General features: G+C 61.0%; 104 protein-coding genes and 17 pseudogenes (2 of these 121 running past the window's edge). 59 read left to right on the top strand and 62 right to left on the bottom strand.

Annotated elements, in window-relative coordinates:
* A protein-coding gene (locus EKH55_RS28990; RefSeq protein ID WP_083265202.1) for a phosphomannomutase crosses the window boundary here: on the bottom strand, positions 1-1,019 show its 5' portion. The gene continues 430 nt to the left of window position 1, outside the view; the window shows 1,019 of its 1,449 coding nt (coding positions 1-1,019); it begins with the start codon at positions 1,017-1,019; its stop codon lies off the left edge, out of view.
* Positions 1,020-1,169: 150 nt separating this feature from the next.
* On the opposite strand from EKH55_RS28990, the gene EKH55_RS28985 reads away from it, so the two are divergent.
* Positions 1,170-2,597 (top strand): mannose-1-phosphate guanylyltransferase/mannose-6-phosphate isomerase, encoded by a 1,428-nt coding sequence (locus EKH55_RS28985; protein ID WP_069456710.1) that lies wholly within the window; start codon positions 1,170-1,172, stop codon positions 2,595-2,597.
* Between the two features lie 157 nt (positions 2,598-2,754).
* Here EKH55_RS28985 and EKH55_RS28980 read toward each other — a convergent pair.
* The 5 genes and pseudogenes from EKH55_RS28980 to EKH55_RS28960 form a co-directional block, all read right to left on the bottom strand.
* A pseudogene (locus EKH55_RS28980) lies at positions 2,755-3,030 on the bottom strand (DDE-type integrase/transposase/recombinase); the annotation flags it as partial.
* A 103-nt stretch (positions 3,031-3,133) separates the two neighbouring features.
* Positions 3,134-3,343: pseudogene (gene tnpB / locus EKH55_RS28975) on the bottom strand (IS66 family insertion sequence element accessory protein TnpB); the annotation flags it as partial.
* A complete protein-coding gene (tnpA, locus tag EKH55_RS28970) occupies positions 3,340-3,810 on the bottom strand; it encodes an IS66-like element accessory protein TnpA (protein WP_151613978.1) in 471 nt (156 codons plus the stop codon). The gene tnpA (EKH55_RS28970) and the pseudogene tnpB, both read right to left, overlap by 4 nt.
* A gap of 28 nt (positions 3,811-3,838) precedes the next feature.
* Positions 3,839-4,291 (bottom strand): IS66-like element accessory protein TnpA, encoded by a 453-nt coding sequence (tnpA, locus tag EKH55_RS28965; RefSeq protein ID WP_069456411.1) that lies wholly within the window; start codon positions 4,289-4,291, stop codon positions 3,839-3,841.
* Positions 4,292-4,389: 98 nt separating this feature from the next.
* Positions 4,390-4,813: pseudogene (locus tag EKH55_RS28960) on the bottom strand (IS6 family transposase); the annotation flags it as partial.
* A 317-nt stretch (positions 4,814-5,130) separates the two neighbouring features.
* On the opposite strand from EKH55_RS28960, the gene EKH55_RS28955 reads away from it, so the two are divergent.
* Positions 5,131-5,565, top strand: a complete 435-nt coding sequence (locus EKH55_RS28955) for a hypothetical protein (RefSeq protein ID WP_131820445.1) — start codon at positions 5,131-5,133, stop codon at positions 5,563-5,565.
* Positions 5,566-5,983: 418 nt separating this feature from the next.
* Here EKH55_RS28955 and EKH55_RS30030 read toward each other — a convergent pair.
* The 4 genes and pseudogenes from EKH55_RS30030 to EKH55_RS28935 form a co-directional block, all read right to left on the bottom strand.
* A pseudogene (locus tag EKH55_RS30030) lies at positions 5,984-6,167 on the bottom strand (sterol desaturase family protein); the annotation flags it as partial.
* Between the two features lie 229 nt (positions 6,168-6,396).
* A pseudogene (locus tag EKH55_RS30025) lies at positions 6,397-6,575 on the bottom strand (type 2 isopentenyl-diphosphate Delta-isomerase); the annotation flags it as partial.
* A 78-nt stretch (positions 6,576-6,653) separates the two neighbouring features.
* Positions 6,654-7,556 (bottom strand): terpene synthase family protein, encoded by a 903-nt coding sequence (locus tag EKH55_RS28940; RefSeq protein WP_069456414.1) that lies wholly within the window; start codon positions 7,554-7,556, stop codon positions 6,654-6,656.
* Positions 7,553-8,001 (bottom strand): annotated as a pseudogene (locus EKH55_RS28935) (hypothetical protein); the annotation flags it as partial. The gene EKH55_RS28940 and the pseudogene EKH55_RS28935, both read right to left, overlap by 4 nt.
* A 139-nt stretch (positions 8,002-8,140) precedes the next feature.
* On the opposite strand from EKH55_RS28935, the gene EKH55_RS28930 reads away from it, so the two are divergent.
* Positions 8,141-9,328 (top strand): IS701 family transposase, encoded by a 1,188-nt coding sequence (locus tag EKH55_RS28930; protein ID WP_151614011.1) that lies wholly within the window; start codon positions 8,141-8,143, stop codon positions 9,326-9,328.
* A 260-nt stretch (positions 9,329-9,588) separates the two neighbouring features.
* Positions 9,589-10,342 (top strand): annotated as a pseudogene (locus EKH55_RS28925) (IS5 family transposase).
* A 195-nt stretch (positions 10,343-10,537) separates the two neighbouring features.
* On the opposite strand, the gene EKH55_RS28920 reads toward EKH55_RS28925, so the two are convergent.
* From EKH55_RS28920 to EKH55_RS28910, 3 genes and pseudogenes are all read right to left on the bottom strand, one after another.
* Positions 10,538-11,725, bottom strand: coding sequence for an IS701 family transposase (locus tag EKH55_RS28920; RefSeq protein ID WP_151614010.1), 1,188 nt, complete (start codon positions 11,723-11,725; stop codon positions 10,538-10,540).
* A gap of 69 nt (positions 11,726-11,794) precedes the next feature.
* Positions 11,795-12,567: pseudogene (locus tag EKH55_RS28915) on the bottom strand (radical SAM protein); the annotation flags it as partial.
* A gap of 853 nt (positions 12,568-13,420) precedes the next feature.
* A complete protein-coding gene (locus tag EKH55_RS28910) occupies positions 13,421-13,921 on the bottom strand; it encodes a MucR family transcriptional regulator (RefSeq protein ID WP_083265443.1) in 501 nt (166 codons plus the stop codon).
* 570 nt (positions 13,922-14,491) lie between these two features.
* Between EKH55_RS28910 and EKH55_RS30015 the strand changes: the two genes are divergently transcribed.
* Positions 14,492-15,007, top strand: coding sequence for an acyl-CoA dehydrogenase family protein (locus EKH55_RS30015; protein ID WP_273362026.1), 516 nt, complete (start codon positions 14,492-14,494; stop codon positions 15,005-15,007).
* Positions 14,937-15,422, top strand: coding sequence for a hypothetical protein (locus EKH55_RS30010; protein ID WP_245314753.1), 486 nt, complete (start codon positions 14,937-14,939; stop codon positions 15,420-15,422). Before EKH55_RS30015 ends, EKH55_RS30010 begins: the two co-directional genes overlap by 71 nt.
* A gap of 28 nt (positions 15,423-15,450) precedes the next feature.
* On the opposite strand, the pseudogene EKH55_RS30005 reads toward EKH55_RS30010, so the two are convergent.
* Positions 15,451-15,678, bottom strand: a pseudogene (locus EKH55_RS30005) (hypothetical protein); the annotation flags it as partial.
* Here EKH55_RS30005 and EKH55_RS28895 point away from each other — a divergent pair.
* Positions 15,679-15,987, top strand: a complete 309-nt coding sequence (locus EKH55_RS28895) for a hypothetical protein (protein ID WP_165614759.1) — start codon at positions 15,679-15,681, stop codon at positions 15,985-15,987.
* An 88-nt stretch (positions 15,988-16,075) separates the two neighbouring features.
* On the top strand, positions 16,076-16,537 hold the full coding sequence (locus EKH55_RS28890) for a transposase (RefSeq protein ID WP_069460920.1): 462 nt from the start codon (positions 16,076-16,078) through the stop codon (positions 16,535-16,537).
* Between the two features lie 48 nt (positions 16,538-16,585).
* On the opposite strand, the gene EKH55_RS28885 is transcribed toward EKH55_RS28890, so the two are convergent.
* The 4 genes and pseudogenes from EKH55_RS28885 to EKH55_RS30120 form a co-directional block, all read right to left on the bottom strand.
* Positions 16,586-16,858, bottom strand: a complete 273-nt coding sequence (locus EKH55_RS28885) for a hypothetical protein (protein WP_069460919.1) — start codon at positions 16,856-16,858, stop codon at positions 16,586-16,588.
* A gap of 78 nt (positions 16,859-16,936) precedes the next feature.
* Positions 16,937-17,188, bottom strand: coding sequence for a hypothetical protein (locus tag EKH55_RS28880; protein ID WP_069460918.1), 252 nt, complete (start codon positions 17,186-17,188; stop codon positions 16,937-16,939).
* Positions 17,189-17,223: 35 nt separating this feature from the next.
* A complete protein-coding gene (locus EKH55_RS29595; protein ID WP_131820503.1) occupies positions 17,224-18,447 on the bottom strand; it encodes a leucine-rich repeat domain-containing protein in 1,224 nt (407 codons plus the stop codon).
* Positions 18,448-18,954: 507 nt separating this feature from the next.
* Positions 18,955-19,714 (bottom strand): annotated as a pseudogene (locus EKH55_RS30120) (LysR family transcriptional regulator).
* 1,046 nt (positions 19,715-20,760) lie between these two features.
* Here EKH55_RS30120 and EKH55_RS28865 point away from each other — a divergent pair.
* Together EKH55_RS28865 and EKH55_RS28860 are read left to right on the top strand one after the other, a co-directional pair.
* Entirely contained in the window at positions 20,761-21,414 is a 654-nt protein-coding gene (locus EKH55_RS28865; protein ID WP_069460916.1) for a nitrogen fixation protein NifQ, read from the top strand.
* 105 nt (positions 21,415-21,519) lie between these two features.
* The gene (locus EKH55_RS28860; protein ID WP_069460915.1) at positions 21,520-22,326 is read left to right on the top strand and encodes a sulfite exporter TauE/SafE family protein; all 807 of its coding nucleotides are present in this window, start codon (positions 21,520-21,522) and stop codon (positions 22,324-22,326) included.
* Positions 22,327-22,364: 38 nt separating this feature from the next.
* Here EKH55_RS28860 and EKH55_RS28855 read toward each other — a convergent pair.
* From EKH55_RS28855 to EKH55_RS29990, 4 genes and pseudogenes are all read right to left on the bottom strand, one after another.
* Positions 22,365-22,487: pseudogene (locus tag EKH55_RS28855) on the bottom strand (transposase domain-containing protein); the annotation flags it as partial.
* 163 nt (positions 22,488-22,650) lie between these two features.
* A pseudogene (locus EKH55_RS28850) lies at positions 22,651-23,596 on the bottom strand (IS3 family transposase); the annotation flags it as partial.
* A complete protein-coding gene (nadC, locus tag EKH55_RS28845; protein WP_151614009.1) occupies positions 23,597-24,445 on the bottom strand; it encodes a carboxylating nicotinate-nucleotide diphosphorylase in 849 nt (282 codons plus the stop codon).
* 14 nt (positions 24,446-24,459) lie between these two features.
* Entirely contained in the window at positions 24,460-24,633 is a 174-nt protein-coding gene (locus EKH55_RS29990) for a hypothetical protein (RefSeq protein WP_246232029.1), read from the bottom strand.
* A 160-nt stretch (positions 24,634-24,793) separates the two neighbouring features.
* Here EKH55_RS29990 and EKH55_RS28835 point away from each other — a divergent pair.
* Positions 24,794-25,742, top strand: a protein-coding gene (locus tag EKH55_RS28835; RefSeq protein WP_106407706.1) for an IS630 family transposase whose coding sequence is annotated in 2 segments (ribosomal slippage) — positions 24,794-25,129 and positions 25,131-25,742 — 948 coding nt in all. Because the reading frame shifts where the segments join, the coding sequence is not laid out codon by codon here.
* Positions 25,743-25,749: 7 nt separating this feature from the next.
* On the opposite strand, the pseudogene EKH55_RS28830 reads toward EKH55_RS28835, so the two are convergent.
* From EKH55_RS28830 to EKH55_RS28815, 4 genes and pseudogenes are all read right to left on the bottom strand, one after another.
* Positions 25,750-27,054 (bottom strand): annotated as a pseudogene (locus EKH55_RS28830) (L-aspartate oxidase); the annotation flags it as partial.
* Complete coding sequence (nadA, locus tag EKH55_RS28825) at positions 27,051-28,022, bottom strand: quinolinate synthase NadA (RefSeq protein WP_069460911.1); 972 nt, start codon at positions 28,020-28,022, stop codon at positions 27,051-27,053. The gene nadA and the pseudogene EKH55_RS28830, both read right to left, overlap by 4 nt.
* 63 nt (positions 28,023-28,085) lie before the next feature.
* Positions 28,086-28,988 (bottom strand): NUDIX hydrolase, encoded by a 903-nt coding sequence (locus tag EKH55_RS28820; protein WP_069460910.1) that lies wholly within the window; start codon positions 28,986-28,988, stop codon positions 28,086-28,088.
* 165 nt (positions 28,989-29,153) lie between these two features.
* Positions 29,154-29,507: a helix-turn-helix domain-containing protein gene (locus EKH55_RS28815; protein ID WP_069460909.1), complete on the bottom strand. Its 354-nt coding sequence runs from the start codon at positions 29,505-29,507 to the stop codon at positions 29,154-29,156.
* A gap of 101 nt (positions 29,508-29,608) precedes the next feature.
* Here EKH55_RS28815 and EKH55_RS28810 point away from each other — a divergent pair, with 101 nt between their 5' ends.
* From EKH55_RS28810 to virB11, 13 genes are read left to right on the top strand one after another with little or no spacing between them, the layout of a single operon-like run.
* Positions 29,609-30,148, top strand: a complete 540-nt coding sequence (locus EKH55_RS28810) for a hypothetical protein (protein WP_069460908.1) — start codon at positions 29,609-29,611, stop codon at positions 30,146-30,148.
* A 2-nt stretch (positions 30,149-30,150) separates the two neighbouring features.
* Positions 30,151-30,810 (top strand): lytic transglycosylase domain-containing protein, encoded by a 660-nt coding sequence (locus EKH55_RS28805; protein WP_151614007.1) that lies wholly within the window; start codon positions 30,151-30,153, stop codon positions 30,808-30,810.
* Positions 30,807-31,106: a TrbC/VirB2 family protein gene (locus EKH55_RS28800; RefSeq protein WP_069460907.1), complete on the top strand. Its 300-nt coding sequence runs from the start codon at positions 30,807-30,809 to the stop codon at positions 31,104-31,106. Before EKH55_RS28805 ends, EKH55_RS28800 begins: the two co-directional genes overlap by 4 nt.
* Before the next feature lie 3 nt (positions 31,107-31,109).
* A complete protein-coding gene (locus EKH55_RS28795) occupies positions 31,110-31,448 on the top strand; it encodes a VirB3 family type IV secretion system protein (protein ID WP_069460906.1) in 339 nt (112 codons plus the stop codon).
* A complete protein-coding gene (locus EKH55_RS28790; RefSeq protein WP_069460905.1) occupies positions 31,441-33,807 on the top strand; it encodes a VirB4 family type IV secretion/conjugal transfer ATPase in 2,367 nt (788 codons plus the stop codon). The genes EKH55_RS28795 and EKH55_RS28790 overlap by 8 nt, the downstream gene beginning before the upstream one ends.
* Positions 33,808-33,812: 5 nt before the next feature.
* Positions 33,813-34,505 (top strand): P-type DNA transfer protein VirB5, encoded by a 693-nt coding sequence (gene virB5, locus EKH55_RS28785; protein WP_245314752.1) that lies wholly within the window; start codon positions 33,813-33,815, stop codon positions 34,503-34,505.
* On the top strand, positions 34,502-34,735 hold the full coding sequence (locus EKH55_RS28780; RefSeq protein WP_069460903.1) for an EexN family lipoprotein: 234 nt from the start codon (positions 34,502-34,504) through the stop codon (positions 34,733-34,735). Before virB5 ends, EKH55_RS28780 begins: the two co-directional genes overlap by 4 nt.
* Before the next feature lie 3 nt (positions 34,736-34,738).
* Entirely contained in the window at positions 34,739-35,671 is a 933-nt protein-coding gene (locus EKH55_RS28775) for a TrbL/VirB6 family protein (RefSeq protein ID WP_069460902.1), read from the top strand.
* 34 nt (positions 35,672-35,705) lie between these two features.
* Positions 35,706-35,963: a hypothetical protein gene (locus EKH55_RS28770; RefSeq protein ID WP_069460901.1), complete on the top strand. Its 258-nt coding sequence runs from the start codon at positions 35,706-35,708 to the stop codon at positions 35,961-35,963.
* Position 35,964: 1 nt separating this feature from the next.
* Positions 35,965-36,636, top strand: coding sequence for a VirB8 family type IV secretion system protein (locus EKH55_RS28765; protein ID WP_069460900.1), 672 nt, complete (start codon positions 35,965-35,967; stop codon positions 36,634-36,636).
* Positions 36,633-37,484 carry a P-type conjugative transfer protein VirB9 gene (gene virB9 / locus EKH55_RS28760; RefSeq protein WP_069460899.1) on the top strand — a complete coding sequence of 284 codons (852 nt, stop codon included), beginning with the start codon at positions 36,633-36,635 and terminating at the stop codon, positions 37,482-37,484. The genes EKH55_RS28765 and virB9 overlap by 4 nt, the downstream gene beginning before the upstream one ends.
* Positions 37,485-37,499: 15 nt before the next feature.
* On the top strand, positions 37,500-38,672 hold the full coding sequence (gene virB10, locus EKH55_RS28755; protein WP_069460898.1) for a type IV secretion system protein VirB10: 1,173 nt from the start codon (positions 37,500-37,502) through the stop codon (positions 38,670-38,672).
* Between the two features lie 8 nt (positions 38,673-38,680).
* On the top strand, positions 38,681-39,703 hold the full coding sequence (gene virB11 / locus EKH55_RS28750) for a P-type DNA transfer ATPase VirB11 (RefSeq protein ID WP_069460897.1): 1,023 nt from the start codon (positions 38,681-38,683) through the stop codon (positions 39,701-39,703).
* A gap of 70 nt (positions 39,704-39,773) precedes the next feature.
* Here the strand turns inward: virB11 and EKH55_RS28745 are convergent, their stop codons facing one another.
* From EKH55_RS28745 to EKH55_RS28735, 3 genes are all read right to left on the bottom strand, one after another.
* Positions 39,774-40,361, bottom strand: coding sequence for an ATPase (locus tag EKH55_RS28745; protein ID WP_069460896.1), 588 nt, complete (start codon positions 40,359-40,361; stop codon positions 39,774-39,776).
* Positions 40,358-40,714, bottom strand: coding sequence for a TA system antitoxin ParD family protein (locus tag EKH55_RS28740; RefSeq protein WP_069460895.1), 357 nt, complete (start codon positions 40,712-40,714; stop codon positions 40,358-40,360). The genes EKH55_RS28745 and EKH55_RS28740 overlap by 4 nt, the downstream gene beginning before the upstream one ends.
* Before the next feature lie 631 nt (positions 40,715-41,345).
* Entirely contained in the window at positions 41,346-41,678 is a 333-nt protein-coding gene (locus tag EKH55_RS28735) for an integration host factor subunit beta (RefSeq protein WP_069460894.1), read from the bottom strand.
* A 238-nt stretch (positions 41,679-41,916) separates the two neighbouring features.
* Between EKH55_RS28735 and EKH55_RS28730 the strand changes: the two genes are divergently transcribed.
* The 7 genes from EKH55_RS28730 to EKH55_RS28700 all read left to right on the top strand — a co-directional run bounded on the left by EKH55_RS28730 (position 41,917) and on the right by EKH55_RS28700 (position 48,021).
* Positions 41,917-44,052, top strand: a complete 2,136-nt coding sequence (locus EKH55_RS28730) for a ParB/RepB/Spo0J family partition protein (RefSeq protein WP_151614006.1) — start codon at positions 41,917-41,919, stop codon at positions 44,050-44,052.
* 73 nt (positions 44,053-44,125) lie between these two features.
* Entirely contained in the window at positions 44,126-44,563 is a 438-nt protein-coding gene (locus tag EKH55_RS28725) for a hypothetical protein (protein WP_069460891.1), read from the top strand.
* On the top strand, positions 44,556-45,200 hold the full coding sequence (locus tag EKH55_RS28720) for an antitoxin of toxin-antitoxin stability system (protein ID WP_069460890.1): 645 nt from the start codon (positions 44,556-44,558) through the stop codon (positions 45,198-45,200). The genes EKH55_RS28725 and EKH55_RS28720 overlap by 8 nt, the downstream gene beginning before the upstream one ends.
* Before the next feature lie 216 nt (positions 45,201-45,416).
* Positions 45,417-46,607: a DUF932 domain-containing protein gene (locus EKH55_RS28715; protein WP_069460889.1), complete on the top strand. Its 1,191-nt coding sequence runs from the start codon at positions 45,417-45,419 to the stop codon at positions 46,605-46,607.
* Positions 46,608-46,771: 164 nt separating this feature from the next.
* Positions 46,772-47,215, top strand: coding sequence for a DUF3846 domain-containing protein (locus EKH55_RS28710; RefSeq protein ID WP_069460888.1), 444 nt, complete (start codon positions 46,772-46,774; stop codon positions 47,213-47,215).
* A 156-nt stretch (positions 47,216-47,371) separates the two neighbouring features.
* A complete protein-coding gene (locus tag EKH55_RS28705) occupies positions 47,372-47,617 on the top strand; it encodes a type II toxin-antitoxin system VapB family antitoxin (protein ID WP_069460926.1) in 246 nt (81 codons plus the stop codon).
* On the top strand, positions 47,617-48,021 hold the full coding sequence (locus EKH55_RS28700) for a type II toxin-antitoxin system VapC family toxin (RefSeq protein ID WP_069460887.1): 405 nt from the start codon (positions 47,617-47,619) through the stop codon (positions 48,019-48,021). Before EKH55_RS28705 ends, EKH55_RS28700 begins: the two co-directional genes overlap by 1 nt.
* 8 nt (positions 48,022-48,029) lie before the next feature.
* Here the strand turns inward: EKH55_RS28700 and EKH55_RS28695 are convergent, their stop codons facing one another.
* Positions 48,030-49,220: a DUF1173 domain-containing protein gene (locus EKH55_RS28695; RefSeq protein ID WP_069460886.1), complete on the bottom strand. Its 1,191-nt coding sequence runs from the start codon at positions 49,218-49,220 to the stop codon at positions 48,030-48,032.
* A 306-nt stretch (positions 49,221-49,526) separates the two neighbouring features.
* On the opposite strand from EKH55_RS28695, the gene EKH55_RS28690 reads away from it, so the two are divergent.
* The 4 genes from EKH55_RS28690 (at position 49,527) to EKH55_RS28675 (ending at position 57,066) form a co-directional block, all read left to right on the top strand.
* On the top strand, positions 49,527-53,939 hold the full coding sequence (locus EKH55_RS28690; protein WP_069460885.1) for a strawberry notch family protein: 4,413 nt from the start codon (positions 49,527-49,529) through the stop codon (positions 53,937-53,939).
* 5 nt (positions 53,940-53,944) lie between these two features.
* The gene (locus tag EKH55_RS28685; protein ID WP_069460925.1) at positions 53,945-55,006 is read left to right on the top strand and encodes a DUF7146 domain-containing protein; all 1,062 of its coding nucleotides are present in this window, start codon (positions 53,945-53,947) and stop codon (positions 55,004-55,006) included.
* Positions 55,007-55,387: 381 nt separating this feature from the next.
* The gene (locus EKH55_RS28680) at positions 55,388-56,329 is read left to right on the top strand and encodes a DUF2493 domain-containing protein (RefSeq protein ID WP_069460884.1); all 942 of its coding nucleotides are present in this window, start codon (positions 55,388-55,390) and stop codon (positions 56,327-56,329) included.
* 104 nt (positions 56,330-56,433) lie between these two features.
* The gene (locus tag EKH55_RS28675; protein ID WP_151614016.1) at positions 56,434-57,066 is read left to right on the top strand and encodes a plasmid pRiA4b ORF-3 family protein; all 633 of its coding nucleotides are present in this window, start codon (positions 56,434-56,436) and stop codon (positions 57,064-57,066) included.
* 189 nt (positions 57,067-57,255) lie between these two features.
* Here EKH55_RS28675 and EKH55_RS28670 read toward each other — a convergent pair whose 3' ends face one another.
* From EKH55_RS28670 to EKH55_RS28655, 4 genes are all read right to left on the bottom strand, one after another.
* Positions 57,256-57,762, bottom strand: coding sequence for an RES family NAD+ phosphorylase (locus EKH55_RS28670; RefSeq protein WP_069460883.1), 507 nt, complete (start codon positions 57,760-57,762; stop codon positions 57,256-57,258).
* Entirely contained in the window at positions 57,759-58,244 is a 486-nt protein-coding gene (parS, locus tag EKH55_RS28665) for a type II RES/Xre toxin-antitoxin system antitoxin (protein ID WP_069460882.1), read from the bottom strand. The genes EKH55_RS28670 and parS overlap by 4 nt, the downstream gene beginning before the upstream one ends.
* 146 nt (positions 58,245-58,390) lie before the next feature.
* The gene (locus EKH55_RS28660) at positions 58,391-58,669 is read right to left on the bottom strand and encodes an HU family DNA-binding protein (RefSeq protein ID WP_069460881.1); all 279 of its coding nucleotides are present in this window, start codon (positions 58,667-58,669) and stop codon (positions 58,391-58,393) included.
* 80 nt (positions 58,670-58,749) lie between these two features.
* Positions 58,750-59,013, bottom strand: coding sequence for a WGR domain-containing protein (locus EKH55_RS28655; RefSeq protein ID WP_069460880.1), 264 nt, complete (start codon positions 59,011-59,013; stop codon positions 58,750-58,752).
* Positions 59,014-59,547: 534 nt separating this feature from the next.
* On the opposite strand from EKH55_RS28655, the gene EKH55_RS28650 reads away from it, so the two are divergent.
* From EKH55_RS28650 to EKH55_RS29985, 4 genes are all read left to right on the top strand, one after another.
* On the top strand, positions 59,548-59,871 hold the full coding sequence (locus tag EKH55_RS28650; RefSeq protein ID WP_069460879.1) for a DUF736 domain-containing protein: 324 nt from the start codon (positions 59,548-59,550) through the stop codon (positions 59,869-59,871).
* 71 nt (positions 59,872-59,942) lie between these two features.
* Positions 59,943-60,278 carry a hypothetical protein gene (locus EKH55_RS28645; protein ID WP_069460878.1) on the top strand — a complete coding sequence of 112 codons (336 nt, stop codon included), beginning with the start codon at positions 59,943-59,945 and terminating at the stop codon, positions 60,276-60,278.
* A 377-nt stretch (positions 60,279-60,655) separates the two neighbouring features.
* Positions 60,656-60,814, top strand: a complete 159-nt coding sequence (locus EKH55_RS29590; RefSeq protein WP_165614758.1) for a hypothetical protein — start codon at positions 60,656-60,658, stop codon at positions 60,812-60,814.
* 209 nt (positions 60,815-61,023) lie between these two features.
* On the top strand, positions 61,024-61,404 hold the full coding sequence (locus EKH55_RS29985) for a hypothetical protein (protein ID WP_246232027.1): 381 nt from the start codon (positions 61,024-61,026) through the stop codon (positions 61,402-61,404).
* Between the two features lie 190 nt (positions 61,405-61,594).
* On the opposite strand, the gene EKH55_RS28635 is transcribed toward EKH55_RS29985, so the two are convergent.
* From EKH55_RS28635 to EKH55_RS28620, 4 genes are read right to left on the bottom strand one after another with little or no spacing between them, the layout of a single operon-like run.
* Complete coding sequence (locus EKH55_RS28635) at positions 61,595-61,858, bottom strand: hypothetical protein (RefSeq protein WP_069460877.1); 264 nt, start codon at positions 61,856-61,858, stop codon at positions 61,595-61,597.
* A gap of 35 nt (positions 61,859-61,893) precedes the next feature.
* Positions 61,894-63,807, bottom strand: a complete 1,914-nt coding sequence (traG, locus tag EKH55_RS28630; RefSeq protein WP_151614005.1) for a Ti-type conjugative transfer system protein TraG — start codon at positions 63,805-63,807, stop codon at positions 61,894-61,896.
* On the bottom strand, positions 63,798-64,037 hold the full coding sequence (locus tag EKH55_RS28625; RefSeq protein ID WP_069460875.1) for a conjugal transfer protein TraD: 240 nt from the start codon (positions 64,035-64,037) through the stop codon (positions 63,798-63,800). Before EKH55_RS28625 ends, traG begins: the two co-directional genes overlap by 10 nt.
* Entirely contained in the window at positions 64,027-64,314 is a 288-nt protein-coding gene (locus tag EKH55_RS28620) for a TraC family protein (protein ID WP_069460874.1), read from the bottom strand. Before EKH55_RS28620 ends, EKH55_RS28625 begins: the two co-directional genes overlap by 11 nt.
* A 224-nt stretch (positions 64,315-64,538) precedes the next feature.
* Here EKH55_RS28620 and traA point away from each other — a divergent pair, with 224 nt between their 5' ends.
* From traA to EKH55_RS28605, 3 genes are read left to right on the top strand one after another with little or no spacing between them, the layout of a single operon-like run.
* Positions 64,539-69,155 (top strand): Ti-type conjugative transfer relaxase TraA, encoded by a 4,617-nt coding sequence (traA, locus tag EKH55_RS28615; RefSeq protein ID WP_069460873.1) that lies wholly within the window; start codon positions 64,539-64,541, stop codon positions 69,153-69,155.
* 37 nt (positions 69,156-69,192) lie between these two features.
* Positions 69,193-69,462, top strand: coding sequence for a hypothetical protein (locus EKH55_RS28610; RefSeq protein ID WP_069460872.1), 270 nt, complete (start codon positions 69,193-69,195; stop codon positions 69,460-69,462).
* 2 nt (positions 69,463-69,464) lie between these two features.
* Positions 69,465-71,933 carry a zeta toxin family protein gene (locus tag EKH55_RS28605; RefSeq protein WP_151614004.1) on the top strand — a complete coding sequence of 823 codons (2,469 nt, stop codon included), beginning with the start codon at positions 69,465-69,467 and terminating at the stop codon, positions 71,931-71,933.
* A 15-nt stretch (positions 71,934-71,948) separates the two neighbouring features.
* On the opposite strand, the gene EKH55_RS28600 is transcribed toward EKH55_RS28605, so the two are convergent.
* The 11 genes and pseudogenes from EKH55_RS28600 to EKH55_RS28550 all read right to left on the bottom strand — a co-directional run.
* Positions 71,949-72,413, bottom strand: a complete 465-nt coding sequence (locus EKH55_RS28600; RefSeq protein WP_245314749.1) for an RES family NAD+ phosphorylase — start codon at positions 72,411-72,413, stop codon at positions 71,949-71,951.
* A gap of 176 nt (positions 72,414-72,589) precedes the next feature.
* A complete protein-coding gene (locus EKH55_RS28595) occupies positions 72,590-73,411 on the bottom strand; it encodes a hypothetical protein (RefSeq protein WP_069460870.1) in 822 nt (273 codons plus the stop codon).
* 137 nt (positions 73,412-73,548) lie between these two features.
* Positions 73,549-73,881 (bottom strand): hypothetical protein, encoded by a 333-nt coding sequence (locus tag EKH55_RS28590; protein ID WP_069460869.1) that lies wholly within the window; start codon positions 73,879-73,881, stop codon positions 73,549-73,551.
* A 77-nt stretch (positions 73,882-73,958) separates the two neighbouring features.
* Positions 73,959-74,624 (bottom strand): acyl-homoserine-lactone synthase, encoded by a 666-nt coding sequence (locus tag EKH55_RS28585; RefSeq protein ID WP_069460868.1) that lies wholly within the window; start codon positions 74,622-74,624, stop codon positions 73,959-73,961.
* A 75-nt stretch (positions 74,625-74,699) separates the two neighbouring features.
* Complete coding sequence (locus EKH55_RS28580; protein WP_069460867.1) at positions 74,700-75,437, bottom strand: LuxR family transcriptional regulator; 738 nt, start codon at positions 75,435-75,437, stop codon at positions 74,700-74,702.
* A gap of 203 nt (positions 75,438-75,640) precedes the next feature.
* Positions 75,641-76,455 (bottom strand): annotated as a pseudogene (locus EKH55_RS28575) (MFS transporter).
* Between the two features lie 755 nt (positions 76,456-77,210).
* Positions 77,211-77,744 carry a UPF0262 family protein gene (locus EKH55_RS28570; RefSeq protein WP_069460865.1) on the bottom strand — a complete coding sequence of 178 codons (534 nt, stop codon included), beginning with the start codon at positions 77,742-77,744 and terminating at the stop codon, positions 77,211-77,213.
* Between the two features lie 700 nt (positions 77,745-78,444).
* A pseudogene (locus tag EKH55_RS28565) lies at positions 78,445-80,051 on the bottom strand (MFS transporter).
* Positions 80,052-80,383: 332 nt separating this feature from the next.
* Entirely contained in the window at positions 80,384-81,757 is a 1,374-nt protein-coding gene (locus EKH55_RS28560; RefSeq protein ID WP_151614003.1) for an ISNCY family transposase, read from the bottom strand.
* 125 nt (positions 81,758-81,882) lie between these two features.
* Positions 81,883-82,884 (bottom strand): IS30 family transposase, encoded by a 1,002-nt coding sequence (locus EKH55_RS28555; protein ID WP_069457443.1) that lies wholly within the window; start codon positions 82,882-82,884, stop codon positions 81,883-81,885.
* 284 nt (positions 82,885-83,168) lie between these two features.
* Positions 83,169-84,134, bottom strand: a pseudogene (locus EKH55_RS28550) (ISNCY family transposase); the annotation flags it as partial.
* Positions 84,135-84,255: 121 nt separating this feature from the next.
* Between EKH55_RS28550 and EKH55_RS28545 the strand changes: the two are divergent.
* The gene (locus tag EKH55_RS28545; RefSeq protein ID WP_151611218.1) at positions 84,256-85,287 is read left to right on the top strand and encodes an IS110 family RNA-guided transposase; all 1,032 of its coding nucleotides are present in this window, start codon (positions 84,256-84,258) and stop codon (positions 85,285-85,287) included.
* Between the two features lie 295 nt (positions 85,288-85,582).
* Here the strand turns inward: EKH55_RS28545 and EKH55_RS28540 are convergent.
* Together EKH55_RS28540 and EKH55_RS28535 are read right to left on the bottom strand one after the other, a co-directional pair.
* Positions 85,583-86,077, bottom strand: a pseudogene (locus EKH55_RS28540) (helix-turn-helix domain-containing protein); the annotation flags it as partial.
* A 360-nt stretch (positions 86,078-86,437) separates the two neighbouring features.
* Positions 86,438-87,811, bottom strand: a complete 1,374-nt coding sequence (locus tag EKH55_RS28535) for an ISNCY family transposase (protein ID WP_151611216.1) — start codon at positions 87,809-87,811, stop codon at positions 86,438-86,440.
* Positions 87,812-88,176: 365 nt separating this feature from the next.
* On the opposite strand from EKH55_RS28535, the gene EKH55_RS28530 reads away from it, so the two are divergent.
* From EKH55_RS28530 to EKH55_RS28490, 10 genes are all read left to right on the top strand, one after another.
* Entirely contained in the window at positions 88,177-89,277 is a 1,101-nt protein-coding gene (locus tag EKH55_RS28530; protein ID WP_245314512.1) for a tyrosine-type recombinase/integrase, read from the top strand.
* Entirely contained in the window at positions 89,274-89,645 is a 372-nt protein-coding gene (locus tag EKH55_RS29980) for a hypothetical protein (protein WP_245314514.1), read from the top strand. The genes EKH55_RS28530 and EKH55_RS29980 overlap by 4 nt, the downstream gene beginning before the upstream one ends.
* 47 nt (positions 89,646-89,692) lie before the next feature.
* Positions 89,693-90,802: a tyrosine-type recombinase/integrase gene (locus tag EKH55_RS28525; protein ID WP_245314516.1), complete on the top strand. Its 1,110-nt coding sequence runs from the start codon at positions 89,693-89,695 to the stop codon at positions 90,800-90,802.
* On the top strand, positions 90,799-93,156 hold the full coding sequence (locus EKH55_RS28520) for a hypothetical protein (protein ID WP_069457448.1): 2,358 nt from the start codon (positions 90,799-90,801) through the stop codon (positions 93,154-93,156). Before EKH55_RS28525 ends, EKH55_RS28520 begins: the two co-directional genes overlap by 4 nt.
* A complete protein-coding gene (locus tag EKH55_RS28515; protein WP_069457449.1) occupies positions 93,149-93,604 on the top strand; it encodes a hypothetical protein in 456 nt (151 codons plus the stop codon). The genes EKH55_RS28520 and EKH55_RS28515 overlap by 8 nt, the downstream gene beginning before the upstream one ends.
* Positions 93,604-94,011 carry a 26S proteasome regulatory subunit family protein gene (locus EKH55_RS28510; RefSeq protein ID WP_069457450.1) on the top strand — a complete coding sequence of 136 codons (408 nt, stop codon included), beginning with the start codon at positions 93,604-93,606 and terminating at the stop codon, positions 94,009-94,011. Before EKH55_RS28515 ends, EKH55_RS28510 begins: the two co-directional genes overlap by 1 nt.
* 139 nt (positions 94,012-94,150) lie before the next feature.
* Positions 94,151-96,439 carry an AAA family ATPase gene (locus EKH55_RS28505; RefSeq protein WP_069457451.1) on the top strand — a complete coding sequence of 763 codons (2,289 nt, stop codon included), beginning with the start codon at positions 94,151-94,153 and terminating at the stop codon, positions 96,437-96,439.
* 205 nt (positions 96,440-96,644) lie between these two features.
* Complete coding sequence (locus tag EKH55_RS28500) at positions 96,645-97,412, top strand: aminotransferase class I/II-fold pyridoxal phosphate-dependent enzyme (RefSeq protein ID WP_245314520.1); 768 nt, start codon at positions 96,645-96,647, stop codon at positions 97,410-97,412.
* Positions 97,387-98,259, top strand: coding sequence for an isocitrate lyase/phosphoenolpyruvate mutase family protein (locus EKH55_RS28495; RefSeq protein ID WP_069457452.1), 873 nt, complete (start codon positions 97,387-97,389; stop codon positions 98,257-98,259). The genes EKH55_RS28500 and EKH55_RS28495 overlap by 26 nt, the downstream gene beginning before the upstream one ends.
* Before the next feature lie 9 nt (positions 98,260-98,268).
* Positions 98,269-98,508 carry a hypothetical protein gene (locus EKH55_RS28490; RefSeq protein ID WP_069457453.1) on the top strand — a complete coding sequence of 80 codons (240 nt, stop codon included), beginning with the start codon at positions 98,269-98,271 and terminating at the stop codon, positions 98,506-98,508.
* 147 nt (positions 98,509-98,655) lie between these two features.
* On the opposite strand, the gene gstA is transcribed toward EKH55_RS28490, so the two are convergent.
* From gstA to EKH55_RS28475, 3 genes are all read right to left on the bottom strand, one after another.
* Entirely contained in the window at positions 98,656-99,261 is a 606-nt protein-coding gene (gstA, locus tag EKH55_RS28485) for a glutathione transferase GstA (RefSeq protein ID WP_069457454.1), read from the bottom strand.
* A gap of 82 nt (positions 99,262-99,343) precedes the next feature.
* On the bottom strand, positions 99,344-99,775 hold the full coding sequence (locus tag EKH55_RS28480) for a DoxX family protein (protein ID WP_069457455.1): 432 nt from the start codon (positions 99,773-99,775) through the stop codon (positions 99,344-99,346).
* A gap of 28 nt (positions 99,776-99,803) precedes the next feature.
* Entirely contained in the window at positions 99,804-100,412 is a 609-nt protein-coding gene (locus EKH55_RS28475) for an FMN-dependent NADH-azoreductase (RefSeq protein ID WP_069457496.1), read from the bottom strand.
* A 114-nt stretch (positions 100,413-100,526) separates the two neighbouring features.
* Here EKH55_RS28475 and EKH55_RS28470 point away from each other — a divergent pair, with 114 nt between their 5' ends.
* Entirely contained in the window at positions 100,527-101,459 is a 933-nt protein-coding gene (locus EKH55_RS28470) for a LysR family transcriptional regulator (RefSeq protein ID WP_069457456.1), read from the top strand.
* 79 nt (positions 101,460-101,538) lie between these two features.
* On the opposite strand, the gene EKH55_RS28465 is transcribed toward EKH55_RS28470, so the two are convergent.
* Positions 101,539-102,015 carry an Lrp/AsnC family transcriptional regulator gene (locus EKH55_RS28465; RefSeq protein WP_069457457.1) on the bottom strand — a complete coding sequence of 159 codons (477 nt, stop codon included), beginning with the start codon at positions 102,013-102,015 and terminating at the stop codon, positions 101,539-101,541.
* Positions 102,016-102,122: 107 nt separating this feature from the next.
* Between EKH55_RS28465 and EKH55_RS28460 the strand changes: the two genes are divergently transcribed.
* From EKH55_RS28460 to EKH55_RS28440, 5 genes are all read left to right on the top strand, one after another.
* Positions 102,123-103,322 carry a diaminopropionate ammonia-lyase gene (locus tag EKH55_RS28460; protein ID WP_069457458.1) on the top strand — a complete coding sequence of 400 codons (1,200 nt, stop codon included), beginning with the start codon at positions 102,123-102,125 and terminating at the stop codon, positions 103,320-103,322.
* Positions 103,323-103,368: 46 nt separating this feature from the next.
* Positions 103,369-104,541, top strand: coding sequence for a M24 family metallopeptidase (locus EKH55_RS28455; RefSeq protein ID WP_069457459.1), 1,173 nt, complete (start codon positions 103,369-103,371; stop codon positions 104,539-104,541).
* A 72-nt stretch (positions 104,542-104,613) separates the two neighbouring features.
* Positions 104,614-105,444 carry a transporter substrate-binding domain-containing protein gene (locus EKH55_RS28450; protein ID WP_245314522.1) on the top strand — a complete coding sequence of 277 codons (831 nt, stop codon included), beginning with the start codon at positions 104,614-104,616 and terminating at the stop codon, positions 105,442-105,444.
* 54 nt (positions 105,445-105,498) lie between these two features.
* Positions 105,499-107,007: an amino acid ABC transporter permease/ATP-binding protein gene (locus EKH55_RS28445; protein WP_069457461.1), complete on the top strand. Its 1,509-nt coding sequence runs from the start codon at positions 105,499-105,501 to the stop codon at positions 107,005-107,007.
* Positions 107,008-107,069: 62 nt separating this feature from the next.
* Positions 107,070-108,305 carry a Zn-dependent hydrolase gene (locus tag EKH55_RS28440; RefSeq protein WP_069457497.1) on the top strand — a complete coding sequence of 412 codons (1,236 nt, stop codon included), beginning with the start codon at positions 107,070-107,072 and terminating at the stop codon, positions 108,303-108,305.
* Positions 108,306-108,361: 56 nt separating this feature from the next.
* On the opposite strand, the gene EKH55_RS28435 is transcribed toward EKH55_RS28440, so the two are convergent.
* From EKH55_RS28435 to EKH55_RS28405, 7 genes are all read right to left on the bottom strand, one after another.
* The gene (locus EKH55_RS28435; RefSeq protein WP_069457462.1) at positions 108,362-109,405 is read right to left on the bottom strand and encodes a GlxA family transcriptional regulator; all 1,044 of its coding nucleotides are present in this window, start codon (positions 109,403-109,405) and stop codon (positions 108,362-108,364) included.
* 100 nt (positions 109,406-109,505) lie between these two features.
* Complete coding sequence (locus EKH55_RS28430; RefSeq protein WP_069457463.1) at positions 109,506-110,183, bottom strand: energy-coupling factor ABC transporter permease; 678 nt, start codon at positions 110,181-110,183, stop codon at positions 109,506-109,508.
* A 22-nt stretch (positions 110,184-110,205) separates the two neighbouring features.
* Positions 110,206-110,550 carry a nitrile hydratase accessory protein gene (locus tag EKH55_RS28425; RefSeq protein WP_069457464.1) on the bottom strand — a complete coding sequence of 115 codons (345 nt, stop codon included), beginning with the start codon at positions 110,548-110,550 and terminating at the stop codon, positions 110,206-110,208.
* A 7-nt stretch (positions 110,551-110,557) separates the two neighbouring features.
* Entirely contained in the window at positions 110,558-111,175 is a 618-nt protein-coding gene (gene nthA, locus EKH55_RS28420) for a nitrile hydratase subunit alpha (RefSeq protein ID WP_069457465.1), read from the bottom strand.
* Positions 111,176-111,197: 22 nt separating this feature from the next.
* Complete coding sequence (gene nthB / locus EKH55_RS28415) at positions 111,198-111,941, bottom strand: nitrile hydratase subunit beta (RefSeq protein WP_069457466.1); 744 nt, start codon at positions 111,939-111,941, stop codon at positions 111,198-111,200.
* A gap of 33 nt (positions 111,942-111,974) precedes the next feature.
* Entirely contained in the window at positions 111,975-112,475 is a 501-nt protein-coding gene (locus EKH55_RS28410) for a DUF1097 domain-containing protein (protein ID WP_069457467.1), read from the bottom strand.
* A 31-nt stretch (positions 112,476-112,506) separates the two neighbouring features.
* Positions 112,507-112,869: the final stretch of a CobW family GTP-binding protein gene (locus tag EKH55_RS28405; protein WP_069457468.1), read on the bottom strand. 609 nt of this gene lie beyond the right edge of the window; the window shows 363 of its 972 coding nt (coding positions 610-972); the start codon falls outside the window, past its right edge; it ends in the stop codon at positions 112,507-112,509.

Raw genomic sequence — 112,869 nt, 5'->3', positions numbered from 1 at the left:
GCGGCCCCCCCAACCGAGAAGTCCGACCCTAGCATGACCCCGCCGTTGGCCTCGAAACCGATCACCCGCTGTTTACCACACCCGACCGCCTCAATCATCGCACTAATGACGTAAGGCGAGCCAACCCGTGTGCGCACCACCTCCACGCCGCTCGCCGCCTCGATTCCGGAATTGCTCGTTACAGGCGTGGCGATAAACTTCGCGCCCAGGAACTTTGCCGAAATAAGGCCGAGCAGGTCACCACGCAATGGCGCACCAGTTTCGTCCGCTACAAAGGGACGATCTCCATCTCCGTCGGTCGAAACGATGGCGTCAAGTGCGTATTTCTTCACCCAAACAGCGAGCTTCTCGCTTGTCGCCTCCGATACAGCTTCCGTATCAATAGGGATGAAAGCCTCGGATCGGGCGATCGGCAAAATAGTTGCCCCCTGGCTCTCCAAAATCGTGATCAAAATGTCGCGGGCAACGCTGCTGTGCTGATAGACGCCGACATTCAGCCCCTTAAGCCCCGTTTCAGGAAGCAGGGCCTTGTAACGTTCGATAAAGTGGCGAGTTGCTTCGGCAGAGTGATCGGCGCCGTAGCCATGCTCAACTTTTATTAAGTCGGCGTCGGCTGCAAGCTGCTCCGCCAGTCTCGTGAGTGCCTGCTCGTCAGCCTTGTTGATCTCACCGTTTGGCCCATAGAACTTGATGCCATTTCGGTCGGCCGGAATATGCGAGCCTGTCACCATGAGCGATGCGGCACCGAGTTTAAGGCCGTATAATGCGAGTGCTGGTGTAGGTAGTGCTCCGCAGTCAACCGGCACCATTCCTGCCCGCGCTAGTGCTCCCATGCAGGTAGCGGCGATCTCAGGACTTGAAGGGCGAAAGTCGCGGCCGATCAATACGATTGCCCCTGGGGCGGCCTGCCCCCGTTCAAGAAGCATTTTCGCGAAAGCCGTAGCGTAAAGCGCCGCAACGCTGCCGACGAGTTCCATCGCAAGCCCGCGCAGACCACTTGTTCCGAATTTCGGCCCCACGGCTTTTCTCCTTCCAGTGGGCAGTGTGTTCAGGAGGCTCTCAGCGCAACCTTAACACGCGACAGGGACGAGGCGGAAAGTCAACTGATTGCCTCCCGCCTTCAATATCGCTATGAAGCGTCACAGCTGAACTACTCAAGAAGCAATTCCATGCCTCCGAACATTATTCCAGCTATCATGGCAGGCGGTAGGGGCACAAGGCTCTGGCCACTATCTCGCGCAACTGCGGCAAAGCAGTTTCTGAAGCTGGCGGGCGAAGAAACGCTGTTTCAAGCGACGCTTGAGCGCGTGTCCGATTCCACCATGTACGGAGCACCACTCGTCATCACCAATGAGGAATACCGCTTTTTGGTGGCCGAACAGGCTCGCGAGTTGGGAGCCGAGCTTTCCGGTATTGTCCTAGAGCCGGTGCCACGCAATACTGCAGCCGCAGTGGCCGTCGCCGCTCAAATCGTAGGCGAGCGGTTCGGTAAGGACGCGTTTTTATTCGTGCTGCCGTCAGACCACGCCATTTCCGTCGACGATGCTTACAACAGCTGTCTTCATTCAGCTTGCTTAGCTGCATCGGATGGAAAACTGGTAACGTTCGGTATTCAACCCAGTGGGCCAGCGACGGGCTACGGGTATATCGAGTGTGGCATCGACCTAGGCAATGGGGCGCACGCCGTCAAGCGCTTTGTTGAGAAACCCAGTCGCGAGAAGGCGAGCGCTCTTTTGGAGTGCGGCAATTACTATTGGAACTCTGGTATGTTCCTCTTCCAGGTGGGCCGGATGATTGCCGAACTCGAACAACATGCACCCGACGTGCTAACGGCGGCGCAAGCCGCTGTCGAAGGCTCAACGATCGATGCCGACTTCCTACGACTCTCGTTGGAGGATTTCAGCAAAGCGCCATCCATCTCCATCGACTATGCACTGATGGAAAAGACCGCGAATGCCGCGGTAGTGCCTTCACATTTTTCCTGGTCGGATCTCGGCAGTTGGGATGCTGTCTGGAAAATCGAGGAGCAGGATCTGGATGGTAACGTGATCAAAGGCAATGCGACAGCCCATAACACTAGGAATTCACTTGTGATGTCGCGTACCACTCACCTCGCTGTACAGGGACTCGATGGCGTGGCTGTCATCGCTAGCGAAGATGCTGTGTTCGTGGGGCGATTGGAAGAGGCTCATGAGATCGGAAATCTGGTGAAGCGCCTCGCTGCCGACGAAAATACGGCACATCTTACCGAATCGCACCCGACGTCCCTGCGGCCGTGGGGAGGCTACACCACGATGCTTAGTGGCGATCGCTTCCAAGTCAAGCGGTTGTTTGTACACCCCGGTAAGATGCTTTCGCTCCAGAAGCACTTTCACCGCTCGGAACACTGGGTCTGCGTGAAGGGGTCAGCGGAAGTGACAGTCGATGACAGCGTAACGATCCTGCACGAGAACCAATCGATCTATATTCCGCAGGGATCGGTGCATCGGCTCGGGAACCCGGGCAAGATCATGTTGGAAATAATTGAGATACAGACTGGCTCTTACTTGGGCGAGGACGACATCGTCCGTCTCGTCGACGAGTTTGGCAGAGCCTAGCGATGCCTTTGGTCGCTGAAGTAAGCTCTGGCCCATCGAGAGGGTCAGAAAATTAAGTGCAGCCATTTCACAGCCGAACAGATTGTCAGGTGTTGTCACGTTGTACCCCTGAGGGCGGGCGAAGTGTTTTCGCGTTGAATTCAGATAGCTGCGACGGTCACAGCCTACTGCGCCATTGCGCGGATGCGGGAATGTGGGTGGCCAGGGCTGAGCGTTTCTGATGTGGCGGTACGAAGAGATTTCTGACTGCTGAAAACACGGAGATAAATCGTTGTAGGCCGCCAGCGGATCGGAAGCCCTGCATCATCCGTTCTCGTTTTCGCAGGGGCAGATGAGAATTCTCTGCACGATTGTTGAGACCCTTGTGTGATCGATGTTCGACGGAGGGCATCACATTCCGTTTGGCAGCGCTTTACGACCGTAAGCGTCCGGTGATGGGCTTATGCCTTGTCGAAGACGTCGACTTGCTTTTGGTTGCAGTGCTACGATGACAATGTTGTCCTGGGAAAGGAGCGGCTTTGCTTCGGTCTATCTTATTTCGTCGCCAGGATCATGCCTGATCCGTCCCAATAAATGCAGCGAAGTCGATCGAGACGCTTGGCGCGGAACACGAACACGTCGCCACAATAGGGATCGGCCGCAAGCGCTGACGCCACCAAGGCTACAAGCCCATTCATGCCGCGCCGGAAGTCGACCGGTTGCGTCGCCACCATGATCTTCACGCCATTCGGCGAAAGTCCGATCACCGGCGTCCTCGCAACGCCGCCACCATCGCCTGCGCCAATTCGGGCGCCACCGAGCCGATCACGGTCATGCGCGCGCCAGCAATCTCGATCTCAATTCGACCCGCGGCGGAGTGGGCCACATCCGACGGCGAGCTCTCGGGAGAAGTTCTATCGCCAACCACCGTCACCGGCACGAACATCGCCTGCTGCGCGCAGGCTTTCGCGGATCGTTGAGAGGTCAGTCCGGCTTCGCGACGCCAGACGTTCAGCAGACCGCGGTTGACGCCCCAGCGCCGGGCAATCGCCGAGATGTTCACGTCGGGCTCTGCGCTTTCCGCAAGGATCCGCGCCTTCTCCTCGTCAGTCCAATTCCGCCGCTGGCGCCGACCGGTGATCACCTCGATCCGACGATACCTTCCCTCATGCCTGGCTTCATCCATGGCTTCATCCATGACTTCAAGCATGGCATCAGCGTGATCTCCAACCATTCCGTTCCGCTCCTGTCGATGAAGGAGCCTATCTCGCGGTCTCAATCACAAAAGGAAAGGTGGGATGTTCGTCGCGCTCACCTTCCACCGACCGGATCAGGGCCTTCAGCGTTTCCGGCGCAATCGAGGCATCGACCTTTAGGACGCGGCCACCTTTGCAGCCGATCTCAATGCGCGACGGCTTTGCCGACCGTTTCGCTGCGATCTTCTGTGCTGCCGCAGCTCGTTCCGTTTCGCTTTCCGCATCGGGCCCGATCAGAGCCACCGGCAACAACGTCACGCCTGATCCACCCGGTGGCTTGTTGTCCCGAGCCAGCTTCTTGCGCCAGGTGTAAATCTGCTGCGGGAGAATATCGTGCCGGCGGGCAATCTCGGCGACGCCAGAACCACTCGTCTCAACCTCTTCCAGAATCCGCAGCTTATCTTCGTCCGTCCAGACACGCCGGCGCTCGACGCCCGTCAGAATCTCAACCCGCCCCATACCTTCACCCTTGGCTACGTCGCTAACTACGGAATTAGCGACGTAACTTCAGTGCAATGGGAGAAATCTCAAAGGCTGCTTCACCGGACGCTTACTTACGACCGCAGTTTGTCGGTGACGATGCGCTTCGGCGCCAGGCCCTGCTTCTTCAACAGCCTGACCAGCAGCCGCTTGGCCGCCTTGAATCGCGGCGGCCTTGGACGATCTCGTCGAGAACATAGCCGTCCTGATCGACGGCACGCCAAAGCAATGCTTCCGGCCGCCAATGGAAATCACGACCTAATCCAAGTGCCACATATCCTGTCGGGACGGCATCTTTCGGCGCAATCGCTTTGCGTATGCCGCACCGAACTTGCGGCCCATCCGACGGATCGTTTCGTAAGACACGACGATACCACGCCCCAGAAGCATTTCCTCCACCAGCCGCAGGCTCAAAGGAAACCGGAAATACTGCCAAATCGCACAGGCGATGATCTGCGGGGGAAAGCGGTGGTTCTTGTAGCTGAGGGTCGGCGTGTTCATAGCGATCGATTAGCCATCAACCGTTAAGGCACCAACAACGTGACAACGCCATCAACGATTCTGTTTGCTTTGTCGCATCCCCGACAGAGACCTACTTGGCCGGCATCAAGCGTTCATTGTGGCGAGATCGGCGTCCGACCTCATGCCGACCCGCACAGCAGCTCGGCCAGGTTGCCTGCCCAGCGCGGTTTTTCGACCGGTCTCCATCGCGCGTGGCCGCCGGTAGGAAATCGGTTGACGAAAAGGTGGCAGGAAATTGCGCCAGATCAATGCGCGTTCAGAGAGCGTAGCTAAGAGTTGGCGCAAGGAGGCACGCCATGACACACCCACCGCATTGGAGGTCAGCGTTCGAAGCAGCTTTTGGTCGGGCGCTGAAACCTGCTGTTTCGCCCGGCGATCCGGCGAAGACGGCACCGCAAGCCACCGCGCTCGAAGGCGATCCACGTCCGGCCGAGAGTGAGCCGAGAGACCCCGATCTTTTGCTCATGCGGATCGAGGCGCTTCAGCTCGATCCCACCCGAGTCAAAGCCTTGATGCCAGCCGACTTTTGCGTGCTGGCCCACGTTTGTGACTATTGTCAAGTCAAGGTGAGGTGCGAACGTGATCTTCTCCACGAGGCAGCCGGTAAAGCTGTTAGCTGGGAGAATTATTGTCCGAATGTCTATCGGTTGGAAGCGATAAGTTTGCTTCAAACAGTTCGCCCGCAGTCGACGGGAGCAGCGTCGGCGCCCGCCAAGAGTGAGTCCGCCTGAGGATCTCTTGGGCCTGGTCCAGTACCGACGGGCCATCCTGAACTATGCAGATCGCCCGTTTGAAGTGCCATGCCCTGCAATCCCGCGCTTCATGGCGGCTAGCGTCGGTCCTGACCATAACCTGCACATGCAATCAGGCACGCGCGGACGAACCGGCCGAGGCCTGAGAGTTTCGGCGCACGCTGCATCATCAACTTGACGGTGTCGGGCTGTGCCGGCGTTAGAGGGTCCGCTCCAAGCGACCACGTAGTGTGCCGCCGACGGAAACTTTTCTGCTTGTGTTGCACCACCACAATCTGCCTTTCCGCTATTTTAAGTGAGAGGCTTGCCCGGCGTTTGGGGGAGTTGTTCCATATGGATTGCTTTATTGATGGTTCCGACCTCGGCAATCAGATTCGAAACGTAAACCTCCACTCGTTCAATCGCCAGCGTCTACACCACTTTCAACTTTGGGTCTCCGCCAACGACCTCGATCAAATGGGAACGTAACGTAATCGCGCGGTGAGCGGCTCGGGCTGGTCTCGGAGGCCAACTTCCGGCCACTCATTCTTACTTGGCCAGTATGCCGGTCGGAAAACAGTGTCCCAGATGGCTGGAAAAAACTTTTCCCGGACGGGAAAATTAACGCGGCTGGAGCCGCAAGCCATGGTAAGCAGTTCCTCGTCACGGTTAAAGATGGAGCGGATCAAGGTGCGATCTGCTGCATGGCTGAGTCTTATGGCGATGTGAACCGAATAATGTGGGCTGTCGCCTTCGGTATCGCTTGAGGCCGCCGCTTGAGGACTTCGGCTTAGTGCGAGATAACGGTGACGTCTCCGAAGCCGCGATACCCCTCGGCGCAGCGCGCGTCAGCGTCCGGAAGTTACGGGATTGCAGCGTCACGCGCTGCGAACCGACGCACAGGCTTACGCTGCCTCGCTCAGATGCCGGTTGATGGCCTCGGCGCGTGGCATGCCGCCGGTAATGGAACTGATCAGCAGCGGCGCGCGCACGGTCTTGCCCCGGCAGCTAGTCACAGGTCGGGATCGGGCGCCGTAGCGTCGGATTGGACCGACGGCAGCGTGCGCACGCCGCCGCCTCCCGCGCGTTCAGGCCGGCGCACGCTGGCCTCCCCCCGCAGCGTCGTTGCAGTAGCGGCTGGTCGAGGCCTCGTAGTACTGCGCGCTCATGGCGGCCATGGCCTCGATCAACGGTCCCCACGGCGCGGGAAATCGTTCTTCCGCCATCACCCGGTGCAGCATGCGCGCATGGCCGGCCAGCTCCTCGTTGAGGAACTCCACCACAGGCATAGCCGGATAGCGCTGCAGCAGCAGGATCGCCGCGTTGTCGGCCTCGCCGGCCGACCTGTCCTTGTCGCGGCCATGCAGATCGTTCTGCAGGCGCCCTATCGCGGAGATGAGCTGCAGGACCTGGCGAAAGGCCGGACGCGCGCGCAAGGTTGCCATGTCCAGCCCCCACAGCAACGACAGGCAACAGAATACGTTCGCGTAGGCGATCGAATCGATGCCGTTGTGCAGATACTCGGCGTAGGACCAGCGTTCCGCCCCTGCCGCCTGCGCGTGTCCGGCGCGCAGCGCCGCGCAGTAGCACCGGGTATCGTCGAGAAGCTGAGCATAGTCGCGACGATCGTAGGCGAGCGCGGCCAGCGAAGCGCGCAGCACAGCGCAGCCCTCGAATTCGGGGAGCGCGCACGGCACGCCCTGCCCCAGCGCCTGCTCCACCGCGGCGAGCTGCTCCGGCGCGATCAGGCCAAGATCGTTGCAATCGTCGAGCCAGAACAGCAGCGCCAGTTCGCGATAGAACGCCACGATCAGCGTTTCGTCCTGCGGATCGCGGGCGGTGCGGGTGCTGGTGTCGCGCAGGCTCGGGTGGATGCGCTGCAGGATGTACTGGCCGCCCCTGACCGCTTCCACGGCATGCTCGTCGGCGAACCCGATCAGGGAATGCCCCCACTCCAGCACCTGCTGCAGCGCGCGTTCGGTCTGGATCATGGCGCCGCTCCTGCTCCCTCGGCCAAAACGCGTCGCCCCCAGCGAAGCGCCAGCCACAACCCGGCGAGTTCGGCCACGCGCACGACCAGTGTGGGGCAATACAATTCCTTGCCGATCCAGAGCGGCATCTGCGGCAATGCATGCGCCGCATGGCGGGCGTGCATCCACTCCAGTGCACGCGCCACCGCCTGCGCAATGCGCCGGCGCTCTGTCGGCTCTTCGCTCCCGTCCAACACGTGCAACGCGAGCAGCGCATAGGCGGTTTCCTCGAATGTGGACGCGCGACCGGCGCCCCAGCCGCCGTCGTCGCGCTGCGCCTGCAGCAGCGCCGCCAGCGCGCGCTCGTCCCGCCCTGATGCTTGCCTTGTGCCAGCGCAGCGACTGCATGCGCAGTGGGATACAGCCACGAAACGTGCCATTTTTCGTTGTCCCATAGAAATGGTCCAGCCCGATTTGGCGATAGCCGGCGGAGACCAGCGTATCGGCCACGGCCTGTTCAGCGCGGGCAGCCATGTCTAGTACTACAGTTGTAACTGACGGCAAATCATGATTCTCTTCAAGGGCTTTCTTGAAGGGGATGTGGCATGTCTGTTTCGGAATGGTCGGGTTCGGGGATTTCCTGGGAAGGGGAACTTTCGGCGCTGAAGGCGCGTCTCGGCATGGTGTTCCGCCGTTCCGAGGCGCGGGAGGGCTGCGGGGCATTTATCGACGGGCTCTTGTCGGGGATTGAGCGCAAAACCGGCTGGCTTCTTGCCGAGCAAGCCGGCTTTGGGCGCCCGTGGCGGATCCAGGCACTGCTGGGGCGGTCGCAATGGGATGCGGACCGGTTGCGCGACATCGTTTGCGATTACGCCATTGAGGCGCTCGGCGATCGATCGGGCGTGCTGGTGGTGGACGAAACCGGTTTTTTGAAGAAGGGCACCCATTCGGTGGGGGTGGCGCGGCAGTATTCGGGCACCGCCGGCCGCATCGAGAACTGCCAGATCGGCGTGTTCGTCGCCTATGCCAGCCGCTTTGGCCAGACACTGATCGACCGACGGCTCTACCTGCCGGAAGCCTGGGCGAAAGACCAGGCGCGGCGCAAGGCGGCCGGCATTCCCCAGGAGACGGAATTCTTGACCAAGCCGGCGATGGCACGCGCCATGTTGGCTGAAGCGCTTGATCGTGGTGTGCCATGCGCCTGGGTTCTGGCTGATGCGGTCTATGGCGGCGATTACCAGACGCGCCGGATGCTCGAGGAGCGTCGGCAGCCTTATGTGCTTGCGGTGCGCTCCAACCATACCTTACGGATGCTGACCGATCAGGGGCTGCTGCAGACGGATCCGAAAGAGATGGCCGGGGAACTGCCCGCCGAGGCCTGGGCCGCCTGTCCAGCCGGTGAAGGCGCCAAGGGATTGCGTCTCTATGACTGGGCACGCATAGCTCTGCCCTATGCCGTTGAGGAAGGCTATGCCCGCTATGTCCTCATCCGCAAAAGCCGCACGGATCCGCACGCCCTCAGCTATTATCTGGTCTTTGCGCCCGCCGAGGCGACGCTTGCGGAACTGGCCGGCGCGGCAGGATTGCGCTGGACGATCGAGGAATGCTTCCAGCGCGCCAAGGATGATCTCGGCCTTGACCATTGCGAAGCCCGCTCCTGGCACGGCTGGCATCGCCACATGACGCTCGTCATGGCGGCCGCCGCCTTCCTCGCCAAGCTCGGCGCCGATCTACGCCGCGCGACCTGCGGCAAACCGAACGAAACGAGTCCAAATCCGCCAATCGCTGCCTGACGCGTAAGCTCAGACTCATTCCCACCGTTGCCGAAATCCGCACCCTCATCGCTCGGCTGATCATGCGAAAGCCCGCAAAACGGGCTTTCATTCTCGCCTGGTCTCTCTGGCGACGAACCCATCAGGCGCAGGCCATGCTCGCCCATTACAGAAAACGAGATCATTTACAACTGTAGTACTAGGGTCGAAACCCATTGATCATGTTGATTTGCTGCGGCAAATCAGATTCAAGATTCCCAATCAATGGATTGGAGGCTTGAATGGGTCGCTTGTTTTGGCTGTCGGACGAGCAATGGGCGGTCATTGAGCCCCTGTTGCCGATGAACAAGGGTGGGGCTCGCCGGGTCGACGATCGTCGAGTGATCTCCGGCATCATCCACGTTCTCAAGGTCGGCTGCCGGTGGTGCGATTGTCCGGGCGACTATGGCCCTTCGACCACGGTCTACAACCGTTTCAACCGTTGGTCTCGCAAACGGTTCTGGACTGAATTGGTCGAGGCGCTCGCGACGTCTGGCGCGGTCACCAAAAGCACCTCCATCGACAGCACCTACGTCAAGGCGCACCGCTCGGCCCATGGCGGCAAAGGGGGGCGAAAAATCAGGCTATCGGACCTTCGCGCGGCGGGCAAACCACCAAAATCCACGTCCTCACCGACGTGATCGGTCGCCCTTTTGCATTCATGCTGACCGGTGGCAATGCGGCAGACAGCCCGGTCGCGCCACACTTGCTGGCTGGTCTGAAGGGTGCGCGATATCTCCTTGCGGACAAGGGATATGACGCCAACAGTCTGCGAAAGCGACTGCGCCAGTCCGCAATCGTCCCCGTGATACCTGGCCGTTCAAATCGCACAAGGCCGATCCGATACGACGCCAACGCTACAAGAGCCGCCACCTCATCGAGAACGCCTTCTGCCGGCTGAAAGACTTCCGACGCGTCGCAACGCGTTACGACAAGCTTGCCAGAAACTTCCTCTCCGCAGTCGCCTTGGCCACCCTCGTCGCGTTCTGGCTATGATTGAGTCTGAACCCTAGTACTACAGTTGTAAATGATCTCGTTTTCTGTAATGGGCGAGCATGGCCTGCGCCTGATGGGTTCGTCGCCAGAGAGACCAGGCGAGAATGAAAGCCCGTTTTGCGGGCTTTCGCATGATCAGCCGAGCGATGAGGGTGCGGATTTCGGCAACGGTGGGAATGAGTCTGAGCTTACGCGTCAGGCAGCGATTGGCGGATTTGGACTCGTTTCGTTCGGTTTGCCGCAGGTCGCGCGGCGTAGATCGGCGCCGAGCTTGGCGAGGAAGGCGGCGGCCGCCATGACGAGCGTCATGTGGCGATGCCAGCCGTGCCAGGAGCGGGCTTCGCAATGGTCAAGGCCGAGATCATCCTTGGCGCGCTGGAAGCATTCCTCGATTGTCCAGCGCAAACCTGCCGCCCCGGCCAGTTCCGCAAGCGTGGCCTCGGCGGGCGCAAAGACCAGATAATAGCTGAGGGCGTGCGGATCCGTGCGGCTTTTGCGGATGAGGACATAGCGGGCATAGCCTTCCTCAACGGCATAAGGCAGAGCTATGCGTGCCCAGTGATAGAGACGCAATCCCTTGGCGCCTTCACCGGCCGGACAGGCGGCCCAGGCCGCAGCGGGCAGTTCCCCGGCCATCTCTTTCGGATCCGTCTGCAGCAGCCCCTGATCGGTCAGCATCCGTAAGGTATGGTTGGAGCGCACCGCAAGCACATAAGGCTGCCGACGCTCCTCGAGCATCCGGCGCGTCTGGTAATCGCCGCCATAGACCGCATCAGCCAGAACCCAGGCGCATGGCACACCACGATCAAGCGCTTCAGCCAACATGGCGCGCGCCATCGCCGGCTTGGTCAAGAATTCCGTCTCCTGGGGAATACCGGCCGCCTTGCGCCGCGCCTGGTCTTTCGCCCAGGCTTCCGGCAGGTAGAGCCGTCGGTCGATCAGTGTCTGGCCAAAGCGGCTGGCATAGGCGACGAACACGCCGATCTGGCAGTTCTCGATGCGGCCGGCGGTGCCCGAATACTGCCGCGCCACCCCCACCGAATGGGTGCCCTTCTTCAAAAAACCGGTTTCGTCCACCACCAGCACGCCCGATCGATCGCCGAGCGCCTCAATGGCGTAATCGCAAACGATGTCGCGCAACCGGTCCGCATCCCATTGCGACCGCCCCAGCAGTGCCTGGATCCGCCACGGGCGCCCAAAGCCGGCTTGCTCGGCAAGAAGCCAGCCGGTTTTGCGCTCAATCCCCGACAAGAGCCCGTCGATAAATGCCCCGCAGCCCTCCCGCGCCTCGGAACGGCGGAACACCATGCCGAGACGCGCCTTCAGCGCCGACAGTTCCCCTTCCCAGGAAATCCCCGAACCCGACCATTCCGAAACAGACATGCCAAATCCCCTTCAAGAAACCCCTTGAAGAGAATCATGATTTGCCTTCATTTACAACTGTAGTACTAGCAGTGCCGTCTCCTCGATCAAGCGCTGATTTTTTCTATAAGATGGAACGTGCGCGTAGCTGAAGACGGCAAGCCGGTCGGGGCGTATCGCGACTGCTGTCGCGGCGCTCTGGACACAAGACTGCACCGTTTGATGCGGAAGACCACACATGAGGTCGAAATTGATGCGGAGTACTCCATGCCGACGCAGGGTTTCGGCGGCAGCCGCCACCTGCGTCTCACTCTGGACCCGGTTGATCGCTTGTTGGACAATGGGATCGAAGGTCTGCACGCCAAGGCTCGCCCGGTTTACGCCGGCTGCTTCTAAGGCTTCGGCCATCTCCGTTGTGAACGTGCGCGGGTCGATCTCGACAGCGACCGTAGCCGCCTTCTTAAACGCGAAGTAGCTGCGCAGGATTTCCATTAGAGCCAGGAACTCCGCCGGCGGCATGAGGGTTGGCGTTCCGCCGCCGAAATGTAGGTCGCTCACGGGCAATCCCTGCGGCGTGTGCTCCGAGACCAAACGTATCTCCTCACGCAGCACTGCCAAATAGTTGAGGACCGATGCATCCCGACGAGTGATGCTGACAGGAAAGCCGCAATACCAACACATCGACCGGCAGAATGGGATGTGGAGATAGAGCGATACAGCATCCTCAGCTGGAATGTCCCTCAGCCATTCCCCCACGTGTTGGCTCCGACCGCCGGGGAAAACTGCGATACCGTTGGATAGATAGTGTACCAAGGCAGGTGGGCCTCACAATACTTCGTCGGTATGGCCGTCTGCGGCGCCATGCCGAATGACTGTCGTCTCCCGTCGGCCCGATGGCGTGCCCGGATCGCACGCGCCATGCCCTTCCCGATCGCTTGCGGGCCCGCGCTCGCATCAAGCGTGCATTTTTCGCCGTTAGCCATCATTGCCCCCGCCATCTCTATCCCAGTCGACAGTTCCCGCCGCCCTTCGATAACCAGGTTCAAAACTCATGCCGATACCGGTAATGCCATCGGAATTTGAGTATCGCTAGTGTTCTCGATCTATTCACTTGGGATTGAAATAAGGGCTTGTAAAACAATCCCCTGTTGCGCATCCGACAATTACGACAGATTCGGTTCGCAATTGCTTCAACTCACGACACCTGTTCGACGAAGGCGACAATAGACGCACCGCTGCCACTGCGTTACCCGTCGCGTCGACGACGATCTCTTCTGCGCGTTGTAAGTCACGGCCGAATTCTTCCAATCGAGAGCGAGTCATGCTGAGCCGCCCGTGGCGGCAAAGGCTCCGTCTTTCCACCACATCAGCAAAGGTGCGGCGAACATCCTGTCCAGTCACATTTCTCATCGGTTCTCTGGAGGGCATTCCTGATCTCGTTCGCACTATTGATTCGGCGAGACCAGTCTGCCCGCGCATGACGCAGATGGTAACGACCGTGCCCAAGACTGCCCGCCTTGTGGTCGGCCGCAGGGCTCAAGCCCCTGCCTACGTGCTCACGATTAACACGCCCGAGGAAGAGCCCGAACCAGAGGAGATACTCTAGGCTCTCACTGCCGTGATAATCCTCAAGAACGCAGTATGCGTCCGAAGTCGCGGCGCCTCGTTAATGGCGTCTTCTTCAGTCAAGTCTCGGCAGGACATCATTTGGCTTTCTCAGTTCCCGGCGTTGTGTTCACTTGCGACGGCTTGTTCTCGGGCCGAGAGCTTCAGGCCTGTCTTCTCGAGAACACGAGGAGGGGCTTTTGCGGGCGCTAACACTGCTTTCTTGCCTAAGCCGGCCGCCTGGGGGATTTTGGAGCGCTGTCGGGCATAATTTGGAGCTGTCATCGGATAATCAGCTGGAAGCTTCCATTTCTCCCGATTCTGCTCCGGCGTATGAGTGTACTTAGCCATCAGGTGCCGTGTCAGAGATTGAACTTCCCGCCGTCCTCTAGGCAGGATGATGAGGTCCACTGTCACCGATTTCTTGATCGGAACCGCGGGGCGCTGCTTTTCGACCGCCTTGGGGATTGCGATCCACAATCGTGACCTGCCGCACCGAATTCCGGCATTACCGATGGCAGCGAGGCGGATGATGACCTCGCTTCCGTCGGCATAGCGGGCGAAGCGATCTCGGCGCGACTTGCCGTCTTCCAGCCATGGCTGGGACGGCAATTGCGTCTCGGCCGTTCGGGAGGGTCTTTGCCAGGCGGGCGCTGACGGAAGACAGTGCACCCGATACCTGCGTCCCGGGCACGTCTGGTGAAAGGCTCATCGGCATCGGTACGCAGATCCTTCAGTTACTTAGCAGCAGCATTTCCTTCGAAGTTGGGGGCGGCATTGGACCCATTAACCGTAGTTTGCTGGTTTACCGCGACGGCCGGCATTTTGCGCCGAGTGCCTGGTTCAGCCTAATCACATTCTGCATAGTTTATGCCGCATATGTAGCCGAATGCCCTCGCTATTGTGAACTTTTCCTTCAGTCTTTTGATTTCTGACGTGGGCAAGTTCAGACCCGAGTATTCGGGTTGCGCATACAGTTCAGCTATCGACAGGCGGGGAAAACGCTGATCCGCCCCAAAAGAGCGACGAAGAGTGTTCTGGGAATGTATCCGGTTCTGTCTTCTCCCACCAGTTTCCTAGGTTTCACCCTCAGAGCGCTTCTGGCCCTTGTGCGATGACACCATCGGTCAAAAGGGATGCGCGCGTCCGGCTTGGCCGGTAATAGTGAAGGATATGTGAGAGATGGGCTCCTTTACAAATCGTCATGGCAGTCTCAGGCCAGTGCCGCTTCGAGTAGCGTCCGACGAAGATGTCTTGGCGGCCGCTGCCGAGATTGTCGCGCTCGGCGCCGATGCTCCAGTTGGGCTTCCGGCCGAAGCGTTGGAGCAGTCCGGCCTGCTTGCCATTCCCATACCGAACGATTTCGACGGCGCTGACGTTTCTAACGGGCTGATCGCACACGTAGTCTCACCGATTGCTGAGGCGCACCCCGCTGCCGCCCGTGCGCTCGCCAGTCATTTCCGCGCTCTCGAATTGGTCCGTAACGCCGGGAGCGAGGAGCAGCGACGGAGCATCTACCTGCGTGTAGTATCGGGTGAAAGGCTGTCGTCGGCTGCGGTCGGAGTTCACAGAGCGAGTCAGCGCTACGTCATCGACGGTGTCGGCTTCAAAGTCAGCGGTGCTTGCCTTGAGCGAAGCCGAAGTGTTGAGTCTATTGCTCGTGCAGCGCGGCAGCTCCGAAGCCCGTCTCGTCCATAGCGGTGAGCCCGCACTATACAGCCTCGACCAGGTTCATGTGCCGGCCGACTCGGTGCTCGCTCTCAACAGCGACGCACTGCCGCTTTCGCAGTCGCTAGGCAGCATTGTTCATGCTTCGACTATCCTCGGCGAGAAACGCCGGAATCTTGCTGCGGAATTGCGGCACGGCGATGGCTCCTCGAGCGGCCGGTTGCGGGATGAGCGGATCGGACGATTTCGGTCGGACATTGAGATCCTAGTGGCACTGATTGATCGGGCAGCTACCGCGCTTGACCTCGCGCAGGTTAATGCGACTCCGATCGACGTGGCGGAGGCAAGCAGAATTGCCACGGTGCTTGAAATCGCTGCGCTGCCCGATGGCGCGGGGGAGACGACTCGGTTGCTGGCACAACTCCGGCAGACACTCACCAGTTAAGCTGGAGTGACGGTCCAGATGGTCGGCCTCACTCCCCTGCGGCACGTGTACTGACATCCACGTCGGGATCGGCGGCGCTTTCATGCTTGCCGGCAAATTCCGCAAGTGTGATGTTGTGAAAAATGGTCGCGATAGCATCCGCGCATCGCAAACTCGGTCATCGATAGTTGTATCCGACAGCTGACCGGATCGTTACAGTCGTTGCACGCTTCAAAGGCGGTTCTGCTCGCACTCGGATGGGAGCGAGCGGTCCGTCATGGTCAAGTCCTGCGACGGAACCCACGCGCGCGGCTATGGAAGTAGCGAAAGTACTGGTGAACTGAACTCTTCTGCTGTCATCAACGTGGATGCTCGCGTGGCAGCACTCGAAACCCCGCCCCGCATCCGTGAATTGGAACAGCTATCCAATGCGCAGCCGTTGCGCGCTTTCCTTGAAGTGGCGTCTCATTCCCCGAACCCCTCGCTGCGCCTCAACCATCGCAGCGACGAGATCATTGAAATCGGCTCTATCGTCCCTTCATGTGCGTCGCCCGACCGCTTCGTGTTGATGCTGAGCCGAGATTAATTATGCGAAAAGAAGGCGTTTGACGCGTCCGTTGACTCTGTGGTTCACTCGGCAGAAAACAGATTGTGGCTAACGAGGGGATTTACCGATGGCTGACCAAAATAAAACCGAAACGGCTGCTGCGGACGTTGAGACGCCTGCCGAAGTGAAACCATCAACGGCTAAGAAGCAGAGGTCACCGCGGCCGCGGAAGGCGGCCGCCGTTGAAGCTAAACCCGAAGCGAGCGCTGCAGGGGTGTCGGTCACGAAGCCGAGGAAGTATGGCGAACAAGAAAAAGCTGAGAAGCTCAAACTGATCGAGACGCAAGTCGCCGAAGGTAAAAGCAAACTCAAGGACGCCATCAAGAGCGCCGGCATATCGGAGCAAACCTATTATCAGTGGAAAAGGGCCGCAAAGCTCGATGATAAACGGGAGTCCCTCACCACTGACGATGAGTTGGCAGACCTCGTTCGACTCGAAAATGAGAATCAGAGGCTCCGCAAGCTCTTGGCAGAAAAGTTGCGCGCGGAAAATGCAGAGCTGCGCAAGAGGCTTGGGCTGGACGAATAGAAAATTGGGATTCCGTAGGCCCACGATTTCATCGGCCGCCTAGGGCATTCATGTCAGCGATCGATCGATCGATACTGCATCTTGTTGCACCTCTGAGTGGCGTTTGCGGGCGCGCCAGGCGGCTTCAAAATTCGCGAACGGGTTTACGCAGTGTTGGCTCCCGGAATAGGTGATGGGATCGTCCGGCCCGCGCCGCCAGGCGTAGTCGGTCAGAAGATGGAAATCGGCCAACAAGCGTTCGAACCGCTCCAGCCGGTGCGCGGGACCGTCGGACAGGAGCGGGCGCGCCACGTCTCCGATATGTAACCTTTCGAAAAGCATCGTCGCGCTGCCAGATTATCCGTCGGAAAATCCCACCGGTTGCGTCTCCGGAACTCCAGCACGAAGACGCGCAGGTGATCATCCGAGATATATCTCGAGCGTCGCGCGCACCATTCTCATTCTTCCCTCCTTCACGAGATGCGAGTGGCGGCTCTCAAAAAGCGCCGCCATCAGGCTCCGGTTGGCGCAGGAGCAACTGAGGTGCTCGTGCCGGCGATCGCGGAATTCGTAATGGATCAGATCCCGGTCGACGACGGAGTCGCTTCGATCCTTGCCCCTGCGAAGCGTACCCTGGACATGCGATTCCGTACCGCGAATGCCGCGGTCCATGAGCTTCTCCACCCGCAGCGGCCGAGAATTTCGGGCTAGTCGGAGTTGTCGCCAAGCCAATTCGCGATCGGTTCGGGCAGCGGCTGCGCCTTATCTTTCTGCAGTCCGGTGGCGATCGAGACGAATACCAGCGGACCGGAATAGCCCGGGACACTGATCGCTTCGGCCAGGTTCGTCCCCTCCTGCTCGAAGAGCGGGTTACCCTCGAGATAAACCGTGCAATCGAAGCCCAGTTGCGTCAGCAGGTTCTCGGGTAGCTTAGTCACCTGATTGTGCCTGGCGTTGAGCGTCTTGAGCACGGTCGGGATAGTGTCAGGCAGGTGCTTCAGCCGGTTGTTGCTCGCGATGAGCGTCTTGAGCCCGGCGGGGAGTTGATCGGGTAGGCAGGTCAGACGGTTGTCCCCGGCACCAAGCGTCCTGAGCCCGGCCGGGAGGTTGGCGGGCAACTTGGCCAGCCGGTTGCTGCCGACGCCGAGCGTCTTAAGCCCGTCCGGTAGTGTGTCGGGCAAGCTGGTCAGCTGATTGCCGCTCACATCCAGTACCTCGATCGCGCGCGGAAGGGTTCCGGGCAGTCTGGTTAACCTGTTGTCGCTCGCGATGAGCGACTGGACCCCTGGGGAAAGGTTGTCTGGTAGGCTGGTCAGCTGGTTGTAGCTCGCCTCGAGTATTTTTAGTCCGGCCGGTAAGGTATTGGGCAGGCAGGCCAGTTGATTGCCGTCGACGATGAGCACTTGGAGTCCGGGGGGAAGGCCGTCGGGCAGGGTGCTCAGCCGGTTGTATTTGGCGATGAAATCTCGGAGTTCGGGAGGAAGGCTAGCGGGCAGCTTGGTCAACTGGTTGCCGACCACATTGAGCGCTTGGAGCCCTGCAGGGAGGTTGTCGGGCAGACTGGTTAGCTGGTTGTACGCGGCCCCGAGGGTCTGGAGCCCAACCGGCAGTGCCCCGGGCAAACTGTTTAACCGGTTGTAGCTGGCTTGGAGCGTCTGGAGCCCCGGGGGAAGTTTGTAGGGCAAGCAGACTAGCTGGTTAAAGCTCGCCTCAAGCGTCTCAAGTGCGGCCGGAAGTATGTTCGGGAGGCAGTTCAGCCGATTGCCTTCGACGTTGAGCCTCTGGAGTCCAGCCGGAAGTGCGTCGCTTAGGCGGGCCAGCCGGTTTCGCCCGGCGTTGAGCCATCGAAGTCCGACCGGGAGCGCATCGGGCAGGCTGGTCAGGCGGAGGGATGATAGATTCAGCTCCGCATTTACATCGCCAGTCTCCATCCAGGCGTATATGCGTCTCACCGCCTCTTTTCGACCCTCGCAATCACCCTGTCCCTCTTTGCTCCAGACATCCAGTCTCTCGTGCGGCGACACCTCCCTGAGTGCCAATTGCCGGCGTGTAATTTCGTGAGAATTGTGTGCGCCAGTTTGGGCCCGACCTGTATTCACCACTTCGCATCACTCCTTTATCCTGATCATGAGGGCGCCCGTGTCAGTGACCGCCGAGGACTCTTCATCACGCAAACTCATACCGGCTATCTCCCTAGGAAATTTCAGAAATCCTTCTGAACCATCGGTGCACGCATTTCCCTTTGACGTGGAGCATTGATCCCAGCCGCTCCATTTGAGGAACACTTTGGCGGATGTTCTTCCGCGAGCAGGATACGGGGGCCACGGAAACAAGGCCCTGCTGTTCCGCCTCTGTAGCAAGCCACGCGGCGGCCAGCTGAGGTTTGCTGCTCATTCACTTCTTGCCTCGATTGCTGAAGCTGTTTCGACTGTCGGTGATTACCTCCGCGGTTGTTCTTGTGCGTGTTGTGTTCCCGCAGCCGCGGCGATTTCACGACGCAGCCAGGCATGTTCGGGGTCGCGACGGCAACGCTCGTCCCAAATCAGCGCGACCTCGAAGGGCTTCAGCTCCATGGGCGGATCGACAATCGCAAGCGACAGAATGTCGGCGATCCGTGTCGCGACGCGGTGCAGTACAATCACCACCGCGGCGGTCAGCACGCTGGAAACCAGCACCGGGTGGTCGTAACGCAGCAGGCAGACGAAAGGGTCGGTGTAAAGGCTGCGCCGCAGATAACCGGGGGGGGGGAGACGTGCCAATCTGCCCGACCGCAAGATCCATTTCGCCCCGCTCAAGTCGGCGCAGCGCGCCAGCGAGAAACGGATCGGTGACGATATCGAGTTGAGGGGCGCGCTCGCGCAACTGCGGCAGGAGGCGCGGCAGCAGGAGTAGCGCTTGGTGATCAGGCATCGCCAATACCGCCTTCGAACGCCATTCCTCTCGGGCCAAGCTCTGACTTGCCACGATTTCACGGATCGCGTCCAACACCGGTCCCAGCACACGGGCGAAGCGCTCGCCCCGCGGCGAGGGGACCAGGCCGGTCGAGGAGCGAACCAAAGGATCATCATTGAACGCGGCGCGCAGCTTTGACAACGCCCGGCTCATCTTCGGTTGGCTCTGTCCGATGTGCTGGGCGGCACGCGTGACGTTACGGTGCTCCATCAATGCGTCGAGCGCCACCAACAGGTTCAGATCCATCGATGCCAGGTTCGGTTTTCAATATGGCCGTGCTTCGCGGCTGTGAGCGGCGATCTCACGACTGATCGCTACAGCCCGTGACCTGCAGCGTCCTGCTGGTGTCGGAGCGGAACGGGCGCCGCTCGCGCTTCCGGCCAGGTGCGGCAGACGCAGGCCGTTCAGGGGTGGCTCGGTCTTCGCGCCAATCGTTCTCCGCATTGGCCCGAAGCGGCTCAATCGTCCTGCGGCTGCGGCCTTGAGGCGGCAGGGAGGTCAAGGCACAAGAGTCGCTTGAGCAAGCACGCTCTATCGATATTCTCTTGATTGCGACCGACAGAAAACTCTTGAAGAGGCCGGTCGGTGGCGCACCAAAGCTATGGTTAACGATTCCGGTCATTAGCTTCAGGACGCCTAGATCGTAGTTTGGGCTTGGCGCAGCCTTTTTGACAGTGTCGTCGACATCCATCTTGCTCCGCATCACCGGCTGCCTCCGGTTCAAGGTGAGCATGGTGGTCACCTCGGTTTAAGTCTCCACGGACCGTTCCGAAAAAGGACATGGACATGTGGCCCCGCTGTGCAGATCGCACCGTCCGTTTGTTCGAGTGGCCGTTGTAATGCAACATCCCATCGAATTGGCAAAATCCATTATTTTAATGGAATAAATCCGCGTCATGGATAGGCGGGTATTTCAAGCTTGTGATTTCATGCCAAACATCGGGTTCGGCCGATTCAGGAGACGTCTGCAGGCATTCGTTGTGGCAACTTCCTTGGCTTGTGCCAATGTCGTCGACATAGCGCTGGCCCTGTCACCCTGCGTTTGACGCAAGGCAGCACGCGCTGCGTGTCATCTATCCCGACGATGCCCGGCGAGATGATGGTTCGGTGGAGGAGCTGTCGTATTTGTCGTCTCCACGACACCTTGCGTTGGACGGGTGTCCCTCCACACCCTCTCTAAGCCTTTGAATTTACACTGGAAGGCTGCCGGCACGACTCTTGCAGCGCCCTCGTCGAGACGCAGGACTGCCATCGGTATGACTCCGGGCGGCGTAACGGTAGGAAGAATGCACATGTTAGATCGACCTCAGATCCGCATTCTGTGGGAAACGGGGCTCTCCCGCGGAGTGCGAATTTCTTATCAATCCGGCCGGAGACGACACTCACGACCAGGCATGGCTAGGCAATGGCTGCGGATGGACGCGGAGATGGATTTCGACCAGTATGTGACTGCCTGTGTCCTTTCGCGTGCGCTCGAGGAGATCGACGTTGGCCAGGCGACGGCGACGGAGGCGACCGGCCTTTCGCGAGCCGAGTTGCAGGATATCCTCACTCACAGTTTTCCCGTTGGCCTTATCGACGCCTTCTCCTTGGAAGGGATAAGCGATGCCGAGCCTGGCGTGGAGGAAGAACTTGTGCGAGGTATGTTGCTTTCGCATGCCCGGCCGGGCGACCCCGCGAGCGCCCGCTTCGCCAAGATCGTTGCCCGGCGCGCCTTGCGCCATGACCATCTCTGGCAGGATCTTGGCCTTTATGACCGGTCCGAGCTCAGCCGCTTGCTTGCGACCCATTTTCCCACCCTGGCAGCTGGCAACACCGATAACATGAGATGGAAGAGGTATCTTTACCGTAAGCTCTGCAAGGCTGAAGGCTTGTCGCTGTGTCTCGCGCCCACTTGCCGAGATTGCATAGATTTCAAAAGCTGCTTCGCTTCAGAGGAAAGCTAAGTCGTAACCGGCGTTTCGCTCCCACCTGGATACATCTCCATCAGGTGAATGCCGATAGAGGGGGTAATAAGCCATGGCTCGCAATACCTTGGAGAACATAACGCCATGGCCGATCCCGCCTTTAAGGACCGTTCCAGCAATCGGTCAGCCGCGTTCGTCGGCGGGGCTGCTATCGGCGCCCTCGGTGGCCTGATTGGACTTGGCGGTGCGGAATTCCGTCTGCCCCTTCTACTCGGTCCGTTCGGATTTGCCGCATTGGAAGCGGTGATCCTCAACAAGGCCATGAGCCTAGTCGTCGTAGCGTTCGCCCTGCCATCTCGGGCGGCGACTGTTCCTTTCGATCAGATCGCGGGGCATTGGCCGATCATCGTCAATCTCCTGGCCGGAAGTCTCCCGGGTGCCTGGCTCGGCGCGGGCTGGGCGACGCGGCTAAGGTCCGAGACGCTCTACAAGGTGATTGCCATCTTGCTATTCATCATTGCGGGCGTGCTCGGGTTTGGTTACGACATCTCCGCCGGGGCGGCCCTTGTTGCGGGGGCGACGCAGATTGTTGCGGGCGTGGTCGCGGGCCTCGTGATCGGGATCGTGGCATCCCTGCTCGGGGTCGCAGGCGGCGAGCTTCTGATTCCGGCCCTCATCCTTCTCTTCGGCGCAGACATCAAACTCGCGGGCAGCCTCTCCCTGGCGGTCAGCCTGCCGACGATGATCGTCGGGTTTACCCGCTACAGTCGTGACCAGAACTTTGCCGTCATCAAAAGCAACCGTATTTTCCTGCTCGTCATGGCCCTCGGATCGATCCTTGGCGCGTTTATCGGAGGACAACTCCTCGGCATCGTCCCGAGTGTCGTGATGATGCCTGCTCTTGCTTTGATACTGATGATTTCCGCGATCAAGATATGGCGGCACACGTGATCCGCTGCCCCAAATTTCCTACCCGCCAGTGCACGATCTCAACGGTAGTGCGAAGCGAACCGCCAAGGTAGCAACTCATCGATCCGGCTCTGCTTGTGGCCGTTGACGATGGCGGTGAGCGTGGCGGTCAGGTAGGCAAGCGGATCGATAGAATTGAGTTTGCGGTTTATACTGACGGTCGAATTATTCCGAGCACCTCTTCCAACATATTGCAGAGCGTTTTTAGCTTGGCGCGGTATTCGACGTTGCGGAGCGCGCCACAGCGACGGTCATTTAAAAACGTGTTGGGCTAAGCTGGAGTTGCCCCCAAAAGACCGGACATGCTCAGGTTTGAGATTTCGAGCTGATGAACTCGCGTGGAGATTGATACCCTAAGGCGCTGTGCGGGTGAAGATTATTGTAATGCTCGAACCAGAACGGCAGTTGCGCCATGACGGTTTCGGCATCCGGGGTGGGGTTCACCGCGACGTAATCGCGCTTGAAGGTTTTCACGAATGCCTCGGCCATGCCGTTCGATTGCTGGCTGCGCACCGGCGTCGTGCACGGTTCCATGCCGATGTCGCGGAGCAAGGACGCGGTGTCCCTGGCGATGAAGCAGGAGCCGTTGTCGGTGAGCCATTCGATGGGCTCGGACAGCATGTTGATGCGGCCGAAGCGGTTCTCCACTGCGGTGATCACGAGATCCTGCACGTCCTGGCTCTTGATGCCCTCGGTGGTGGCGACATGGGCGATTGCCTTTCGGTCGCAGCAGTCGAGAGCGAAGGCGACCCGGACCTTCTCCTTGTTGTCGCAGCCGATCTCGAAGCCGTCGGAGCACCATCTGATGTTCGAACGTTCGACAGCGACCTGACCGTCGTGGAGGCGATCATCGGCCGCTCCGGTGTGGCGCGCCAGCAGCAGATTGTGCAGCTTCATGACCCGGTAAACGCGCTTGGCATTGGGACACGAACGCCCGTCTTTCCGGGCATTGCGGCGCAGGATGGCATGGACACGCCGATAGCCGTAGGTGGGCATGTCGGCGATGATGGCCTTGATATCCTCCACCAGTTCCCGATCCGGGAGTGGTAGGCGTCCTCTGGCTCTGAAAGGGGGTTTGCGGCACGCGCAGCGATATTCGACCGGGCGACACCTAGAGTTTCTCAGACGGCGTTCATTCCAAAATTCCCCTCGGAAGAGAGATCGAGCGCAACATCCGTTTTTTTGGGCCTCCGGCGATTTCGAGGGCTTCCTTGAGGATTTCGCTCTCCATCGTCTTCTTGCCCAACAGGCGCTAGCTCCAGTCGAGCCCGATGTCCAGGCATGGTGCACTGTGCGTCAGCCTACCAACCGACAGCAGATCAACGCCGCTCGCCGCGATCTTCGCGGCGGTTGCCGGCGTAATGCCGCCGGACGCTTCGGTGATGGCACGGCCGGCGACGAAGGAAACCGCGTCCCGCAGCAGCTCCGGCGTCATGTTGTCGAGCAGGACGGCGTCGACGCCCACGTCCATGGCCTCGCGCAATTGATCCAGCGTGTCCACCTCGACCTCGATCTTCACCATGTGCCCGACACCGGCCTTGGCGCGGCGGATCGCTTCACTGATGCTGCCTGCAACGGCAATGTGATTGTCCTTGATCAGCACCGCGTCGTTGAGCGCGAAGCGGTGGTTCATGCCGCCACCGGCGCGTACGGCGTATTTCTCCAGGGCTCTCAGCCCCGGCGTCGTCTTGCGGGTGCAGACGACGGACGCCGTCGTCCCGGCAATGGCCTCGACGATCCCGGCCGTCACGGTGGCGATGCCGGATAGGTGGCCGAGGAAGTTCAGTGCAGTGCGTTCTCCGGTCAGCAGCCCGCGCGAGGGCCCCTCGACGAGAGCGATCACATCGCCGGCGCCAACCTTTGCGCCGTCCTCAACGTTTCGGGTCAGGCTGATGGCGGGATCGACGAGCGCAAAGGCAAGCTCCGCGACGTCAAGGCCGGCAATCACGCCCGGTTTGCGCGCCGCCAGTGCGAAGCGCGACCGATGGTCGGACGGAATGACGGCCGCCGATGTGATGTCGCCGGCAAGGCCGAGATCCTCGGCAAGCGCCGTGCGAACGGCAGGCTCGAAGACAAGCCGGGGAAGGGGAGCGAGGTTCATGATGTCTTGGTTCCTCAGGCTGTGCGGGCAAGCGGTCGGGTGGCGAAATGCCGCGACGCCTCAATGACCTGGTCGAAGGTCATCTGACGGCGGACCGGTTCGGGATTTGTCTGACGGAAGTCGCTGCGCGCATGGGCACCGCGCGATTCCTCACGGAGCCGACCGAAGATCGCGACAGCCAAGGCCACAAGAGCGGGATCAGCTGAAGGGCCGCCACTCTGCACAAGCGGCAGAAGCGCCCCGATGGCTCGTTCTAGAGCGGTTCCGGTTTTGACGGAATCGGAGGGGGATTCCGTTTTAGTCCGTTTTGTGATTCAAGATGCTGGCTGGAGAGGAGGCCAGCATCGGATGACGCGACCTCTATCCAATGATCTTCGTGAACGAGTTGTTGGCGCCATTTCAGCGGGCGAAAGCTGCCGATCGGTGGCGGCTCGTTTCGGCATTGCCGTATCGTCGGCGGTGAAGTGGTCTCAGCGCTACCGTTCGAGCGGGTCCGTGGTGCCCGGCAAGATGGGCGGTCACCGCAAGCATGTGCTGGAGCCGCACCGTGCGTTCATCGCGGAGCGGATCAACCAGACGCCGCATTTGTCGCTGCATAGGCTTAAGGAAGAGCTGGCGGCACGTGGGGTGAAGGTGTCGCACGATACGGTCTGGCGGTTCCTGCGCCGCGAGGGGCTGCGGTTTAAAAAAAACCCTGTTCGCCCTTGAGCAGGCCCGTGCCGATATTGCCCGCCGGCGGCAACGCTGGCGCTCCTGGCAGGCCGGACTCGATCCGAGACGGCTGGTGTTCATTGACGAAACCTGGATCAAGACCAACATGGCGCCGCTCTATGGCTGGGGGCCACGCGGCAGGCGCCTGCGCGGCTTTGCCCCGCACGGCCACTGGCGCACGCTGACCTTTGTCGGCGCTTTGCGCCACGACCGGTTGGCAGCGCCTTGCGTCTTCGACGGACCGATCAATGGTCGGTGTTTCCGCGCCTATGTCGAACAGCAGCTCGTGCCCGTGCTCGAACCAGGCGACATCGTCATCATGGACAATCTCGGCTCGCACAAGTCGGCGGCCATCCGGCAGATGATCCGAGCCGCCGGCGCAAGGCTCTGGTATCTGCCGCCATACTCGCCCGATCTCAATCCGATCGAGCAGGCCTTCGCCAAAATCAAACACTGGATGCGGGCGGCTCAGAAGCGAACCGTCGAGGAGACATGGCAATACCTCGGCAGCCTTGTCCCCTCACTCCAGCCCGACGAATGCAGCAACTACTTCGCCAACGCCGGATATGCTTCCGTCAAAACCTGAAACGCTCTAGACCGGCCGCGTCGCGAACCACCGAAAGGTCGCGCGTAGCAATCTCGCGCACGGCGGAAAGCTCTGCTTCTGGCGGCATATTGTGAACGCTCGCGGTGGCGATCGGGCCAGCAGAAATACCGGCGATATCGTTTGCTGCGCGCATACCCATGACCGTGGCTTCAAGCAGGGAATTGCTCGCCAGCCGGTTGGCGCCGTGAAGTCCTGTGCAGGCCGCCTCGCCGGCGACCCAAAGGCCCTCGACGGAGCTGCGCCCCTTGAGGTCGGTCGCGACACCGCCCATGTGGTAATGCACGGCCGGGCGAACCGGGATCAGATCGTGGGCTGGGTCGATGCCTGCCTCCTGGCAGAGTGCGGCGATCAGGGGAAACCGTGCAGCAAACCGCTCTCCGAGCGCCTTGCGCGCATCGACGAAGACGCGTCCACCGCGCGCAATCTCCGCGCCGATGGCACGCGCGACGACGTCGCGCGGCGCAAGCTCTGCGCCGGGCGTCGCCGAGAGAAATCGCTCGCGCCGCTCGTTCAGGAGGATCGCGCCCTCGCCACGCACGGCTTCGCTCACCAGCGCGAGCGGACGTCGCGGGCTGTCGAGTGCGGTCGGGTGAAACTGCACGAATTCCATGTCGGACAGGATGGCGCCGGCCCGCGCCGCAAGCATGATGCCCTGGCCGTGATTGCCGGAGGGATTGGTCGTGGCGGCGTAGAGGCCGCCGAGACCACCGGTTGCCAGGATGACGCGGTTGGTCGGCAGGATGAGAGTACCTGCCGGGCCGGCGCAGGCAAGTCCGCGCAGCCGATTGTTCGACACGAGGAGGCGGCGGGCCTCCAGCCGTTCGAGCACTTCGATCGACGGTGTCTTGCGAACCCTTTCGACGAGCGCTCGCATGATCGCGGCACCCGAGCCATCGCCTTCGACGTGAAGGATGCGCCGCCGCGAATGCGCTGCTTCGAGGCCGAAGGCGAAGGCGCCATCCGGCCCGCGGTCGAAGCGAACGCCGAAGCGTTCGAGCGCGGCGATCGCCGTCTTCGCGTCGCCCAGAATGGCAGCGACCGCGTCCGGGTCGCAAAGTCCGTCGCCGGCGGCGAGTGTATCGGCAACGTGGAGCGCCGTGCTGTCGCCTTCGCCAATGCCGGCTGCAATTCCGCCCTGGGCCCAGCCGCTTGAGCTCTCGGCGCCCAGGCCTGCCCGCGTCACAAGGACGACGGGTTCGGGTGCAAGCGTCAAGGCGGCGGCAAGGCCAGCGAGCCCGCTTCCCACGATGACGACGCGCCCGCTCAGGTGGTGAAGGAGGCCCCGTGTCATACCGCAAGCATCCGTTCGACAGCTCGGCGGGCAGCGTCGGCGATGGCGGGGTCGACGGTCACCTCGTAGCGGTTTTCCTCAAGCGCCGTGCGGATATTGCCGAGCGTGATGCGCTTCATGTGCGGGCAGAGATTGCACGGCCGGATGAACTCGACGGAGGGGTGATCGACGGCCACGTTGTCGCTCATCGAGCATTCTGTGAGCAGCACGACGCGCGCGGGCTTCTTCTGTGCCACGAAGTCGGACATGACGGCGGTCGAGCCGGAGAAGTCCGCCTCGTCGACCACCTCCGGCGGGCATTCGGGGTGGACCAGAACCGTGACGCCCGGATGGGCCTCACGCAGATCGCGGACATCTTTTGCCGTGAAGAGTTCATGCACTTCGCAATGGCCATGCCAGGCGAGGATCTCGACATTCGTCTCGCGCGCAACGTTGCGAGCGAGATATTCGTCCGGGATCATCAGCACTTTCGGAACGCCGAGCGATTCAACGACGCGCTTGGCATTGCCCGAGGTGCAGCAGATGTCGGAGGCGGCCTTCACGGCGGCCGAGGTGTTGACATAGGTGATGATCGGCACGCCGGGATGGGCGGCCCTGAGCAGCGCGACGCCCTCCGGCGTGATGGAATCCGCCAGTGAACAGCCGGCGCCCATGTCGGGGATCAGCACCGTCTTCTCCGGGTTCAGCAGTTTCGCCGTCTCGGCCATGAAGTGGACGCCGGCGAGCACGATGACATCGGCGTCGACCTCGGCCGCCTTGTGCGCCAGCGCCAGACTGTCGCCGACGATATCGGCGACGCCATGAAAAATCTCCGGCGTCTGGTAGTTGTGTGCCAGGATCACCGCATTGCGCGTCCGCTTCAGCTCCAGGATCGCCGCGACATCCGCCTCGTGTGAAAGCCATTCGGCCTTCGGCATGACGCGGCTCACACGTTCGTAGAGCCCTGAAATCGAAACGGTCGTGTTCATACGCCCCTTTTACTCAGTTTGAGTATATCGAGAGCGAATGGATATTCTCGATCCGAGAATATGTCAACTGCGCGACAGCGGCAGCCTGGAAACGGAAAGCGCGTGTTCGTCGAGGATGGCGCGACGATAGCGGAAGAGCTTTGCCGGACGTCCGCCGGTTTCGCTCGACATCTCGCCGGTCTCCTCGATCAGTTCCTGCTGGTCGATCAGGCGCCGGAAATTAGGCTTGTGCAAGGTAAGCCCGGCCAGCGCCTCAACCGTGCGCTGGAGCTGCGAGAGGGTAAAATTTTGCGGCATGAGTTCAAACACCACGGGGCGGTATTTGATCTTGGCGCGCAGCCGCGCGATCGCCGTTGCCAGGATCCGGCGATGATCCGCAAACATCGCACGGCCGCTTCCCGCCGATGGCATGGCACCGGCTTCCCCGACGAGACCGGCCTCAAACATCAGTTCGTAGCGCTGCAGAGCAAGTTCCTCGTTCCACGCCGCCTCCCCAAGGCCGAAGGTGAACTCCATCCGCTTGCGGCGGTGGTCTCGCCTGGATCGGTCGGATGCGATCCAGTTCTCGAAGCCGTCTATGATCTCCGTCAGCTGATCCGGCCGTCCGGCGCGGCGGTCCTCCCAGGGGAAATACTCGTACCACCCGTGCCAGCCGGGTGCGCCGGCGCCAGGTGGCGCCTGTTCGCGCACCAGGCCGAGATAACTGATCGAGATTGTCCGCCTTGCATTGTCGCCCGGCGCACGGTCGCGGTCGGCGAAGGTGTAGAGCTGTTCGAGATAGCCGACAGGGTGCCCGGTTTGCTCGCCCACCCATTCGCGCAAGCCCGACTGCAGACTGCGGTGCTCCACCTCGAGCGGTCCGGAGGGAAGTGCTTCTCCCTTGCGAACGGTCATGACGCGCGGCGCCTCGTTGGTGACGGCGGTCAGCACGGCGATCAGTTCGGTATGGGCAAGCGCGGTTTTCAAGGGCTTCTCGTTCGTTTAGTGAATAATTTGCGCCATCCTGTGACAGGTTCTCCGGGAAGGACAGGCGTTGCCGGCAAAGAGCGGCCCGGGTGGTCCGAGGCTAGGCTCGAAGAGGACCGCTTGTGAGCTAGATATTAGCGCTAACGCGCCAGTACGTTGCCATGCTCAATCACCATCGGGTGCGCCAAGCTTCTCGAAGAGTGTCTTCGATATCTCGAACTGCCGCGCAATGCCGCGCCCCATCGAGTTTTTAATGATCGTCTCCGTCAGAAGCCCCCTTTTGACGAGAAGATTGACGGTTTCCTTCGCGCCGCTGCGTGTCAGCTGCAAAAGCTCGGAAATATTGGTCAATGTCAGCGGCTGATGGGCCTGGCTCATCGAGTACAGTACCGACATCATGCCGATCTCCTTGAGTCGTGCGGTCGGCGTTTCATCCTCCAGCGGATGATCCAGGATCTCCTGCAGGACGAGTCCGTTGAACAAGGCATTGTGCCAATGTGTCTTGATTGCCCTTGTCATGTTCTTCTTAGTGGTTTAAACGCGTCATTATAATTTTCGCTGCATCGGGCACGATTCGCTTTTTCGGCGATCGTGGCCTGTCGTCCTGGAAGGGCCTGTGCATGAAAAATCCTGTGCTCAATTTGCTGTTCCCCATTTGCTGCATAGTATCACTCTATCTTGCTTCCGCTAGTCATGCGCGGGCCGACGATTGGGGATGCCAGGTAATTTTATGCCTTTCCAATCCGGGCGGCCCCACGGAATTCGCCGAGTGCCGCCCGCCGGTCGAAAAGCTTTGGCGGCATCTCGCCCGGGGCCATTCCTTCCCGACCTGCAGCGGCGTCGGCTTCCACAGCTCAAAGCCCGGCTATGAACCCTATTACTGCGACGACGGCTACAAGCTCGTCGGCCGCTATGAGCCGCGCGGCCAGGAAGCGACCTGCATCTCGACGTCGCTCACCGAAGTGAGCCGGACGCTATGCAGTTTCGATTCGGATCGTGACGGAAGCTCTGGCGGCTCGGTTGTCTTTCCGCGATGGGAGCGCGTGAACGGTCATTCCAGGTGCATGGCCTATTCCATCACGCGCCCGAATATTCGATCGCAGCCGCATTATGTCGATGTCACCATCGACGGCTCCGGCACCCATCGGGTCTGGTACTGACCATGGGCGCATTCGTCGACCTGGCCCAGACCTGCGCGCCGGTCGTGCAGGTTGAAACGCTCGCAGGCGTCGTCAGCCTCGAGAGCCGGTTTCAGCCCTACCATATCCGCCTCAGGAACGGTGACCCGCTGCCCGCGCAGCCGAGGTCGAAAGCCGAGGCGATCGAACTTGCGACGTCCCTGATTGCTGAGCACCAGCCGATTCAGCTCGGGCTTGGCGGCATCTCGGCCGCGGAACTCCAGAAGCTCGGCCTCTCCGTGTCGGACGCCTTCGACCCTTGCCTCAACCTCAAGGCCACAGGCGCTCTGCTCGACGGCTACTACCGGCTTGCCGCCGGCGCCGGGGCTGAACCGGCAAGGGCTGAGTCAGTGATGCTGCAGTCCTATTATGGCCGCGGCGATCCCTCGACTGACGCCATGGCCGGATATGATGCGCGGGTGCGCGAGGAAGCCGGGCGCCTGTTGCCGGAGCTGGCCTCACTGACCGTTTCGAGTGCACCCGAACCAGCGGATCTCGACAATCAGCGCGACGTCGAGGACGCGCAGCAACAATTCGTACAATCGTCTCGAACCGCCGAAGCAATGCCGTGGGATGTGTTCAGCACCCGGCGGCAGTCTTCGGTTCTCGTCTTTCAAAATCCCCGACCGGAGCCAGCCGAATGATTTCCAGACACACTCTTCGCCCCTTCGTCGCGTCGACCCTGATGGCCGCAGCCCTCGTCGCGTTGCTAGTCGAGCCGGCCTTCGCGCAATCGGCCGGCATCGAGAGCGTGCTCCAGAACATTGTCGACATGCTCACCGGCAATATTGCCAAGCTGCTCGCCGTCATCGCCGTGATCATCATCTGCATCGCCTGGATGTTCGGCTACATGGATCTGAGGCGGGCCGGCTTCTGGATCATCGGTATCGGCGGCATTTTTGGTGCCACCGAACTCGTCAACACAATCGTTGGAAGCTGATCTGTGGCGAGCGCCCCGACATTGGAAGAAGACACGCTGTTTTTAGCCTGCACCCGGCCGGCCATGATTGCCGGCGTGACCATGGAGGCGATGGGGTTCAACATCATGCTGACGACCATCCTCTACATCACCGCGGGATCGATCGCCTATGCGCTGGTCGGCGTCGTCTTTCATTTCATATTCCGGGCGCTGGTCAAACACGACCACAACATGTTCCGGCTGCTTGTCGCCTGGCTCGAAACCCGCGGCCGCTCGCGCAATGCCGCCTATTGGGGCGGCGCAAGCCTCTCTCCGTTGAGACTTCGCAGACGCTATGACGAGAGGGACCTGAGCCTTGCCTAATCTTGTGACGCTTCGCGCCCGCGAACTCGCGCCGGAAACCTTCATTCCCTATGTCCGCCATGTGGACGAGACGACCATCGCGCTCTCCTCGAGAGCGATGATGGTGATGCTGGTGCTCGAGGGTGTGTCCTTCGAAACGGCCGACATTCTCGATCTCAACGGGCTGCACCGCGATCTCAATACGCTTTACCGCAACATTGCCGACGAGCGGCTGGTGCTCTGGACGCATGTCATCCGCCGGCGCGACAACGCCTATCCCGATGGTGAATTCACAAATCCGTTTTCCGCGGAGCTCAACGCGAAATACCGCGAGCGCATGGTCCGGGAGGATCTGTTTCGCAATGACCTCTATGTCAGCCTGATCTGGCATCCCGATCGCGATCCGGCTGAAAAAGCCGCAAGCTTCGTCAAGCGATTGCGCAGCGCCCGCCGCAGGGGCGGGGAGGTGGACGAGACCGCGCTCAAACACCTTCGCGACAAGGTGACGGATGTGATCGCCGGCCTCAAGCGCTTTGAGCCGCGATCCCTTGGCCTCTATGAGAAAGACGGCATCGTGTTTTCCGAACCGAGCGAAGTGCTGCACCAGCTTGTCGGCGGACGACGCGAACCTGTCCCGCTGACCGAGGGCCAGATATCATCGGCGATCTACTCCGACCGCGTGATCTTCGGTCGCGAAACCGCCGAGATCCGCCACGAGGCGATGAGCCGCTATGCCGGCATGTTCGGCTTCAAGGAATATCCCGCTTCGACGCGTTCCGGCATGCTCGACGGCATCCTGACCGCGCCCTTCGAGCTCATCTTGACGCAGTCCTTCGCCTTTGCCTCGAAAGCCGACGCGCGCACGATCATGGGGCGTAAGCAAAACCAGATGGTCAGCGCCGGCGACAAGGCCGCCTCGCAAATCGGCGAGCTCAGCGAAGCGATGGACGATCTGGAATCGAACCGCTTCGTTCTTGGCGAGCACCATCTGACGCTGTCGGTCTTCGCGCCCTCGGTCAGGGAGCTGACCGACAATATGGCCAAGGCCCGCGCCCACCTGACCAATGGCGGCGCGGTGGTCGCCCGTGAGGATCTCGGACTGGAGGCGGCCTGGTGGGCGCAGCTGCCGGGCAATACTCGCTTTCGGGCGCGCTCCGGCGCCATTACCTCGAAGAACTTCGCAGCTCTCTCGCCCTATCACTCCTACCCGACGGGACAGAAGGACGGCAATGAATGGGGTTCTGCCGTCGCCATGCTGAAGACCGCGTCTGGCTCGCCGTTTTACTTCAACTTCCATCATGGCGATCTCGGCAACACCTTCGTCTGCGGCCCATCGGGCGCCGGCAAGACCGTGCTTCTGAATTTCATGCTCTCGCAACTCGAAAAGCACGAGCCGCATATGGTGTTTTTTGACAAGGATCGTGGCGCCGATCTTTTTGTTCGCGCCGCCGGCGGCAATTACCTGCCGCTCAGGAACGGTGTTCCTACCGGCTGCGCGCCTTTGAAGGCGCTCGACCTTAACGCGGCCAACAAGGTGTTCCTTGCGCAATGGGTGGGCAAGCTTGCCGGGTCCTCGACGCGGGAACTGACCGTCTCAGAACTGCGCGACATCGCCTCGGCCGTGGATGGTCTCGCCGACCTTCCCGTTGAGCGCCGCTCGATCGGCGCGCTTCGGACATTTCTCAACAATACCGATCCCGAAGGTATCGCGTCGCGGCTCAGGCGCTGGGAGAGGGGAGGGCCGCTCGGCTGGGTGTTCGACAATGAGCTCGACGACATTGGCATTGGCGCGAAGTTCATCGGCTACGACATGACCGATTTCCTCGACAACGAGGAGATCCGCACGCCTCTTATGGCCTATCTCTTCTACCGCATCGAGCAACTGATAGACGGTCGCCGCATCATCATCGTCATCGACGAGTTCTGGAAGGCGCTAAAGGACGAGGGTTTTCGCGAACTCGCCCAGAACAAGCTCAAAACCATCCGCAAGCAGAACGGACTGATGCTGTTTGCCACTCAAAGTCCGCGCGATGCGATCGCCTCGCCGATCGCGCATACGATCATTGAGCAGTGCCCGACACAGATTTTCCTACCCAATCCGCGCGGCGACCAAGGCGACTATGTCGACGGTTTCAAGCTGACCGGACGGGAATTCGAACTGGTCGCACGCGAACTCTCTGTCGAAAGCCGGCGCTTCATCGTCAAGCAGGGCCATAACAGCGTGGTTGCAGAGCTGAACCTCAATGGCTTTGACGACGAACTTGCGATCCTGTCGGGGCGAACCGCCAACGTGGAGCTTGCCGACGCCGTCCGGGCAGAGCTTGGCGACGACCACGGCGAATGGCTCGCCGTATTCCAGCAAAGAAGGAGACTGCTCTGATGGTTATGCGCCAAACCGCCGCGATTGCCACGATTCTGGCTTTGATCCTCCCGGTCAATCACCTCTCGGCCCAAGGCATACCGGTGATCGACCAGACGGCGATCGCCAAACAGATCGAAAGCATCGCCCAGCTGAAATCCCAGCTCGATGCGCTCAATCAGCAGATCGAGCAAGCCCAGCAACTCTATGGCTCGCTCAACAAGATCACCGACATGGCCGATGTCGCGAGCCTATTGAACGACCCCGCGATCAGAAGGGCGTTGCCCCCTGACTTCAAGACAGTCGAGAGCCTGTTTAACGGCCAAGGCACCGGCGTCTTCGACAGTTCGGCCACGAAATTCCTCGACAGTAACTCCACATACCGGACCGACGCTGAAGATTTTTATGCCCAGGAACTGAGCCGCGTACAAAATCAGAACGCCGGGCAGATGAGCCTCGGCGAACAAATCTATGATGCCGCGACCAAGCGCATCGACGGCATCGACCAGCTTCGCGAGAAGATCTCCAATGCAGCCGATGCCAAGGACATTGCCGACCTGCAGGCGCGCTTGCAGGCGGAGTCGGCGTACTTGCAGACCGACGTTCTTCGTATGCAGGGGCTCCAGATGATCCAGAGCGCGCAAGGTGAGGTCAACGACCAGCGCAAAGCGGAGGATTGGCGACAGCGCATGGACACCATGGGAGCGGCCCTGCCATGAAGCGCGTTCTCCCACTCATTATGCTGGGCGTGCTCGCTTCATGCTCCGGTGAAACACAAAAGGTCCACACCGTCGATGAACTTCTCGCCGACGAGCCCCTTCTGGCGAAGGTCCTCGGCGAATGCCGCAACAATCCCGGTGAACGCGGCAGCACGCCCAATTGCCAAAATGCCGAAAGCGCCGACGGCAAGCTGCGTCTGGAGCGGATGCGCCAATCGCTTGGAGGCTGATGCATGTACCAGGTCTTCAGCTTCGTCGATGCGCAATTCAAGGCGCCGCTCGAAAACTTCATTTCTTCCGGCACGTCGAATATTGCCAACTGGGTCAGCGGACCGCTGACGGCGGCACTCACGCTCTACGTCGTACTTTACGGCTATCTGGTGCTACGTGGCTCGGTGCAGGAACCCGTTCTCGAATTTGCTTTCCGCGCTATCAAGCTTGCCATCATCGTCATGCTGATCAGGAATGCCAGCGAGTACCAGACCTACGTCACCAATATCTTCTTTGAGACGCTTCCGAAAGAAATCTCCCAGGCGCTGAACAGCGGCACGGCGCCAAGCGCCTCGACCTTCGACAGCCTGCTCGACAAGGGCCAACGCTGCGCCTACGAGATCTGGTCCCGCGCGTCCTGGCCGGTCGATATCGTTACCGGGGTCGGCGGCATGATGGTGATCGGCGCAAGTTTCATCGTCGCGGCGATCGGCTATATCGTCTCGCTTTACGCGCGGCTGGCGCTCGCCATCGTACTGGCGATCGGACCGATCTTCATTGCGCTCGCCATGTTCCAGGCAACACGCCGCTTCACCGAATCTTGGATCGGCCAGCTCGCCAATTTTGTCATCCTTCAGGTCCTTGTCGTCGCGATCGGCTCGTTACTGATCACCTGCATCGACACAACCTTTACTGCTATCGAAGGCTATAGCGACGTGTTGATGCGACCGATCGCGCTTTGCGCCATCTGCCTCGCCGCGCTTTACGTCTTTTATCAATTGCCCGGCATCGCCTCGGCGCTTGCCGCCGGCGGCGCTTCGCTCACCTACGGATACGGGGCGGCACGCGATGCGCACGAAAGCACGCTTGCCTGGGCCGCCTCCCGGGCCGCCGGCGCGGTCGGGCGCGGCGCGCGGTCGCTCAGCCGACGCACGACAGAACGCGCGGCCGAATGACGGCCGCCCGGTAAACGCCTCAAGGTAATTCCACATGATCCGCACAATCTTATCGTTCCTTCTTCTTACCGGTTTGGCGAGCTGCGCCTCGATCTCCTACCCGCTTCCAAAATGCGACGGCTATGCCCGCCGCCCGCTGAACCGCGCAATGTGGCAGTGGGAGGACAAGAGCCCCACCAGGCAGCCGACCTCCGCTGCAACGCCCTATGCCGAAATACAGAACCAGGCCGCGCCTGCCGCCTTCGAACAGTTCGACATCGCCGGCTCCTACCGAAACTGCGGGAAGGAATGACATGGTGACCACGGACAGTCTCAAGAGCTATTTTGATAAGGCCCGCCGCTTCGATCAGGACCGCCTCCTTCAGGTCGAGCGATCTGCGCGCATCGCCTGGTCTGTGGCGATCGCCGCCGGCGTCCTCGCCGCCGCATCCGTCTTCGCGATCGCAGCACTTACGCCGCTCAAAACCGTCGAACCCTTCGTCGTTCGGGTCGACAATTCAACCGGCATTGTTGATGTCGTCTCGGCACTCACAGCGACCGCCGGCACCTATGATGAGGCAGTAACCAAGTATTTTGCGGCCAAATATGTGCGGGCTCGCGAAGGTTATGTCTGGAGCGAGGCGGAAGAGAACTTCCGCAACGTGGCACTCCTGTCGACCCAGGCCGAGCAGACCCGATTTGCCGCACTCTATCGCGGCAGCAACCCGGATTCGCCCCAGAACGTCTATGGCCGCGGCGCGACCGCACGCATCAATATCGTGTCGATTTCGCTGATCAACGCCAACGTCGTCTCGGTCCGCTACATGCGCACAGTCACGCGCGGCGAGGAGGTGAAGACCACCCATTGGGTGGCAACGCTCACCTTCTCCTATGCCAATGCCCCGATGTCGGCCACCGACCGACTGGTCAATCCTTTGGGGTTCGTCGTCAGTGACTATCGCGCCGATCCGGAGACCATCAATTGAGACCGCATTACCTCATTTCCCTTCTGCTGGCCGGAAGTCTCGTATCCTCAGCCCTCGCACTCGAGGTTCCGCGTGGCGCGACCCAGGACAATCGTATCCGCTTCGTCAACTACCAGCCCTACAACATCACGAAGATCGTCGGCACGCTGAGATCCTCGGTACAGATCGAGTTCGCCGCCGACGAGGAAATCGCGCATGTCGCACTCGGCAACTCCGTCGCCTGGGAAGTGGCACCGGCCGGAAACATTCTTTTCCTGAAACCCCGGGAGAACCAGCCGGTCACCAACATCTCGGTCGTGACCACGCGTCGCGACGGGTCGACCCGCAGCTACCAGATGGAACTCACCGTGCGCGACGGCTCGGTCGCCGCCGGCCAGAACACATACTTTTATGTGAAATATCGCTACCCGGCCGATGAAGCGGAGAGACGGCGGCTGGAGGCGGAAGCCCGGGCTCGGGCCGCGCAGTCGGCGCAGGCCGATCGGGTGCTTGGCCTTCACGAAGCCTACGGTCCGCGCAACTGGCGTTATTCGGCGGAAGGATCGCAAGCACTCGAGCCGCAAGCAGTCTATGACAACGGCAAGGTCACCACCTTCGCTTTCGTCGGAAACCAGGAAATGCCGGCGATTTACATCGAAAATTCCGACGGCACAGAAAGCCTCGTATCGAAATCGGTCTCGGGCAACCTTGTGCTCGTCCATGCGATCAGCCGCAAGTTCATCCTGCGCCGGGGAGGGGACGTGCTCTGCGTCTTCAACGAAGCCTACGACCGCGTCGGTATCAATCCCGAGACCAACACGACATCGCCGTCCGTTGAACGTGTGATGAAGACGCCGACGGGCGAATAAGGATAGGGAGGTCCAATGGCCGAGGAAGAACCGAACCGGATCCCGGGCGAGCGCGCCGAAACGACCACCGGCCGCAGGCTCGACAACAATCCGGTGCTCAGACGCGGCGCGGTCGCGCTTGCGATCATCGTCTTCGTCACCTTCGCCCTCTGGTCGATGCGCGGAGAAAACAAGGATGGTGACGGCGCACAGCCCGAGCGCGTCGTCATCCGCCAGACATCGGACTTCGAGCCGGCGAAGGAAAGAGCCGAACCGGTCGTCACGCCGACCGAAGTCAAACTGCCGACGCCGGTCGTCACCGAGGCGGCCCCGTCGGTGGACGATAAGCTGCTCGACGCCGCACGTCGCGCACCGGTGATCGCCTTCGGAGGCAAATCGCCGTCGACGCAACGCGAGACAGACGAGAAGTCGGCCGACGCCACGTCCAACTATCTGCCGCTCGGCGTCACTCCGGCCGGCATCAACACGCAAACCGAAAACGAAGACCAACGCTTCAACCGCCTGATGACGCCCACTCAATTGCAGGGGTCGCGCGCCGGCACGCTCGGTAACCGGGACTTCATCGTTGCCATGGGAACCTCGATCCCTTGCGTGCTCGAAACCGCGCTCGCCTCCGACCAGCCGGGCTTCACCAGTTGCGTCATCAACCGGGATGTCCTCTCCGATAATGGCCGCGTCGTGTTGATGGAAAAGGGCACGCAGGTGGTCGGCGAATATCGCGGCGGGCTGCAGCGCGGACAAAAACGCCTGTTTGTCCTTTGGAACCGCGCTAAGACCCCGAAAGGCGTGATCGTCACGCTCGCGTCGCCGGCAACCGATGCGCTCGGGCGCGCCGGTATGGACGGCTATGTCGACACCCATTGGTGGGAAAGGTTCGGCAGCGCCATTCTGCTCTCCATCGTCGGCGACGCGACCTCCTATGCCAACAGCCGGTTGCAGGACAGCGATGTCGATGCGCGGAACACCACAAATGCAGGAAACCAGGCCGCGGCCATCGCGGTCGAGCAGTCGATCAACATTCCGCCGACGCTCATGAAACATCAGGGCGAACTGGTGTCGATCTTCGTGGCGCGCGACCTCGACTTCTCGAGCGTCTATCGCCTGCGCGTCACCGAACCTCGCAATCGCATCTATGACCGCGCCGTACTTGGGGATTTCCTCCCGGATTCGAAGCTCGTGACCAAATAGGCCCTCTCATGACTGAAGGCCCAGACGCCGGTGTCGTGCGGGAGCTGCTTGTTCCCTTTGAAGACTTCTTGGCTGACGAGACTCTCTATGAAGTGATAGTCAATCGGCCCGGGCAAGTCCTGACGGAAGGTGTTGGTGGGTGGCGGACCCATGACCTGCCGGCCCTTTCGTTCCAAAAGTTGATGCGCCTTGCCCGGGCCGTGGCCAGCTTCTCCCATCAATCGATTGACGAAACCCGGCCGATCCTGTCGGCTACGTTGCCCGATGACGAACGCATCCAGATCGTCATTCCGCCAGCAACCGCCAAGGAGACCGTCAGCATCACGATCCGCAAGCCGTCTTCCGTGTCGCTCAGCCTGCAGGATCTTGAGAACGGCGGGCTATTCGCCGACGTCGCCCCGGCAAGCCGCGACGCAGCGCCCTCCGACCACCGACTCTTGGAACTCCACCGAACCGGCGCCCATAGGGCCTTCCTTCAGGAGGCCGTGCTTGCACGAAAGAACATCATAATCTCCGGCGCCACGGGCTCGGGCAAGACGACGCTTTCAAAGGCACTGATCTGGCATATTCCGGATCACGAGCGCATCATCTCGATTGAGGACACGCCTGAGCTCGTCATCCCGCAGCCCAACAACGTGCGTCTGTTCTATTCCAAGGGTGGGCAGGGTCTTGCAAAGATTTCGGCGAAGGACCTGCTTGAATCCTGCCTGCGCATGCGACCCGACCGCATTCTCCTTCAGGAATTGCGGGACGGAACGGCCTTCTACTACATCCGCAATGTCAATTCCGGCCACCCCGGCTCGATCACCACGGTTCATGCGGATTCGGCGGAACTAGCCTTCGAGCAGTTGACGCTGCTCGTGAAGGAATCGGACGGCGGCAAGGATCTCGAGCGCCACGATATCCGCGAGATGCTCAAAATCGCCATCGATGTCGTTGTGCAATGCAGGCGCGTCGACGGGAAGTTTCGAGTGACGGAAATCTATTTTCGGCCCGCTCATCCTGACGCAAACGCCATCAGCAGTCGCTAGCGCGAATAGCGGGGCGGGGTAAACGCTTCACTCCCGGCTGGCGGCTCCCGCTCCTATCAAGTGATGCGGGTCAGATGATAAGGTCGTCGGCATAGACCGAAAGGACCCATCCCGGCAGATAGGGAGCTGCCTGCAGCAGGCGGCCCCTCTCAAAAACCAGAATCTGCCGAGGTGGTTCGTTGAGCTTCGAATTGTCAAAGACCATGCCACGGTCGGCACGAAGGACGGCTTGCCGGATCAACGGCTGCCCACGATCGTAGCGTGCTCGGATCTTTTTTTCCGGGACATCATGGCCCCCTTCGTCGGCGCGGCACTTGACCCGCGCCACCGAGAGATCGGGACTGTCGACACCGACATGCATGACAATGACGATGTAGCCATGCGTCCGTGCGGTTTCGATAATTTCCAGTTTCGATGAGTGAGAGAAGACGGTCTCGGTCACAAAACTCTTGCCTGCCTCAAGCATTTCCGCCCGGCGGTCGCGCGCAATCTCGGCAGCTTTATAGGCCGCTTCCATCGAGCTGTCCTTGAGCTCCTCGCGCTGGATGATGTCGGCATTGATAAAAGGACCCGCGAAGCCTGGAGCAACGCGGGTCTGGTAGAGTGTCGACTTGCCGGCGCCATTTGGTCCGGCAAGCAGGACAAGGCTGGGTCTCATGCGGCTGCGTCATCCTTTGCATAGATGAGGTTGCCACCTGCATCGAGACCAACGCCGCGCCCCAACATTCTGCGTTGAGCAAAGAATTCTTGTTCAGCCGTCGTCGGTTCAGCCATCTTGGTCGTGAACGCATCGAGCCAGGCGGCTTCTTCATCCTCTTGGAGTTCGGTCGTATCGAGCCGGCCCTCGAGTGCCAGCTTGATCCGGCCATAATCGAAGGTCCCGGAATGCTCGATTGCTCGCCCGATTTTTACCCAATGCGTTATCTGACCGGCAACAGACCTACTCTGAATATCGGCTTCCCGACGGATGAGTGCCATTATGTCGTCTGCAAGTTTGACCGATTGAGCCATGTTCATCTCCTGCATGATCATATAGGTAGCAAAATGCTACCTGAAAATCAAGGTCAGACCGAATGGGCCCAATCTTCGGCAGATGGCATCGACAGCGCATGATTGGTAGGCTCAAGACTGTGAATTCGATCGTCTCTAACCTCGGTGCCCGCCAGTCCGGGCGTTTCCGCTTCTGCTCAAAAGATTGGATAGTAGGCTTACCAGTCTTCAGGCCTCGCCCCCAAGAATCTGAGGCAAGTGGTCTCCAAGTCGATCGATATTCAAAGAACCTAACGAGTCGACGCCGCGCTTTGCAGGCATTGGACCAATAAGTGGATCCAGATGATCTGATAAAGCACTGGAGCGAACCCCTGCCCGCCCCATAAGGCGTTGGTCTGATGCGGTGGCGCTCGGCGGCTCATCTGGCTGTTGCCGTCAGCAGTGCAGCCACAGGAACGCTCACTGCGCTGACGATCAAGACCACTACCGTAGCAATCCTGATCATTCGGGTGCGACGCGCCCGGAGCGGGTCCCACTCATAGGACATGCAAATCTACCCGGCATTGGTCCGAAGCCCCGCAACGGGGACCGCTGCTACTGCCAAGGAGCCGCTGCCGCTTGTTGCGTCGCTGCAGCGAGTTCTCCACCCTAATCATGATCGCAAGATAGCCTTGTTCGCCGCAGCAGTCCGTGAATCTATTTCCCCGGCCTCGTTTAGCCGGCCATTCAATTCGCGGCTCGTGCGGAAAAAGGGCACCCATTTTTCCTCGACAAAAACCGCCCCCCCCGTCCGCGGATTTCTCGCTGACCGTGACGGTCGATTACGCACGGAAAAGACGCCGAAGCCGCGCAGTTCCACACGACCGCCGTCGGCGAGCGTCGCGGCGATCTCTTCGAGGACGGCATCGACGATCTTCTCGGCGTCAGCGTGATAGAGATGGGCATTGCGAGCGGCAACCAGGGAAACGAGTTCGGATTTTATCACGGGCGACCTCATGAAGGATGCCGGGGAAGGGGCGGCTGATGTCGGCTCGGGTGACTGGGGGTGCCGTAGGCTTAGAACGAAGGCGCCTCGCGATCAACTTGTAATCGTGGCGGACCGGCCGCTTGGCACGCCGGCCGGAGTTGGCGGGGAGGAAGAGAGGGGGAGGGGGGAAGGGGGATTCGTGACGGGTTAAGGTGGTCGGAGAGAGGCTCCGGCCGGCCCGTCATGGAGAACCGACATGGCCCAGGCCATCCAGAAAATTACCCTTAGCGCGGCCCGCGATATTCCCTTCAACAAGCTGGTGCTCAGCCAGAACAACGTTCGCCGCATCAAGGCCGGCGTTTCGATCGAGGACCTTGCCGAAGACATCGCGCGCCGCGGCTTGCTCGCCAGCCTCAATGTCAGGGCGGAGCTCGACGCCGATGGCAACGAGACCGGCTTTTACCGGGTTCCGGCCGGCGGTCGCCGCTACCGGGCCCTCGAGCGACTCGTCTCCCAGAAACGGCTCGCGAAGACCGCCGGTGTCCCCTGCATCGTCAGCCAGGCGTCGACGCCGGAGGTCGAGGATTCCCTTGCCGAAAACGTGCATCGGGTCGACCTTCATCCGCTCGACCAGTTCCGAGCCTTCCGGACTTTGAAGGAACAGGGTCAGGATGAAGACGACATCGCCGCCCGTTTTTTCGTATCCGTCGCGACGGTGCGGCAAAGGTTGCGGCTCGCAGCGGTCTCACCGCGCCTTCTCGATCTCTACGCCAGCGACGAGATGACCCTGCAGCAGGTCATGGCGTTCTCGATCACCAATGATCATGTCCGGCAGGAACAGGTTTGGGACACGATTTCGCGCCAGCATGTCCGCGAGCCCTATTACATCCGCCGGCTTCTGACCGAGACGGCAATCCGGGCGAGCGACCGCCGTGCCGTCTATATCGGTATCGAAGCCTATGAGGGTGCCGGCGGGGTGGTCATGCGCGATCTCTTCGACGAGGACAATGGCGGCTGGCTGCAGGACCCGGCTCTGGTCGAGCAGCTCGTCATTGAGAAGCTCAATTCCGACGCCGAGGCGATCAGGTCTGCTGAAGGCTGGAAGTGGATCGAGGCTGCCTTCGATTTCCCCTACGGCCACACCTCGGGGTTTCGCCGCTTCTACGGCGAGCAGCCGGAGATGAGCGCGGATGAGCTGGAGCGCTACGATGCCGTCAAAGCCGAGTACGACGCGCTCGACGCGGCTTATGCCGAGGCCGAAGACTATAGTGAGGACACCGAGCGGAAACTGGAGGAACTTGGCGGCGAACTCGACCGGCTGAACGACCGGCCTTACGTGTTTGACGGCGACGACGTCGCGCGCGGCGGCGCATTCATCTCGCTTGGTGCAAACGGCGAGCTCAAGATTGAGCGAGGTTTCGTCCGCCCAGAGGACGAGCCGAAGATGGACGTTGATGGCGGCGACGCGTCGGAAGGTGATAACGATGTCGCGGGCGGCCGTCCGACCGTTTCTGCCGACGGTAACGCGGCGCATGGTGGCGGCTCCGTGGATGCCGAAAGCGAAGAGGAGGACGGTTCGCTTCGGCCGCTCTCCGAACGCCTGGTGCTGGATTTGACGGCAACCCGCACCGTAGCGCTGCGCAACGCGCTCGCCAATGATCCGGTCATTGCATTCATCGCTGTGCTGCACGCCTTCGTGCTGAAGACCTTCTATCTCTACGGGTCCGATACATGCCTGGAGGTGACGCTGCAGAGCGCCCGATTCTCGCAGACGCCGGGGCTTGGTGATACCGTATGGGCCAAGGAGATCGACCAGCGGCAGGAAGCATGGGGTCAGGATCTCCCCAAGGATCCCGACGCGCTTTGGGGCTTCCTGATCGGGCTCGACGACGCTAGCCGGCAGGCGCTCTTTGCCCATTGCGCCTCGCTGTCGTTGAATGCGGTTATCGAACCCTGGAACAAGCGCAGCCGCGCGATCGCGCATGCCGACCAGGTCGCACGATCGATTGGTTTCGACATGGTCGAAGCCGGTTGGACGCCGACGGCCGAGAACTACCTGGGTCGGGTCACCAAGGCCCATATTCTCCAGGCCGTGCAGGAAGCGAAGGGCGAGCAGTCGGCACAGCTGATCGGCCATCTGAAGAAGAGCGATATGGCGCGCGAGGCTGAACGGCTCATCGCCGGATGCGGATGGCTGCCGCAGCCGCTCCGCGCTGCCGAAGACGTCACCAGCGATGATTCCTCCTCGAAGGTTGAGAACACCGGTGCCACTCCTGACGCCGAGGCCGGCGCCGCGCTTCCCGCCTTCCTGACGGAAGACTTCGATCCCTGCGATCGGGACGACGACGCGGACCGAGACGGCGGCTACGGCCATCTCGACGCCGCTGAGTAGAGCGATCTCCCCATCTCATCCAAGGCCCGGTCCCGAACCCGGGCCTTTCTCTTTTTCGACAGGGAGCATTTCGATGCCCGACTATACGATTGAGACCACCTATCGTCTGCCGGTCTTCCGCCACCGGACCTATCGCTCCGAAACTTGCGATGCCGCATGCCGCGCGGCAATCGAGGACAACGACTGGGATGATGCCCGGCATGACTACGAGACCGCAGGCGAGACTCATGTGACCGGCATCTGGCAAGGCGCCGATGCCGCCTATCGCGCTCCGGCGATCCCAATTCGCCCTGAATTCAAGGAAACGGTTCAGCGCAAGGCGGTGCATTTCGAAATCCTGCTCGGGGTCCTGAAGATCATCCTCGCCGACATCCGGTCGGACAGGCCAAGCGCCTCCGAGTGGGTCGCAAGAGCGTCGTGGGCGGTCGCCCGGGCGGAGGCGATCCTTGCCGGCGCACCCGATCCCGAAACCGTGTCCGGGACAATTATAGGAGGCGAGAGCGATGGCTGAGATCATCGAGACTGTCGTCTACCGGTTGCATGAGCTGTCGGATGCGGCGAAGGACAGCGCTCGCGCCTGGTACCGCGAAGGCGGCTTTGACTACGACTGGTTCGATTTTTTCTATGAGGATTTCGAGCGCATCTGCGAAATCCTTGGCCTCCGCCTTAAGACACGCACAGTCCGTCTCCGGGGCGGAGGCTCCCGCAAAGACCCTTGTATCTGGTTCAGTGGGTTCTGGAGCCAAGGAGATGATGCATGCTTCGAAGCCTTGTATTCCCACGGCAAGCAGGCGCCACGCCGGATCAGGGAGTACGCGCCGCAGGATGCCGAGCTGCATCGGATCGCCGACATGCTTCAGGCAATTCAGCGGCGCAATTTCTATCAACTCCGCGCCGATGCCACCCATCGTGGCCACTACTACCATGCCTACTGCATGGCGATCTCGGTTGAGCGGGACAGTCCGTCGTACCAGGCAATGACGGTCAACGCGGAGGAAGCCGTCATCGAGAGCCTCCGCGATCTTGCTCGCTGGCTCTACCGGCAACTCGAGCGCGAATACCAGTACTTGACGTCGGACCAGGCCGTCGACGAAGCGATTTCGGCCAACGGCTACACCTTTACTGCATCCGGCCAGCGCTTCGGCTGATCCGCGCCGGTGCGGCCAATCTCAGAGGAAGAGGGCCGTCAGGCGGGGGCGGTCAAGATGCGGCGGAGGAAGAGAAGAAGTCTCGCCCGTCAAGGGTGAGGAATCCTGCCGTCGCGAACTCACACCTGACCAGATCATCGGCTGCCACCGCCTCCGGTAGTCACCATCCCCAACAGCCCGGCCCAGTGCCGGGCGTTCTCGTTTCAGGAGAGTCCTATGAACACGATGATTTCCAGCGTTCAACCGGCATCAGCCGGCTTCAAGGTCAATATTTCACGCGGCGAACGGATCGGACGGGTTTCGTCCGAATGGTTCTCGCGCCCGGATGACGAGCGATATCTGTCGCTTTCTGAACTCCACCACTCGGTCAAGTCAAGGGCCGAGCGAGCGCGTGTCCGGACAGTGGAAACTTCGGCGATCCGCGTCGAGGCGACGCGCAGCAATGCCGAACGATTGGAACTCGTCGTTCCCGGCGGGCGGCAGCCGATCGCGCCGACCCATTGGAGCTACGGGCAGCTCTGCAGCCTGGTCGGCGCTCCCGCGAGCTACATGCGCCAGCTTCCCGCGCCGCTTGCCGCGATCAACCTGCAGCACGGCCTTCTCGACGGCCGCGCCGAGCTCGTGAAGACGCTGGAGATGGACGACGGCCGCACCGAGCTCAGGGCTGTTACGGGTCCCGAATACGGCAGGATCTGGGACCACGCGCTCGTGTCGGCGATCATGAACATCGCCGGTAATGGGACCGGAGATACCATGTGGAAAATTCCAGGGGTCCTCGATTGGTCTTCCATGACCCACAACCCCTTCGTCGACATCACCAAAGATACGACGACACTCTATGCCTCCGACCGCGATGTCTTCGTATTTTTGGTCGATGACACCCACCCGATCGAGGCGGGGCGGTTGCCGAACGGCGAGCCCGATTTGTATTTCCGCGGCTTTTATGCCTGGAACAGCGAGGTCGGCTCGAAAGCTCTTGGAATCGCAAGCTTTTACCTGCGTGCCGTTTGTGCCAACAGGAATTTGTGGGGTACCGAAAATTTCCAGGAAATCACCATCCGGCACTCGAAGTTCGCGGCACAGCGCTTTGCCCATGAGGCAGCACCGGCGCTGAGGAATTTCGCCAATTCCTCGCCCGCCGCCTTTGTGGCCGGCATCCGCGCGGCACGCGAGCGGGTCGTTGCGCGAAACGACGAGGAGCGCACGGATTTCCTGCGCAAGCGCGGCTTCTCCAAGGCCGAATCCGGCAAGATCATCGAGACGGCGCTTTGCGAAGAAGGTCGCCCGCCCGAGTCGATTTTCGACTTCGTACAGGGAATCACGGCGCTCGCGCGGGGCAAAGCCCATCAGGACACCCGCCTCGAGCTGGAAGGCAAGGCAAAGAAGCTGCTCGAACAAGCTTCCTGATCGCCTCAGCAAACCTTTCAACCAACCCCGGATCGCCCGGCGTCGCGCCGGGCCTTCCCCTTGCTGCGGCTAAGAAGCCGAGACTGGGCTGATTACGCCTGATCCGATCCGACCTTAGGGGTTGAGCAGCAACCTTTCCCTTTGCTGAATTATGGAGAAATCTCATGAAGGGCACCAAAGCGTATCTGGTAGAGCCGCTACTCGCGACGATCCGCATCGTGGCGATCCCCCAAGAAAATCGGCTTGCCGTCATTCGAAACCTGATCGGCTGCGATCTCATCGACATGGTCCGGATCGACGACCGCCTCGCCCTCATCGTCGACGACAATGGTCTGCAGGAGACCCTGCCTTGCGTGACGCAGCTTCACGACTATCCATCACCGCTCGCCGGCAATCTCCTGATCATCGGTACAGATGTGTATGGCGAAACCATCGATGTCGCGGCCGCAATCGAAGACATCGCCAGCCGGCTCACGATCGTCAGGCCGGTTTTGCATCCGGTCTTCGAGACGCTGAACGGCCCCCGCATCTTCGGCACGCGGCTGAGCGCCATGGAAGTGCGTGTCGAACAGCGCCCGCCCGCCGTCGTCGAGGACAATTTCTACTGATCGTTGGGGGGCCGGCGATCTGCCTTCGCCAGCGCGCACCGATGTCCGGCCTCTTCGCCAAATCGAGGGATCGCAAACACATTCGCCGTGGCGCCCTTGGAAAAAGTGCAACGCTCATCTACATTGCATTTGAGATTTATCTACATGGAGATGGTCATGCCCATCAACGTCAACAATCCGGAAGCGGATGCTCTTACACGCAGGTTCGCGCAGATGGCCGGCGTCGGCATTACGGATGCAATCGTCATCGCGATGCGCGAAGCGATTGAGCGGCGGCGCCATGCCGAAACTCCGCTCGAAACCGCGGCGCGGCTACGGCGGAAGCATGGCGTGTCGATGAACGACGAGACACGAAAGCCGCTCTCTCGTGATGTCTTTGACGCCATGTGGAGCGAAGGCTGATGTTCGTCGATGCCTGCGCGATCGTAGCGCTTTTGTCGGACGAACCGGAAGCGGCCCGCGTGTCCGATGCCATCGCGTCAGCCAAAGTTTCTTTCACGTCGCCCGTCGCCATCCTTGAAACTGTTCTCGGTCTGGCGCGGCCCGACAAGTTCAATCTTCCAATCCCGGCCGTGGAAAACCTTGTGCAGGAGTTCCTGGACGAGCGGGGAATTGAGGTCCGCGACCTTCCGCCGGCGGCTGAGACAGCGCGGCTTGCCCTTGTTGCCGCACATCGTTATCGCAGCGGACGCCATGGCCTTAAGCTGGGCGACTGCTTGCACTACGCGTGCGCTAGGTTTCACGGCGTCGCGATCCTTGCCACGGCGGACGAATTCCGGTCGACAGACCTGGAAACCATTCTCTGATTCCGCTGCTACGGCAGTCTCGGCATATCGCCCTCGGCGACGCGCCAGACCCATGGGATCATTTCCGGCCGCGATTCCTTCAGATCCGCAAGCGCTGTCTCATAATCGTTGCTCGCCCCAGCCGGCACGATATACATCGCGACCGGCCCCGACCGTTCTTGGGGCAGCGTGATAGATGCGATCGGTTGATCTGCGGCTAGATTGAAGCGCAAGCCCTTGACGCTCTTGCGCCGCCGTCCGGACAACTTTTCCAAAAGGCGGTGTTCCTCGACGCTCTCGAACGGGATCCAGTTCTCATTGACCACCATCAGCGCGATTTCGTCCACCGTGGCTATCCCCGCCCCCGAAATTCCGAAGGTCGCGATCATGAGGAGATGGAACTCTTTGCTCGAGCGCCAGAGCTCGAGCTCTGTTTCAAACCTGGCGTTCAGGCGTCTCCAGGTGCCGCCTTCGATCATGAAGGGGAAGGGTAGGTGGCGCACCAGGATTTTCTGGCCGTCTCTTGCAGCGTCGAAGTCCTTCACCTCCGCCACCGCCAGCATGAGTTTACGCGGCCCCGAACCGGACGCTTTCGCGCCGGCAAGTGCCGCCGCACGGCGAGCAGCGATCCCTTCCTTATCCTCCTGGTGGAAAGCCTCGGGGACAAACAAGATGTCGCTTAGCGGCGCACCGCGAACGTTCATTTGGCTAGCCGCATTGACAAGGCTTGCGCGAACACGCGCCCAGCCGCGCTTTCCGCTCCAGAGCGCGGTCCACTCTGTCAGTTCGCCCGTATCCCAAAGATAGTGCAGCAGCGCGCGCAGCGACAGTTTCTTCGCTTCGTTGCGCACGCTCTCGGCCGGTGGCGATGGCTGAGCAGCGCTTGCGCGGCTGCCGCGTTTCGACAGCGAGAAGTCAAGCTTCAGCAGCGACGATCCGGATGCTGCGTCGATCTGGATCGCGTTCCCAATCAGTGGGCCGAGACCGGAGAGCTCGTAGGGCGGCTCAAAGGATGAGCAGCCGGTTTCATGATCCCGCCCGGTCAGCGGCATCCGCTTGACGAGGTATTGGCCGTCAACCTGGGCGATATACATCGGGACCGGCGGGTCCTTACACTGGCACTGCGGCCGGAGCTTCTGTTCATAGGCTTGCGGGAGGACACCCTGCAATTCCTGAGAACCCTCTTCGAATGACCTGCCGCCGATTAGGAACCGCCGCACATTGTCCCTCCTGACCTGTCATTCCAGTCCCACGTGATCGTGCCGACTGCGATGTAACACGAAGCCGGTCTACTTTACTAGCGCGAAGACACCACTATGGGTCATTGCTTCGGCCCGGCTGGGAACCAACACAGCGGAATTGGATGGGAACAACGGTGTGGGCCTGAGCTCGCACCGGTCGCAGCCCGTGTTGTGCCGGGTGCTGAGGATGGGAGAGGGAGAGAGGGGCCGAAATGGGTTGGCCTGGCGGGACTTGGAGAGCGTCCGGGCGGGCCGGTCCTTTCTCGCTCTCGAACAGGGTATCCCATGAACGTGATCTCTTCCCCGGCAGCCGATGCGGCCGCCATGCGGATTGGCGCCTCCAACGAACGCTTCCGCGCCAGTAAAATCCGCAAAGCCGGCGAGGCGCTTCTGCACCTTCTTGAACGTGGACAGCCAATCGCCGCCGCCGATCTCCGCACCAACCTGACCGACGCTTTCGGCGGCTCGGATGCCGCGGGCCTCTGGGCATGGAAAGACGCCTATGAGGCAAGCGAGGTCGCGCAGGTACTTTTCCTGCGCAAGTTCGGTGCGGCGATCGCCGCCGGCTCAAATGCGCCGCAGACAGCACTTGCGATGTTGACGAAGATCGCGAGCCTGATCCCGAGCCATACGCGCCGCTCCGAGGAAACCCAACGGTTCCAGCAATTCTCGACACCGATTCCGCTGGGTTATGTCGCAGCCCGCGCTGCCGGCCTCGTGACGGACGACATCGTGCTTGAACCCTCCGCCGGGACGGGACTGATGGCGATCTTTGCCGAGCTTGCCCATGCACGCTTGGCACTCAACGAATATGCGCCCGTCCGGCATGCGCTTCTCGAGCAACTCTTTGCGGCCTCGACGGTCACGCAGCATGACGCCGCCCACATCGACGACTACCTCGACCGCTCGGTGAGCCCGACCGTCGTGCTGATGAACCCGCCGTTTTCCGCCGGCGTTCACGTCGAGGGCCGCATGGCCGACGCCGCATGGCGTCATCTGATCTCGGCCTTCGCGCGGCTTGCCCCGGGTGGGCGGCTCGTGGCGATCACCGGTGGCAGCCTTTCTCCCGACAACCCGAACTGGCGCGACGCCTTCGTTCGCTTGCAGGAGCGCGGCTCGGTCCTGTTCAGCGCCGCCATCGGCGGCGGCGTTTATGCCCGGCACGGCACGACAATGGAGACGCGCCTGACGGTGATCGACAAAATCGCCCCCACCGATCCCGCGAACTTCGTTGCCTCGCACGGTGTCGCTCGCGATCCGGAAGCATTACTCGCCTGGATTTCCGACCTTCCGCCGCGTTCCCAGTGCCTCCTACCCATCGGCATCCTTTCCGACTGCACAACAATGGCTGCACGCCAACGTGACGACACGCTGCCCCCTGTGGCGGCCAGCGCGTCTACGGTGCGCTCTTCGCCTGCTGTCCGTGCCCCTCGTTCCGGGTTCTCGCCTGTGCGCCCTACCGACGATCAGTTCGTCGAACTCTCCTACGAGCTGCGCGATACTTCTCCCAAAATCCGGGTTGATGTCGCCGACGGCATTTACGAGCCCTATCAGCTGCAGGCCATCCAAATCCCGGACGCAAAGCCCCATCCGGACAGGCTGGTCGAGTCCGTCGCAATGGCGTCGGTCGCGCCACCCAAACCGACCTACCGCCCGCATCTGCCAAAGCGTGCCGTCACCAACGGCGATCTTTCCGACGCCCAGCTCGAAAGCGTGATCTATGCCGGCGAAGCCCATTCCGGCTATCTCGCCGGCCACTGGTCCGTCGATGCGAGCTTTGACAATCTCAGGGCCGTGACTCCAAACGCCGAGGGCGCGGTCCGCTATCGGCGCGGCTGGTTCCTGGGAGACGGCACAGGCGCCGGCAAGGGCCGTCAAGCGGCCGGGATTATTTTGGACAACTGGCTTAAAGGACGCCGCCGCCATCTGTGGATCTCGAAATCCGAGACCCTGATCGAGGATGCACAGCGCGACTGGAGCGCGCTCGGCCAGGAGAAGCTGCAGGTCACGCCGCTTTCACGGTTCCGCCAGGGCGCGCCGATCAAGCTCCACGAAGGCATCCTCTTCGTCACTTTCGCCACACTGCGAAGTGACGAACGCGAGGGAAAGCGGTCGCGCGTCCAGCAGATCGTTGACTGGTTGGGAGGCGATTTTGACGGAGTTGTGATCTTCGACGAAGGTCATGCGATGGCAAACGCTGCGGGCGGCAGGTCCGAGCGCGGGAAAAAGGCTGCTTCGCAACAGGGCCGCGCCGGTCTGCGTCTGCAGCGAGCCCTTCCCGATGCCCGCGTCGTCTATGTCTCCGCGACCGGTGCATCCGAAGTCGAGTCGCTTGCCTATGCCGAACGGCTGGGCCTCTGGGGCGGCGCCGACTTTCCGTTCTCGACACGATCCGAGTTCATCGCGGCGATCGAGGACGGTGGGGTGGCGACCATGGAAGTGCTTGCCCGCGATCTCAAGGCGATGGGCCTCTACGCCTCGCGGTCGCTCTCCTTCGAAGGAGTCGAATACGATATCCTCGAACATGCGCTCACCGACGAACAGGTACGCATCTACGATTCCTACGCCGAGGCCTTCCAGGTCATTCATAATCATCTCGACGCGGCGCTCGAGGCCTCCGGCATTTGTAGCAGCACGGGCACACTCAACAGAAGCGCCAAGGCCGCGGCGCGTTCGGCCTTCGAAAGCTCGAAGCAGCGTTTCTTCAATCATCTTCTGACCTCGATGAAGACACCGGCGCTGATCCGTGCGATCAACAAGGATCTGGAGCAAGGCCACGCGACCATCATTCAGATCATCTCCACCGGCCAGTCGCTCACCGAACGCCGGCTGGCAGAAATCCCGACTGAGGAGTGGGGCGATATCCAGGTCGACGTTACACCGCGCGAGATCGTCGCGGAATATCTCAATCATTCCTTCCCGATCCAGCTTTTCGAGGAATACTCTGACGACCAGGGCAATCTGCTGTCGCGGCCGGTCCATGATGCCGAGGGCAATCCAGTCCTTTGCCGCGAAGCCGTCGCCCGCCGGGACGCTCTCCTCGAAAGGCTCGGCAGTCTTCCGGCCATTCCAACCGCGCTCGACCAGATCGTCCAGCACTTCGGCACGAACCGCGTTGCCGAGATCACCGGCCGCTCGCGCCGGATCGTGCGCCGCGACGGCAGTGGCGCGATTGCCCGCTTTGCCGTCGAGAACCGGCCGGGCAGCGCCAATCTCGACGAGACGGGCGCTTTCATGGATGACGAGAAGCCGATCCTGATCTTCTCCGAAGCCGGCGGCACGGGACGCTCCTACCATGCCGACCTCGGCGCCAGGAACCAGCGGCTGCGTCTCCACAATCTCCTCGAAGCCGGCTGGCGGGCGGACGTGGCGATCCAGGGGCTGGGACGCAGCCATCGCACCAACCAGGCGCAGCCGCCGCGCTTCCGAATGATCGCCACCAACGTCAAGGCCGAACGGCGGTTTCTCTCGACCATTGCCCGACGTCTCGACACGCTCGGAGCGATCACTCGCGGACAGCGGCAGACGGGCGGGCAGGGGATGTTCCGCTCCGAAGATAATCTCGAATCCCAATATGCCCGCGATGCGCTGCGGCAGTTCTATAGGCTCATCCATGGCGGCGGGATCCAAGGCTGCTCGCTCGAAACGTTCGAGACGATCACCGGCCTTTCATTGACGGCAGAGGAAGGTGGTCTCAAGGACGAACTGCCGCCGATTCACACCTTCCTCAACCGGATGCTGGCGCTGACGGTTCGCATGCAGAACTTGCTGTTCGATGCCTTCGAACAATTGCTCGCCGCCCGGATCGAGGGCGCGATTGCGGCCGGCGTTTACGACAAGGGGCTGGAGACGCTGGTTGCGGACCGCATGACGGTGAAGGATCGGCGGCTGGTCTATACCCATCCGGTCACCGGCGCGCAGTCGCATCTCTTGACCATCGAACGCATGGATCGCAACAGGCCGATAGTTCTTTCCGACGCATTGGAACTCGCCGCGCACGATCGCCAAGCGAAGCTTGTGATCAACGGGAAGTCCGGCCGCCCGGCCGTCCAGGTTCCGGCTCGCTCAGTCATGCTCGATGACGGATCGATTGAGCCGCGCGTGGCGCTCATCCGGCCGATGGACGAGATCCGTTTCGAACTGCGTCAGCTCGATGAGACGAATTGGGAGGAAACGGACAAGCAAACCTTCTCCGCCGCCTGGGAGGCCGAGGTCGCCAATCTCCCCGAATTTTCGCTGTCGACCATGCACGTCGTCTCCGGCCTGCTCTTACCGATCTGGAAACTGCTGCCGCAGGACTATTGCCGAGTCTACCGGCTGGAAACCGACGAGGGCGAGCGCATCGTCGGCCGTCTGATAACTCCTGAAGGGCTCTCTCGGCTGTGCCGGAATTTCGGGCTCGACCAGACCGAAGTCGTCAGCGCCGATCACGTCTGGCAATCGCTGCTTGCTGGATCCTCGGTTGTCGCCCTTGCCGGCGGCATGACGCTGCGGCGTGTCCGGGTGATGAACAACTACCGCATCGAGCTCACCGGCTTCACCGACGGCATGCGCGACAGGCTCCGCGCAATCGGCCTGTTCTCGGAAATGATCGCCTGGAAATTGCGGTACTTCATTCCAACGTCGAAGGAAGGGCCGGGGATCCTGTCGCGTCTGATCGGACGGCATCACGTTGTCGACGTCGACGGCCGGGGGTGATCCTGATGTTATCCGCCTCCCAACTGGCGGATCGTCTCGCGCGCGACGCGGAGGCTGTCTGCCGCTATTATCTCTCCGCCGGCCACCGGGCCGGCAATTACTGGATCGTCGGCGATGTCGCCAACACCAAGGGCCGTTCGCTCTATGTTCGGCTTAAAGGTGATCGTGCGGGTCGCTGGACAGATGCCGCCTCCGGCCAGTATGGCGATTTGCTCGATCTCGTACGAGAGGCCTGTGGGCTTGTCGACTTTCGTGACGTCGCCGATGAAGCGCGGCGTTTCCTGAACGAGCCCCGTGATCCAGCCCGTGCTGAACCGGGATTGTCGCGCAGCGGTGACGCTCGAACCGCGTCGACCGACCGACCGTCTGGCGAACGGGCGCGACGGCTGTTTCGGATGACCCAGCCGCTTGCCGCCACGCTCGCCGACGGCTACCTGCGCCAGCGCGGCATCCTGCGGGCGGCCTTGCATCCGGCGCTGCGGTTTCACCCATCCTGCTACTACCGCGATCTCGCAAGCGGCAGGACCAGCCGCTATCCGGCCTTGATCGCTGCCGTGACCAATCGATCCGGTGCGATTACGGGCGTCCATCGCACGTACCTTGCGTGCTCCGGATCCGAGCCGGGCTGCATCGGCAAGGCTCCGGTCGACACACCCCGCCGTGCGCTGGGTACGCTGCTCGGCAATGCAGTGCGGTTCGGCTTTCCCGCAAAGGACCTTGTGCCGGTCATGATCGCGGGTGAAGGACTCGAAAGCATATTGTCGCTGTCTCATGTGATGCCCGCCATGCCGATGGTTTCGGCGCTGACGGCCAATCACCTCGCCGCCTTCCGGCCGCCGGCAGGGTGTCTGCGCCTCTACCTCGCCGCTGACGCCGATGCCGCCGGCCGGCACGGCATCGAAGGGTTGAGCCGCCGGGCGCAGGCGCTCGGCATCCTGCCGCTGGTGCTTAACCCCGAACTCGGCGACTTCAACGAGGACCTGCGACGTCTTGGGCCCGACCGGCTCTTGGCAAATCTCCGCGACCAGCTCGCACCGGAGGATGCGCATACGCTTCTGTCCGTATGACGCGGCAGCCGGGGAGGCACATGGCGAGCGCGGTGTTGCGGCGTGATGAACAGTGCCGGTCCGGAAAGGCCGCCATCCGGGTTTGCGCGCCTGCGGGCCTGGCGAGAGGCGACCCTTATCATGCCGCGTCCAGGCCTTCAGCGGGTCGGTCAGGTTTCTTCCCCGCGCCGGCGCATCTTTCGCGCATCGGCTGATCCGGAAGGCGGTCACGCTTCCGGGCCGATGCCGGGCCGGCGCTCCTCGCGGGCCAAGAAACCTTCCCTCCGCCGCCCGGCACTTCGCTGGGCCGCTCGCGTTGCTCGCGGTTCCAGCCCGTCCGCTGCATGAACAGGGATCGCCGTCAGGCCGCGAGAGGCGCGGCCGAAACCGACGGAGACCATCATGAACCGCACGCTTCCTATTGACGACGCATTCGAGCCGCGCCACGCATCCTCCCCGACCGACCGCTTCATCTACGAGATGCAGATCCATGGCTATCGCCCCTTCCAGGACGAGCCAGATCCACGGCCTCTACCGGAGGAACCGGTCCTCCGCTCCGCGCTGACCGTAATCTTCGACGCGCTCACAGAGATGCTCGGCGACACGCGGCTGGAACCCGATCTCGAAGATCTTTACTGGTCGACCGTCAATCTTTTCCACCGCGCCGGCGAGCGCATCCAGCGCGAACTGCAGCGCAACGAAGATGCGCAACGAACCGGGCAGAGCGAACAGGACGGCTCGGAGGTGAAAAGCGTCGAGCTCGAGCGGCATATCGCCGAAGGCATCACGCTCCTCGAGCGTCGCAACGCATTCGAGTTCATGCGCGACTATGCGGCTGACCTGTTCGAAGCCGAGACGGGTTCGGCCTGGCGGCCGCGCACTGGCTCCAAGGTCAGCCACGCCAACATGACGGCGGCCATGATCGACTCGAAAGACTTCCTCTCGGCCCGCCGTCGCGCCGAGACCGAGGTGCTGATCCCGGCCGGTACCAAGATCGCCTTTTCCGGCGGCATGGACTACAACGATCATGAGCGGATCTGGGGTAAACTTGACCTTGCCCATGCCAAGCATCCCGACATGGTTCTCCTGCACGGCGGCTCTCCGAAAGGCGCCGAGCGCATCGCCGCCTGCTGGGCCGAAAGCCGCAAAGTGACGCAGATCGCCTTCAAGCCGAACTGGGCAAAGCACGCCAAGGCAGCTCCTTTTCGTCGAAACGACGAGATGTTGTCGGTGATCCCCGCGGGCGTCATCATCTTCCCGGGCTCCGGGATTACCGGCAATCTCGCCGACAAGGCCCGCCGCCTCGGTATCCCCGTCTGGCAGGCGAACGGCGAGAGCGTTTGAGCGACCTTGGAGAACTGCCATGCGGGATGACCGCATGGCATTATTCGTGATTGAGCCTCAAGCCCTGCCTTGACCGCTCCCGCTCTCTCTTGTTCATTCAGGCCATGGTCACGACCTTCAATGCCGTCCAGATTCGCGTTTGCCTCGACGAGATCGAGCCGGATGTGTGGCGTCGTCTCGTCCTGCCGAGCCAATGGAACCTCGAGCATTTGCACCTTGCCATCCAGGCGGCATTCAACTGGTGGAATTATCATTTCCACGAGTTCCGTATCGGCGGACTGCGCTATGGTGACGTCGCGCTCCTGACGGAAGATGCGCTTGACGACGATCCGCGCGTCTTTGATTTTCGGGAGGTGCGCCTTTGCGATTTCGAAGAAGGCGCCAGCTTCGCCTATATCTACGATTTCGGCGACAACTGGCGCCATCGGGTTGTGGTGGAAGCGTTTCTTGCACTGGACAAGCCCCCGAAATATGGCGCCTGCATCGAAGGCGCGTGGGCGCGGCCGCCCGAAGATGTCGGTGGCGTGAGCGGATACGAACGCTTCCTCGAAATCATGGCCGACCTGTCCGATCCCGAACACGCGGAAACCAAACGCTGGTGCGGTGGGCATTTCGATCCGGCATGGTTCGATCTGAAGCTCGTTGACAAGGACGTCCGCAATGCGCTTCGAGCAGGCGTCAAGCGGCGACTTTATCAACCGAAGCCATCGACGCGTCGCGACGGATCGGAATCGTGACATGTCGTCTTTATCGTCTTGTCGAAGGGGCATGGCCACACCGGTCGGACTGCCGTGGCGATTGGTTGCGCAGAGGCGAAGGACGCGCCACCGCCATGACGAACGCCGCCGCGCGGACGTTGCTCCGCCGATTGAAATGCGGCGTCCTTGTCATTCCATTCTTGGCTCGACTCGCTCCGAAAACCGACTTCAGTTCGCCGGCGGATGCAATCTCGTATCGAGCGCGAACGGTTCTTGGAGCTTAAGAGCATATTCACCGGATGCGACGCTCGCCACGAAGATCAGGTTCCAACTATATCGCGACACCGCGCTCGGTATGGCGACGAAACGATGTCTCTTCAGCAGGTCGTCGCCGAAGGCCTGCTGGCCCGCCCCTGGTATGCCAGGGTGCAGCCAGTTCGGATTGGGAACGGTCGACGGGTCAACGACATGTATGGCGGCAATGTCGTGGATGACCGCCGCGGTTAATTTATGAGGAACCGTGTCAAGGGCGCTAAAGCCTTTGTGAACGGCAACTTCGAGAATTGCGGTAGCGGGGTCCAGTGAACAATAGACTGCTCTGACACCTTTGCTGTTCCAGCGGCCGCCGACCCGATAGGCACCTTCGCCGCGGTCCCAGGTGGAGGCATGGACGGCCTGGTCGAGACGCCATGCTATTAGCTCGGTTCCTCCGAGCGCAATCGGCAGGGGCGTCATGCATAGACGCCATATTCAAGCCGCTCAAGGTGATCTTCGACCAACTCGATACCTGCAGGCGTTCCCAGAAGATCAATCGGACGCCGATTGTCCAATCCAATCGCCGGACGCTCCAGCCATTGCTCGGCTTCCTCTTGCGTGCCCAGCACGTCGGTTGCCTTGGTCAGAATCTCCGCGAATTTCCATGTTCTTCCGCTCTGCTCTTGGCTCAATGGCTTGGCCAGCGCATCTTTGCGCCTTTGCCAGGTTCTAAGACTCATGCCGATCGCTTTTTCAAGCGACTCCGTCTTGTCGATAAACACCAGTTGACCGACCAGATGATTGAGCGCGGAGGCTGGCAATCCGCTCAGGATCAGTTCGTGGGCATCAAGCGTGCTGGTCAGCCGACGCGCCAAAATCCGCGATCCGCCAAGCAGGGCCTCCACTTTCTGTAGACCGCCGCTGGTTGGTTCTTCCATAACCTTGTTCACGGTAGCTGTCATAGCTGCCTCCTTCGCGTCACTTGTCACTTTCAATATGACAGTTGACGCGAAGAATTTCAAGGCGGAGGGAGCGACGGTTGGAGGCTTATGGCCTGTCTATCGCCGCCAATGGATCACTTCCTGAATGCGAAGGCGTGCCGGTGTTGCTATTTATTCAATGCATCCTTCAGCGCCTTGGCGGGCGTGAACGCGAGTTTTCTTGCCGCGGCAACCTTGATTGTGGCGCCGGTCGCGGGATTGCGTGCTTCGCGCTCAGGCGTGTCTTTTGGCTTAAACTTGCCGAAGCCCGGGATCGACGTTTCAGCGCCTGTGGTCGCGGCCGTGGTGATCTCCCGGAATACGGCTTCGACGATCGCCTTGCTCTGCGCTTTGGTCAACTGATGGTCGGCGGCAATCTTGTCGGCGATTTCATTGGTTGTGGTCATGATCAGTCCCTCTCTAAATGCATGACCATGTCACCGAAGGACGGTCGATGTCACCTTTCCGGCCGGTCGCCCTGTCCGGTTCAAGTGGCATTTCCACAGTTTCCGACGGGAATGTAGCCCTTCTGGCGTTTCCGCCGCGCCAATTCCAGGAAATGGCGTGCCGCGTCCCCCTCCGTCGGAAAGACCTCGCATTTGATGCCGCCGCGTTTGCCGATCCGCCCCCAGGACCGCACGACAGCCGTCTCGCCGAACAACGTCGTCTCGATCGCCAGCATATAATAGCGCGCCATGTTGCGTGTGGCGTCGATGCGCTGACAGTAGAGTTTGAACGGGTAGAGAGCCATGTCTCGAAGAATCGTGGCATACGCCCGTCCTGTCCAACGACTGTTTTGAATCGATCAACCCGAACCGATTCACGGCGTTGATAGAAGGATCGGATCGAGCGGCCGGAGCGTGAAGGGTCAATTGCCGCAAGATGCCAGATCGTGCCCCCGGTTGTCGGCGACGGGGCCGACTGACTTGCTGCCGGGTGTGGCGCGACGGCGATCTCGACTTTTCTTGGGAAGGCTTTGAAGCCAGCGCTCGGTTTGCTTATCAGCTGCGGTGCGGGCGAGGGGGCAGGGTGATCCTGATGTTGCCGTATTCGTTCACGCCGTCAGACCTGGCCCGGCGCAATCGGATGGCCATTGCTGCATCAACCTTCGTTCGCGCTCCGGGGCCATTCCCCTTCTCTATGTCGCCTTTCTAAGGGACCGGCCGCAACCAGCGTCAACCCCGCAAGGGGGTTCCCCTGCGCTCCGCTCCGGTGACGCCTGCGGCGCGGCCCCTTCTTCGGGCGCCATCGGGAATGGTCCCGAGCAACCGAAGGAGTAACTACCATGGCCACCACGATCGCAACCCTCACTCAGAAGACCGACGGCAGCCTCGAAGGGATCTTCGCAACCATCCGGGTCAACGCCCCGATCGCCATCGTCCCGAACACCCACAAGGCAAGCGAGGAAGCCCCCGACTACCGCATCATCCACCGCAAGACCGGTTTCGAGATCGGCGCCGGGTGGAACCGCATCGCCCGCCAGACCGGCGAGGAATACCTCTCGGTCAAGCTGGAGGCCCCTGAGATCGGCGTCATCTTCGGAAATCTCGCCCCCGCGCCCGGCGGCGAACCGAACCGCAAGGTCATCCTCTGGAACAACCCGGCCTGAAGGCCGGTGACCGGCCCCTTAAGGGGCCGGTCCCATCCCGGACACGACACCGCTCCGAAAAGGACCTTCCCATGAGCCGCTACACCATCACCGTCGCTCAGCTTGCCAGCCAAGCAACCGATCCGGATGCTATTATCGGCTACGATCGTCCACTGCAGACCTTCTTCCTGCAGGCATTCCCCGACTCGGAAGGCGAGGATCTCGCCCTCTGGCTCGGAACCGATTTCCGAGCCTACGAAACGCTTTCCGCTCTGCGCACCGCGGCACTGGCTCAGGGCTACGACTTCCTCCCGATGGCCGCCGATACGGTCAGGTCTCTCGCCGACGATCTCGCCCGCGAAGGATGGCGCTCTCATGCCGACCCTCTCCTTGAAGCGCTGTTGAGCGGCAAGACCACCCCGACCTGATCTCGCGGTAACGTCTGAGCCCGCAGTTATCCGATGACGGCAGCGGGCGATATCTGATCCAGAATTACGTCGGCGCCATTTCGCCGAGCGTGCCTTCCGGGGCTGCTCTCAGAGGCGGCAGCTTCGCTGCCGCTCGCTTTTTGGTGCCACACGAGAGGTTGGTTTTCTGCTCAGACTGTCCAAGTCTGTCATGAGGCAAGGAAGGCCTCAAGGCCCGAGCGGCCCCTCGCAATTTTTCCTCCGCTGCGTTGCACTCCGCTCCGGAAAAATCGGTTCCTCCGCTCGTCCGGCTCCGCCGGTCGCGTTCCGCGAGCCTTGACCCCTTCCTTGCCTCATGACGGCCGTCGGCATCTTTCACGTCAACAAGGATGACGACGATGACGAACAGCTACTATTTCACCCTTGAATGCACCATCGAGGAACTGCGGGCCGAGGCGAAAGAGGCGGCGTCCCTGGAAGAGCGCCGCATGATCGAGGCTGAGCTGGAGGCGCTCAAGGCTGAACTCGAAGAATATGCCCGGGAGCAGCTGCCGTGAGGCAGCTTCTTTCGCTCGGCTCTGGAGCGCGAGAGGCCGGATCGACCGGCCCCTCGCGCTGGCACCGTGTTCCAACAGTTGCGCTATGGCTTGATCGCGATTAGACTCGTGCAGAAACGCCAGTATATAGCAACAGCCGGATTTCCCGCCGTTGCCAGCAGATGCAAGTGAGAGCGCCCTCGTCGCACGCCGCAACCGGATGTCCTTTCATGACAAATGATCCTCATGCCACGACCGATCATTCCGATCCAATTCGGAAAGCTCCCTATTGGCGCTTGCTTGCTTTGCCTTTTGAATTTCTCAAGGCCGTCGGCCGCATCGTCCTCTATTGCATCTGGTATGTCGCCTTCTATCTCCTGTGCGCGTTTCGGCCGTTCACCGGGATGCTGGTTCTGGCGGCAATCGTCATGCTGCCGATGTCGATCGTCGTCCTTACCCATCCGCAGGCGGCGGCGGGCATGCCGTTTTGGCTGATCGGCCTTATAGCGATCGGGTTTGTCGCCTTTGCCCTTGGCTATACAATGTTCGTCGATTGGTTCACGCCGCCTGGTGCTGAAGATCCGTTCGAGCGATATCGGCGTCAACGGTAGAAACCCGCCGACTGGCGCTACCACGAATGCTGCGAGATTTCTTCAATCCATCGCTCGCCGTCATAGGCAAATTCGACGTCGATCGACATGACAGCTGGGTCGTCGGAAAATCGGGTGCGGACCATCGAAGCGGCAAACGCATTCGATGGCCCGCTCTTCGGCGAGCGAGTCATATCGACAATCTCGGGCGCTACGCAAATGTCTTGCAGGCGCCGACAAGCCAGAGCGTGATATCGTCATGGCCATCCGACGCTCGCCGATCGTCAGCCAGCATACCGTCCAGTAGCTCGGAATTCACCGACCAGCCGGGACCGTGGCAAAGCCGGGCTCTGCACTGCGTGTGATTGAGAACGGCTGCGGCGATACATGGCCCCATGCCGAACGAACCGATCCTGTTGGGCGCTTCAGCAACGCGGCTTTGCCCCTGTTCCACATCGACCAGTTCACCGTCCATTGTGTTGACCGTATGGTCCTCACTTGGTGTTATCGTCAGTTCTTCACGAAGCGGTTGCGCTTGGCTGCCGCGTGCATGTCCTTGCGCCTAAAGTAGATCGCCCGCCCGCAACGCAGCGGCGCTTGGCCCTGGACGATGATGATCTGCTCGTCCTTGCGCATCGATTGGGTGATCTCGTGCGGCATGATCAGCGGCCGGCGCTGGAAGTTGACACTCTCCGATTTGCGCGATGCGCTGTTCTTCGTGTCCCAGCCGATGTTGCGTGAACTTGCCTTCACCTCGACCGTCATCTCGCCGCACTGCGCCGAGACATTGCGCGCGGTGTCGAGCGCCTTGATCGCCGCGTAGGATGCAAAGGCGCAGCCGTCAATCCACGACGTCGCGCCGTCTTTTCCAAAGTGCCGTTCCAGTTGCCCGACAGACTGGTACATCAACATCATACTGATCCCGTACTTGCGGCCACGGTCGCGCGCTTCCTCGAGGACGCGCATATAGCCGAGGAGATCGACCTCATCGAGCATGAACAGCGCCCGGCGCTGGAACGCGCCATCGGCCTGCACCATGGCATTGATCAGTGAGCCAATGATAACCCGCCCAATTCCTGGATAGGAGCGCAGGATCGATGCCGGAATGTTCAGGAAAACGTCCTTCTTGCCCGAAACAATGTCGCTTGACCGGAAAGCGTTGCCACAAACGAGGGCGGCGTAACTGTCGAGCGACAGCCACTGCGTATCCTTCGATGCGGTCGAATAGACGCCGGAGAATGTCTGCTCGGTCATGTTGGTGAAGACGCCAAGCGTCTCACGGATAAAGGCGGAGGCGGAATGCTCCTGAATGTCGCGCAACATCGCCAGCACCGAGGGCTCCGGCTCGGAAACGATCTGTCTTAGACTGCGCAAGGTTCGCCGTCCCTCGTAGTCCGGAGAGAGCATCACGTGCGCCAGCAAGCCGGTCAGGAGATTGTGCGCCTGGTTCTGGAAATAGGACCCGGTCGAACTTTCAAAGCGCAGGCTCTCTGACAGCAGCATGTGCGCGATGCCGACGATATCCTCCTCCTTTTGCTTCGAGGTCTCGATCCCGTCCAGGACGTTGAAGCCCATGACCGGATTGGTCGGGTCGAGCACCATGACCTCTCGGCCAAGGCCGCTCGTCCGGTGCTCGACCACCATCGGTGCGACTTCGGTTGACGGATCGAGGCAGATCAGCGGCCCGGAATATCTGAGCGCCGTCGGCACCACATTGCTGGTTGTCTTGTATCCACCCGATCCGGCGAAGAAGAGCATATGGGTCGAATCGAAGTCTTGTTTGTAGGTGAGCAGCGGCGCCTTGCCGCCTTGACCCCAAGTTGCCGGATCGTTTGGATCGAAGGGCAGTTTGTGGACGATTTCCCTGTCGACGCGATAACGCTCACCGACGACGATTTCGCCGTCCGGCGGAAACACTCTTGCCGCCGCCGACATCGGGAGCCAGTCCGCGTCTCCGAAGGTCCCGTGCCTGGCACGCTTCACCGGCGCGGGGACGACCGTCGAAATACGCGCGGCGACCACGACTGCCATGAAGGCTGTGACCGTGCCGAGGACGGCGACCATGTCGAGAAAGGAAAGAGCCCGTTCCCAGGTGACCGCGCCGCTCTTGACGAACGGCGACAACCGGCCGAACTCGCGTAGCCCATAGAAGCCGGCAACCGTCAGAAAACACGCGAGGCTGGCAATGGCGATCGGCCGCCGGCGATGCATGGGCAGGGCCCATACAGTCAACAGCCCCGAGAGCGGCCCGAACAGCAATGCCGGTAAAGGTGCGGTCCGCAAAAACCAGTATTCGGCTTTTCCGGATAGTCCGGCGGTAAGCCCCTGCCACCGCCAGCCGGTGACATAGACGGCAAACGCAGTGACGGCGACCGGCACAAAAATGAGCAGCAGGCTCGGATGGAGTTTCCACTTCAACGCCATTCCAGCATCTCCTCAACGGGCGTGATCTCTTCCGATTGAGAGGAGGTTCTGAATGCCTTTTCGCCGATGTCGCGCAGCCGCCGGTATTCCGGCGAGCCTGCCTCCACCCTCGCCATTTCCATGAGTCCGCCGAGTAGAAAGGCCCGGTCGGACGTGGAAAGGCCCGCCCTGACGACGATGCCGCCTAGCAGGAATTTCTCGCGCGCCGCGCGCTTGCGATCAGCTGTCATGAGAAACCTCCGCCGCCGCTCCAGCCCCGCTATTTGCTGGTCGACGCGCTTGAGGAGAAGCGGCAGCAGTCGCCTTCTTTTCGCTTTGGCGAAATCGCGCCGCCACCTCTTCGAAGATGCGGTCAAGTTCGTCGTCGGGGATCTCCATTTCCGCCAAACCGGACTTCGTGGCGGCGCGAGCAAAACGCTCCGCCGATTTGACGACGAGCAGCTTCCTGCGCTCGCGCAGCTTTTCGATCTGGGCATCGAGATCAGTGATCGAAGTTTTGGCAGCCATTCCAGTTTCCTTCCCGTGTCGAGACAATCTGAACGATAACGGTTATACCGGCTAGAATGCGCGAGTAAAATAGGCTATTTTGCATTTACCCCGAAAACGTCGCAGCCGGAATTCCGGCAGATGGCCGTCTTCCGGAGAAGCGGCATCGGCCTTTGCAGGCCGATCGGTTTGAGGGCGCAATATACGTCGCTGGCGCGACGTGCTTGGAAGGTCAGGAGACGGCATTGGCGATCATGTTCGTCAGAGCGCAGGTGATCAGCAGAGGGGCGGGACGCAGTATCGTCTCCGCCGCCGCCTACCGCCATCGCGCCCGGATGATGGACGAACAGGCGGGCACGTCCTTCAGCTATCGCGGCGGAGCCGCCGAATTGATGCATGAAGAGCTCGCATTACCAGAGGACATTCCGGCCTGGCTGAAGGCGGCGCTCGACGGCCAATCGGTCGCCAAGGCGAGCGAGGCGCTCTGGAACGCGGTCGACGCCTTCGAAAAAAGGGCGGATGCGCAGCTTGCCCGCGAACTGATCATTGCGTTGCCAGAAGAGCTGACCCGGGCGGAAAACATCGCCTTGGTTCGCGAATTCGTCCGGGACAATCTGACGTCCAGGGGAATGGTTGCCGACTGGGTCTATCACGACAAAGACGGCAATGCGCACATTCATCTGATAACGACGCTGAGGCCGCTGACGGAGGAGGGGTTCGGGCCGAAGAAGGTCGCGGTCACCGGCGAGGATGGCGAGCCATTGCGCGTGGTCACGCCGGACCGGTCGAACGGCAAGATTGTCTACAGGCTCTGGGCCGGTGACAAGGAAACGATGAAATCGTGGAAGATCGCCTGGGCGGAAACCGCCAACCGGCATCTGGCACTGGCCGGTCATGAGGTCCGCCTCGACGGCCGCTCCTATGCCGAACAGGGTCTGGACGGCATCGCGCAACAGCACCTCGGCCCGGAAAAGGCGGCGCTCGCGCGAAAGGGCGTCGAGATGTATTTCGCGCCGGCGGATCTTGCGCGGCGTCAGGAAATGGCGGACCGGCTGCTTGTCGAACCTGAGCTGCTCTTGAAACAGCTCGCGAACGAACGCTCCACTTTCGACGAGCGTGACATCGCCAAGGCGCTGCATCGCTATGTCGACGATCCCACGGGCTTCGCCAATATCCGCGCGCGCCTCATGGCCTCGGACGATCTCGTGCTTTTGCGGCCGCAGCAGGTCGACGGACAGTACGGCAAGGTCTCCGAACCGGCGATCTTCACAACACGAGACATCCTGCGAATCGAATATGACATGGCGCAGTCGGCAGAGCATCTCGCCAAGCAGAAAGGCTTTGGTGTTTCGCCGAGGCACGTCTCGGCCGCCGTCGCCAGCATCGAGACGGCCAATCCGGAAAAAGCCTTCAAGCTTGATGCCGAACAGGTGGACGCTGTCCGCCACGTCACCGGTGACAACGGCATTGCCGCCGTCGTCGGTCTCGCCGGTGCCGGCAAGTCGACGCTGCTGGCATCCGCCCGCGTCGCATGGGAAAGCGAACACCGCCGGGTGATCGGCGCAGCTCTCGCCGGCAAGGCCGCGGAAGGCCTTGAAGACAATTCCGGCATCAGGTCGCGCACGCTCGCCTCTTGGGAGCTCGCCTGGGCCGGCGGCCGGGAATTGCTCCATCGCGGCGACGTGCTTGTCATCGACGAGGCCGGTATGGTCTCGTCTGGGCAGATGGCGCGGGTCCTCAAGACCGTCGAAGATGCAGGCGCGAAAGCCGTGCTGGTCGGCGACGCGATGCAACTGCAGCCGATCCAGGCGGGTGCTGCCTTCCGGGCGATTTCCGAGCGTATCGGTTTTGCCGAACTGGCCGGTGTGCGCCGCCAGCGCGATGAGTGGGCGCGCGACGCATCCCGTCTCTTCGCCCGCGGCAACGTCGAACGGGGCCTCGATGCTTATGCGCAGCGCGGCCACATTACCGAGGCAGAAAGGCGCGACGAAATCATCGGTCGCATCGTTGCCGATTGGACGGAAGCACGTCGTGACCTGCTCCAGAAAATCACCGACGGGGGGACTGCGCCTCGGCTTCGTGGCGACGAACTGCTTGTGCTGGCGCACACCAATGAGGATGTGAAGCGTCTCAATCAATCCCTGCGCAAGGTGATGATGGAGGAGAGCGCACTGACCGACGCGCGCGAATACCAGACGGCACGCGGGCTTCGCGAGTTCGCGGCCGGAGACCGGATCATCTTCTTGGAAAATGCCCGTTTCCTCGAACCGCGAGCGCGCCGCCACGGGCCGCAATATGTCAAGAACGGTATGCTCGGCACGGTCGTTTCGACCGGCGACAAACAAGGCGACACGCTGCTGACGGTACGCCTCGACAATGGCCGCGACGTTGTTCTGAGCGAAGACAGCTATCGCAATATCGACCATGGCTATGCCGCAACGATCCACAAATCTCAAGGTGCGACCGTCGACCGGACCTTCATCCTTGCCACCGGCATGATGGACCAGCATCTGACCTATGTGGCGATGACCCGCCACCGCGACCGCGCCGACCTCTATGCGGCGCGTGAGGATTTTGAGGGGAAGCCGGGATGGGGACATAGGCCGCGTGTCGATCATGCCGCCGGCGTCACGGGTGAACTCGTCGCAACCGGCTTCGCGAGATTTCGACCTGAAGACGAGGATTCGGAAAATCCCTTTGCCGATGTCAGGAAAAATGACGGAACCGTCCATCGTCTCTGGGGCGTCAGCCTGCCCAAGGCGCTCAAGGAGGCGGTAGTCTCGGACGGCGATACCGTTACGCTACGGAAGGACGGTGTCGAGAAAGTCAAGGTGACGATCCCGGTCATCGATGAAAACACGGGCGAGAAGCTCTTTGAGGAACGCGAGGTCGATCGCAACGTCTGGACCGCTAAGCTGATTGAGTCCGCCAAGGCTCGCGTGGAGCGGATCGAGCGGGAAAATCATCGGCCGGAGCTGTTCGGTGAGCTTGTCGAGCGCCTTGGCAGGTCAGGCGCCAAGACAACGACGCTCGAATTCGAAAGCGAGGAAGGTTATCGCACGCTACGCCAGGACTTCGCACGGCGGCGCGGCATCGACACGCTCGCCGGGGTCGCGGCCGGAATGGAAGAGGGTGTTTCCCGGCAACTGGCGTGGATCGCGGAAAAGAGGGAGAAGGTCGCAAAACTCTGGGAGCGTGCAAGCGTGGCGCTCGGCTTTGCGATCGCGCACGAACGGCGCACGGCTTATACCGAGGAACCGCGCGTGTCCCTCGCATCGGACATCCCGGCGACCGGGAAATATCTGATTCCGCCCACGACCATGTTCGTCCGAAGCGTCAATGAGGATGCGCGCCGGGCGCAACTCGCCTCGCCGCGGTGGAAAGAGCGGGACGCCATCCTGCGGCCGGTGCTCAAAAAGATCCATCGCGATCCGGAAGCAGCACTTGTCCGGCTGAACACACTGGTGTCGGATACGATGATCGAACCCCGCAAGCTTGTCGACGATCTTGGCGTCAAACCAGAGCGGCTCGGCCGCCTGCACGGGTCCAATCTCATGGTTGACGGTCGGGCAGAACGCGATAAGCGTGCCGCCGCGACGGCGGCGATCAAGGACTTGCTGCCGCTGGCTCGGGCGCATGCGACCGAGTTCTGCCGGACCGCAGGCCAGTTCATCGAGCGCGAGCGGACGCGCCGGAAATACATGGCGCAGTCGATTCCGGCGCTTTCAAAACCGGCGATGGCGCGGCTCGTCGAAATCGAGGCGATCCGCGAACGGGGCGGCGAGGACGCCTACAAGACCGCCTTCGCCTATGCCGGTGAGGACCGGGCACTTGTCCAGGAGGTCAAGGCCGTCAACGACGCATTGACGGCACGGTTCGGCTGGAGCGCCTTTACTGCCAAGGCAGACGCGGTCGCCGAGCGCAACATCACTGACCGCATGCCCGACGTTCTTTCTCCCGAGCGTCGCGACAAGCTTACCCGTCTCTTCGCCGTCATCCGGCGCTTTGCCGAGGAACAGCATCTCGCTGAGAAACAGGATCGCTCAAAAATCGTTGCCGGCGCAAGCGTCGCGGCCGCTCCGGAGACGGTGACCGTCTTGCCAATGCTCGCCGCCGTGACCGAGTTCAAAACGCCGGTGGAAGAGGAGGCGCGGATACGCGCGATAGCCGCCGCGCATTATCGTCATCATCGAGCAGCTTTCGCCGAGACCGCAATGCGCGTCTGGCGCGATCCCGCCGGCGGGATCGAAAAGATTGAGGCGCTTCTCGCCAAGGGCTTTGCTGGCGATCGCATTGCGGAGGCCGTCAACAATGATCCCTCTGCCTATGGAGCGCTCAGAGGGTCCGGCCGGCTGGTGGACAAACTGCTTGCCCCCGGCCGCGAGCGAAAGGAAGCCCTTCTCGCCGTGCCGGAAGCAGCAAGCCGCATCCGTTCGCTCGGTGCGTCCTACGCCAGTGCGCTTGATGCCGAAATACGAGGCATTGTCGAAGAGCGCCGGCGCATGGCTGTCGCCATTCCCGGATTGTCAAAGGCCGCCGAAGATGCCCTCTACCGGCTGACGGCCGAGATGAGCAAGAAGGGCAGCAAGCTCGACGTTGCCGCTGGTTCGCTCGATCCGGCCATCGCGCGCGAGTTCGCCATAGTCAGCCGGGCGCTTGACGAGCGTTTCGGCCCCAAAGCCATTCTGCGCGGCGAAAAGGACGTCATCAATCGCGTGGCACCGGCCCAGCGGCGCGCCTTCGAGGCAATGCGGGAGAAGATGAAGGTTTTGCAGCAGACGGTTCGACATCAGGGCAGCGAACAGGTTCTCTCCGAACGCCGGCTGCGCACCATCGATCGCGCGCGCGGCCTCAGTCGATAGCACTTTAGAGACATCAGAGAAGGGAAAGGAAAAGCACATGGCAGGTCAGGACATGCCTTACGAAGCAACCATTCGCACCGATATCGCCATCAGGATTCTCAATCAGGCGCGCGCCATCGTCACGACACGCGTCTATGAGCTCGAGGAAGAGAATCCCACCGCGGCCGACCGGTTGCGCGACCGTCGCCGCGACCTCCTCGACCTCCAGGAAAGCCTCGGGCCCGAACATCCTGACGCGGTGGAACATGTCATCGCCCTCTGGGGGCCGCGCGTCCAGGACGAGACCCGCTTCTGGGCGGAGTTCTGATCATGGCGGAGGACGTGGTCGGGTTGCTCTCGCCCGACAGAAACGAGAAGATTTTTCAGAAAGACATTTTGCGTGATTATCTGCCGGAAGGGATGGGACGTTCGGAGCAGCCGCGCCTGATCCTGATCGGCGGCCAACCGGGCGCCGGCAAGACGACGGTTCTAACCGCGAGCCATCACGAACTTGCGCAATCAGGACCGACCATTCGCATCGTCGGCGACGACCTCAGATCCTATCATCCACAATTCCTTGCCTTCCAGCGTCAGGATCCGGAAACCGCGTCCCAATTCACACAAGGAGATGCCGGACGCTGGACCGAGAAGCTGCTGTCGGTTGCGGCTGAACGGCAGGTCAACATCGTCTTCGAGACCACGATGCGCACGCCGGAAAATGTCGCCCGGGTGATTGAAGTGGCGCGGCATGCCGGCTACGCGGTCGAGGTGCGTGCTGTCGCCGTCAATCCCCGCGTCAGTTGGCAGGCAAATCATTACCGCTTCGAGGAAATGCTGCATGCCGGGTTGGCGGCACGGATCCCCCCGCAGCACGTTCATGATGCCGCCATCGACGGTCTTCGCGTCAGTCTCGGCAAGATCGAAAGCGAGCATTTGGTCGACCGCGTGCAATTGCGCACACGTGGCGGCTCCGTCATCTACGACAATGAGCGCCCCGACGATCAATGGACGCATCGCCCCAGTGGCCGGCTGGCATTGGAGCGCGAGCAGTCACGGCCAATGACACCTGGAGAGTTGCAACGCTTCGCGGACGATTGGCACCATGTGCTGGCTCGGATGGAAGCGCGCAGCGTTTCGAAGGATCGGATCGCAGCAGTGGAGATCCGTGCACAAGAAGACGTTGCTCATCTGTTGGCGCAACGCCGGGAAGCGGAGGGCACCCAGAGCAAAAGACGTGGCCGGACAATCCTGCAGGAACCCGCCGACGGTCATCGCCTGTTCGTCGAGCTCTACCACAGTGCGATCCGCGACGCCGAGCGTCGTCCGATCGGAAATGTCGAGGCCCATGCCGTCGGACGCCTCAAGCAGAGCTACATGGCTTTGAAGCTGGTCGAGGTGGCGCGCGATCTTGGCCTGCTGCCGGGCGGGAGCAAGATCGTCGCAACGCGGGCCTTTGCACAGGATAAGCGCGGGTCACTCGAATTCCCCGCGGTGCATCGACTGCCGGCGGACCTCGCCGTGGAAATGCTGGATGGGATCCGACGGCGGCTGACCGACATGTTCGGCCTGGAACTCAATCGGGTGGCGATTGACCGCGAGGTGTTCAGTCCGACGGACCGCATGTCGCGTCTCGCCAATGTGGCCGATTCCTGGGCGGAGGCCGCCGGCATGCGAAAAGCCCTCGCCGGGGCGGCAAACGCCGTGGTGCGTGGTGTGTCTGCCGATGAGGCGTTGTCGCGGATTATCGAGCCGGGATATGCGGTTGCGATCGCTCAAACCCGGCGCCGGCTCGAGCGCAATCTGATGCTCACCGAAAGGGCGGCGATTGCAACCTCGATTGTTGATGTGAACGGAGAGCCCTTGCGCGCGATGCGGGATGTCCTTCGCCTCCGCTCGGCCGAGCTGGACAATCGCGCCCGCGCCAAGGCCATGATGGAGGCCGTGCTCTCTGAGACTGCACGACATGACAGTCTGGAACCCGCTAAGCGGCGCGCCGCGGACGTCTTTGTGCAGGGCATCACCGGGAACGAGCGAATGCTGCGGATAGAGACGGAGCGTCACGTCGAGCATGCAGTGGTCTCAACGAGGCCGCTTGTTCCGGCGCGGGAGCTTCCGGACCTCAGCGAAAGCGAAATCGGCGCGCGTCTGCGTCAATCCACGCGGCTTGCCGACAAGCGGACGGAGATCGAACATCTGTCGCGGCTGGTCTTCGGCAACAGTCAGGCGGCTTCGCTGGAGGCGATTGCGGATGCGCGCACTGGCATGGACGCCGGCGACGACGTGCGGGCGGGCCGGCGCGGCGAGATGGCCGGGGAGGGGCGGACCTGGTGGCGCGGCCCGAGCCCCGAGCGCCAGACGGCCGAAGCACATGTGCAGAAGCTCGCAGGAGCGTTGGCCGACTATGGATTGGCGATCGACTTCGAGCGGCATCAGGTCGTCACACAGCACCGTGAGGAACAGACCCGTCAGCGTGTGGAAATTCCGTCACCGTCCAGCAAACTTGCTGGGGTCCTGTCATCGGAAGGTGGGGAGCGGTTTCGATCCTTCCAAAGTGATGAGGGTCTCAGACGCGAATTTGAACGTCTATCCCTGGCGGTGACGAAAAGACTATCGCCGGTGGACCTTGCTCAGTTGACGGCCGGCGACCTCTCAAGGTTCGCCAAGACCCACGGAATTGATGAGCAGCAGGCAACGAAGTTGAAAACGACTGTGTCCCAGGTACGTAGCGTGCAGCAGGACATGACGGCGCGTGTCCGGGAACGAGCGCGGACGGAGGCTGTCACTTTGGTGAGGCGCTGAGGCCTCTGAGAATTTCTACGAGATGATCGTAATGCCAGCACGCAGTCCATAGTCGCGGAGCTCGAGAAGGAGGCCCGCATTCGAAGCGACTGGCAAGGAATCCCCGATCTCGAACTCGTCCTCTGCGATACGATCCTCAAAAAGAACGATACATTGATCGGGATCACATTGACGGGAAGTCCAGATCAGGCCGTCGACATCCGGCGACGCACCGTGAATTGCCTGCGCCCATGAACCGGTGTCAGCATAGGTAGACTTCGACGTTTCGATCAGGTCTGAGCGGCTAATGCCCCATGCCTTCAAGTCGGGCGCAAAAAGGCTTGCCAGTACCAGGTTGCGTTTAGGGACAATGATGCTGATCGTCCGCTGCTCGACGGTGGCGAGGCGAACGGTTTTGAATGCGGAGGTGGGTTCGATGTCGTGAAAGATCGACTCGAAGGCCGCAGCCTCTCTGCTTGTTGCGGCATAGAGCGTCGGCACGCAGTTTCCGCCGCCGTCGTTGAACGGTGCAAAGCGCGTTCGTTGCCCCATGCAGGGATTGAATTGTGCTGCGCCAAACGAGGAAAGGTGGTTGCGATGAAGCTCCGTCCCCGCCCTGAGCGTACGCTTGTTGATCTTCGGAAAAGGCGAGGGTGGGCTCGGCACGACCCGGGATATCAACCGACGACCTCTTGGCGTTCATGCTCGGCTGCAGAAGCAATTTCGTCCAGATCATCCAGCAGGTCGACGGGCGCCTTGTCATCGAGCCAGCCGTTGGCAGATACGAACCAGAATGCCTGCTGCCAGGCGGAGAGCGATTGCGGCAGGGCCTTGAGCGCGGCCTTCACCGCCGGACGCGGGCGGCCATCACTGAACTGGAAGGCGGGGAAATATTCCGTGCCACGATGCTGAACCGAAAAGATGTCACCCGCCTTTTTCCAGCGTGCGGCGGTTGCATAAGGATTCTTAGCGGAGGATCCTGCCAGGCTTGCGACCTCGGGACTGGTCAACTGCGCGATCTCCCGGATGAACCGGTCGCGAAGCTCGAGGTTATCCTTGGCAAGCGCGCCGCGCGCCTCCCCAAGTTCATCAGGCAGGATGACATCGGCAAGCTTGTTGATGGCCTCTTCCAGCCGGCTTTCTTCCAACGAGCCGCTGACACGGACCAATGTCTTCAGAAATGTCTCGACCGTGGTCCGATAGTTCTTGGGTAGATCGGGCTTGAGCTTGAGTATCACTGAATCGCCGGTCGCAATGTCGGCCATGGCACTGGCAAGCCGTGCAAGCTCGGCGTCGCCTTTACCACCTGGCGCCACATTGAGTTTGACAAGCGTTTGCAGGAAGGCGTTCATGAACCTGTCATGAAGCGCAGGCTGGTCGCCCAATGTTACAGCGACCGCACCGCCCCTTTTGCGACGGCTGAGCGTCGGCGCATTTGACGAGGCTACGGTCTTGGGCCGGTCAATCATTACGACGTCAGAAAACAGGGCTTCATTCATGGCCGCCTCGTGAGATAAGTGAGCAAATACCCTATATCACTTATGTCACGTGAAGTCGAATTCAATATCTTCGTGTATGGTTTGCGGCTGGTTGGCAACCGGCATTCCATGGGAGCGATGCGATCGGCGGACTTCAACTATGGTCTCGCACGTGGTCCTTGAAGAGAGCGTCGCACGGTCTCGAATGGGGTGCCTTCCGCGAAATACCAGGTGTCGAGATCTAAGGTGGGTGCAACCATCCGCGTACTCATCTCGATCAGAGCGCGGATGCCGCAGCAAGCAGAGAAGTCACTTGCGCCGACCCAGAACATTAAACCGTCGCTAATAGGCTCCATCATCGCCCGGCCGGCGTCGAAGTCAAGATGCTCGCCGCTCAGGCGCGGGCCGACTAACTGAAATCTCTCGATCATATCTGTGAGGATGTCTGACCTGATCTTTGGTGCATCGTCGGTTGCGACGAAGGCTTCCATGGCGTGTCGATACAATTGGCTATCTCCGGAGAGGCTCACCACTTGGTGGCTTCGAGCAGCAGGTCTGTCGTCGTGGTTCAGGCGGGATGCGCTTCGCAAGTAGGGCGGAAAGCCCGTGGCGTTATCCGGTGTTGGTAAAGAGGCACTGCGATTTGCATTCTCGCACGCATGTTCAACAACACTCGGCCTGACACCTCGAAAGCACCGCAGCAGACAGGGCGCTTACCGAAGCCATCTGACCGCCCGAGCTCGTCGAACGCGGCGCCGGCTCTTTCATAGATGCGCCGCATATGCGGTTCGTAGTTCGAAATCATCGTGTGGATACCGTTGTCGAGCGCCACCTCACAGAGCGCCAGCAGAAGGAGGCAAAGCGCTCGCTCGCACCGCATGTCAGGAAAATCGCGGGCAAGCGCCTCCTCGTCGACACACATGCGCGTGCCCTCCCATATGCCGGGTGCGATCAGATCGGCGGCATGGGGAAAAGTGGAGCGGAAAACGTCGTAAAGAAGGGTGGGGCCGGTGGTGGGCATCAGCCGCACCGCCCCATAGAGCTGGTCTCGATCGTCATCGCACCAAATGAGATAGGCCGGATTGTGGCCGTCATAGCGGTCGCGTTCATACGGACCGTATGTCTTGACCTTCCAGCGCAGCTGATCGGCAAAGACTTTCTTCCTCAACCGGAAATATTGATCCAGCAAGTGTTCATATCGGCCGTACTGATGGCCCTGGACGAGTGCATACATGGTCGCCTCCATTTGGATGTCGGCGAGAACATGCAATCGGAAGTACAGGGAGGAAATGTCCGCAACCTGATACCCTCAAGTGTGGGTATTGCCATAGGGATTGATCAGGCGCAGTTGTGCTGCGCGTGCGGTTGCGGCTGATCTGGTCGCACATCCCAGTTTTAGTTGTGCCGATTTGAGGTAGGACCGAACGGTGTGCTCTGACAGGCCGAGAATGGCGGCAATTTGGGGAGCTTCCTTTCCAAGCGCGGCCCAGTGCAGGCATTCGACCTCGCGGCCCCCTAGCAAAGGAACCGGATCGTCTTCGCCATAAAGTTCACGGACCGCCTTCTTGTGGATGAGAAAGGCGAGCTCGACCCATTCTTCGCGCTGCTCGACGACGAGGGCACTCCATTCGCCGTCTGGTTTTTTGGAGTTCAGCGAAAAGAGCGCGCGGCGCGACTTGGTGACGACCGGAATCGAGAACCCGTTCTCGCCAAGACCGAACGTTATAGCGTCGGCATAGAATGCCAGCGCGGCCTCCGGGATTTCAACTTCGCGCCAATCGAAGGGCAACTGCCGAACAAGACCCTCGTGCAGGATAGGATCGACTTTGACGAAGTCCTTCAGGAGGTAGCGTGCCACCCACGGATCGGGATAGCTGGTCCTGACAAAGGGTGTGTCCACCGCGCCTGCGATGGTCTGGGCGAGATGATAAGTGACAAAGTCGACTCCATAGTTCGCTTGAACAATTCTGATCGCCTCGTCGACGGTGGGTGCGCCTTCAATGCCGGCGGAAGTGATACGAAGCAGCGCGGATTCGTTTGTCTGCATAAGAAAATCTCCACAACACGAGCGTCCTGCGGGACGCCCTTCTTTGGACGTTGACGCGAGAGGCAGCGCTTCGCCGGGAAGGAGGTTCGGCGACACCGGACGTCAACCGACAGTGCGAGGGCCGAGAATATTGCATTTGGAAATCCTTAGCTGCGCTACGCGCGGGTGGTGTCGCAGGGGGCGGCTGTTATCCATTGCGTTGCTCACTTCTGCGAAACATGGCAAACGAGCGCAGCCGGCTTGCGGGTGGCGTCAGGCGGGCGTTCAACGAGAATGGTGACTTCCGGCGTCTGGGCGTCTGGGGCGAGATCCGCTAGTTCCTGGTACAGCTGCCTGTCCGCCGCCGTCAGACGGTGATGCAGTCGGTGATCGTTCGTCCAGGTCGGTGTGCGGTAGGTCTCGAGCCAGCGCGGGGGTTCGCTGACATCGCGGGTGAGCGTCCATTGCCTTGCCCCAGCCCGGCTTTGCACATGCCGACTTCTGCGCATGACGTCGATAAACTGATTGGCATTGTCGTGCGCAATGGAATATTCGATGATGACCAGAATCGGCCAGTCTCCGGGCTCGAGATCGAGCGCGATCGCCGGCACAACGAATGACCCGGACGGTTCCAGTGCCGGGTCGACACGGTTGCTGATCGGCAGCTTGACACCCGAGGCGGCGGCGAACAGCGACGCCCCGGCGGAAGCTGTGAGCGCAGAGAAAAGCAAATGAGTCTCGGCGTGCCCCAGAGCCAGCTGCCGCCGGCGATGCCGCCATAAGTGACGGCGCTGCAGATCGAGATGGTCCGCCCCGCGACCCAGCGCGGACTGGCGAATTGCACGTTGACGCCGAGGACCGATAACGCCGTTACCCAGCCGGCGCCGCCAAGCGCGAGCGACGCGGCAAACTCCCACGACAGTACACAGGTCGCGCGGGCGATGCAGGCAGCAACGAAGATTCGTTCCTGCGCGAAGCTGTGTCGGAGAGGCTGATTTGCCAGCCCCGTGACAAGTGCACCAGTGCCGAAGCCGGCCATCAGAAGGCCACCGGCGAGCGGACCCGCCGAAGGCGCCGAGGACGATGAAGCCGCCCAGCGCCGCACCGTCACAGCGCCCCGTTTTGTAGCCGGCCGACATCAGCATGAACGCCGCCGGATGAATGGGCGTATGCTTCCTCTCGAAATAGGTGCTTTGCCATCCGCCATTGTCGTTGGAGATGACTTTAATGTAGCCGGTGCGAATATAGATGTAGGCATGGGCCGTGTAGACGGCATGCTCGGTGATATTTGCAAGGCCCGCCTTGAGGCTCTCCTCGCTGCCCGCAATTGCGGTGAGGTCGGTCATCTTGTACAGCAAGTGTTGCAATCAAAAGTCCTTGGGCAGTGAGTTAGAACACATCACGTTGAACCTTTTGGCGCCGATACCTGAAAATGAGCCTGTTCCCATCCCGCCAAGGAAAGGACACCTTGGGCGGGAGATGGAGCAAAAATCAGGCCAACTAACTCGCCCTGCGGTAGAGCCTGAAAATCAGTCGGTTCCGCAAAAGCTGTGCTTCCAGATCCTGTTGTTCATGTATCGAAAGCGAGAAAAAGGTCTCATCGGTGAGACGCCCGGCTGGTTATAGCGCGGCTTCGAGCTGCAGAGGTTTGAGCTCCTAGTAACAGCGAATTCTTAAGTGGTGCCAGTTGTTCTCGGATGTGTCATCAGTTGCCGCAGTTATTGCCCACCTCCTCTGCTTTCTGTCTTCAGGTCATCAGACCGCCACCGCAGGACGGGACTGCGGACGGAAGCGTCATGCCAACCTCCTCAAGTGTCCGCCGTGCTGCTGGTTGCTGATCAGCAGCACGTGAATCAGGGTGAACAGCCGCCGCGCGGTGTCGATGTCGACGGTGATCTTTGAGGCGAGGCGCGCCTGCAACAGTTCCGCCGCTTCGTTGTGGACGCCGCGGCGCCCCATGTCGATCGCCTCAATCTTCTCCGGACTGGCGTGGCCAGCGGCGTCGTTGAAGCTGTCGCAGATGAGGGCATAGTCCTTGAGATGTCGGCGAAACGGCGTCAGCGACAGATGATGGCTGACGACATGCTCGCCGCCATCAAGCGAAATCGTCATCACCAGGCGGCGGTCGACCAGTGCAAGCTCGAGACGGTAGGGGCCGCCGTCATGGCCGACGGGAGCGACACTGTTTTGGTTCAAGAGATCGAAGATCGCGATCGCCTGTTCCCGCTTGAGGTGCTTATCGTCCTGAACACGAAACGAGCCATCGAGCGAGACGGCGCAGAGCCGCGCGCCGGATGGTGAGGCATTGGAGACCGTGGCCGCGTTCATGGCGCGCCTCCGAGATTCGTCGGGACCAGCGTCGTACACGGTCGGGATAGAGGAGGCTGCCGTCGGCCGCGAGAGCCAACGGCAGCCGAATTACCCCGGAAGACCGGCGTCGCGGTTCCCTCCGGGGTTACGGCAGACCGGGGTCCGCCTGTGCGACCGGCCTGCCGTGACTTGCAAAAGTTGTTGGAAAGAGCACGCGTCGTCAAAAAAATGGCTGCCGTTGAAGGATACTCGTCAACGGCAGCCGAGTGACCCTGAGAGGGCGGGGAAAGAAGTGCCACACTAAGGGTTGAACCATGCCCGGCCACGACGGGGCGCCCGGAGGAATGCGTCATCATGTCGTGCGTGCCGCTGGCAGCAAGCCTTGGGCTGTGCGTAGACGCACAGAACGTGGCTGCCGCCCGAACGCCGTCGGCGACAGCCACGCCGCCCTGGGAGGCTGGGCGAAGGAGAAGTCGGCTTGAAACACGTCTTGCAGGAATTCCCGGGCGAACCGCGACAGCCGTTCGTGTTTGGGGCCGGGCGGTGCCAGGGATACCGTCGCAGATCCAGGGAAAGTCGGCTGCCGTCGGGACCTGATCGACGGCAGCCGAGGCACCCTGCGCGGCTGGGGTAAAAGCCAAGCGCAGGTCAGGAGCTTGTGCGGACCGACCGTGACGACGGGCGCTCGTCGCCAGACCAGCGAAAGCGCGGTCGTCGATCACATGATGAAAGGGTTGCTGTCTGTTGACCGTCTGTAGCATCTCAATTGCTCCTCACGGCCGCGATACGCGGGATATCGGCTGGCTGCGTGCGCGCGACGGGGTTGTCGAGCGCTCGATCGCCAGCACGGTCCGAGGGGCGGTTCGTCATGCAGCGCCGCAAGCTCAGCGCCGAGCTCCTGATCGGCGGCAGACAGGCGGTGGTTCAACCGCAGATAATCCGTCCAAGTCGGCGTCCGGAACGTTTCCGTCCAGAGCGTGGGGGTCAGGAGGTTGCGCTGGAGCGTCCAGTTGCGCGCACCCGCCTGGCTCTGGATGCGCCGGCGTTTGCGCATGCAGGCGAGAAAGGCATCGTGATCCTGTTCGGCGATGACATAGTCGACCTTCACGACGATCGGGCCGCTTCTCGGCTGCAGGTCGAGTGCCAGCGCCGGAGGCTCGAAATCCGAAGCTTCCTGCTCGGCTTCGTCCCACAATTCGATCGGCAGCGCGAATGCGGCGGCGGCCACCAGCATAAGGACCACCGCAGCCCATTGGAATGCCATGGTCAGCGAATAGGTCTGGGCGATAAAGCCCCAGATCCAGCTGCCGGCCGCCATGCCGCCATAGGAGAGGGCGTAATAGATCGACAAAGTCCGGCCGACGACCCAGCGCGGGCTCGACAGCTGGATCGCGACATCGACGCCGGTCCAGGTCAAAAGCCAGCCTGCGCCGCCAATGGCGAGCGCCAGCGCCGCAACCGGGACCGATGTCGTCAGGGGGAGCAGGAAGCAGCATGCGGCACAGGCAACCGCGGCAAGGGCGATCAGCCGGTCCTGCGGCACGATCCGGCGCAGGTGACTGCTGCTCAGACCGGCGCTGAAGGCGCCGATGCCGAACGCCGCCAGCAGCGCGCCGTAAACGATCGGCCCGCCCGGATTTCCGAGGACATCGCGGTGAAGCGCAATCCGTCGTGGACGGCTGTGGTGACGCGCTCGCGCGGCAGCGAAGAAGAGCGCACGCGCCATTTCGAGCGGGAGATCGCGGCAAGCGGCACCAGATCGCTGAGCGCCGCCAGGACGAAAGCGGCAAGGGGTCCGAAGAAAGCCAGTATCGCGCCGCCAATCGCGGGGCCCGTGCTTCGGACGATGTTGTAGCCGACCGACATCAGCGTGACCGCCGCGGGGATGTCGCGCTTTTCCAGGATGTCGCCGACGGAGGCGTGCCAGGCCGGATCGTTCAGGGCAAAGCCGCATCCGGCAAGGAACCCCAATCCGAGGATCAGCCATGGGCTGACAAGGCCCAGTGCGACGGTGACCGCCAGGGTCATCGATGCCAGTGCGATCAGGAAATGTCCGGCGAGCATGACGCCGCGCCGGCTAAAACTGTCGGCAATGGCGCCGGCAAGGATCGACAGGAAGAAGGCCGGCAGCGTCGACGAGGCCTGCACGAGCGCCACCATCAGATCGGAGGCCGAGATCGTCGCCATCAGCCAGCTGATCGCCGTCGTCTGGATCAGCCATCCGAGGCTGGAGATCTGCGTCGCCGACCAGATCGCACGAAACGCCCGGTTCCGAAGCGGAGCCAGGGTCGTGGAAACGGCCGGTTGCGGATCGTCACGCTGCATTGCTTATCTTGTCTTTCCAGGCTCCTAACGCCTTGCTGCGACGCAGCAGAATATCTGGTGTCTTTGGACGGATTTCGCCGTTATGCGGTCAGTCGATGCAGGAAAGCGGCATAAACCGCGGGCAGGTGATGCGTTTATCCGTTACGTTATAACATATTTGTGGCGGCCAGGTTGAAATGTCCGCCGTGGCGCAAAGTAGAAATGTCACGTCAGGCTGCCGCACGGCACGCCGACCAGCCCCGATCTGACCGGCTGGGCCGGGTTGCAAGGTGAGATCGGGGCGGGTGAGGGGCACCCTTCGGCTTTAGCTTTGAGATCATGAATGCAGCCGGTCATTCCGCCGCATCAAGGCGCGAAAGCGCCTGCCGCCGCCGGGCAATGACCGCTGGATCGTTCGTGAAATCAGTCCGACGTCCCGGCTTGCGGCCACGCGGTTTGTAACCGATCCTCTCGCTGTTGGTCTTCACGGCCGGCTTCGTCTGCTGGTCCTGACGGTCCTTGATGTAGGCCAGCACATCGGAAAGACGCTTGTTCTCGGTGATCGCCGCATGCGTCACCCGCTGGTCCTTGTCGAACACCCGGTAGGACAGGGAATGCCCTTTCCAGCGCACATCAAGGTGGCCATCGGCATAGGCATAGGTCTCGACATAGCGACCAGCCAAACCGCGCGTCACCTCGGTCTCCTCAAGCATGATCCGCTGGCGCTCGAACGAAAACGTCAGCTGCGATCCGACATAACGCTGCTCGCGCTTGCACAGGATCTCTTTGAGCCGATCCGGCGCCAGATTTATCGGCCGGTGAAGGTCATCGGACCGCGCAGGGGCGACCGAAAACCGCGCATTGTAGTGCTCCATGAAGCCCGGCAGAAACGCATTGCCCGCCTCCATGTCGTCGATACCCGCCAGTCTCAATTCCTTCACCAGCCGATCCTGCAGCGTCCGGTTCATCCGCTCGACGCGGCCCTTCGCCTGACTCGAATTCGCGCAAAGAATCTCGATGTTTAGCTCTGAAAGTGCACGCCCGAACTGGGTCATGCCCTGGCCGCCCTTGGCGTCCTTCTTCGCCACCCGGAACACCGAATGCTTGTCGGAATAGAAGGCGACCGGCGCACCATGCGCCGTCAGATAGAGCGCCAGCGCCTCGAAATACGTAAATGCGCTTTCCGATCGCACGAACCGCAACTGCATCAACTTGCCGGTCGCATCATCGACAAAGACCAGCAGCGAGCACGGATCACCGCGATCTTCGAACCAGCGATGTTCCGACCCGTCGATCTGCACCAGCTCGCCATAGGCCTCGCGCCGCAGCCGCGGCTGGTGAAACGTCCGGCGCTGCTTGCGCGACAGCCAAAGTCCGTCATCGACCATCCAGCGGCGCAACGTCTCGCGCGACACCCGCAATCCATCGCGCTCGGCAAGCTTCTCGGCCGCCAGCGTTGGGCCGAAGTCGGCATAGCGTTCGCGGACCAGCGTCACTGCGTAATCGCGCACGCCGTCGCTGATCCGATTGTTCGAGGGCCGGCCAATCGCCTTGTGCCGGATCGATGCTGCACCATCCGTCCGCATCCGCTCCAACAGCCGGCGCACCTGACGCGTGCTCAAGCCCAGGACATGCGCCGCCGACACCAGCGTCATGCGGCCGTCGGTCACCTTCGACAAAACCTCGATCCGCTGCAGATCGCGTTCGCTCATCGCAATCAATCCCATCCGTAATCTCCCACGTCATTAAAACGCGGGGAGAGTGACATTCTTACTTTGCAGAAACAGGACACTTTAACTTTGCGTGGAGAAGCTAACCCAAGTGCATCATTGCCGGTGATCAGGGTAGGGGATCACCCCGCTTCGTGCAAATGGGCCATGAACACCTCGGCCGGCGTCTTGTAGCCGAGGCACCTTCGCGGCTGGTCGTTGAGATGGCGGGCGAGTTGGGTGAGGTCGCGTTGTGACACAATTGCCAGATCTGTGGAGCCAGGCAGGAAACGCCGAACGCGCTTGTTGGTGTTCTCGACGGTTCCTTTTTGCCAAGGCGCACTTGGGTCGCAAAACCAGCTATGCGCGCCGAGCCCTTCTTCCAAAGCCCGAAATCCGGCAAACTCGGTACCGCGATCAAACGTGAAGCTCTGTCGCGCAAATGCCGGCAAAGGCGAAAAACCTCTGATGATCTTGTCCATGATCGGCCGAGAATGCCGGCTTGGATTCTTGATGAGAACGGTGTAGCGGCTCTTGCGCTCGACGAGGGACGTGACATTGGCATGTCCGAGTGGACGTTCAAAAATAAGGAGGTCGCCCTCCCAATGTCCAAACCGCGATCTATCTTTAATAAAATCAGGGCGTTGAGATATGCGGTGCGAGGCTGGAAACACACCGTCGCGCGGCTTCCTTGAGCGCAGTGGGCGACGTTTGCGACGCGCTTCCGGCAGATACTGATAGAGGCCAAGCCCATAGTCTTCCTTGCTGTAAATGAAGCGATAGATTGTCTCTTTACAGACGCGGACGAGGCTGTGCCCCTCCAACAACAGGCGCCCGGCGATCTGCTCCGGAGACCAGCGTGCCTCCAACTGGTTGATGATCTCCGCGCGTAAATTCGGGTGCCGTCGCAGCTTTCTCAGCCGACGTCGCCGTTCCTTAGAGATATCGTGAGCCACCGTGCTGTAGTAGCCGTCGTAGTCCGGCAGTTCACGATCGCGAAACGTGTTGCGCTTGATCTCACGGTAGATCGTGGAACGATGGCGCCCTAGCTGACGGGCCATTTCGTTGACGGGAACATTTGCCGCCACCAGCTGATGTAGGCGTCGTCGGTCGGCGAGAGCAAGCTGCGTATAGCATCGGGACATGCCAAAATCTCCAAAGTGAAGCCGTTGAAATCATTGGCATGTCGCACTTGAAAATAGAATGTACCCCTGCTATAATATTTGTCACAGCTATTTAAAGATGAGACAAAGTAGTCAACTTAGAAACGCGACAACATCCTATCCATTACTACTGCATTTGCAAGTTGATATATTTACAAAGCACGCAGACGCGAGCCGCCGGCCGGGTGGAGCTGGTCAGGGTTGCGCAGCCCGGTCGGCGGCGGATGGCTTGAGGTGCAAAATAAACTTTAGCTTTGACACCCCGGTCACTCCGCCGCTTTCAACTGCGCAAGGGCTTGCTGGCGTCGGGCGATGACCACCGGATCCTTGGTAAAATCCGTCTTCCGGCCAGGCTTCGTGCCGCGCTTCTGGTAGCCATTGCTTTGGCTGCCATCGGGAATGCCGAACATATGGTCCGTCTGGCCGGTGCGGCGCGGCCCGCCCTTGCTGCGCTGTTGCTCTCGCCCGGCCTGCATCTCGGCCACCAGCGCCAGCATGTCATCAAGGCGCTTGTTCTCAACCACCTCGGACCGGTGCACCGAGCGCAGCGTGTCGAAGGTTCTGTAGGGCAGGGACGTCCCCTCATGGGTGACCTCGAGGCGACCATCGGGATAGTCGCAGACAATGACCTTCTTGCCGGCGAGCGACGTGGCGAGGTCGGTCGGATCGAGGATGAACATCACCTTGTCATAGCGCAGCGTCAGCGACTGCGACAGCTTGCGGATCTCCTTGCGGCACATGGCGCCATCGAGGTTCTCATGCGCGGCAAACGGCCGGTGCATGTCCTTCGGATTGCGCGGCGCCTTGCCGAAGCGACGATTGAAGTCGGCCATGAACTCCGGCGCATAGGCATTGGCCGCGGCGATCGTGTCGATGCCGCGCAGCCGCAGTTCCTTGACGAGGCGATCCTGCAGCGTCTGGTTGGCACGCTCGACGCGGCCTTTGGCCTGCGGGGTATTGGCACAGATGATGTCGATGTTGAGCTCATAAAGGGCCCGCCCGAACTGCGTCAGACCACTGGTTCTGTCCTTCTTCGAAGCATGGGTGGTGCGGAAGATGCCATGCTTGTCGCTGTAGAAGGCGATCGGCTTGCCCCATTGCTGCAAGTAGGCCTTCGTCGCGTGCAGATAGTCGAAGGTGTTCTCCGAGGCCGCAAAGCGTAAGTGCAAGAGCTTGCCGGTGGCATCGTCGATATAGACGAGCAGGGCGCATTTGGGACCGCGGTTCTCGAACATGGAGTAATCGCGGCGCGACCGTCTCTGGATTTTGGGCTGGTGAGGGTGGTTGCCCCCGATAAGATGGAAAAACGGGCTCTCGATTGGAACCGGGCCCAAACATCGGATGGAGGCAACCTTGAACCAATATATTGGCCTTGATCTTTCTTTGAAAGATACCGCAATTTCGATCCGGGAAGATGGGAAGCGGATCTGGCGGGGGAAATGTCCTTCGGATCCTAAGCTTCTTGCACAGATGATCCGCAAAAAAGCTCCGCGCGCGCGGCGGGTCGTATTCGAAACGGGACCGCTGTCGACGTGGTTCTATCACGCGCTGACGAGCGAGGGGGTGCCGGCGATCTGCATTGAAGCGCGGCATGCGCAAAAGGTATTGAGCGAGACGCTCAACAAAACCGATGCCAATGACGCCGATGGTTTAGCGCAACTCGCTGAAGCAGGCTTTTACAAAGAGGTTCGCGTCAAGTCTTTTGACGCTATGTTGGCCCGCACATTGGTGGCTGCCCGCGAACAGCTCCTGAATATGTCAACGCAACTTGGCAATCAAATCCGCGGCCTGATGAAGACCTTCGGTCTCATCATCCCGAAAGGGAAGGGGCAGGTCTTTGATGGGGATGTGCGGAAGCTTTTGGATGGGAACGTCGAGCTTGCGAAGATTATCTTGCCTCTTTTGGAGGCGTGGCACGATATCCGCAAGCGCGCAGCCAATCTTGGTCGCCAGCTGCTTATAGTGGCCCGTGAGAGCCAAGCCACAAAGCTATTGATGACAATCCCAGGCATCGGCGCCGTCACGGCGGTATCCTACGTTACGGCAATTGAAGATCCAGAAAACTTTCGAACGTCGCGCTCGGTTGGCGCCTGGCTCGGCTTGACAACGCGGCGATATCAGTCAGGCGAGGTCGACTATGACGGCCATATCTCGCGAAGGGGGGACAATCGTTTACGTGGGCTGCTTTATGAAGCGGCGACAGTGCTTTTGACGAGAACCAGCGCCAGGACCGAGAGCAGTCTCAAGAGCTGGGGACTTAAGCTGCGCGAGCGCCTTGGCTTCAAGCGCTCCGCGGTGGCGGTTGCCCGGAAACTCGCGGTCATCATGCACAGCATGCTCAAGACGGGAGAAGTGTTCAACGCATCGGCTGGCGCCGCCGTATAGGCGACGCTCAGCCTTCATCCCTCAGCGCGTCATCTAACTTTGTGCTGAGCGTCCCTGCTGCGGACGTGGGCAGGATCATTCCGCTTCTGGTGGCTGCAGCTCGTTGAGACTGCGCCTCGAACATTAGGAAGATCCCACCTGCGAAGACCATTGTGCGGCGACATTTGTCGACCGCGGAGACAACCCTGCTCCCAGCACTGGATAGCTCAGAGGACACGGCCGGTGAGGGAAGATTCATTCAATTAGTTCAGCCGGGTTGCCTATCTCGCAAGCCGGCAAGGACATCGAATGCTCAAATCAGCTTGACGGATGGAATGCGATTAGACAACCACCAATGATGCGAGCCGTCGATCTGAATGAGTTCGCCGAAGCAATCGCGCCGGCCGCGCGGCTGGAAGACCCGCTTCTTGCGTTCGCGGCGCGACACCCAGATGCCGGCTTCCATCATCCACTGGCGCAGCGTCTCCTTGCTGACGGCAATCCGGTGGCGCTCGAGCAGCTTCTCGGCCGCCAACGTTGGTCCAAAATCCAGGTAATGCTCCCGCACCAGGTCGAGCACCAAGTTGCGGAAATCCTCGCTGTGACGCCGGTTGCTCGGCCGGCCGCGCTTCTTCGAGACGAGACCGTCGGCGCCGGCCAGGTCATAGGCCTGCAATAGCCGGTGGATCTGGCTGCGGCTGAGACGAAGCAACGCGGCCGCCTCAACGACGGTCAGGCTGCCACCGCGAATCCGTTGGATCAGTTCAAGACGATGCAATTCCTTCTGCGACATGGTGATCAAACAAGACATGACGACTCCGAACGCTCATGGTCTCAACCACGCTTCACGTCGCCAGTCTTCCTTCCAAACGTTGACGTTTGACCAGCATCCCAAGAGGCGACGACCGTCGCATCTCTAACTGGCTCATATGTCGCATCTCTAAAATGCCGCTACAATATTTGTGGCGGCCAGGTTGAAATGTCCGGCGTGGCGCAAAGTTAAAATGTCACTTTGGATACGTCTTCAGCCATTTAGAAATGCGACACTCGGCATCTCCACTTGCGCTGAGGCAAGCCCCCGACCGGACCGGCTGGGCCGGGTTGCAAGGGAAGGGAGGGGGCGGGTGAATGGCACCAACCGGCTTTAGCTTTGAGACCTTGCGATGGCGGATCATTCCGCCGCATCGAGCTCAGAGAGCGCTTGCCGCCGCCGAGCAACGACCGCCGGATCGTTCATGAAATCCGTCCGCTTGCCCGGCCTGCGTCCCCGCGGCCTGTAGCCATTCTTCTCGCTGTTGGTCTTCACAACCGGCTTCTCTTGCTGGTCCTGACGGTCCTTGATGTAGGCCAGCACATCGGAAAGACGCTTGTTCTCGGTGATCGCCGCATGCGTCACGCGCTGGTCCTTGTCGAACACCCGGTAGGACAGGGAATGCCCCTTCCAGCGCACATCGAGCCGGCCATCGGCATAAGCGTAGGTCTCGACATAGCGGCCGACCAGTCCGCGCGTCACCTCGGTCTCTTCCAGCATGATCCGCTGGCGCTCGTAGGAGAACGTCAACTGGGCACCGACATAACGCTGCTCACGTTTGCAGAGGATCTCCTTCAGCCGGTCCGACGCGAGATTCATCGGCCGATGCAGATCATCCGGTCGGGCAGGGGTAATGGCAAACTGCCGGTTATAGCGCTCCATGAACCGAGGCAGGAAAGCGTTGCCGTCGTCCATGCCGCAGATGCCCTCCAGGCGCAGATCCTTGATCAAACGGTCCTGCAGCGTCCGGTTCATCCGCTCGACCCGGCCCTTCGCCTGGCTCGAGTTTGCGCAAAGAATCTCGATGTTTAGCTCTGACAGCGCACGCCCGAACTGGGTCATGCCCTGGCCGCCCTTGGCGTCCTTCTTCGCCACCCGGAACACCGAATGCTTGTCGGAATAGAAGGCGACCGGCGCACCATGCGCCTTCAGATAGAGTTCCAGCGCCTCGAAATACGTAAACGCGCTTTCCGAGCGTACGAAGCGCAACTGCATCAGCTTGCCGGTCGCATCGTCGATGAACACCAGCAGCGAACAGGGATCACCACGATCCTCGAACCAGCGATGCTCGGACCCGTCGATCTGCACCAGCTCGCCATAGGCTTCGCGGCGCAGCCGCGGCTGGTGAAACGTCCGGCGCTGCTTGCGCGACAGCCACAGGCCGGCCTCCGACATCCATTGGCGCAAGGTCTCGCGCGACACCGTCAGCCCATCGCGCTCGGCCAGCTTCTCGGCCGCCAGCGTCGGGCCGAAATCGGCATAGCGCTCGCGCACGATCGCCATGGCGTAATCGCGCACGCCGTCGCTAATCCGGTTGTTCGACGGTCGGCCGATCGCCCTGTGCCGGATCGCCGCCGCTCCATCCGTCCGGATCCGCTCCAGCAGTCGACGCACCTGACGCGTGCTCAAGCCCAGGACATGCGCCGCCGAAACCAGCGTCATGCGGCCGTCGACCACCTTCGACAAAACCTCGATCCGCTGCAGGTCGCGCTCGCTCATCGCAATCAATCCCATCCGCAATCTCCCACGTCATTGAAAACGCGGGGAGAGTGACATTCTTACTTTGCAGGAACAGGACACTTTAACTTTGCGGCTACAATATTTCATCGCATAACATAGCTTATGGAACTGGACGGTCATTTGGGAAGTGTTGCTTTTTCGGTCCTAATGACCTTTTAGGCAATCGTCCGAAACCGTCGTGAACGGTCATTTGGCTGTTGCGTTCTCGCGCTACATCGAAGTGTAGCGCGTCCTTTCACCTGCAACGCAACATGCCACTCAATCTCAGTTCGACATCGTTGCCGCCAGCGACGGCTGGTTTGATCAGCGCCGGTTCGTCCGGGATCCCTCGCTTCTGGGCGACGATCTGGAGTGACGTGATGAAAACGTCGCTGGCGCCGTCGACGCGCCGCAAACATCTGTCCGCTCTGGATCGTCTCTATGACTCCGTACAGCGCCAGCGCGGCAGTGATTGCCTCGACCGGCTGATCGCCGAGGCCGACGCCGATGCACTTGAGGACTGCCTGGTCGGCTTTCTGGCGCAGCTCCGCAACGAGGCCGCCGTCACCAATGTCGATAAGACATCGACCTGGACATCCGCCGTCAGCTTCGTGTCCGACATGCTCCGCTTTTCTGGAACCTCCGGCGCTCGCGCGTCCAAAATGGAAGCCAGGCTGCTCAGGATCGACACCCTGTACCGGCAGCTCGCACCGAACCCGGGAACGCCGGCGCCGCCGGTTCGGGCGCTGCCGCCGTCGGTGGTCGAGGACTTATACGAAATCTTCCGGCCAGATTCGCCGCGAAATCCCTTCAAGACCGAGGCGCTGCGCTGGCGCAACCTATTGATCTTCATGCTGCTGCTGCGTCTCGGACTGCGTCGCAGCGAGGCAGCGCTGCTGCACACCAATTCCTTCAAGGAAGACTTCGATCCAGAGGCCGGAAAAAGCGTCCACTGGCTCGACATTGAGGAGACCGAAGACATTGATCCACGATACGAACAGCCGGGCTTGAAAACCGAGCCATCGCGGCGACAGCTTCCACTCTCTCAAGAGATCGTCGACTTGGCGCTGCATTACATCCGCAATTATCGCGGTCGGGCGAACTATCCTTATTTGCTGATCTCGCAGAAAGCCAAGCCCTTGGCACTCCGCTCGTTCGGGAAAATGTTCGAAATCGTAACTGGCGCCCTATCGGACAGAGCGAAAGCCTCTCTTTCGAAACAAGGGCTTGAGAGCGTTTCTTGTCACGACCTGCGACATACGTCGGCGGTCATTCGCATGAGGCGGTATCAGGATGCAGGCAACGACGTGGACAAGGCACAGGAGAAGCTGCGCGTGTTCTTCGGCTGGTCCAAGGCCTCGAACATGCCGCGCCTTTACGCCAAGGCCTACTTCGAGACCAGGCTGGCGGAGGTCTGGGACGAGAAGTTCGACCACTTCGTCGACGCTCTCAGGCGCACGGTTCCGGAGGCAGGCCGTTGAACACTTTTGCCGCCGAGCTTGATCCCGAGTTGCTTGCTGAAATCGTCAATGTGTCCGCCAAGCTGCCACCGCTTCCGTCCGTCGTCCGCTACTTCGACGACTTCTCGAATGAGACACGGTCTATAAGGTGGGACGAAGGTGATGTTGTTCTCCACCTCGATGGCGCTCGTATCCGTCTCGAACTTTGGAAGCTCGGGCCTGCTGAGCCGATCATGCGCCAAATTATGACCGACTGGTTGAGCCGTCATGACCCACACACTGTTGCAATCAACGCAGAACGCACAATCAAGTTCGCCGAAGATCAGGACATCGAGGCGCTGCTCGACTTGGTGATCTCACCTCCACACGAAGCTCGCACCGTCGATTGAAGATTCTCCCCAAAGTAACAGCATCCCAATCATGGGCTTTGAGAGCGATGCTTCATTCGCTCTGTCGCCTCAACATCGGTCATTGGTCATCTCCAGCAGCCTCGATCGTACGAGGGCTCAAAAGCCCGAAGGTCGACAAATACCATGTCGTGCGCGCTGGCGACTGCTTTCTGCCGCTCGACCAGCAGGCGATGATCGTCAACTACATCGATGACATGTGCGCGGCGCTGGCCACCGATCCTGACGCTATCGAGAATGCCGTCCTGCGCGACGTCTGCATGCTGGTCATGTCGTACCAGTACGCTTTCCGGCCTGGGCAGATCGCGCGGATCGAGCTTGCCGATGTCCGGCTCTTCTCGACGGGCGCAGTCCACGTCGCCGTCTCCCTGATCAAGCAGAAGGACAACATCAAGCGAATCCGCGTCACCAGGCGGATCAAGCGCGAATGGGGTGCGCTGTTCAATGAGCTGGTGAGGCGCCGCGATAGTGGTGTCATGCCGCCGGAGGAGGGGGTGCCCCCTCGCCTGCTGTTCGCCCTCAAGCCGCAAGGCGTTAGCCGCGCCATCATGGAGCTGACCGCGAACTTGACCGGCGAAGCCTGGACGCCGACCGACCTGAGGCACACGGCTGCGCAGCGCCTCGCGGACGGCGGCATCTCCCATATCGGATTGACGGAGTTCCTCGGGCAGACTAGCGACCGCATCGCTAACGTCTACTTCGACACCTCGCCCGCCCAGGCGCAGCGCATCAACGAGGCGCTGGCGATCTCGCCCATCTATTCGAATCTTGCCAAGATCGCCAAGACCAGGACCATCGACAAGGCAATGCTGCTCGGGCTCCCGGCTGACCAACAGATCGGAGCCGTACCGCACGGCATTCTCATCGCAGGGATCGGCGGTTGCGGTCTCGGTCAGAGCCTCTGCTTCAAGAACCCGGTCCTGTCCTGCTACACCTGCTCGAAGTTCATGCCGCTTGGCGAGCCGGACATCCACCAGGAAGTGCTTGAGAGCCTGCGGCCCGTGGTGACCGAGTTCGCAGCTGCCTCCCGCTACAACCAGCAGTCTCCCGCTTACGGGCAGCTCAAGACGACCCTCGACGCCGTCCGCCGCGTCGTCGAGGAGCTGAAGGCAGACCGCATGGCAGAGGATCAGACATGAACCCGTTCTATGCGGAATACATCGCCACGGCCAAGATCTTGGCAAAGGCGCGCGGCCTCAATTGGGATCTCGTCTGCGACGATCAGGGCAAGGTCAGCAAGGATACCCGCTGGAACCTGACCGAACTGGTCGGCATGTTGCCGCCCCCAACGCTTTGGCTGGGGCAGATCGGCGTAGACCCGGTGGCCTTCGGCAAGCTCAACGAGATCAGGCGACGAATGAATCAGCAGCCTCTTGTCTCTGGCCCGATGCCGCAACATTGGCGCGACCTGTATCAAGCGGTCTTCGTTCATAAGCTTCTCGTTGGCAAGACCAAGCCGCAAAGTGCAATGCTGGTGGCTCAGGGGATCCGTCGGTTGGCACCCGTCGCTGAAACCACGCCTCCGTGGGCGGTGACGCCCGAGCAAATCCAGCAGGCCTACAATGCGGTTTTGCATTCTGGGGATTCGGGCAAGCTGGCACTCGACTTCGCCACCACGGTGAGAACCATTCTCGACCGGCAGAAGCTCGCCGACATCCCCGCGCTTGCCCGTTTTTGCATCCCCTACCCGACGAGCGAATCCCTTTCCGCCCAGCAGCAGACCGAGACCCTTCGAAAGCGACAGAATGCTCATGGCGGAAAGGAGGGCCTCCGCCGCTCGCTCGCCGAAAGGAAATCGGCGGCGAAGTTACCCGAGGAACGCGCGTTCTGGGAGTTGGCGCGGATCGTGTTCACGCAAACGCCTCGCTCCTTCTCCGACGCGATCCGGTTCGCCGTCTTCAAGGTGCAGATCATCATGGGCTTTCGGATCGGCGAAGCCGCCCGCCTGCCCTTGGACTGGAAAAGATGGCGCGAATATCTGGATGCCGATGGGCGTCCGGCCGCAGAACGCGGCGGCTTCTCGCGCTCGTTGATGATCCGGCACTTCGCGGAAAAGCAGGACGAGGACGAGCGCCCTGAAGGCATATCGCTTTATGAGAACACTCAGCATGTCCCGCCGATGTTCGAGGAAATCCTCATCGAGACGCTCGAGCACGTCGAAAAGATCACAGCGCCGCTACGCGAGCGGCTGAGACGGCAGACGGAGACGGGGCGCATCTTTCCCGAATATCCCGAGGACGCACTGGTTCCCGCCTGGGAAATGTACGTCAGGATGACTGGCAATATTGCTTTCTCTGATCCAGACATCCCCATAAGCTTGGTCGAGAACTACCGACAAACCTATGATATCGAGGCACTCGATAAAATCAGGCAGTACCAACTTAGCGGCTGCCCTCGGATGTTTCCCCGGTTCTGGGGCGCTCCTGCGCAACGAGGCATCCCCATCAGAAAACCATGGGCAAACTCTATGTACGGCCGGGCCGACTGGCGGACGGCCCGCGTTCGCGTGGGAGATGTCGAGCGACATGTCTGGGAAAATCGCACGACCAAGCTGTCCGATACGATGCCGGCCAGGATCACAGACGGTACCCTGCTCTACCCTCACGAACTCATGTTCATCATGCCGGTCAGGAACGTAATCGAGGGTCGCAACAACGGCATCCTCGACACCACGATGTATTCCGCAATTGGTCGCATCGACAGGGGCGACCTGATCGGCTCGACCAGCGGCAAGGGCTGCGAAGCCCTGTTCGAGCGGTATGGAATGACCGAGGAAGATCGCGCTCTTCGGCTTACCCCGCACGCCCTGCGCCATCTCCAGAACACCGAGCTGTTCCGTCTCGGCGTCGCCGATACGATCATCACCAAGAAGTTCAACCGGCGTAGCGTCCAGCAGAGCCACGTCTACAACCACCGCAGCCTCGCCGAGGACCTCGCCGACATCGATCTTCCGCCGGAAGCTGAGGAGCGCCTTGGCGACAAGGCGATGCAGGTGTTCAAGCTGATCTCGGCCAACAAGGCGCGTGGTCCCGTCGTCGATGAGTTCCACCGCGTCCAACTCGAATACGGTGACGAGGCCGCTTTCGACTACTTGAACGCCGAGGCAGACGGCCTGCACGTGACGCCCTACGGCCTGTGCATCAACAGCTTCACCAGCGACCCCTGCCCCAAACATCTCGAATGCTTCAACGGATGCCTCCATCTGGCGCGGACGGGTGTCATCAGCGAGCAGGATAACCTGGAGCGCATGCGAGACAAGTTCGCAAAGGTGATCATCACGCTGGAGGCTCTGCCCGAGGATCGCCGCAACATTGGCTGGGCGAACCAGCTTCTCCACGCCCGCCTACGGTATGAAAACATCATCAAGGCGCTCGGCACAGAGCCGGGAATGCAGGTCTTCCCGGACGGCAATGACCTGTCCGTGACGGCCGAGCAGAAGGCCGGCGCCACGATCATCGACACCATGAAGCGCCTGAGGGATCGCGATGATTGATAAGAGCCAAGTCCTCGAGGAACTGCTGGAGGCGATGATCGCCGAAGACGAGGACGTCACCGTCCGTGCCGTCTGCAGGCGCAGCAACGGCATCTTCAAGCACGCCACTGACATTACCCGAAATGAAGCCCGTCGCCGGACGGTCGAGGGAGCGATCAAAAAGCAGGAAGCCATCCGCACAGCTGTCAACCGATCCACTAAGAAGTCCCGCGCGGAGCTTGAGAAGCTCGCAGCAGCGCAGAACGCCGAGATCGAGCAGTTGCAGGCCGACAAGGAACTGCTGATCGCTTCGCATCGTGCCATGATCCTGTCCGTCGCCGAAATGGGCGGCTTTGCGACATGGAAGCGGTTCTTCGAGCGATATCAGGCAGCCATCGACCGGTTGGAGCAGATGGGTAGCCTCCCCGCGGCGAGCGTCATCAGCCTGTCGTCGCGGAGGGACGCCTGATGGCGCGGGGCACCGGCAAAAGCGGCGTCGAAATCGCCCAGGAGCATGTCGATGCCCTGATCGAATACCTGGAACGGCACAAGGACAAGCCGCTTCCGAGATACGGCGTCGATCTGAACAAAAGTATCATCGCCAAGGAATGCGGCTTTGACCGGCAGGTGTTCCGCACCAATCCGCGTTGCGCCGAAATCCTCCGCGACGCCGACGACAGAGACCGCAAGGTGAACCTGACACGACTGGACCAGGCTGCGGCCGTCCGGGAGCAGAAGGCGAAGACCGATGCCGACCAGATGGCGCTTGAGGAGGAGAATCTTCGTCTGTTGGCCGAGAATGCCTCGCTGCGCCGGGAGTTGGATCGTCTGAAACGACTGAGCGCTGTGATCGCCGAGACAGGCAGGCTTCCATGATTGGGTTCTCGAAGTCTGGTCCTCGGAGCCGCGCCGTCGTGGCCCCGAGAGGCCGTGGAGACCGGATCGAAGTGAACGAGGCACAGGGACCCGCGACGGCACGTCGTGGGTGGCCGCAGTGAACGGAGAGCCGGACGCCATGGCAGGGGCCGCGGAACGACGGGGTGGCTCAGAGGGGCAGACGTTCCTGGTCCTTGGTGAGCGTTCTGAGCAGTCTTCCTGGGAGCTGTCCATCACGTCCGTTCATGCCAGCCGGTTCGGCGACCATGTCATCATCGGTCGGGACGGAACCGCGCAGCTTCGTCGTGCGCTCGTTCCGTCGAAGAGGTCGCCGCGCGACCCGGCCGTGGGCGAGACGTGGCGCGTCACGGGTTCTATCCAGCTTCATCCCGAGTACGGACCGCAACTCCATGCCGAGGTGTCGCTCCCTTTGGTGACACGGGGGCGGGCGATCATCCGGCATCTCGCCACCGACAAGCGCTTCGTCGGTATCGGCTGGGCGACGGCGGAGAAGGTCTGGGATCGCTTCGGCGAGACCATCTACGACATCATCCGGGACCGTGACCTGAAGGCGCTCGCGGGCATCGTCGGCGCGGATCGGGCCATCGCCATCGTCGACGGGTTCGGCATGCTCGCCGAAGAGGTCGAAATCTTCCGTTGGCTGGATCGATACGGCGTCTCGCCTCGTGTCGCAGGTGCTGCGGCTCGCGTCTGGGGTCTCGGAGCAATCGACCGTATCAAGGCGGACCCGTTCACGATGACATTGCTGGAGCCGTGGAAGGAAGTGGACGCGAGGGCGCTTCGGCTGGGCCTCGCCCTCGATGATCCGAGGCGGCTGGCGGCCGCCGTCGAGGAGGCGCTGGCCATCCGGTTCCGGGCTGGGAACATGGCCTCCCCTTCCCCGGTTCTGAAACCTCTGGTGAAACGCCTGCTCGCACCCTGGACCGGTGATCCGTCGCGGGCCATCGAGGTGGCATCGGCCAGCGGTCGTGTCGTGTCGCCTGCGCCCGATCTTCTGCAATCGAGGGCGTGTCGGTTCATGGAGGAAGAGGCCGCGCGACAGGTCAGCGAGCGCGTTGGTCGTGAAGTTCCGGCATTCGACGGCAAACTCGTCGTAGACGCCATCGCCAAGGTCGAGGAGGAAATCGGCTACGCGCTCACCGATGCCCAGCGCGAGGCGGTCTACATGGCCGCGAGCTGCGGCATCTGCGTCATCAGCGGTGGCGCAGGCACGGGCAAGACGACCGTCGTGCGGGCGATCCTTGCCGCACTGGAGGCCATCCGCAATGGTCTTCCAGCTTCGCAGCGCCATGGCATCGAACACCTGCAGGTCGCTCTGGCAGGCCGTGCCGTCAGACGGATCAGCGAAGCGACAGGTCGTCCGGCAAGCACCCTCTCGCGGCTGGTCCACGACATCGAGGATGCTGGCCGCCGTGTCCAGGCAGGAACCGTCATCTTCGATGAATCCTCGATGCTCGACACACCCTCGATTTATAGGGTGCTCACGCAGTTGCCGACCGAGGTCAATCTGATCTTCATCGGCGATCCAGGGCAGCTTCCGCCAATCGGACCGGGCCTGCCGTTCCATACGATGGTCAAGACAACCGGCATTCCTTCGGTCACCCTCGATGTTGTCCACCGTCAGGATGACGCCACCGGCATTCCCGCCGTCGCGGCTGCGGTCCGGTCGGGCAAGGCCGTCGATTTGCGCCGGTTCGATCCAAACTTGGCTCTGTCGCCTGGCGTGTACCTGTTTCCCGCGCAGAAGGAGGAGGTGGCGGCACGAACCTTGGCCGCGTTCCGTGCCATGTGCGGTCAGCCTCCGGCCTATGGCCGAATCGCCGCCCTGCACGAGAAAGATGTTCAGATTCTAACCCAGGTGAAGAACGGTCCGGCGGGGTCGAAGGACCTGAACCGCGCCATAGAGGCGGAATACATGGCCCGCCAGCCTGATATCGACGATTGGGGCCTGAGCGTCGGTTCCAAGATTATGTGGCTCAAGAACGATTACTCGAAGTCGCCGCGGTTCGATGCAGCGGGCAATCCGGTGCTCGACAAGGCCACGGGCGAACCCATCTGCTCAGGCTTCATGAATGGGTCCCTTGGCGTTGTGACGAAGGCCGATCCCAAGGGCGCTTGGGTCGTCTTCGACGACGGCGCCGAGGACGCTATCACGGCGACCGACCTCGAAAAGCTGACCCACGGTTGGGCGATCAGCGTTCATAAGGCGCAAGGCTCCGCCTTCAGCCGGGTAATCATTCCTCTGGTCCGATCCAGGCTCTTGGACAGGACCATGCTTTACACCGCCATCACTCGGGCCGTCGAAACCGTGGTGTTGGTCGGCGATCCAGACCTCCTCAACGAGGTCATCTCCATGGCTCCGAAGAGCCTGCAACGGAACAGTGCCCTGAACTTCGAAACGCAATAAAAAGCAACAACGGCCTCAGCAGGCCGCGCTACAGTGCCGGTCGTTGTTGCGAATGGTCTCCGAAATAAGAGCAACAAACGTCCCAAAATCGGTACCGCAACACCGAGATAGAGGGCGTGACGCCTTCAGCCCCTGCCCTGGCGAGCATTCAGCCACTCACTCACTCAGCTACAGCGGCCGAAATTGCACTCTTTGGAACTATCTTTTGGCTCTCGCCAGCGACGCACTCTCCATATTCTCGATTGATCAGGTGGTGGTGAGGGGCTGCGACCGTTTAAGAAAGCAACAAACAGCTGGTACCCGTGGCGTCCTGCGCAAGCACAAACAGGTGCATGTGCTTGCCGACGACATCTACGAGAAGCTCGTCTACGGCGTGCGCTTCGCCACCATGGCTGAAGCCGCCCCGGATCTGATCGACCGCGTGCTGACGGTCACTGGCGTCTCGAAATCCAGCGCCATGACCGGCTGGCGGCTCGGCTATGGTGCCGGACCAAAGGACCTGATCAAGGCGATGAACACGATCGAGGGGCAGACCTCCTCGCACACAAGCTCCATCTCGCAATATGCGGCGATCGAGGCGATCGCCGGCAACCAGGACTATGTCGGAACTTTCGTGACCGAATTCGAGAAGCGCCGGGATTTCGTGGTCGGAAGGATCAACGAGGCCGAGGGCCTCAAATGCCGCACGCCGGACGGCGCCTTCTATGTCTTCGTCAATTGCGAAGGCGTGATCGGCAAGGTGACGCCACAGGGCAAGGTGATCGAGAACGACATGGATTTCGCCCTCTATCTGCTTGAGCAGTTCGGTGTCGCCGTCGTTCCGGGTTCGGGCTTCATGGCCTCGCCCTATATCCGCATCTCCTATGCCGCGGCGATCGAAGACCTGCAACAGGCCTGCGGCCGCATTCTTGCCGCCTGCGAAGCCCTTTCCAAAAGCGAGACCTATCATGCGCAAAGCAAGAAAACTGCGTGAGGCAATGGCCGAGCGCGGCCTCGTCCACATCATGGCGGCCCATAGCCCGCTCTCGGCCATCCTCACGGAAGAAGCCGGTTTTGACGGGATTTGGGCCTCCGGCTTCGAACTCTCGGCGCTCTACGGCTTGGCGGACATGAGCCTGATCACGATGACCCAGCATCTCGACATGCTGCGCGCCATCGCCGGGCAATCGTCGCTGCCGATCGTCGCCGATATCGATACCGGGTATGGCAATGCGCTGAACGTGATCCACGCCATTCGCGAATACGAAAAGGCCGGCGCGTCTGCCGTCGTCATCGAGGACAAGACCTTCCCGAAAGTGACGTCGCTCGCGGCGGACGGGCGCCAGGAACTGCTGCGCATCGAGGAATTCCAGGGCAAGATCGAAGCGGCGATCGCGGCGCGCACCGACCCGGACTTCCTCGTCATCGCCCGCACGGAAGCGCTGATCGCCGGTCTCGGCGAAACCGAGGCCCTCAGGCGCGGCGTGGCCTATGCTGAGGCCGGCGCCGACATGGTGCTGATCCACTCGAAGAAGAAGGACCCGGCCGAAATCGAGAGTTTCTCGCGCGCTTGGAAAGGACCGGTTCCACTGGTCATCGTTCCGAACGCCTATCCGGAAGTCGACGCCACGCGCATCCGCGCGCTCGGCAACATCAAAATGACCATCTACGGCAACTATGGTATCCGTGCCGCGACCACCGCAATGCAGAACACCTTCCGCCGCATCATCGCCGATGGCGGCGTGCAGAACGTGCACAAGGACATCGTGCCGGTCGCGGAAATCTTCAGGCTGCAGAAGATGGATCAGGTCAAGACCGATGAACAACGGTTCCTGAGATAGGATGGCTGCATGCGGCTGACGCCCGCGGCAAATTCCGATGCTCCAGACTTCGGTGTCTCTGTCGCTGAGGACGGAGACACCGTCACGCTGTCGTTCGACCTTGAGCGGATCGCGGCCTTTCGCAGTACGTTCGGCGACGACGTCTTTGTCGAGGTCGCAGTGCGCTATGTCGAGGAGCGCGCCGTGGCGCTGTCCGCCCATGACGAATTGTGGCTTTGGAAGGAAGCGGTGCTGGCCCACGTCTATTAGGGGCTGCGAGGTAACCGTTGTCTTCGTGCAGGCTGGTTGTGAGAGCTCGCAGCCAGCGATTTCCTGCGATTGGTCGAGCGAGCGCTGCCAAAGAAGGAGGAAGCCTCTGGGTAGGCCAGGCCTGACGTTTCTATAGGGCGCGTTGGCTCACACGCGAAGCCCCTCTATCCTCAACGCTTCCTGCACAGACGCGCGGGCTGCAACACGACCGAGAAGTGCTTGCAGGTTCTTGAAGTCGGCAAGATCAACGCTGACATGCTTTCCCCAGCCGGCGACGACGAACAGGTAGGCGTCGGCCACGGTGTATGTGTCGCCCATGACGTAGGCCTTGCCAGCGATCTGCCCTTCCATCCACTGGATACGGTCGAGCACACGCCCGCGGTGAAACTCCTTGACCTCCTCCTGCATGGCTGGATTGAACAGGGGCCCAAAATTCTTGTGCAGTTCGCTGCTGATGAAAGCGAGCCACTCGACGAGGCGGTAACGCTCCATCGTGCCCCAGGCAGGCACAAGTTTCTTTTCCGGCACCTGATCGGCCACATACTGCATGATCGCCGGCCCCTCGGTCAGGCGCTGGCCGTCATCGAGTTCGAGCAGCGGAACATAGCCACGCGCGTTGACGGAGTGGTAGTCAACGCCATCGAATGTGTGCGTCTGCAGATCGACACGCACGGGCGTAAAGGGCAGTCCGGCTTCGCGGAGAACAATGTGCGAGGCAAGCGAGCAAACGCCGGGGCTGTAATAAAGTTTCATGCAGAACTCCGAGGAAATGCGAGGCAATGGTTGGGATGATACCATTGCTGGGGGATTGCTCCGTTTCAGGCGCAGTCCTTTGTCAGCGCGGCGCGACGGGCGCCCGCTTGCCTCGGCCCCACAGGATGAAGGCCACGAGGGGAAGCAGGATGAAGTTGAGCGGCAGGGCGGCAAATTCGCCGCGCATGGCATGGAAGATGATGGCGCAGATTTGCAGTATTGTGCAGCCCAGCGCCGCAAGAACGGTCAATCTCGGCTGGATGCGGGTAAGAGCGGGCAAGAGGATGCCGATCCCACCCGCTACATCGATCAATCCGGTAAAGCGCAATAGCGTTGAATACTCGACCGGCCATTGCGTCTGCCACATAGCGGCCAGCGCCTCGGCGGGCATGAAGAGTTTCTGGAAACCGAACAACGTGAAGGCGGCGAACATCAGCGTTTGAACGCTCCAGAGGCTGATCTGCAGTACTTTCCCGGCTGGCTGGATGGGAGTGGAGACGGTGTTTGCTTGCATGGAAAGCTCCTGTTTCAGTAAGGCGGCTTCAGGCGGCGATACGAGCGATCCGCGCCCGCGCGGCGGTCACGGCATTTGCGGCGCCATCGGCGCCTCGGTTCACACCTTCGACACGGATCACCTCGACATCGGTGATGCCGATGAAGGCGAGCACTGACTTCAGGTAGGGCGTGGCATGATCGAGCGCTGCCGCCGGGCCTTCGGAGTAGATCCCGCCCGAGGCTAAGACGATGTAAGCCTTCTTGCCCTTGGCCAGTCCCTCGAGACCGCTAGCCGTATATTGGAAGGTCTTGCCTGCCCGGCCGATATAGTCGATCCAGGATTTCAGATTCGAGGTGATGTTGAAGTTGATGAAGGCGGTCCCAATCACCAGCGTATCTGCCGCCAGAATCTCTGCCACCAGTTCATCCGACAGGCGGAGTGCAGCCGCTTCAGCAGCGGTCAGGTCTTCGGCGGGTTTGTGGATTCCGGTCGTGAACCCACCATCCATATGCGGCAACGGGTAGGCGGCGAGGTCACGGTGAATAAGGGCGCCGGCAGGATTGACTGCTTGTAGCCGCTCGGCAAGCTCGATGGCGATCTGGGTCGAGAAGGAGCCGGGGCGCGGACTGGCGGTGAGAAGCAGGATGGATGACATGTGCAGTTCCCTTCGGAAGAATGCGGCAGGTGAATTAGCCATGACATAAAGGTTGCTGGTCATCGGGAAAACCGGCATAAATTCGAACCAACATATCGATAGGATCGATGAGATATGCAGCCCCACCCAACCTTGGATCAATTTCAGGTATTTCTTGCCGTAGTGGAGAAAGGCAGTTTCTCGGCTGCGTCCCGCGCGCTCAATCGCACCCAATCGGTTATTAGCTATACGATCGCCAATCTCGAGGCGCAGCTAGGAGTGGCGCTCTTCGGCCGTTCCGGGACGAAGCGGCCGCAACTTACTGAGGCTGGCAGGTCCGTTCTCGAGGATGCGCGTCGGTTGCTTGGCGATCTCGATCTGATGCGGGCGCGGGTGAAGGCGCTAAACGAGGGCCTTGAGGGAGAGCTGCCCATCGCCATCAGCAGCGCCGTGCCCTCAGACATCGTTGTCGCTGTACTGCGCGCCTTCCGAAACCTGTACCCGACCGTGTCTGTGAATGTCACCGTCGGCACGCTCGGGATCGTGATGGATGCGGTCATTACCGGGCGAGCGACCGTCGGCTTCGGCGGTTCCATGGCGACGGGGAATCATCAGATCGTTTCCGAACGGATCGGCCATTCCGCGATGATACCCGTCGCAGCTCCGGACCATCCCCTTGGAATGCTGGCTCGGACTATCAGCGTTGCCGACGTCAGAGACGAGACGCAGCTCGTGGTATACGATGCCTCTGGGCTGACAAAGGGACGCGACTTCAACGTCTTCTCACTCAAGACCTGGCGGGTCAGCGACAACGCGACGAAGCATCAGTTTATCTGCGGCGGATTGGGCTGGGGCGGGCTCCCGGCATCCCTGGTCAAGGGTGACATCGCCGATGGCCGCCTTGTCCCGCTTGCGTTTCCCGCTTTCGACCAGGGCGAGTATCCGATCTACGCCATCCACAATGTCGCCAACCCGCCGGGGCCCGCCGCGCGGTGGCTTACCGCTGAGGTTCGCGCAAGGCTGTCCAGCGAATTCCATAGCTTGAATGGTGTCGGTAGTGATCCGTGACAGCAGGTCCTCAGCGCTGTGGTCACTCGAGTGCTTGACTGTTCCCTCGAAGAACACTCACCAGTCCGGGGATACAGGTTCAAACAGGAATTGGCCCATACGTCTTCACGTTCTCCATCGACACACAGGTGCGGAAACTTCTGACATTTCCACCTTCGAAGAAAAGGGTCCTCGTAAGCTCGTTGTATTCCGCCATGTCGCGGACATTGAGGATGAGGATAAAGTCCATTTCCCCCGTCACATAATAGCACTGCTGGACCTGCGGGCATTTGCTGAAACGCTCCTTCATGCCGTCCAGAAGGTCCAGCCTTTCGTTGTCGGTGGTGACATGGACAACAATCGTGAGCGGACGACCGATGACCGTCTCATCCAACACCGATATATCGCTTCGTATGTACTTCGCTTCACGCAGATGCTGCAGCCGCCGCGCCACCGCGGGCGGAGACAGGCCGATCTTGTCAGCAATGACCCGCTGAGGTGTCTGGTTGTCCTGCTGGACCAGCCGCAAGATTTTGAGATCGAACTCATCAAGGTCGGAAACGGAAGTTCGAGCCACAAAAGTCTCCTTGAATGAAAGTTTCGTGCACAGAATATGCTAAAATAGAGCGCAAATAAAGTCTGGATCGCAATATTCTCTCGGTCATCCATTGAACCGAGGCCGACATGATCCAGATTCACTCTCCAAAGTTCGAGCGTCTGCGCACCGACGACAAGGTGCTTCTCGGCACCGATGCTCCCAGTCTTGTGCGACCTTATCTCCGACTGTGGCGCGACGAGACTGCCACTCCGCTGATCTCGCTTGACGAGGTTGCGGCAGAAGCAGGAGTCGGAAGTGTCGTCATCAAGGACGAGGGCCAGCGCCTTGGTCTGGGGAGCTTCAAGGCGCTTGGCGGCGCATACGCCGTCATGACCCTGTTCAAGCGAATGCTGGAGGATCATCTCCACGACGAGGTTTCCGTGGCCCAGCTCGTTTCGCCGACAGCCCGCGAATTCGCGTCGGGCATCACCTTCTGCTGCGCGACAGACGGGAACCACGGCAAATCAGTGGCTGCAGGTGCCCGCATCCTCGGATGCAGGTCCGTGATCTTCGTCCATGAAGGCGTGACCACTGCACGAGCCGATGCGATCGGTGCCGACGAAGTGGTGCGGGTCAAAGGCAACTACGACATGTCAGTCGATGAGGCCGAGCGGGTCGCAGAAGAGCGCGGATGGGTGCTCGTGTCGGACACATCATGGGAAGGATACGAGGAAATTCCGTCGCTCGTGGCGCAGGGCTACACCGTGCTTGCAAACGAGGCCCTGTCGCAGATTGCCGACCTCAAGCTCGACCCGCCAACGCACGTGTTCCTTCAGGCAGGCGTCGGCGGCTTCGCAAGCAGTGTCTCGGTGCACCTGAGCGAAGCCCTCGGACACGAGGCCATCAAGACAATCGTCGTCGAACCCGACCGTGCCGCATGCCTGTATGCGTCCGCCGAAGCGGGCCGCCTGACATCCTTCGAGCCGACCGAGCCGACCATCATGGCCATGCTCGAGTGCTACACCCCTTCAATGGTTGCCTGGCGTATTTTGGATGCGACCTCCAGCGCGTTCGTCACGGTAACCGAAGACGAGGCCAAGAGCGCGATGCGCAAACTCGCCTTCCGTGAGCGTCCGGTGGTCGCCGGAGAGAGCGGAGCCGCCGGCCTTGCGGGGCTCCTTGCCGTCGCCGCCGATCCCCATGCCAGGCAGGTGCTCGGTTTGAACAAAGACAGCAGGGTTCTGCTCATCAACACCGAGGGCGCGACCGATCCGGCCTCTTACGAAAACATCGTGGGATCGAAGCCAGCAGACGTCCTCAGCGGAGCGGCCAAGGTCGCAAACTAGAGACATGCTCCCAGGACAACTGAGACCATAACGAAAGGGAACGTCAATGAACGCCATCAAGATGCCGCAGCGCGGTTTCTCGCCCAAGGAATTCGAAACACGCGTCGAGCGCGCACGCCAGATCATGCACAGGCATAAGTTCGACGCCCTGCTCGTCTCGTCACCGCCCAACGTCCGCTATTTCACGGGCTTCGATTCCCAGTTCTGGGAAAGCCCGACCCGGCCGTGGTTCGTGGTTGTTCCGCTTGAGGGCGATCCGGTCGCCGTCATCCCTGAGATCGGCGCGCCCGAGATGGCGCTGACCTGGATGAAGGACATCCGCACCTGGCAGGCCCCGAACCCGTACGACGACGGCATCTCGCTCCTCAAGTCAACCATCGAAAGCTTCCCCCGCAAGTATGGCAGGGTCGGCACCGAGATGGGCCGCGAGATGGCGCTGCGAATGCCCGTCTCCGACTTCCTCAAGCTGCGCGACGTACTCGCCCTTGAGATCGCCGACGGCTCGCCGTGCATCTGGGAAATCCGGATGGTGAAGACCCCGGCCGAGATCGACCACATCCACTATATCTGCCAGATCGCAAGCGATGCCTACGAGGCCCTCCCCGCCAGCATCGCGGTCGGCGAAAGCGAACGCGAGATCGTGAGAAAGCTCAGGATCGACATCGCGCGTCGCGGCGCGGACTCCACGCCGTTCATGCCGGCAATTTCCGGACCCGGCGGCGTCCCGCAGATCGTCTGCGGTCCACATGATCGTTTGGTGCAGGAAGGCGACGTCCTCTTCATCGACACCGGATCGACCTTTGACGGCTACTTCTGCGACTTCGACCGCAACTACGCCATCGGCAACATCTCCGACGATGCCAAGCGGGTCCACGATGCCCTTTGGCTTGCCACTGAGGCGGGGATCAAGGCTGCTGTTCCCGGTGCGAAGACTGATGACGTGTTCCGCGCAATGGCCAAGATCATCGAGGACGCCGGAGCCATCGGCAACAATGTCGGCCGCCTGGGTCATGGTCTCGGCATGCAGCTGACCGAGCCTCCTTCCCATAGGCTCGGCGACGGCACCGTGATCGTCGAGAACATGGTGCTGACGATCGAGCCGGGGATGGAATACGCCCCCGGCAAGATGATTGTCCACGAAGAAAACATCGCCATCACCAGGGACGGACCGCGGCTTTTGACGAAACGCGCCCCCAGAGAGATGCCGATCATTCGGTGACCCAAGGTTGACGGAGACAGAAATCGTCACTCGGGCGGATGGTCCGTCCGGGCAATCAAAAGGGGAATGAAAATGAAAAAAATCGCAATGAAGACCGCTATCCTGCTCGCAGCGATGACGACTCTCGGCACAGCGTCCGCCGCCGTCGCCCAAGATCTTAAGACGATCACGCCAGGTATAATCTCGGTTGGCTCCGACCAGGTCTATCCGCCCTATGACTATCTCGAGGACGGTGTGACAAAGGGCTTTGATGCCGATGTCATGGCGGTGCTCGCTCCAAAGCTCGGAGTTAAAGTGCAGTTCATGGACACCAGGTTCGCCAGCCTGATTCCAGGCCTTCAGGCGAACCGCTTCGATATGATCGCCTCCGCGCTCTATGTCACGCCGGCCCGTGCGCAGGTCGTGGACTATATCGCCTATGCAAAGACGGGCGGCTCGCTGATGGTCCGCTCCGATGACACCTTCGAGCCCAGGAAGCCAGAAGACCTTTGTGGTAAGCGCGTCGCCAACCTCAAGGGCGCGGCATGGGTGCCGGAGCTCCAGAAGGTCTCTCAGGCCAAATGCGGCTCCAACCCGATCGATGTCAAGGAATTCGCCACGTCGGCCGAGGCGGCACAGGCGCTGCTGTCGCGCGGCGCGGACGTGGTGTTCGACGATGCTGGCGTCTCGAAGGCTGCCGTCGTCGCTTCGGGCGATCGTCTCAAGATCACGTCCACGGAAATCCTGTTCCCCGTCGTCATGGGTCTGGCGGTGAAGAAGGGTAACGAAGAGCTCTTTAACCGCCTGAAGAAGGCCTTCGAGCCTCTCAAAAACAGCGAAGAGTACAAGGCCATTCTCGCCAAGTACAACCTCGCTCTGCCGACCGACGCAGAAATCGCCGCTGCACTCATCGAAAGCAATTGATCCCTCCTCCCGGGCCGCTCTGCGCGGCCCGGTCAACTTTACTGGAAAAAGACAATGGCTTTCGATTGGTCTTACACGATCGGGCTCTTCTGGAGCCGCGACTTCTGGAACGCGACCCTGCTCGTGGTCGAACTCAGCGTGGCGACATGGATCCTTGCGGTCGTCCTCGGCTTCTTCGTCGCGCTTGCCGACCGCTCCAGCCTGATGGTGGTCCGCCGGGCTGCTGGGCTCTATGTCTGGTTTTTCAGAAGCCTTCCGCTCCTGGTCCTGCTCATCTTCGTCTACAATCTTCCGCAGGCCTTCCCATCGACCTCGGGGCTTCTGTCCATTCCTTTCGTCGCCGGCCTCCTGGCGATGGTATTGAGCGAGACGGCCTACATCGCGGAAATCCACCGTGGCGCGCTCGTCGCCGTCGGCAAGGGCCAGTACGAGGCGGGAAAGGTCCTCGGGCTTTCGCGCACGGGCGTCCAGCGGCTCGTCGTGATCCCGCAGGCTCTGCGCATCGCCCTGCCCTCGCTCGGAAACGAATTCGTTTCCATCGTGAAGCTGACGTCTCTCGTCTCGGTGATTTCGCTCGCCGAAATCCTGCTTGTCGGGCAGCGCTACTATACCCAAAACTTCAAGGTCATCGAAACCATGGTGGCGGTCGCCTGCTACTACGTCCTGATCGTCACCGTCTTCGATACGGCGCTCAAGGCGTTTGAGCGCCGCCTCGACTTCTCGCGGCGTCTTGCCGAGCTGACCACTGAAGAGGCCGAGCCTAGCGGCGGTGTCGTCAAGCAGATCGTGGACGACGTCCGCACCTCGGCCGCCGAACCCGCCATCCGCCTCGAAAAGGGCGGGAAGTCCTACGGTATTCACCAGGTGTTCAAGGACCTCGACCTGTCGGTCAAGCCGGGCGAAGTCGTCTCGATCATCGGGCCGTCCGGCTCCGGCAAGACAACGCTCATCCGCTCCCTCAACGGTCTTGAGACGCTGGAACACGGGGTCGTCTATCTTGAGGAAAAGCCGTTTCTTGCCGGGACCCGGGAGAAGCTCGCGAAGAGCATCCGGCATGACAGCGCTGATGCACTAAGGATCGGGATGGTGTTCCAGAACTTCAACCTGTTTCCCCACAAGACGGCTCTTGAAAACGTCATGATGGGCCCGGTCTACCATCATCGCGGCAGCCTCTCGGACATTCGGAAAGACGCACGGTCGCTTCTCGCCCAAGTTGGCATGCTGGTCCACGAGAACAAGTACCCGCACCAGCTCTCCGGCGGACAGCAGCAACGCGTTGCTATCGCCCGGGCGCTGGCCATGCATCCCTCCATTCTGCTTTTCGATGAGCCGACTTCGGCACTCGACCCCGAGACCGTTGGCGAAGTGCTCCGCATCATGGCTGCCCTCGCCAAATCCGGCCGGACCATGGTGATCGTCACCCACGAAATGAAGTTCGCGATGGAAGTCTCTGACCGGGTGATCTTCATGGAAAAAGGCAAAGTCGTGTTCGACGGCTCCCCGTCACTGCTGGAGGAACGCAGAAAGCAAGATGGCCGTATCGCAGAGTTTGTCCGGATTTGACCCACGGCAACCCCCTTTTTAGCCACCGCTTGAAAATGACCGACTTGCTCGGAGGAATGAACATGACCGACATTTCGATAGACGGCGCGCGGTTGATCAGCCGGATCCAGGAACTCGGAAGTCTTGGACGAGATGGTGACGGGCGCCTGGCGCGCCTCGCCGCCAGCGACGCCGACAAGCTTGGACGAGACCTCTTCGTCTCCTGGCTGCGGACGGCGGGCCTGGATGTGGCGGTGGATCGCATCGGCAACATCTTCGGCATCTGGGAGCCTCCGGGTTGCGAAGGCAAACTGCCATTCATGATGGGCTCCCATATCGACACAGTCATCAACGCCGGCATCTATGACGGATGCTACGGTGTCCTTGCGGCGCTGGAAGTGATCGAAGCCATGCAGGACGAAGGCTTCGCTCCGTCTCGTCCGGTCGTGGTCGCCGCGTTCACCAATGAGGAAGGCGTTCGCTTCGCACCCGACATGATGGGCTCCCTCGTCTGCTCTGGTGGGATGGACACGGACACAGCCTTGGCTACGGTCGGAACCGACGGGGCCCTTCTCGGCGATGAACTAGGCCGGATCGGTTTCGCCGGACCAAAGGAGCCGGGGTCTCTCAAACCCGCTGCTTATGTGGAACTCCATGTCGAACAGGGGCCAGTCCTTGAACGTGAGGGTATCGACATCGGTGCTGTCGAAAACCTGCAAGGCATCTCTTGGCAGAAGGTTACAATCAACGGTACCGCCAATCATGCCGGCACCACGCCGATCACCATGCGCAGCGACGCGGGATACGGCGCTGCGCGCGTCGTCACCTATTTGAGAGAGCGGGCTTTGGCCTCCACTTCGCCGATGGTCGCGACTGTGGGATGTATTGAATTCGAGCCCAATGCGATCAACGTGATCCCGTCCCGGGCGACCCTGACAATCGATCTTCGCCACCCGGTCGAAGATCGGCTGCTGGAAGAAGAACGAGCGCTGTCGGAGTTCCTGGGGCGGCTGGCCGCCGACGAGGGACTGTCGATCACCACCGAGCGACTAGCGCGCTCGACCCCAGTCGTGTTCGACCAGAGGATCGTCGCCGTCATAGAGGACGCGGCAAAAAAGCGCGGGTTATCCTATCGACGGATGACGTCGGGGGCTGGACACGACGCGCAGATGATGGCGACGATTGCCCCAACTGCCATGATCTTCGTACCAAGCGTCGACGGTATCAGTCACAACCCAGCCGAACTTACTCATGACATTGATCTGATCGCGGGTGCCAACCTCCTGTTGGATGTCGCACGGATTCTCGCCAAGTCTTGATGGTTTTGTAAGCTCAGGCTTCTTGCCGCGGTTGACGACGTGATCGTTCACGCAGTTCAGCTCACGATAGCAGCTTTCGACAGGTTGTCGGCGCCAAGAAGCTGCGCCGCAAGAGCATTGTCGGATGTCCGGAAGGCAGACCTGTGGTCGCGCAGAATCTGGAATCGGGCGCGGTATTCGTTCGGAGTGACGCCGATAGTCTTGGCGAAGGCCCGCCGCATGGCTGCGACATCTGCGAAACCGCATGCCTTGGCGATTGCCTGAAGTGGGCGCTCGGTATCCTCCAGGAGCCGGCGTGCAGCATCGGTCCGCGCAGCGATGATGAAGTCGAGCGGGGTCATTCCGAGCTCATGTCTGAATACGCGGCCAAAGTTGCGTGTGCTCATTCCGACATTCCTGGCGATTGCATCGACATGCAACTCCCTCTCAAGATTGGCCAGTATGAAGTCTTGCGCCTTCTGAATGAAGCTCGTTTCGGACATCTGGCCGACAAGGTGCGTGCTGAACTGTGATTGACCACCCGGCCTCTTCACGAACATAACCATGTATCTGGCCACGGCCAGTGCGACTTCGCGCCCAAGATCCTCCTCCACAAGCGCGAGAGCAAGGTCGATGCCGGCGGTGACGCCGGCGGCGGTGATGAGTTTGCCGTCACGGATATAGATGGCGTCTGGTTCAAGCTCGATTTGGGGGTATTCCTTGCGGAAGCGTGGCGTGCATTCCCAGTGGGTCGTGACCCGCTTTCCTTCAAGCAGTCCTGCCGCAGCAAGCAGGAAGACGCCGGTACAGATTGATCCATATCGCCTGACGGTGGGTACGCGTCGGCGCAGCCAGGAAATAACCTTCGGATCAATCGCCTGAAACGACGGATCGCCTGCGACCAGCAAGGTATGGATTGGTTCATCGCTGTCAAAGATCGTACGATCTGCAAGGAACCGCAACTGGCCGGTGCCTCCGATCGAAGGTTGGCCGGTGGACATGATCTGGATGTCGTATCTGCTCATGTCGCCGCAGCGCCGCGCGGCCTCCCAGAAGACCTCTGCAGGACCCACAACATCCAGGGATTGGACGCCCGGTGGCGCGAGAATAACGATCCGCATTGGCGTACCCTTGAACAGGTTTGTCTATCTGAAGTCCGAAGCAAAATTCCTGCCAACAAAAGACCACCGCCCGGGCGCGGGCGATGGTCACCTTCAGAACTCACTTGGCCGAGGTCAGTCGGGTGTCAAAAAGGCCGGTGCGCGACATGCCCCTGGCGGACTTTGCGGCCGCGAGCACCATGACATCGACCAGCGGCTCAATCAGGATCACCGCCATGTACGCAAGACCGAAACTCCCGATGGAAAGCAGGTTCTCGATCGTGAAGCCATGACCGTAGAGCGCCCAGAACGCTACCCAGGAAACGATCCCGCCCTGGTAGGCCGTCGATAGTGTCAGCGCCTGTCGATATTTCAAGTCGACATAGGGGGTATGCGGCGCGATGACCTTGCTTGCAATGACCTGCAGCGCGAAGAGCGGCACGAGCAGCGTCGTGACGTTCATACCATATTGGGGCAGGTCGAACGGCGCGAAGAACATTCCCTGGAGCAGCAATCCGGCAGCAAGACCGATTGCCGCCGGCGCTGCGCCGAACAGCAGGAAGAGCGTCGAACCCAGGATCAGATGCACCTCCGACACGCCGACCGGATAATGCGGAAGGATCTCGAAGAAGGAAAAGACAAGGGCCGTTGCGATGGCGCTTCGCCCCATAAGTGAGGACAGCCCTCGACGCCGGAGCTCGGCGCGCGCATATTTCAGGGTGAAGAGCGCAGCGCCGGAGGCGGTGGCGTAACTCAGGACGATCTTGGCGCCGTTCACGATACCAGGTTCGATATGCATGTGGGTGTCTCCGTGAAAGCTGTTACTGGTTGACTTGATCGCCGAGAGAGAAGAACTCACGCAGTTCCGAGGCGGTCAAAAGGTTGGTCTTGACGACGGCGCTCTCAAGCGCCGTCAGAAATTGATCGTAATAATTCCACGATGAATAATCGGCGGGATGTTCATCTTCCCACCTCTTGATCGAGGCAATCAGTTCATCGCGAAAATAGTCCCATTCGAAATAGCCTTCCTTTGCGAGCGCGAGCGCAATCCCGAAGGACGTACGTTCCCAGTCGGACCCAAAGCAAAGAGTGCCATTGGCCCGAGGCGGACTGTCCGGCTGGCCCAGCATTTCGGTGACGGCAAAGTGTTCGAACTGCGTCAGCATCGGGACCTCAGGCTGCCTTGGCGACGGCAACGCCCATCATGGCTTCCGGTGTGACGAGAGCTTCAAGTTCTGTCTCCGACAAACCTTCGGTTCCTGCTGGCCGCTCAGGCACGACAAACCAACGGATCTGAGCACTCGAGTCCCATACCTTGACCTCAACATCCTCCGAGATCGGCAAGCCGAATTCGGCAAGCACCGCACGCGGCTCGCGGGCAGCACGGCTACGGAAGGTCGGATCCTTGTACCAGTAGGGCGGCAGCCCAAGAACCGGCCAAGGGTAGCAGGAGCAAAGCGTGCAGATGATGAGATTATGGACGCCCGGAGCGTTTGCTACGGCACGCATGTGCTCGCCTTCCGCGCCGGCCATGCCGTCCGGCAGGTCGAGTTCAGCGATCGCCTTTGGCGCATTTGCGACAAGCCGTTCCTTGAAGGCTGGATCGACCCAGGCGCGGGCGACGATCTTTGCGCCGTTGAAAGGCCCCATCTTGGTCTCAAAGAACTCGAGCACCGTATCGACGGTCCGGTCGGTGATAATGCCCTTCTTGATGAGCAAGGCTTCGAGAGCCCGCACGCGCGCCGCACTGTAAGCTTCGCGGTCCTCGCGATACTTGAAACGTTCAGACATTTGTCTCTCCCCGATGGATTGATTAGGCGGCCTTGACCGACAGCGAAACATCGGCCGGGGCGACGTAGCGCGCGTAAAGGTCGGCATAGAGGCTGAAGTTCGGTTCAGCATTGCCCGGCCACAGTTCGTTCGGATCGAAGCGGACGCAGTAAACGGTCATCGCTTCGCCGATACCGTCGGGGCCAGTGTCGCAGAGATACGTGTAAGCGCCGGGATACACAGTTTCGACGACTCCCGTCCTATTCCGCAGGAAGCCAGGCAGACGGGTATGCTCGACGCTCGGGACATTCGCGATCCGGACCACGTCGCCGACGGAGAACTTGGCCGCCACCGGCACGTCGCGTGCTGGACTATCGCCTTCGACCAGATACTGGACGACACGGTCGTCGATGGCCGCGTCGCCGGAGCTTGGCAGCGACTTCGACGGGTCGGCGTAATACTCCTCCGTCAGAGCGTCGAGCTCCTCCTCGGTGATGTAGCCATGCTGAATAAAGTAGCTTGAAATTCCGCCCAGCCACTTCTCGTAATAGCGATACTTGAAATAGTCGAAGGGATTGAGGCTTTCAGCCCCCTTGCGCAGATCGGCCCAGGTCCAGATCGTATGGAAGGCCGATGGCGTTTGGGGAAGCGGCAAGTGAGTCGACAGAGCCATCATCGCCGTGTGGATCCCGAAGATTCGCGTTTCCCAGGGTTCAACAAAGACCCTTGTTTCTGTGTTGACCGGACCGAGTCCTTCCAGTCCGCCAAGATAGTGTTGGAGCTTCATGATGATCTTATCCTAGTTAGAGAGGGCGATGAGTCAGGCCGCCATCGCCTTGGGGCCGGCGAGCAGGCGCGTGCCGAACTCCGAGACGAACCCGAAGATCGCTCCAAGCAGCATGGCGGCCATCGTCACCAGAGTTGAATGGGACAGTCCGGACGTGACGATGGTGGTGTCGGTTGCCGCCGACGTGCCGACGAGGGAGGCAAAGCCAAACACGACAGCAGGCGTGAAATTCAAGATTGGCACTGCGGAGGTGAGAACCACGAGCGAAGTTTCAGCACCGACAAGGATGGCTGCGAACAGGGGATGGGCGGGGCCAAACTCGACGATCAACAGGGTGATTGAGGCAATCGTGACACCCGCCCAGTTAGAGGCGAGCGATTTGATCAGTCCTGCCTGGCCGCCTCCACAAGCGAAGAACGATGCCCAGGCAATAAAGGTGACCCAGACCGGAACCGGAAACAGGGTCGCCGTGATATAGGTGTCGAGTGCACCCAGAACACCGAGACTGATCATTGCAGCGACAAGAGGTGGCATGAGGCTTCTCCTTGTTGTGGTGAGGCACTTCTCATGTGGCCACGGCCAGGGCGCAAGGAACACAACTTTCGAGACCGCGGCCAAGCTCTGCCTCGTCGAGATTGCGGCCGATAAAGACGATCTCGCTCAGGCGGGGATCGCCCATCCATGGCTTTCCCGGACGGCCCTCGAGCGTCATATGGACGCCGTGGAATACATAGCGGCGGGCTTCGCCGGCGAAGTTCACCACCCCCTTCATCCGTAGGATATCGGCGCCGCTCGCCTGTACGAGGCGGTTCAGCCAGCTATTGAAGGCGGCTGGGTCCAATGGTTCTGCACGCTGCAATGCGACGCAGGAAATGGACTGGTCATGTTCATGCTCATGATCTTCGAGGATGGCCGGATCGATCGACAA

Origin of the sequence: Sinorhizobium alkalisoli (assembly GCF_008932245.1) — a bacterium.
Taxonomy (GTDB): domain Bacteria; phylum Pseudomonadota; class Alphaproteobacteria; order Rhizobiales; family Rhizobiaceae; genus Sinorhizobium; species Sinorhizobium alkalisoli.
Note: the sequence above shows the minus strand (reverse complement) of the source record. Positions and strands in the feature narration are given on the sequence as shown.

Excerpts from the sequence above, each read along its gene's own strand:
- EKH55_RS28885 (WP_069460919.1), bottom strand. The coding sequence starts at position 16,858 with ATGCTTTTCGAAAGGTTACATATCGGAGACGTGGCGCGCCCGCTCCTG.
- EKH55_RS28635 (WP_069460877.1), bottom strand. The coding sequence starts at position 61,858 with ATGGACGGTGAACTGGTCGATGTGGAACAGGGGCAAAGCCGCGTTGCT.
- EKH55_RS28705 (WP_069460926.1), top strand. The coding sequence starts at position 47,372 with ATGCCCATCAACGTCAACAATCCGGAAGCGGATGCTCTTACACGCAGG.
- EKH55_RS28715 (WP_069460889.1), top strand. The coding sequence starts at position 45,417 with ATGAACACGATGATTTCCAGCGTTCAACCGGCATCAGCCGGCTTCAAG.
- traG (WP_151614005.1), bottom strand. The coding sequence starts at position 63,807 with ATGGCGTTGAAGTGGAAACTCCATCCGAGCCTGCTGCTCATTTTTGTG.
- EKH55_RS28590 (WP_069460869.1), bottom strand. The coding sequence starts at position 73,881 with ATGGAAGCCTTCGTCGCAACCGACGATGCACCAAAGATCAGGTCAGAC.
- EKH55_RS28685 (WP_069460925.1), top strand. The coding sequence starts at position 53,945 with ATGTTATCCGCCTCCCAACTGGCGGATCGTCTCGCGCGCGACGCGGAG.
- EKH55_RS28425 (WP_069457464.1), bottom strand. The coding sequence starts at position 110,550 with ATGCTGACGCAGTTCGAACACTTTGCCGTCACCGAAATGCTGGGCCAG.
- EKH55_RS29590 (WP_165614758.1), top strand. The coding sequence starts at position 60,656 with ATGACGAACAGCTACTATTTCACCCTTGAATGCACCATCGAGGAACTG.
- EKH55_RS28495 (WP_069457452.1), top strand. The coding sequence starts at position 97,387 with ATGCGCAAAGCAAGAAAACTGCGTGAGGCAATGGCCGAGCGCGGCCTC.
- tnpA (WP_151613978.1), bottom strand. The coding sequence starts at position 3,810 with ATGGTTGGAGATCACGCTGATGCCATGCTTGAAGTCATGGATGAAGCC.
- EKH55_RS28710 (WP_069460888.1), top strand. The coding sequence starts at position 46,772 with ATGAAGGGCACCAAAGCGTATCTGGTAGAGCCGCTACTCGCGACGATC.
- EKH55_RS28675 (WP_151614016.1), top strand. The coding sequence starts at position 56,434 with ATGGTCACGACCTTCAATGCCGTCCAGATTCGCGTTTGCCTCGACGAG.
- nthB (WP_069457466.1), bottom strand. The coding sequence starts at position 111,941 with ATGAAGCTCCAACACTATCTTGGCGGACTGGAAGGACTCGGTCCGGTC.
- EKH55_RS28955 (WP_131820445.1), top strand. The coding sequence starts at position 5,131 with ATGACACACCCACCGCATTGGAGGTCAGCGTTCGAAGCAGCTTTTGGT.
- nthA (WP_069457465.1), bottom strand. The coding sequence starts at position 111,175 with ATGTCTGAACGTTTCAAGTATCGCGAGGACCGCGAAGCTTACAGTGCG.
- EKH55_RS28530 (WP_245314512.1), top strand. The coding sequence starts at position 88,177 with ATGAAAACGTCGCTGGCGCCGTCGACGCGCCGCAAACATCTGTCCGCT.
- EKH55_RS28515 (WP_069457449.1), top strand. The coding sequence starts at position 93,149 with ATGATTGATAAGAGCCAAGTCCTCGAGGAACTGCTGGAGGCGATGATC.
- EKH55_RS28670 (WP_069460883.1), bottom strand. The coding sequence starts at position 57,762 with ATGACGCCCCTGCCGATTGCGCTCGGAGGAACCGAGCTAATAGCATGG.
- EKH55_RS28725 (WP_069460891.1), top strand. The coding sequence starts at position 44,126 with ATGCCCGACTATACGATTGAGACCACCTATCGTCTGCCGGTCTTCCGC.
- EKH55_RS28505 (WP_069457451.1), top strand. The coding sequence starts at position 94,151 with ATGGCAGGGGCCGCGGAACGACGGGGTGGCTCAGAGGGGCAGACGTTC.
- parS (WP_069460882.1), bottom strand. The coding sequence starts at position 58,244 with ATGACAGCTACCGTGAACAAGGTTATGGAAGAACCAACCAGCGGCGGT.
- EKH55_RS28585 (WP_069460868.1), bottom strand. The coding sequence starts at position 74,624 with ATGTATGCACTCGTCCAGGGCCATCAGTACGGCCGATATGAACACTTG.
- EKH55_RS28510 (WP_069457450.1), top strand. The coding sequence starts at position 93,604 with ATGGCGCGGGGCACCGGCAAAAGCGGCGTCGAAATCGCCCAGGAGCAT.
- EKH55_RS28455 (WP_069457459.1), top strand. The coding sequence starts at position 103,369 with ATGAACGCCATCAAGATGCCGCAGCGCGGTTTCTCGCCCAAGGAATTC.
- EKH55_RS28655 (WP_069460880.1), bottom strand. The coding sequence starts at position 59,013 with ATGGCTCTCTACCCGTTCAAACTCTACTGTCAGCGCATCGACGCCACA.
- EKH55_RS28650 (WP_069460879.1), top strand. The coding sequence starts at position 59,548 with ATGGCCACCACGATCGCAACCCTCACTCAGAAGACCGACGGCAGCCTC.
- EKH55_RS28890 (WP_069460920.1), top strand. The coding sequence starts at position 16,076 with ATGGCTGACCAAAATAAAACCGAAACGGCTGCTGCGGACGTTGAGACG.
- EKH55_RS28700 (WP_069460887.1), top strand. The coding sequence starts at position 47,617 with ATGTTCGTCGATGCCTGCGCGATCGTAGCGCTTTTGTCGGACGAACCG.
- EKH55_RS28620 (WP_069460874.1), bottom strand. The coding sequence starts at position 64,314 with ATGGCTGCCAAAACTTCGATCACTGATCTCGATGCCCAGATCGAAAAG.
- EKH55_RS28440 (WP_069457497.1), top strand. The coding sequence starts at position 107,070 with ATGACCGACATTTCGATAGACGGCGCGCGGTTGATCAGCCGGATCCAG.
- EKH55_RS28930 (WP_151614011.1), top strand. The coding sequence starts at position 8,141 with ATGTCTGTTTCGGAATGGTCGGGTTCGGGGATTTCCTGGGAAGGGGAA.
- EKH55_RS28940 (WP_069456414.1), bottom strand. The coding sequence starts at position 7,556 with ATGATCCAGACCGAACGCGCGCTGCAGCAGGTGCTGGAGTGGGGGCAT.
- EKH55_RS28800 (WP_069460907.1), top strand. The coding sequence starts at position 30,807 with ATGATTTCCAGACACACTCTTCGCCCCTTCGTCGCGTCGACCCTGATG.
- EKH55_RS28880 (WP_069460918.1), bottom strand. The coding sequence starts at position 17,188 with ATGGACCGCGGCATTCGCGGTACGGAATCGCATGTCCAGGGTACGCTT.
- EKH55_RS28525 (WP_245314516.1), top strand. The coding sequence starts at position 89,693 with ATGCTTCATTCGCTCTGTCGCCTCAACATCGGTCATTGGTCATCTCCA.
- EKH55_RS28560 (WP_151614003.1), bottom strand. The coding sequence starts at position 81,757 with ATGGGATTGATTGCGATGAGCGAACGCGATCTGCAGCGGATCGAGGTT.
- EKH55_RS28450 (WP_245314522.1), top strand. The coding sequence starts at position 104,614 with ATGAAAAAAATCGCAATGAAGACCGCTATCCTGCTCGCAGCGATGACG.
- EKH55_RS28605 (WP_151614004.1), top strand. The coding sequence starts at position 69,465 with ATGGCGGAGGACGTGGTCGGGTTGCTCTCGCCCGACAGAAACGAGAAG.
- EKH55_RS29595 (WP_131820503.1), bottom strand. The coding sequence starts at position 18,447 with ATGGAGACTGGCGATGTAAATGCGGAGCTGAATCTATCATCCCTCCGC.
- gstA (WP_069457454.1), bottom strand. The coding sequence starts at position 99,261 with ATGAAACTTTATTACAGCCCCGGCGTTTGCTCGCTTGCCTCGCACATT.
- EKH55_RS28645 (WP_069460878.1), top strand. The coding sequence starts at position 59,943 with ATGAGCCGCTACACCATCACCGTCGCTCAGCTTGCCAGCCAAGCAACC.
- nadC (WP_151614009.1), bottom strand. The coding sequence starts at position 24,445 with ATGAACCTCGCTCCCCTTCCCCGGCTTGTCTTCGAGCCTGCCGTTCGC.
- EKH55_RS28470 (WP_069457456.1), top strand. The coding sequence starts at position 100,527 with ATGCAGCCCCACCCAACCTTGGATCAATTTCAGGTATTTCTTGCCGTA.
- EKH55_RS30015 (WP_273362026.1), top strand. The coding sequence starts at position 14,492 with ATGGGCTCCTTTACAAATCGTCATGGCAGTCTCAGGCCAGTGCCGCTT.
- EKH55_RS28690 (WP_069460885.1), top strand. The coding sequence starts at position 49,527 with ATGAACGTGATCTCTTCCCCGGCAGCCGATGCGGCCGCCATGCGGATT.
- tnpA (WP_069456411.1), bottom strand. The coding sequence starts at position 4,291 with ATGGGGCGGGTTGAGATTCTGACGGGCGTCGAGCGCCGGCGTGTCTGG.
- EKH55_RS28475 (WP_069457496.1), bottom strand. The coding sequence starts at position 100,412 with ATGTCATCCATCCTGCTTCTCACCGCCAGTCCGCGCCCCGGCTCCTTC.
- EKH55_RS28595 (WP_069460870.1), bottom strand. The coding sequence starts at position 73,411 with ATGAATGAAGCCCTGTTTTCTGACGTCGTAATGATTGACCGGCCCAAG.
- EKH55_RS28745 (WP_069460896.1), bottom strand. The coding sequence starts at position 40,361 with ATGAGACCCAGCCTTGTCCTGCTTGCCGGACCAAATGGCGCCGGCAAG.
- EKH55_RS28435 (WP_069457462.1), bottom strand. The coding sequence starts at position 109,405 with ATGCGGATCGTTATTCTCGCGCCACCGGGCGTCCAATCCCTGGATGTT.
- EKH55_RS28555 (WP_069457443.1), bottom strand. The coding sequence starts at position 82,884 with ATGTCCCGATGCTATACGCAGCTTGCTCTCGCCGACCGACGACGCCTA.
- nadA (WP_069460911.1), bottom strand. The coding sequence starts at position 28,022 with ATGAACACGACCGTTTCGATTTCAGGGCTCTACGAACGTGTGAGCCGC.
- EKH55_RS28780 (WP_069460903.1), top strand. The coding sequence starts at position 34,502 with ATGAAGCGCGTTCTCCCACTCATTATGCTGGGCGTGCTCGCTTCATGC.
- EKH55_RS28815 (WP_069460909.1), bottom strand. The coding sequence starts at position 29,507 with ATGACAAGGGCAATCAAGACACATTGGCACAATGCCTTGTTCAACGGA.
- EKH55_RS28480 (WP_069457455.1), bottom strand. The coding sequence starts at position 99,775 with ATGCAAGCAAACACCGTCTCCACTCCCATCCAGCCAGCCGGGAAAGTA.
- EKH55_RS28805 (WP_151614007.1), top strand. The coding sequence starts at position 30,151 with ATGGGCGCATTCGTCGACCTGGCCCAGACCTGCGCGCCGGTCGTGCAG.
- EKH55_RS28490 (WP_069457453.1), top strand. The coding sequence starts at position 98,269 with ATGCGGCTGACGCCCGCGGCAAATTCCGATGCTCCAGACTTCGGTGTC.
- EKH55_RS28410 (WP_069457467.1), bottom strand. The coding sequence starts at position 112,475 with ATGCCACCTCTTGTCGCTGCAATGATCAGTCTCGGTGTTCTGGGTGCA.
- EKH55_RS28430 (WP_069457463.1), bottom strand. The coding sequence starts at position 110,183 with ATGCATATCGAACCTGGTATCGTGAACGGCGCCAAGATCGTCCTGAGT.
- EKH55_RS28865 (WP_069460916.1), top strand. The coding sequence starts at position 20,761 with ATGTTAGATCGACCTCAGATCCGCATTCTGTGGGAAACGGGGCTCTCC.
- EKH55_RS28680 (WP_069460884.1), top strand. The coding sequence starts at position 55,388 with ATGAACCGCACGCTTCCTATTGACGACGCATTCGAGCCGCGCCACGCA.
- EKH55_RS28895 (WP_165614759.1), top strand. The coding sequence starts at position 15,679 with ATGGTCAAGTCCTGCGACGGAACCCACGCGCGCGGCTATGGAAGTAGC.
- EKH55_RS28985 (WP_069456710.1), top strand. The coding sequence starts at position 1,170 with ATGCCTCCGAACATTATTCCAGCTATCATGGCAGGCGGTAGGGGCACA.
- EKH55_RS28610 (WP_069460872.1), top strand. The coding sequence starts at position 69,193 with ATGGCAGGTCAGGACATGCCTTACGAAGCAACCATTCGCACCGATATC.
- EKH55_RS28720 (WP_069460890.1), top strand. The coding sequence starts at position 44,556 with ATGGCTGAGATCATCGAGACTGTCGTCTACCGGTTGCATGAGCTGTCG.
- EKH55_RS28580 (WP_069460867.1), bottom strand. The coding sequence starts at position 75,437 with ATGCAGACAAACGAATCCGCGCTGCTTCGTATCACTTCCGCCGGCATT.
- virB11 (WP_069460897.1), top strand. The coding sequence starts at position 38,681 with ATGACTGAAGGCCCAGACGCCGGTGTCGTGCGGGAGCTGCTTGTTCCC.
- EKH55_RS28810 (WP_069460908.1), top strand. The coding sequence starts at position 29,609 with ATGAAAAATCCTGTGCTCAATTTGCTGTTCCCCATTTGCTGCATAGTA.
- EKH55_RS28920 (WP_151614010.1), bottom strand. The coding sequence starts at position 11,725 with ATGTCTGTTTCGGAATGGTCGGGTTCGGGGATTTCCTGGGAAGGGGAA.
- EKH55_RS28625 (WP_069460875.1), bottom strand. The coding sequence starts at position 64,037 with ATGACAGCTGATCGCAAGCGCGCGGCGCGCGAGAAATTCCTGCTAGGC.
- EKH55_RS28660 (WP_069460881.1), bottom strand. The coding sequence starts at position 58,669 with ATGACCACAACCAATGAAATCGCCGACAAGATTGCCGCCGACCATCAG.
- EKH55_RS28765 (WP_069460900.1), top strand. The coding sequence starts at position 35,965 with ATGGTGACCACGGACAGTCTCAAGAGCTATTTTGATAAGGCCCGCCGC.
- EKH55_RS28775 (WP_069460902.1), top strand. The coding sequence starts at position 34,739 with ATGTACCAGGTCTTCAGCTTCGTCGATGCGCAATTCAAGGCGCCGCTC.
- virB5 (WP_245314752.1), top strand. The coding sequence starts at position 33,813 with ATGCGCCAAACCGCCGCGATTGCCACGATTCTGGCTTTGATCCTCCCG.
- EKH55_RS29985 (WP_246232027.1), top strand. The coding sequence starts at position 61,024 with ATGACAAATGATCCTCATGCCACGACCGATCATTCCGATCCAATTCGG.
- EKH55_RS28860 (WP_069460915.1), top strand. The coding sequence starts at position 21,520 with ATGGCCGATCCCGCCTTTAAGGACCGTTCCAGCAATCGGTCAGCCGCG.
- virB10 (WP_069460898.1), top strand. The coding sequence starts at position 37,500 with ATGGCCGAGGAAGAACCGAACCGGATCCCGGGCGAGCGCGCCGAAACG.
- EKH55_RS28535 (WP_151611216.1), bottom strand. The coding sequence starts at position 87,811 with ATGGGATTGATTGCGATGAGCGAGCGCGACCTGCAGCGGATCGAGGTT.
- EKH55_RS28460 (WP_069457458.1), top strand. The coding sequence starts at position 102,123 with ATGATCCAGATTCACTCTCCAAAGTTCGAGCGTCTGCGCACCGACGAC.
- EKH55_RS28520 (WP_069457448.1), top strand. The coding sequence starts at position 90,799 with ATGAACCCGTTCTATGCGGAATACATCGCCACGGCCAAGATCTTGGCA.
- EKH55_RS28730 (WP_151614006.1), top strand. The coding sequence starts at position 41,917 with ATGGCCCAGGCCATCCAGAAAATTACCCTTAGCGCGGCCCGCGATATT.
- EKH55_RS28740 (WP_069460895.1), bottom strand. The coding sequence starts at position 40,714 with ATGGCTCAATCGGTCAAACTTGCAGACGACATAATGGCACTCATCCGT.
- EKH55_RS28445 (WP_069457461.1), top strand. The coding sequence starts at position 105,499 with ATGGCTTTCGATTGGTCTTACACGATCGGGCTCTTCTGGAGCCGCGAC.
- EKH55_RS28570 (WP_069460865.1), bottom strand. The coding sequence starts at position 77,744 with ATGAACGCGGCCACGGTCTCCAATGCCTCACCATCCGGCGCGCGGCTC.
- EKH55_RS28770 (WP_069460901.1), top strand. The coding sequence starts at position 35,706 with ATGATCCGCACAATCTTATCGTTCCTTCTTCTTACCGGTTTGGCGAGC.